Here is a 106,052-nt window from a genome sequence, read left to right as displayed (position 1 = left end):
GACAAAGGCATCTCGATGAAGATGCACTCGCCCGCATGCATCAACGGGCAACGCCCGACATGATGCGATTGCGTCGATGCACGGCAGAACATCCGTTCGGCACCATCAAACGCATGATGGCAGGCGGACGCTTCTTGACCAGAAACCTCAAGGGCACCAGAACCGAAATGGCCCTCTCCGTGCTCGCCTACAACATCATGCCCACCATAAACATGACATCAAAGCCCGCATAGACCCAGAAACCAAAAGAGGCTCCGGTCAAACCGGAGCCTCCAACGTTTCCACACGGGCTGTCACGGCGGGCTTTCACCATAGGCTACTGACGTGGGGAAAATCCGACGCGGGACTGATGTCGAGCGAGCATTCCAGATGCGCCCCACAGGTCGTCAGTTGCGTCAACAGGCAGCCTGATAGAATTCGATACTCGAAATTGCCTGGACATTGGAAGTACTTATGCGATTTCGCCCCGGGAACATCTTTAAACCTATAGGCGCAATCACTACGTGGTCTACCGTTATGTCTATCAAGGCAACACCGATGTGAGAGTGCATCACGACCACGCCTTCCCTCAGTGGGGACTGAGGGCGCGCGGTCATTTTTCCAGACAATGAGCAACCCAAGTCTTCGGCACGCCTTTGGCGCGCCGACGGAATAGGCGCGAATACTCCCCGCTTTAGCAACGAATACCAACCGGGCGGCTGTCGGGTGGACGAACCCGTGCGCCCATAGGAGCGAAAAGATGGAAGCCCTACCCAATCTCAGTCCGATCGAATGGCTGGCAATCGAAGTCGCCGTGACGATCATCGTGCTTGCGATCCTGCTTCGATGGAGCGGGTTCATCCGCTATATCCCCAATGACAGGCTCGGCATTCTCGAAAAGCTCTGGAGCTTTCGCGGCTCCGTCACGAATGGCTTCATAGCGCTCAATGGCGAGGCCGGCTTCCAGCCCGATGTCGTCCGCGGCGGCCTGCATTTTTTCATGCCGTTTCAGTATTCAATGCATCGCGCCAATCTCGTGACCATCCCCCAGGGGCAGATCGGTTATGTTTTCGCCCGCGACGGCAAGCCGCTGCCGCCAACCCAGACGCTCGCCTCGAACATCGAAGCCGATGATTTTCAGGATGTGCGCGCCTTTCTTCTCAAGGGCGGACAGAAGGGGCCGCAACGCAAGATTCTTCGTGAAGGCACCTATGCCATCAATCTCGCGCAGTTCATCGTACTGACCGCGCAATCGACCCATGCCGTCAACCTGAGTTCTTCGGAGCAAAGCCTGTTTGCCGACATGTCCACGCTGATATCAGAACGAAATGGCTTCGAGCCGGTCGTCATCCACGACGCAGAGGACATGATCGGCATTGTCACCGTCCATGACGGTCCGTCGCTGCCGGATGGCGAGATCATCGCACCGACCGTCGCCAACGATCCGAGGGGCGAAAACTTTCACAACAACTTCCAGGATCCGGAGAAGTTCCTCAACGCCGGTGGCCATCGCGGCCGTCAGTTGCAGGTGCTTGCCGATGGTAGTTACTTCCTCAACCGCATCTTTGCGACGGTCGAACTGGTGGACAAAACGATCATCGACGTCGGCACGGTCGGTGTCGTCGTCTCCTATACCGGCCGACGCGGCGCGGACATTTCCGGTCAATCTTATCGCCACGGCGAGTTGGTTGAAGCCGGCGCGCGCGGTGTCTGGTCGACGCCGCTGCTGCCAGGCAAATATGCGTTCAATACCTATGCTGGGAACATCGTCATCGTACCGACGACCAACTTCGTGCTCAAATGGACAAAGGAACAGTTCGGCGAGCACAGGCTGGATGAAAATCTCTCCGAAGTCTCGCTGATCACCAAGGATGCGTTCGAACCGATATTGCCGCTCTCGGTCGTCGTGCATATCGACTACATGAAGGCACCGCTGGTGGTGCAGCGTTTCGGGGATATCAAGCGACTGGTCGAGCAGACACTCGATCCGATGGTTTCTGCCTATTTCAAGAACATCGCCCAGACCAAGACGCTGATCGAACTCTTGCAGGAACGCAGCGAAATCCAGCGCAAGTCCGGTGAGGAAATGCGCGAGAAGTTCGCCTCCTACAGCCTCGAACTTCAGGAAGTGCTTATCGGCACGCCACGGGCCAGTACCGGTCAGAACAGTATCGAGCAGATCCTGATCCAGTTGCGTGAACGCCAGATCGCCGTCGAAAAGGTCGAGACCTACAAATTGCAGGAGGCAGCTGCCATTCAGGAGCGCACATTGCGCGAGAAAGAAGCACTTGCCGAGCAGCAGGCCAAGATCACGACCTCCGCACTCACCATCGAGATCAGTGAGAACGAAGGCAAGGCGCAACTTGCCCGCACCCGCCAGCAGGCGGAGACCATTCAGGTCACAGCGAAGGCAGAGGCAGAAAAAGTGCGGCTCGCAGGTCTTGGTGAGGCTGACCGAATCAAGGCAATCGCGCTTGCTGATGCCGAGCGCATTAAGGCAACCGGTTTTGCCGACGCCGAGAAGGTGCGCGCCGTCGGTCTGGCTGAGGCCGAAGCCACGGAGAGAAAGGTCGCAGCCTTCGGTGGGCCGGACTATCAGCTCAACTCGCAGGTTCTGATGCGCTTCGCCGAGGCGATCGAGAACGGCAGATTGCCGCTCGTCCCGCAAATCCAGGTTGGTGGTGCCGGCGGCGAAAAGGGCGCCAGCAACGGGCTAGTCGAGATGATGCTGTCGATGCTTGTCGCCGACAGAATTGAACGGCCGGCTCAGCCGATCGCCGCTCCTGCTACGGTCGAGCAGGGTTGAGTGGCAACGGGCCGGTTATCCCGGCCCGTTGAACATTCAGTCAATGACGGACTGCCGGTATACACCCCTTGCGGAATGGAGCCGACTGCAAGCACGCGGCGGTTAGCCGCGTCGAATTACAAGTGTCCCTATCCGTCACGCAGATCACATCGAGATTGGAGAGTATCTCTGAATCGGTGGCGAACCATCGCCGATTCAGAAGGATCCGGAGGGAAACCGGATCCTTCCGTCTTTGATCGGAGGTCAACCGATCACGATGAGAAGCCCGATGGATCGGTACATAGGGCTTCTCGTACCCGGCCCCAGGCAGGCCGGGTAGCAGGATTAGAAGCTACGCTGGAAGCGGAGGATACCAGCCCACTGATCCTGGTTCACAGAATCGAAGTTGGTRTAGGAGACTTCCGGCTCGATGAGCAGGTTCTTGACCGGGTTCCACTTCAGGTTCGTGGTCGCGGCAAAGATCTTCGAGTCGGTGTAGGCGAGCTGCAGGTTCCACTTCAGCTTTTCGTTGATCGGAACGCTTGCRCCRCCCCAAACAGCCCAGTCACCCCAGCCGCACTTCGATGCATCCGTAACGGGGCAAGCCGAACGGTCGASGTTGGTGCCGGCATACTTGTTGAGCTTCTTGCCGTCGGTGTTCCAGCCACCCATYAAGAAGGCCGAGAATACGCCGAAGTCAGCATCAACACGAGCCTTGATAGCGCCTTCTTCGACGATCGAGTCGTAACCGCCGACAACCTTGAAGCCCCATGCGCCGGACTTGAAGCCAGCACCGGCGACAACGTCAGGAGCGTAGTGGTTGGATTTGTCGTCTGTCCACCAGCTGGAGCCATAGGAGTTCTTGCCGTCCGAAGTGGAGTTGCTGTCTTCGAGCGAGATGACTGCCGTGAAACCGTTGCCGGCATCGTAGTTGTAGGTCAACTGGTTCAGTTCGTACGGACCGTCATAGACCACGTCGTCGTTGATGACGTCGCCGGCGTAGCCGATGTAGGAGTTGTACTGCGAATCGGCCTTACCAACGAGGAAGCCGCCGAGGCTGATGTTCGCAAACAGCAGCTTGGTGCTGGTGGAGTTGCCTTCCTGCCAGTCCCAACGGATGACAGTATTGGTCTTCAGCGGGCCGTATTCGGTGTCGGTCGCGGTGTCGAGCGCCAACTGAGCGCGGGTGTGCCACAGCGTGCCGTTGTGGGTGTTCGGGTTGTAAGCATCGTACCACTTGCCTTCGGTACGAACCAAGCCGCCAATCTTGAGGCAGGTTTCGGTGCCCGGAATGAAGAAGTAGCCTGCACCGTATGCGTCGCAGATGCGAACGTATTCCAGCGGCTCCGGCTCAGCGGCAACGATGGCGTCGGCCGCATGGGCACCGGATACTGCTGCCAGCGCAGCAGCGGAGCCGAGAAGAAGGCTCTTGATGTTCATTGGAAACTCCTGGTTTGTCTTTACCTATTCACATTCCAAGGAGCGAGTAGATTACGTCGCCCGGCACCAACCATCCTGCAAACGGAAGGCAAACCAGTCGCGGCATCCACAATGTCTGCCGGCATCATCCCCACCCCTATGGAACCTCGTTGGCCTGCGCTGGAATTTCACCCCACCAGATCGCAAGCCAATTTCGGATCCTGATATTTGGCTATATACATTCTGATTGTTTGTAAATATTGCTCTAGCCGGTTCCATATCAAGGAAAATGCGACTGTTGATTTAGTGCAACATATGTCCTTAATGGCTGGATTGAATTCTCGCCCCTTTCGGGATGCCGGGGAACACATGAACTTCGCGGGCTGCCAGTCCTTGCCCTTGAGAATTGCAACCCGGACCGCATTGCCAAAACCGCCAAATCAGTTCACCCTTCAGTCATGGCCGATATTGCGCGACCATTCGTGACCGATGACGATCCCGACCGGTACATCCGCTGTCAGGACGCGCTTCACGCAGCCTTTCGCGATCTGGTAGGCGCGGCGATAGCCGCCGGATGGTCGAAGCGTGAAGTGCTTTCGGCAATTGCCGATTTGGCGGATGATCACCTGCTTTCCATGGACGCCAACGACAACACGAGCGCCCTGATCGCGCTCCTCAAGAGAATGACCTAGCTCTTTTTCGAATCATGAACCGTACCCTCGCCTTCATGGCTGTCTTTGCATGGCCACATTGACCGGCCCGAATCGGCAAAAGATGTGGCGCGGCAGCGCTCGCCCTCCTCGGATCGTTCCCAAGGGTCGTGTCGATTTCAGGCTCTATAAAAAAGGGCTTCATCTGCTCACTCCAAAGGGGGCTTCAGACCCACGCCCGATGGACTTGTCTGGGCAGCCATGCGATCAACCTATTTTTCTGAGGAATTCCCATGTCAGTTGCTTCCGTAATCTGCGAGGTTCGGTATCGCATCGACAAGATGGCGATCGAAGAGTTCAAGGCCTATGCTAGGACATGGATGACGCTGATCGAACGATATGGCGGAACGCACTACGGATACTTCATCTCCCGCGAGGCTCCGGCCGGTGCAGCTGTCAGCTTTCCGCGCGCAGGAGTGGATGAAACCGCCGATATCGCCGTGGCCTTGTTTTCCTTTCCCGATGATAGCGCCTATCTGCGGTATCGCGACGAGGTTGCCAAAGATGCAGAGGGCATCGAGGCGAATTCGCGATTTGATGCCAGCCCGCCTTTCATAAGCTACCAGCGTGTCTTCCTTGAGCGCCTCTCGTGAACGGTCATCACACGAGGTAAGCAGGGGAATGCGGTTTGGACCGGATTTCCATGTTGCCGCCAGAAGGCTAAAGGCGACAGCTGCGGCGATCCCCGAACCTGGTCAGACATGTGGATCGAGACCTCTTTGCTTATAAGTTGACTATTTTTATCATGTATACTACGCCATGCCGTCCGCTTCGCGGGCACAGTGAAACGGGGATATGATGAAAAATTTGGTGGTCCTGACCGCGCCGGTGACGGCCGCGGCGGTGTTGAGTATTGCGCATGCCCAAGCATCCGAAATGCCGGCATTCGTTGAGTTCGAGAGCCGCTGGAACAGCGAAAACTCGCAGGCAGGGTTCAGTATAATGCAGCTGTTCCGGCTGGATGCCGGCCGGTTGTTCCTTATCGATGCGAATGGATCGATCATAGAGGGGGACGTTCAGAAGGGGTCGGTCGGCGTTGGTTATCGCTTCCAGACGACGCACGGCTTCAACCTCGGCTTCAATGGGTATTACGACTACCTGAACTCCAGCCTCGGTAACAGTTTTCACCAGCTTTCGGTCGGCACCGAACTTCTCGGCCCGATCATCGAAGCCAGAGCCAACCTTTATTTACCGCTCGGCGGCGACGTAGCCGTTCAAGGCGCCGGACTCGGTGTAATCGATAACGGAACCCTTCGCTTCCGTGAGGGACGCGAGCAGGCTCGGCCGGGCGCCGATGCCGAGATCGGGTTCAAGGTTCCGCAAATATCCGACGACGGCAGCGCGGAACTGAAGTTCTTCGGTGGAAGCTATTGGTATGGCGGCAAGAATATCAGGGACATGTTCGGCGGCAAGCTACGTGCAGAACTCGCCCTCGCAAATCTGCCGGGTCTTCCGACAGGGTCTACAGTCTCATTCGGAGCCGCCGCTACATACGACAATGAGAACAAGCTTGGCGGAGACATCCTGGCGAGGCTGCGCATTCCCTTTGGCGGAATCGGCAACGGCAAGGCGCCTGACCCGTTCGACCCGGATATCCAGAGAGTAACACGCGCTTCGACGATCAAGACCCATGTCGGTGCCACCGGAGAGCTGGAAGACGCCATTCTCGACATCAACGGCCGGACCGCCGGCAAGGTCGTCAACGTCTCGGCAGCCGACAAGGATGTGGCGACCGTTAATGCGCGGCTTGCGGCAGCGGGCACCAACGCGCTCGCGCTTGCAGACGGCAATATTGGACTGGACGGGTCGTTGCTGCTCGGGGATGGCCAGGTGCTTCTCGGCGGGGGCGGCGCTCTGGCACTGCATGGCGCCTCAAGTGGCGGTAGAGCGACCTTCTTCAATTCAGGCATCAGCGGAAGGCTGACGAGCAGCAATGCCACGCAGAACGTAGTGACGATGGCGTCGAACAGCATCGTCTCTTCCATTTCTCTCTCAGGTGGCCTCGCAGGGATCGGCAGCACCGGCGCGTCGAACCTCCTCATCGACAATGTCGATATTTCCGGCACCGCCCACGACGGCATACGGCTGGCGGGTGTCGACGGCGCAACCATTCGCAACGGCAGGATTCACGATCTCTTTGTCTGCGAAAGCAGCACGCTTTGCGAATTCTCGATCATGGATCCGAACAAGGCGCCCTATGCGGCGGTCAGCGCCCACGGCACGAGGAATCTTACCGTTCGCGACATGCAGATAGACAGCGTCACCTATGGCGTGTTCGCGGGAAGCGCGATCGACGACCGTGGATGGCCCCCGGCGATCACGGACCTCGCCAGCAACATTCGCTTGGACAACGTCGCCATCTCGCGCTCGCGCCGCGAAGGCGTGCTGCTGGTCGCTGTCGATAAGGTCGAGATGAACAAGGTGACGGTCGATAACTCGGCGCAGGGGCTGGACATGGATCTTGTCGTGCTGCAGGGCAGCTCGAATGTCTCGATTACCGACATGGTGCTGAAGGGCGGCATTAACGGCCTGATGCTCGTCAGTTCCACTACGCTGCCGCATGAAGCAAAGGCGACGAACATCAACGTCAACGGCCTTCAGGTTGACGGTACGCGAAACGCCGGCATCTTCTTCAATCCAGTCTCACGCATCAATCTGAAGAACGTGTCCATCACCAATGCCGGCACCTACGGCATGTTCGTCTATGGCGATGATTGGGGCTACCTTGGCGGCCCTGTTGCGAACATCACCTTCGAAAAAGTCGTCATCGATCACGCAAGCAAGGCGGGTCTCTATCTCATGGGTCCTTCAGAGGATCTGACCGGCGACATCACCGTTCGCAACACGCCGCGTGACTGCAAATCGGATCCATCCTGGATGGGTGGCCTGAGCGGCTCCATCACGCAGTCGCCTGGCTCTACCCTTCTCGTCAACGGCAAGGAATTAGGCCCGACGACCTTCGACGGTCGCTGCGGCTGAGATCGCCGGACAAGCACAAGACATGGGCGCGGCCTGATAGCCGCGCCCCATCCTCGACCTGCCGGGACGCGCAATAGATTAGGCTTCGGGAACAGCGATTGACGCAGTCGAATATGGCGAGATCACCTGCCAGCCCAAACTGGCATAGAGGGCACGTCCCTGTTCCGTGGCAACGAGCAGTTCGGGAACAGTCGGAGATATCTTCTGTCTTTGAAGAGCAGCCATGACGGCGTGACCCAACCCTTGGCGACGATGCTCTTCGTTGGTTACGATCCGATCGTAGACGAAAGCATCTTCGGTTTCTACACCATAACCACTTGCGGCGAGCATATCGGCCTCGGAAAAGACACCCACTTCTACGACACGCCCGACACGTCTGGTTTCGATCCTATACCCGGCCGCAAGCGGCCGTTCCATGTGGGCTCGGCTCGCGCGCATGAAATAGCCCGGGGGATGGAGTGACCACACCGATGGCAATACCGAACGCAGTTCGTCGGCTTCGCCACAGAGCTTGAGAAAATAGCGTGGCTCGCTAATGGAGCGAGCGAGTTCGCCGATGCCCGCTCCCAACTGCGGAAAAATCCAGCGCCGCACTTCGACATCGCTGTTGGTATCGATGCGCAGGCCCCCATATTCCGGTCGCGGTGGCGCAAGCCCGCGCGCAATCGATCGCCCTGACGCCCATGCATTCAAGATTGCTGGATCAACGCTCATCGTCTCGCATCCGCTGGCCCGTCACTTCGAGAGCACAGCCCGACAGCGTCATAGTCGATCCATATGCTTCGCTGATAGTGTCGCACGGCATTTCAAGCGTGTCGCACAAAAACGCTCCACACTTTGCGTGACGGGCCTCAGTCCGCTCTGCCGCTCGTAGCGCCCAGACCACGACCGGGTGTCCAGACCGGATCGGGCGCTGTCCACAGCACGGTGTTGCGTATTAATTTGACGAGTTCGCTTGCTTGCAGATCAAGGAAGCGCTCGCCTTTCTCTGCCGTCGCGCTGCGCGGATCACCCCATGTCCCGGTGACGGGCGCGCGCTCGGCGAAGGAATAGAACCGCGACACATCCGTCGGCACATCGACGGGATGCCGCTGGTTGCCGAAGGCCTGACCGAACATTTCCGTCCTGACCGCATCGGGAACGATCGCCAACATGACCGACGCCTCGCCTTCGCAGGCGTGGTGAGCGCCGTCATCGACCTCGAAGATCTTCTTCGCCTCCTCCGGCGCCAGCATCCAGGGCGTCGTCGCAACAATCGGCAGGRCGAATTCGACGGCGAGCTCGCGCACGGCGACCGCCAACGGCTCGATGTTGCCACCGTGACCATTCACGATCAGCAATCGTGAGAAGCCGAGCGCCTTCAAGGAACGGACGATGCAGCGGATAGTTCGGCTGAGCGTATCGTAATCGAGCGTAATGGTGCCGCCGAACGGCAGGTGATGCTCGCTCATTCCGAGCCACAGGCCAGGCAGAACAGCGACCGGAATGTCACCCGCCACCAGATGGGCAGCGCGAATAGCGGCCGCCGAGGCGCTGGCCGTATCGGTAATGACAGGCAGGTGCGGTCCATGCTGCTCCAGCGATCCGATCGGTAAAACAGCAAGCGCATCCGACCTGCCGGCAAGTTCCCGCAAGACGGGCGCCGTCATCCGCGCCCATTCGACTTCCTTTTCCATAATGGTCCCCTTTCAACGTTGACGACGAAACTCGGCCGGCTCTCCGGTGGCGAGTGCTGGCGGCGACTATGTCTGACGGCCGCGGGCATCGATCCGCAGCGCCCTCGTCCGCCCATCCGATTGTCGCAGGCTAACGCTGTCGAACTGCGCGACAACGGCACAGGCGTGGTTGGGGAATATCCGGACACGGCTGCCCAAAGCCGGCGGATCGCCAAGAAAGCGAACAAAACCGTGCTCTTCGGAGAGACGCTCCACCTCCCATATTTGCGGTTGCAACTCACCGACACTGACGGCAATTCCAAAGCCGCTGCCGCCTGAACCATGGGCGCCGAGATCGGACGTCAGGGTCTTGGAACCCGCATCCATGATGAAATGACGATCATTGTGCGCGACAACCGTTGCGACAACCGAAAGCGCGGTATCGTCGGGCGACGAGATGCCCAGTCGCAGTGCCGTTCGGTCGAGAAAGGCGTAGTTGCCGGGTCGAATTTCCGTCACGCCTTGCGGAATCGGCGCGCCAAGGCATGTCGGCGTGGCGCCAACGGACAATCTTGGCACGTCAAGCCCGGATCGGCGCAGCCGCTCTGCCAGTTCGCCAAGCGCAAGCGCCTCCGCTCTGGCCATATCGGACAGTTCCTCGAGATTTCGGCTGCCATAGGAATGGCCTGCATGCGACAGCAATCCGGCAAAGGCCAGAGAAGGATGCTGCTCGATTCGCCGGGCGAGCAAAACGGCCGCCGGGTCCTGCGGTTTGATCCCGACGCGACCGAGACCAACATCCACCTTCAGAAAGACGCCGAGCTTGACGCCATGTGCTTCCGCTGTTGCCCCGATCGCATCGACACCCGCGTCATGGGTTGCGATCAATAGCAATTCGGTTCCATGGATTTTCGCGCTGCGGACGAGCCGGCCGATCGCTTCGGGCCTGACGATCGGATAAGCAAGCGTCACAGAGCGAACACCACCCTCGACGAAGACGAGTGCTTCCTCCGGCTTCGAGGCTGTTACGCCGATCGCCCCGAGTTCGAGCTGACGATGGGCAATCATCAGGCTCTTGTGCGTCTTGATATGCGGACGCAGCGCGACACCGGCCGCGTTCGCCCGCTCCTGCATTCCGCGCAGGTTGCGCATCAAGCGCTCCTGGTCAATTTCCACATAGGGTGTCGGCAGGTCAGTCGGATATGGACGAAGAAAGGCGTCAGGCGCCGCGGCTTTGGTCACTGTCGTCTCCGGGAAATGGCTGGATGGGAACATTGCTCCATCCGGCTGATGCAGGTTTGTCGGGAAGCGGTAGTTCCCTCACCGCTTTGCTACATGACATCGGACCTGATGCAATCCGGCATCGATGGGCAACAAAGACTGGCGCACGTCACAACCGGCCGCAGCCTTGGCGCATCTTTGCTTATAAAAGCAGCCGGTCGGCAAGCGGCGATTGTTGGGAAGCTCGCCCAGACGCACCTCGGCGATCTCTGGCAAAGGGCTGGCAAAGCTTGGAACCGCCGCCAGCAGCGTTTGCGTATAAGGGTGCCGTGGGTTGTGCAGCACCTCTTCGGAGGGGCCGCTTTCGACGATCTCGCCGAGATACATCACCGCAACCTCGTCGCAGAAGTGGCGTACAAGTGCGACGTCATGGGAGATCATCAGATAGGTCAGCCCCCGCTCCCGCTGCAGCTTCAAGAGCAGGTTGATGATCTGCGCCTGCACCGACACGTCGAGCGCCGATGTCGGCTCGTCCAGCACCATGAGGTCCGGATCCGTGCTGATGGCGCGAGCGATGGCGATGCGCTGGCGCTGACCGCCCGAAAATTCGTGCGGCAGCCGGTCCAGATGTTCCGGCCGCAGGCCAACCGCAACCGCAAGTTCCGCCGCCTTCGCATGAAGGTCTGCCTTGCTCAATCCCCCGCGAATATGCAGTGGTTCGCTGATCAGACGCCAGACCGGCAGACGACGGTCGAGCGAAGACTGTGGATCCTGGAACACGATCTGCATCTTCTGCCGCAGCTCCCGCTTTTGCCTCCCCTGAGCTACCTTGAAATCTTGGCTGTCAATGGCGACCTTGCCCTCGTTATAGTCGACAAGCCCGATGATTGCCTGGGCAAGCGTGGTTTTACCGCATCCGGATTCGCCGACAATGCCGAGACTTTTACCGGGGCGAACAGCGAGACTGACGCCATTGACGGCGTGGACGTGAGACGTGGCACGACCGAGCCAGTTACGGGAAGCGGGAAAACGGACATGGAGATCGGTCACTTCCAGAACCGGTTGCGCCATTGCTTCAGTGCGCTCAAGCATTGCCGTGCCCCTTGTCCAAGATTCGAACCCCATCTCCGCGTTGCCAGCACGCGACCTGTTGCGCATCGGATCCAGCAAGTTGCGGAGAGTGCGTTCGACAGCGCTCAACGGCTTCGCCGCAGCGCGGCTGGAAATAGCAGCCGGCGGGCGGATGCATCAGATTGGGGACGGCGCCGGGGATTGCTTCCAATTCCTGCTTGGGAGCCAAGCGCTCGGGCAGACAGCGCAGCAGGGCCCGGGTATAGGGATGCTGCGGCGTATCAAGTACGGTCCGCGTCAAGCCATGCTCCACGATGCGTCCGGCATACATGACGTAGATCCGATCGCATAGCTGCGACACCACGGCGACATTGTGCGAGATGAAGATAACCGACGTTCCGGTACGGCGCGCGCGGTTCTGGATCAGCTGCAAGATCACCGCCTGAACGGTCACGTCGAGCGCGGTCGTTGGCTCATCGGCAATGATCAGCCCTGGATTGCAGGAGAATGCCATTGCGGTCAAAACGCGCTGCCGCATTCCGCCGGAGAGTTCGAACGGATAGGCCCGCATGATCCGCTCGGGTTCCCCGATCAGCATATCGGCGAGAGTGTCATGCGCGCGCTGCTTGGCCCCCTCTAGGTTCGTCCCCTCGTGGCGCATGATGATGTCAGTCAATTGCTTGCCGATGCGGATGGTCGGGTTCAGCGCATTCATCGGCTCCTGAAAGATGGTCGACACCACCTTGCCGCGCATGTTCTGCAGCTCTTTGTCGTCCATCGTCAGGGTGGCGCGACCGAACAGGCTGACCGACCCGCCGGTGATTTTGTATCGCCCCTTCGGCAACAATCCGGTTGCCGCCATGGTCGTGACCGACTTGCCGCAGCCGGATTCGCCGACAACGCCGACAATCTCGGCCTTGCCGACCTCAATCGAGACATTATCCAGTGCCTTGATCGAGCCGCTGAAGGTCGGAAATTCCAGAGAGAGCCCTTTAATTGCCAGAGCCTGACCGTCTGGTTGCGCTGTGCCGATCATCATCTGCTCCTCGAGCGCGGGTCGAGCATGTCTCGAATGCCGTCACCAACAAGATTGCATGAAATTGCCGAAAGCAGGATGGCGAGACCCGGAAATGTCGCATACCACCACTGATCGAGCATATAGCTGCGTCCACTGCTGACCAGCGCCCCCCATTCGGCGGTCGGCGGCTGTGCACCGAGACCGATGAAACTGAGGGCTGCGGCGATCAGCACGACGCTGCCGAGATCAAGCGTCGACTGCACGATAATCGGCGACATGACGTTCGGGAGGATATGCCAGCGCAGGATATAGAAGGGCGACGCACCAAAGGTACGCGATGCCTTGACGAAAATCTGCTCCCTGAGCGAAAGCGTCTGTCCGCGGGCAAGGCGCACATATGCAGGTATACGCACGATCGCCACCGCCAGCATGGAGTTGAACAGGCTGGGTCCGAGGGCTGCCGCCAGTGCCATGGCAAGCACCAGCGCCGGCAGCGCCATGATGACATCCATGAGGCGCATGATGCCGGTATCGATGCGACCGCCGACCACGCCCGAAAAGCAGCCGATCACCACGCCAACCGACATCGAAATGAGAACGATCATGAAGGCAGCGCCGCAGGAGGCCCGAGAGCCGTAGATGACGCGCGAGAAAAGATCGCGGCCGACTTCGTCGGTGCCAAACCAATGTGCAGCGCTCGGCGGCCGAAGCCGGGCGATCAGGGATACCTTGTCCGGATTATAGGGTGCGATCCAGGGAGCGGCGATGATGACGAACACCAGCAAAAGAATGATCGTGATCCCCACAAGGGTAAGCGGGCTGCGGCGGCTCAAATACCAGAAGTAGCGCAACTGCTCTGACCAGGGCTTCGTCCTGCCGGTCGCGGCTCTCGGAGCGCCCGCTCCTGTCGGTATTATGGCAGACATGATCAGACCTCCCGTATCTGCGGATCGGCAAGCATGTAGGCCAGATCGACCAGAAGGTTGATCAGCACATAACCGATGGATGCGATGATGGTGAAACCCATGATGGCGGGGAAATCGAGCGTCTGGATCGAACTGACGACATAGGTTCCCATGCCAGGCCAAGCGAAGATCGTCTCTGTGAGGACCGCTCCATAGAGAAGGTCGCCAAGCGCCAGGCCGAGAAGCGTGATCGAAGGGATCAGCGCATTTCTAAGCGCATAGTTGAAAATGACCCTTTTCCGACGCAAGCCGCTGGCGCGGGCTGTGCGGATATAATCCTCCTGCAGGACATCGAGCATCGAGGCACGGATCTGGCGCGTGATCACGCCCATATTGGCAAAAGCAAGCACGAAGCCCGGCAGGACGATGTGGTAGGCGGCGCTGCGGAAGGCGTCGAAGCGGCCCTGCAACAGGGAATCGATCAGCAGGAAGCCGGTGACGCGTTCCGGCGCGACAATACCCATCGCCAACCGGCCGCTGCCCGGCAATATCTGCAGTTTGGCGTAAAAGAAATAGATCAGGATAAGGCCGAACCAGAAGACCGGCATCGATATGCCGCAGACGGAGACCGTTCGCGCAAGCTGGTCGATCGGGCCATCCTTGTAAACGGCCGAGGCTACGCCGAGTGGCACGCCGAGGCAGATTGCGATCAGAAGCGCCACGGTTCCCAGCTCAAGAGTTGCCGGAAGGAATGCCCGTATATCTGCGGCAACGGGACGGCTGGTGCGCAAGGATGTTCCGAGGTCGCCATGCAGAAGATTGCCGATATAGATGGTGAACTGTTCGACCACAGGCCGGTCAAGACCGAGACTGCGACGGACATTCTCGAGCGTCTCCGCACTTGCCCTGTCGCCCGCAATCATGCGGGCGGGATCGCCGGGGATGAGGTGCGAGATCGTAAAGGTGATTACGGCGACCCCCAGCACGACGAAGAACAGAAGGATCAGACGGGGAACGATGATGCGGGTGATTGCCATGGACGTCAGCCCTTTCGCCAGAATTATCCTGACCTTGAATGGGTGAGGAAATCCCGTCGCCTGAGTCTGATGCAGGAAACGAAAGCGTTTCAGCTATCAGGGACACTCGGGCGACAGGATCGGTTTGAGCCGGCTCTTTACTGCGCCTTCGACATCGTTCCGAAATTATAGACCTGGATCAGCATCGGATTGTAGATATAGCCCTTTACTGCGGCACGACGGGCGAAGATGTCATTCTTCTCCATGATGTAGAGATAGGGCGCATCCTGTGCCGCAAGCTTCTGTGCTTCGGTGTAGAGCGACTTGCGCTTCCCCTCATCGACGATCGAGCCTGCTTCCTTCACCAACGCAGTCACCTGCTTGTTATTATAGAAGGAGCGGTTGCCTGGACCGCCCATTTTGTCAGCGTCGAACCAGTAGTTCATGAACATGTAAGGATCGGCAAAGTCGGGCGTCCAGGCGCCGGGCGCCATATCGAACTTGCCGTTGGCGACCATCTCGCGCTTCGTTGTGTCGGCGACCGCCTGCAAGTCAAGCTTTATGCCAAGTTCGGCAAGGGAAGCCTGCAACGCAAGACCAATCGGCTCCCAAGCGGGATCGGCCTGTGAGAAGGTGTAGGTCAGGTGAATGTTGCTCTTGCCGGATTCCTTGAGCAGCGTCTTCGCCTTGTCTATGTCGTAGCTGTACTGAAAGCCCTGCGGATCATGCCCCCACATGCCGCTTGGTACAGCACCGCGCATCTGCTTGGCTTGCCCCAGCATAATGCCATCAATGATGCCCTGATAGTCGACGGCATAGGAGATCGCCTGGCGAACCTTGACGTCATCAAGCGGCGGTTGCCGATTGTTCATGTATATGTAATTCACATACATGCTGGGATTGCTCTCGACCACCACCGAACTATCTTTGCGCAAAGCATCCGCTTGGTCCGGCGGGATCTGTTCGATGATGTCAGCGTCGCCGCTTGTCAACTGAAGGCGACGGGCCGATATGTCGCCGACGACTCGAATGACGACCTGATTGAGAGCAGGCTTTGTCCCGGCATAGTGCTCGTTGCGATCAAGGACGACGCTCTGGTTCCGCTCCCATGACGAGATGCGATAGGGACCACTACCCGCCGTATGTTCGGCAAGCCAACCCTTTGCCAAGTCACCGTCCTTCTCATGCGCCATCACCTTCGGATTGATGATAGCGGCTCCCGCAACAGCAAGTGTCGAAATGAACGGCGCAAAGGGCGCGGTCAGATGAAACTTCACCGTCTGCGGATCGACGACTTCGACCTCTTTGAGGACGGGAAATGCATCCGATGGCCCGGCCTTCAATTTCATGAGCCGGTCAAAGCTGAATTTGACAGCGGCGGCATCGACGGGTGATCCGTCGTCGAATTTATGATCCCTGGCGAGTTTGAAGGTCCAGACGAGCCCAGCGTCGTCCGCCGTCCAGCTTTCCGCCAGTTCAGGCTTAACTTCCGTCGACGCGCCCTTATAGGCGATGAGCCGTTCATAGGCGGCATAAATCAGAGTGTAGCCGCTGTTGCTGATCTCGATACCCGGATCGGCTGTTGGCGCATCCTCCGCTCGAGCAACAACCAATACATCTTGTGCCGCCATGACGGCGGATAAAGGCGTCGACGCCAAAAGCAATGCAAAGCCGACGGATTTCCACCTGGAACCGTTCATCTCGTTGTCCTCCCCAGAACTGCAGTTTGCGCCCTCCCGGCACTCACCGCTAGATCAGTCTAGGAAACGATTTTCCTAAGTGCAATATTTTTTCTTATCGTACGCGTCTTTTTTATTTCCACCTAGCTGGTTGCCTTCTGCGCCTGCGCCTTTGCAAGGGTGGAAACGAGCTCGGGTTCAGGCGTCGAGCAGACGCAGAGAATTTGCGCCGGCTCCTCGCTAACGCTCAGATAGGCATGGCCGGTCATCGCATCGAAGTATGCGGAGTCACCCTTCTTGAGCCGCAGGGGCTCATAGATTTCGCTATGAAGCTCAAGCTCGCCTTCGAGAACGTAGAAGAACTCCTCACCCTTGTGCCGGATGAGCGGACCGAATTCCTGAAGGGTGCGGGCATGCGCGACCGCAACGATCGGCACCATCGCCTTCTTATAGATCTCGGTGCAGACATAGAGATAGTCATAGTTCTTCGTGATGATCGACCGGCCGTCTCCAGCCTTGGTATAGGTCCGGCGCCCCATCACATTTGCCGTGTCGTCGGCATTGGCCAGCGTGCCGAAAAGCTCAGCGATGTCGACCTTGATCCCCTGCGCAAGCTGAACGATCCGGTCATAGGTCAGTTGCATCTGGTTGTTCTCGACCTTGGAAAGGGTCGAGACCGCAAGCCCGGTCATGGAGCTCACCTCGGCAAGGGTCCAGTGATTGCGAGTGCGGATATCTTTTAAGATATCACCGAGGCTGGATTTCGTATCATTCATCGGTGGCGTCTCCAATTCGCCTGCAGCCATTCGCCCGCCGCTCCGCGCTGGTGTCCTGAACGGGGCAGAATTCGATTGGCATGATAGGAAAACTATTTTCTATGGATCGAGCCCGTAATCAACATTCCTCTGAAAAGCAATCCATGCCTGCCGATGAAACAGCGTCGACGCCCGCGAACTCCCAAGCGCTCAACAAGGATAGGCCGTCGGAAAATGAGGCAGAGAGTTTTGCGAAGGCAGAAAAGGCGCCCTTGGCGATCGAGGGCAGCGGGTAACATCCGCTCGAATTCGTTCGGATATTGGCCCGCGCCCGCCGGCTCGCCCTGCCTTCTTATCGACCCACTCTCCAGATGGTGTTCTAGCCTTGATCCATCAGTGGGTGATCGACCTTGGGCCAATAAGATTTCGCCAGCTTGGTGAATGGCAGCTCATCGAAGCGCGGCTGCAACGCACCGGGGGCGCCGACATAGAGGATCTCGCTCGCAATCGGCTCGAAGCCGGCACGGAAATGATTGCTCGATTTGACGACGACAATCTTCTTTGTCGCCAGATCGAGGCCAAGGGCCGTCATGCATTCCGGATGGAAGGTTTGCGTGCGCAGAGTATTCAGGACAATGTCGACGTTTCCCGCGCTGACCCAGACTGCATCGCCAATGCTGAGCGGCGTCGGACCAAAGCGTTGGGTTATGCCCGATGCGATGCGCCTGACCCGAACGGTGAGATCAAGCGGGTCGCCCGAAGCCTTGCCGACCTTGCCGCCAATTCTCAGATCGAGCTTGGCCCCTTCCCCTGCCTCGCGGCACATGCGCACGGCAATGGGATCCCAATAAAGGCAGGACGCTACATCCTCGATGCCTCTCTCGATGATGCGGCGCAGGATGAAGGTCGAGTCGCCGGGCGCTCCGCCGCCGGCGTTGTCGGAGACATCGGCCAACACGACGGGGCCGCTTCTTGCGGCAAGTGCCTGATCGAGCGCGGCATCGATCGTCAGATAGTCGTGGCGCATCTCCTCGCGCGCATCGTAGATTTCCCGGCCGAATTTCTCGGCGATACGCGCCGCCATTTGCGGATCATTATCCGTCACGACAAGCATCTTGGCGCCGACATCGGCGACGTCGCCCCAGGGAAAGCCGTGGCCGAAGGAGACGGAGAGAACGCCGTCCTGGCCTTCGATGGCCTTCATGCGGTCGACAATTCCGCGCAATGGTGCCTTATGCGGATGAAATGTGCTGACGAGACGGCAGTCGTAGACCGCCATGACCGGGCGAACCTCGCCAGCCAGCGTTCGTTCCATCAGCCGGAACAGCTGCTCGGCGACAATTTCGATGTCGGTGTGCGGATATTCCTTGTAGGCGGCGATCATACTCGCATTGGCGACCATGCGATCGGTGAGATGGCAATGCAGATCAAGCTCAGCGGCAATGGGAATGTCTGGGCCGACCACCTGACGCACATGCTCAAGCAAATCCCCTTCGACATCATCATAGCCATCGGCGACACAGGCACCGTGCAAGGCAAGCATGACGGCGTCGACGGGCATTGCCGCCTTAAGATCGTCGACGATGGTCTTGCGGAAGCTTTCATAGACCGCGCGCGTTGTCTTGCCGCCGGGCTCGGCGACTGCGCATAGGCTTTCGATCACGGCCCAGCCGTTTTCGCGCGCCGCGTTACGCCAGACGAACATTTGCGAGGAACAGCAGTTCAGCGGCCTTTCGGTCGCATCGCCATAGGCGATCAAATTCTCGCTGAAAGCCTCGAGCCCCGTCTGGATCGGGGAAAAAGTGTTGGTTTCGGTATCCAGTCCCGCGATGAACAGCTTCATTTCCGCCTCCTCCATGCAGAAAGATATTTTCTCATCATAGAAATATGTTTATGGTCAGAAAGTCAAATCTATTATCCGTACCAACCAATATCCATGCTGGGGCGATGAGAGGGAGGAATCGATGCGTCTTTATATTTCCGCTGACATAGAAGGAATCGTTGGGGTGGTCAGCCGCGACCACCTAATGCCGGAAGGTTTCGAATACGAGAATGCGCGGCGCTGGATGACCGATACCGTGGTCAACGCCTGCGAAGCCGCGCATGAGGAAGGCGTGGAGGAGATTATTGTCAGCGATTCCCACGGAAATGGCGAGAGCATCCTGATCGACCGCCTGCCGGACTATGTCCAGATCGTGCGCAGCTGGCCGCGTCCCTTGATGATGATGCAGGGCGTGGAACTGGGTTCCTTCGTCGGCGCAATGCTTCTCGGTTATCACGCCGGTGCCAGCCGTCTGGGTGGCGTATTGTCCCATACGATCGGCGGCACCGCTTTTGCCGAAGTACGGATCAACGGCATCATCATGCCGGAGGCCGGCATCAACGCCGCCATCGCCGGGCACTTCGATGTCCCGATACTGCTCGCCTCCGGCGACAATGTGGCGCTGGCTGAAATTACCGAGCGCGTCGGAGATATCGTGACCGTGCCAGTGAAGACGGTTTACAGCACGCAGTCGGCGATCACCCTGACACCGAACGTCGCGCATCGTCGTATCCGAGAAGGTGTCAAGACGGCGCTGGCGAGAGCAGGCGCGGCACGCCCTTTCAAGATCGAAGAGCCGATCTTGGAGATCGTGTTCCGCAATCGCCTTCCCGCTGAATACCTCTCCTATCTGAAGGGGGTCGAACGCATCGATGGTTACACCATCCGCTACCGGGGTGACGATATGATCGACGTCTCCCGCTTCATCCAGTTTGTGGTCGGATATAATTCGCGCCTGACTTTCTGACTGCTCTAGACGGAAATGAAACATGACTGACACACTCGTTCTCGGCGCCGGCATGGTCGGCGTCTCAACCGCACTTGCCCTGCAGGAGAGCGGACACCAGGTCGTTCTCCTGGACCGCAAGGCGCCGGGTCGCGAAACCAGTTATGGCAATGCCGGCTTTATTCAGACCGAGGCGGTTGAGCCTTACCCCTTCCCGCGTTCATTGCGCGAGATCCTCTCGGTCGTCTTCAAGCGCGGCAACGATGTCGATTGGCGGATGCGCGATATCCCGCAATTGGCATGGCCCCTATGGCGCTATTTCTCGCAATCCGCGCCTGCCCCTTATGCCAGCACCGTCGCCGCCTACTCAAAGCTGATCTTGCGCGCCAGTGAAGATCACGCCCGATTTATCGGCCCCGCTGGCGCAGATGACCTGATCGTCCGGCAGGGATGGCGCGCAGTCTATCGCACGCAAGCGAAATTCGAGGCGGCGGCGGCAAGGGCGGAACGGTTGAAACAGTCCTTTGGCGTGCCCTCGAACATTTATGGAGCTGATGAACTTTCAGCAGATGAGCCGGCGTTGCGCCGCAGGCTTGCCGGCGGCGTTCATTGGACTTCGCCCTGGACCTGCCGCAATCCAGGCGAACTGGTTGCTCGCTATGCCGCGCTCTTCGTTGCAAGGGGCGGCACGCTTATCAGCGCCGACGCCATGAGTCTGCAGCAATCCGGCGCTGGCTGGCGTGTTCAGTCCGAGGATGGTGCGCTCGTCGCGCAAAATGCCGTCGTTGCCCTCGGGCCATGGTCGCCGGCACTTCTCAAGACATTCGGCTATCGTATCCCGATGGTGTTCAAGCGCGGCTATCACCGGCATTTCGCGGGAAAGGACGGCCCGCGTATTTCGACGCTGGATATTGAAAACTCCACTGTCATCGCGCCGATGAACCGGGGCTGGCGTGTTCTAACCGGCGCCCATATGGCGCCACCGGGCGCCGCACCGGCTGCGCGTCAGATAAGGCGCTCGGTCGATGCCGCCCATGAGCTCTTTGCGCTCGGAGAACCTATCGAGGACACCCCGTGGTCGGGATATCGCCCTTGCATGCCCGACATGCTGCCCGTCGCCGGGCCGAGCCGCCACAAAGGCCTTTGGTTCCACTTTGGTCATGGCCATCAGGGCTTCACGCTCGGCCCGACAACTGCCTTCCTTTTGGCCGAGCAAATGAACGGCGCAAGTACCAACCCGCTTGCACTGCCATTGTTGCCAGCTGCCAGAGATTGGGCACGCGGCCAGATGAGGACATAACCAATCGGCTCAGTCTTCAGAGCTGGACGACAATTGCCGCCGTCCGGCTCGCTCTTGTGTCAGTGCGCCGGAAAGGTCAGACATACGGTCAGCCCGCCGCCTGCCGTTTCATCGAGAACAACGGACCCGCCGTGAGCGCGTATGACCTGAGCCACAATCGCCAATCCCATTCCCGACCCTTCAGATGCGGCATTTGCGCCGCGAACAAAGGGGTGGAGCACCGTCTCCCGCTCCTCGACCGGAATTCCCGGGCCGTGGTCGATGATCTTCAGCTGACGGGACGCGAGCACCTCGACCACGATCGTCTGGGCACCTTGTGCGTGCCGCAGGGAATTGGAAATCAAGTTGTCCAGCGCAACACGAATAGCTGCCTCCGAACCCGAGATTCCGACGGTCGCTTGCGGAGCGCGCAGTTCGATCTCGAGCCCTTGCCCGATTGCTCTCGGCACATGATCGGCAACGACCGAACGGGTGACTGCAGTCAGGTCAACGGCTGAGAAAGCCAGGGACTGGCCGGAGAGGCGAGCGAGCTGAAGCGATGTCGTTACGATGGCCGCAAGACGCGTCGCGTCACGGATCAACATCTCCCTGACCTCGACATCCGTCACCAGATCCAGCTTGATACGCAGTTTGGTCAGTGGCGTCCTTAACTCGTGCGATGCGCTTGCAAGGAAATTTCGCTGTGCCTCGAAAGCGTGATCGATCCTCGTCAAGGCAGTATTGAACGCTGCCACCATCGGCCTGAGTTCAGTCGGCGTATCTCGATCGGAAATTCTGCGGCCATTGGGAAGACCGTCAATCTGCTCGGCCGAGTCGACGACCCGCCTTACCGGCGTTGCGATAGTGTGCCGGAGGATCACGGCTGCGATCGTCACAGTCGTCACCAATACGAGGCCCAGGAGATGGTAGAGGCCCTGTGGCCAGACGGCCCATAACGTCACAAGTATGGTCTGGACATCGGAAAACGAAATACCGCCGAGGGCAATCACGACCTTTGGATTGCTCTCATCCACCAATCTGAGGCCAAGAAAGCGCTCCCCGTCCGAGGTATAATAGAACTCGGAAGCAAAGATCTCCGATGGCGCCGCCTTTATGATCTGCCCGACGGAAGATGGTACAGTTCCATGCGAGACGGTCTGCTCTCCGTCGTTGACAAAATACCAGAAAGACGGCTCCGCCTCGGCAAAACCCATGATCGTCGCGGAGATGCCCGTCTGCTGTAGCGCGAGCTTCCCACGGCTGTCGTAGGTCATGCCAGACTGGATGAGCTTGCCCACCGTGTCGGCATTCATCCGCTGTTTGGATTTTGTATTCGTGCTGAGAAAGACACCCAATGTCAAAACGGTACTCAGCACCATGACGCAAGCCATTGCGACTATCAGCAGGCTCGCCACCGGAAATGCAATAGAGCGAGATCGCCACCTCATTCCTGTACCAGCATGTAACCGATGCCACGAATGGTGCGAATGTTCACGTCACAATTGGCTTCGCGCAACCGTCGACGCAGGCGCGAGACATGAGACTCGATGACATTAGACTCGATTTCGTCATCGAGACTATAGGCAGATGCCTCCAGCGTATCACGCTGAACCACACGCCCGGCCCTACGTATCAACGCTTCCAGAATGCCCAGTTCCCGTCGTGGGATGTTCAGCACTGTTTCTCCAATCATGGCCGAGCGATGGTTGAGATCGAAGGCCAAATTTCCGAACTGCGTGCAACCCGTCTCGTCGAGATTATAGCGTCGCAGGACAGCCCTAGCGCGCGCGACAAGCTCCATCGGCTCAAATGGTTTGCCGATATATTCGTCCGCTCCCTTGTCCAGCGCGGCCACAATGTCGGTGGGGTCGTCCAGTGCCGTCAGTATCAGCGTTGCCGGACGCGGGCGTAGCTGGCGCAAGACCGACAACAGGGAAAGACCGTCACCATCGGGAAGGTGACGGTCGATGATGACAAGATCGAACTTGAACGCAAGGAGTGCAGCCTCTGCTTCGCCAATGGTCGCGAACGTGTCCGTCACCCCGATCGAGCTTTCCATCATCGCCTTTAGGGACGTGGCGAGTTCGAGATCATCTTCAACGATCAAAATGTGCATGTCTTGCCTGAACTAGAGCGTGAATATATGGGCGCCGCAGAACTCGATCTCCGATATCGAAACGTCCGAGCCGCTCTCGCAGCATGATACGGCAAATATGCGACACCGAAGCACGTGAGCCGGTTACCCGGCTGACGTCTCCTTAATAATCATAGTTTGGAGCTTCAATCGATCTTTCCATCCGACGCTCACGATACTCACGACGCGCAAGGTCGATGCGCTGCCTGCAAACGGCAAACTCCGTGGTGCCGTGTTCAAAGCCATAATTCGAGCAACGGTCGCTATCTTCGGCGGACTGACAGCCCGCCAACAGGAGGGAAAGGACAACGGCAAAACAATATCGCATGATGATACCTCGGGACGTTCATTTTCGTTCAGTGCTTGTGGGCAAATGTTGCCCGAACATTACAGTAGCCTTACGGATTGAGAGCGCTTGATGTCTGGCGACGTTCTCCATTCGCCGGCGCTGCGAGCTTCACTGAAGGCGAAGCTTGCGCTGGAAAACTGGACGCGCGAGCCCCCTTATCCGTCCAGGACGGCGGGGCGCCGAAGGAAGCGCCGAGAGCGCCAATGACGCCTGGAGACCGGCCGAAGCTCTCGCACAGCGGCGAGCCTGGCTTGCCGCCGATTCCCGTGCGAATTTCATAGAAGGACGGGAGCCGAATATTCAGGCCGCCTGGCTCTTTGCCGGCGATGATCATTCTGGAGAACTCACTTCCGAAGGCCGCCGCCAAGTCGTAGGCGTCCCCAACTTTGGATATGCGAGCCTTGTTCGTAATGGAATTTGCCCCTCGGGACCAAAGGATGGCAGCGCGCTGAACGCCTGCGCCATCAAGCGCTTCTGCCTCCACGGCCAATCCGCCAAGTCCCAGGGGAAGGCGTGGAATCTGCACGGGCAGAGCGATCGAACTGCCGATCGAGATTGCCGTTGCTGCGCCGGCAACCGTTGGCTGGGTGGGAACTATGTCGGTAATCACGGCCTTTACCGTCAGATCAGGAGAGCCGCCGATTGGAACGATCTGGTATTTCTCGCTCATGGCAAAGCAGATGGCGCGATCGATCGAGTTCGAGACCAGCAACCTGTCCTTTGGGTTTGGAATTCTGCTACCGGCCGCAAGCGTCAGTGTCGTTGGCCAGATCGCAACCTTTTTCACGTCCTTCAGTTTGTCCTTGTCCAGAAAGACCCTGGACTTCGAGAATTTGCCCTTTGGCGCACCAAGATTGCCGTAGGACGAGAGCATCCCTCCTTCCTTAAGCGGAACCGAACTGCAGCCGCTTGTAACGGCCAGGATGAAGCAGACAACCCACACAGCCCAACAGGTGACCATTGCCCGCACGCCAGCTATCGACGTCGACCAGATCGACAATGCAATCGGATGCATACAATACAACTCCTTTTTGAAAGCTGCATCCGATTGCGATCCAACCCTTGTGATAACCTTACGGCATATCGGCTCGAGAGATTGATTGCCGGCAGAATCTCATTTCAAGATTAGTATGGCGACGGGTCCGCCCAACAGCGCGGCAAGGATCACGGCAGACAGAAAATATCGCATGAGAAGACGAAAGATGAATTCGAGGTAATTCATTCTGTGATGCCCACTACGTTGCGATGGTTGATGCTCAAGCGACATCAGTTGGATCATGTCTCCGATCAATCGAAGGATCAGAAGACCCAGTCGCCTCCTGGCCGACACATCCAGGCACCATCATCAGTGAGCAGTCCTTCAGTGTTGACACCGACAGTCGCTAGGTTTCCAATATTACCGCAGTGTTACCTTCGATCCGGACCGTGAGCCGAGATCGGTAGGTTGAGTGGCTTGCAACGCACTTGAACAATTGAGGGCCGTCGAGGCTAAAGCGAGGCCAGCGAGCACGATGTGATTCATGATCATAGCGCCATTGCCTCCCTCCCCTCTCGCCTGACGGCGAAGGGGAAGGGCAATTCGTGCAGTTCAAACAAAGAATGGAGTGGAGTGAGCGACAGCCTTAGCGTCGCACGGCACCCTCCAGCAGGCGCCGAACACCTGCCGCGATGGCCTTTGGATGATCCTCCTGGAGATAGTGCGCGCCGGCTCCGAGCGGAACGACTTCGCAATTGTTGAGCGTTGAAGCAAATTTTCTCGCGAACTCCGGAGAAACCAAAGCTCCAGGCTCCCCTACGAACAGCATCTTGGGATAGGTGCTATCTCGCAGAGCGGCATGGGCAGCACTCAGAAGCGCCCACACGTCGCCGGGCTGGCCGGCTATTGGCAGCTGATTTGGAAAACGCCACACAGGACGCCGCGTTTCAGGCGTCGGGAATGGCGCGCGATAGACGGACATTTCCTCGTCGGTGAGATGCCGCTTGACCGAACCCGGAAGAACACGCTCCACAAAGATATTGTCTTCCAGTATGAGTTTCTCGCCAATTCCAGGCGTACGGAACTTTTGAAACAGCTCTCGCGCCGCTGGCACCTGATGGAACTCCTCCCAGCTTTCCATCGGCCGAATGAACTCCATGAAAGCAAGACCACGTACGAATTGCGGCAGGCGCGCAGCCCGTTCGAAGGCAAATGCTGTGCCCCAGTCCTGAGCGACGATGAAAGCCGAAGGTATTTGCAGGGCATCTATGAATGCGTCGAGATAGCGGATGTGATCGACGAAGCGATATTCAATGTCTGGCTTGCCCGATTGTCCCAGGCCGATGAGATCAGGAGCGACGCAGCGGGCATGCGGCGAAACATCGGCGATGATGTCCCGCCATATATAGGAGGAGGTCGGATTCCCATGCAGGAAAAGAACGACCGGCGCGTCCTCCGGGCCGACATCTCGATAGGCCATATAGGAATTCAGCACTTCCACACGAGGTAGTTGGGAATCGGATGCCATCAGCATATCCTTTTTAATATGGACGTCCGTATTTACATAGGACGCGTTGCATGCTTTGCGTGGCTTGCCCGTCACTTGATGAGCAAGACGGCGAATAACGGGGAAATGATGAGCATTCTCGCGGGAAGTTTCCTTCCTCCGCCTCTTGATTAATAATACATACGTACGTATTGTCAAGGCATGCCAAAGCCATCGAACAAAAACGACATTGTTGCCGCCGGCCTGAGGGTCATGTTCCGCAAGGGATATAATGGAGCCGGAGTAAGGGACGTGGTCGCCGAAGCAGGCGTGCCCCAAGGCTCCTTCACCAACCACTTCCGTTCCAAGGAGGCTTTCGCCGCCGAGGTTCTCGACCAATATTTTGCCCATACCCGCGAGCTCGTCGGGCAAGCATTGAATGATCGCTCCCTCGGACCTCGCGAGCGGCTGCTGCGCTATCTTGATATCATTACCAAGCGTCTTGCCGACGACGACTATCTTCGCGGTTGTCTGATCGGCGATTTCAGTATCGAGGTTTCGCAGACGAGCGAGTTGCTGCGCGAACGGCTCGTGGCGATCTACCAGGAATGGCGCAAACCGTTCGAACGATGCATCACAGAGGCCCAGCAAGCGGGTGAAATCAGCACGCGGTTTTCGGCAAACGATCTGGCGGATTTCCTGCTTGTCTCCTGGGAAGGTGCCATTTTACGGATGAAAGTGGATCGAAACGCAGAAGCGCTCGACCGCTTCAAGAGGATTGCGTTTGCAACGGTTTTCACCGCCGAGCCTCCCTTTGGACCGCAGCAGGGCGGATCCTGACCACAAGCGGCGACACAGATCAGACCCAGAGAGGCAACGCCGCCGCATCTCGACTGGCCGCTTACCTCCGACTATGGTTCCCGCCAGTCAATGCGTCGCAATCCTTAGAGCCAAGAGGCCTTATCATATGCGCCAGCCCCGCATCGCCATTATCCTTGACGAGAACACAAGCACGGGCGGAACGCGCTATGAAGCAGCCAAGGGATATTTTCGCGGCGTGCGCGATGCAGGAGGTCTCCCCTTTGGTATTCCATACGTACCTGAAATCGTCGACATTGCGTTGAATGAGTTCGACGGCTTTGTGTCCGTCGGCGGACGGTTTGCGTTTCCGGACGACTGGTACATTGAAGGAGAAATCTCTCGGGCACCGCCATCGGAGCGTCTTGAAGTCGAACGAGCAATCATGGAGGGCTATCTTCAAAAGGATAAGCCCATTCTCGGCATCTGTTCGGGCATGCAGATGCTCGCATGTTTGAACGGCTGTCGCCTCACACCTGATCTAAACACAACCTTTCCCTCGGCAGGGGAACACGACAAGCGGGATCATCTTCATTCGATCGAGATTCTCTTAGGATCGCGTCTGGCGAAAATCATCGGCAGATCGCGCATCGACGTGAACACATTCCATCGCGAGGCCGTCGCTCAGGTTTCGCCGGCTGTTCTTGCGAGTGCTTTGGCAGACGATGGCATCGTCGAAGCGATCGAGGTCACCTCCGCCTCCTTCGCCATCGGTCTGCAATGGCATCAGGAACAGCATGCAGGAACGGATCATCCGGGAAACGTCGTTTTTCGGAGCTTCGTACAAGCGGCCGCCGGCACCGCGACATCCGTTCGTTAGAACCGCTCAGGTTTGAAGGTCGGTCTATGCCTTCCGGTGGAATGCTTGTGCCAGCAACCTCCCAATTGCATTTCAGGCGTGAATTCAGATAGTTCTACCCCGGCGTCAACCTCAGGACGATCGAGACGGCCGTATTCCCGCAGGCAGGTGATTGATATGAAAATGCGTTTGTCGTTGCTTTCGGCGTCGTGCTTTGTCCTATTCGGGCTGCTTGGAACGAACGTCTTTGCTCAAGCTACGTCGGAACAGATTTGGCTGGAGGATCCAGCGAGCCGCTGCCAATTCGTCGCTCCGGCTTCGCTCGCAAGCGGGCCGACGTTCTGGGTCGGCGACTGCCCGGATGGCAAAGCCTCCGGAACCGGAATGCTGCGCCGCCGGGACGGCAACCGTGTCGGGGTGGCTCGTGAGTGTCAGATACAAGACGGAGCACAAGGATGCTTCCGTGCAGTTCTATCAGACGCTCGCCAAAACGCTCGAAGCTCAACTCGAATGGGCGGTGGCGAATTTCCTTCCGGCTCGGCGTCGCCCCACCGAGGGAACGCATAAGCGGCACGTGCCTTCGATCAACAACTATCCAACGCCTGACCGCCATGACTGGGCCAGGCTAGCACTGCAAGCGAGGAGAAACGGAGATGCTGGCACGCATAGTCGTCAGTTTATGTTTGGTATCAACTTCCGCTCTGGCCGCTGATAACAAGACCTATCGAAACTCTCGATTCGGCTATTCCATTGATCTTCCTACAGAATTTAAGACGGTGTCGGTCGCCGACAACGGCGATGGCATGAGCCTTCAGTCGGCTGACGGTACGGCCAAGCTCCTGGTCTGGGGAAACTACATCATGGACGGGAATTTCAGGGACGAGAGCAATAGCCGCCGAAAATTCTACATCGAGGACGGCTGGCAGATATCCTATCAAAAGCAGACGGCGTCGTCGGCGAGCTTTTCCGGCGCGAAGGAAAATCGCATCCTGTATGTCAGAGAGATTGCGCTCTGCGATAGCGCGGTCGGCAATTTCTCGCTTGAATATCCCAGCAGTGATCAGCAGCGATACGGTGCTGTCGTCGACAAGCTCGTGAAGAGCATGGCGGTCGCGAACCCCTGCAAGTAAACTGCGCGGCCGCAAAAGCCGGCTTTTAACAGCCCGTGTGGAAACGTTTGGAGGCTCCGGTTTGACCGGAGCCTCTTTTGGTTTTTGGGTCTATGCGGGCTTTGATGTCATGTTTATGGTGGGCATGATGTTGTAGGCGAGCACGGAGAGGGCCATTTCGGTTCTGGTGCCCTTGAGGTTTCTGGTCAAGAAGCGTCCGCCTGCCATCATSCGTTTGATGGTGCCGAACGGATGTTCTGCCGTGCATCGACGCAATCGCATCATGTCGGGCGTTGCCCGTTGATGCATGCGGGCGAGTGCATCTTCATCGAGATGCCTTTGACCATATCTTCGGGTGGCTGTGGTGCATTTTTGCTTAAGCAGACAAGCGGCGCAATCGGCGGCCTGCGCAGCATAGAGCACGCTGCGCTCCGTRCTGATAACCTGCTTGCGCTCCAGCCCATTGCCTGCTGGACAGATGAAGCGGTCCGCCTCTGCATCGTATGAGAACGCGCGACGATMGAACAAGGTGCCATCGCCGGTATTGTTGACCGCGCGGTTTGACGGCGCGCAGGCCATGATGCCGTCGTCCTCACAGGCGCTGGCCTGAGCGCCATTGGAATAACCGGCATCGGCAATCACCGTCAGGCTTTCYAGGCAAAGTTCGTCCCTGGTCGCGCTTGCCATCGGATGCAGCATGCGATTATCGGTCGCCTCATCGGTGACCTCATGGTGGACGATCAGGCCGCTCTCGGYATCGACGGCAGTCTGCACATTGTAGGCGGGCGGCTTTGGTCCCTTGCCCTTGCCCATCGGCCGTGCATCCGCCTCGCCATCGACAAGCGTGGTACGACCTTCGTCGTCCAGCCGTCTTGCCATCCGCTCCAGTTCGCCCCGGCGGCTCTCAAGCGATGCGATGGCGCTTGCCACGGCGTCGGCCGCATCGTCCGGCTCGTTCTTATCGGCCTCATCCAGTCCCGAGAGATCAGCGGTGATCTTGCCGTCGAGACGGGCGCGTTCCGCCTCGATCTCGCGGCGTCCCATGATCTTCCTGGCACTGGCCACGGSGYGGAATTTCGACCCATCCAACGCCACCAGGCGGGCGCTGAACAAACCGGCATCGCGGCAAATCAGCACGAAAGCCCGGCAGGCACCGACGATCGCCGGCCYGTTGTCGCGGCGGAAATCGGCGACCGTCTTGAAGTCCGGCGCAAGCTGACGCAGCAGCCACATCGTCTCCACATTACGCCGGCATTCCCGCTCAAGCCGCCGGGATGAGCGCACCTCGTTAAAATAGCCGTAGATGTAGAGCTTCAGCAGATCACGCCGATCGTAGGGCGGACGACCTGTCGAGGCCTCAACCGCGCGCCTGAAGCCGAGCGGCGCAACATCAAGCCCATCGACAAAGGCATCGATCACGCGCACCGCGGCATCTGCGGCAACGTAATCCTCGATCCGCGCTGGCAATAGCGACCTCTGACCCCGATCAGTCCCTGAAATATATCCCATGAAAATGGCCGCATCGTTTCCAATGCGGCCACTTTAATTGATTTGGCGGACTTCTCACACAGGCTGCCGAGAGCCGCCCTCTCAATATCCGTCGATGACAGTGCTGGAACTACCGGGCTTCATGCACCTTGGAGATCAGGCCGCTCGTAATGCCGACGAGCAGGAAGTTGTTCTTGATGCGAACCCAATGATAGCCGCGCGGCGGCGTCGACAGCTGCGAGGCGCGATAGTCGATTTCCACCGCACGACGCCGGTCGGAAGCCGACAAACGCCGCCCCTTCACCCAGCCGCCCTTGCGCACGACGACCTTCTTCTTCACCACCTCTTTCTCGGCAGCGACGGCTTGCTTGCCGGCTGGCGCCGGCTTGACTTGCGCTGTCGCAGCCAACGGCATCGCCAGGATGGACACCGTAAGAAGGACGGTGAAGATTTTTCTCATTGGTGTTTCCTCATTTCAGAATCTGTGCGCACTCTTATCGTGACAAACATGAAACGAATCTGACAGTCGAATTACAATTCGGCAATGAAGACGATGGCTTACAGCCTTTGCTGCACATCGCAGCGAGCCATCGACCCTTACAGTTCATCGTAGTTGAACCAGTCGAAATCCGCCGTCTTTGCCCGGCTTGACGTATCGAAGGCAAACATGCCGACGAAGGCGCCGGTGAAGGATCCGTGTTCGCCGCGCCCGCCCTCATCGGAGATGACGCCGGCGTCGAGCACCGGGCCGATCGCTTGCCATGCGCCCATGCCTTCCGCCTGCCAAAAGAACTGCAAATCATTGTCATGCACTTCCATGGCAAGCTGTATCCGCCCGTCCGGCAAGGCTACACCGCCCGCGATCGGAAAGCTCAAGCGACCGTTCGGATAGTCTCCTGGGCAGGTCAGGATAGTGACACAGCGACCGAGCTTCTCATGCAGGGTTACGGCAATGGCGTGCAGCTTGAAGCGATTGTAGTAATGCGTCAGGCCGGCAACCTGCTGATAGGTATCGGGCTCGAAGTCGATGACGGTCTCGGCGCGGAAATTATGATGCTCCTGCCGGCGTGCCACGAGCGACTGCTCGAACCAGGAGCCGATGCTTTCACGGGCGAAAAGCCGCAAATGGCCGGGACGCTCCGTCACGCTGAAGATGCGCTCCGGCTGCGGCGTGCGCAGCCACTGGAAATCCGCCGGAAGAGTGCGCTCGTCGAAATTATAGCCGCTGCGGTGGGGCTTCTCGATGCGTCGGGCGCCATTCAGGCCAGCGACCTCGATATCGGGCACGCTGGTACCGTTCTCAAGATAGAGCCAGCCATCCTCTTTCCACACACATTTCTGCAGGGCAGTCTCGCGACCGAGTGTGCAGCGTCGATGCGGTGGCAAAGGCCGGCCGCAAAGATGCGTATGATAGAACTGGCCATCCTGCGTCTCGACATATTGGCCGTGACCGGCACGCTGCAAGACCGCTTCCGGACGATCCTTCGAGGTGATCAGGTATAGGTTCGGATGCAGTTCGTAAGGGCCGGCGATGTCGCGGGAACGCGCCATGGTTACCGCGTGATCATAGCCGGTGCCGCCTTCCGCCGTGGTCAAGTAGTACCAGCCGTCACGCTTGAAGAGATGTGGCCCCTCGACCAACCCCAGCTCCGTGCCTGCAAAGATGTTCCTGATTGGGCCTTTCAGGGATTTCGCCGCCGGATCCCATTCCTGCAGCAGGATACCGTCGAAAGCCGGCGTCCTCGGTGAGCCGCCATAGCTCTCTGTGCGATGGTTCCACTGCATGTTGACGAACCACTTGCGCCCGTCATCATCGTGGAACAAGGAGGGATCGAAGCCCGAGGAATTCACATAGGCCGGCTCGGACCATTCGCCTTCGATAGTCGGTGAGGTCACGATGTAATTATGGGCATCCTTGAAATTGCCGTCGTAGCGCTTCACATCGGTGTAAACGAGCCAAAACTGACCGTCCGCATGGGAGAGGCAAGGCGCCCAGATGCCGCAGCTGTCGGGCTCGCCGCGCATGTCGAGCTGCGACGCGCGCTCGAGCGGCCGCCTGACGAGCGTCCAGTTCACCAGATCACGCGATTGGTGGATCTGCACGCCGGGATACCATTCGAAGGTCGAGGTAGCGATATAATAGTCCCCGCCGACACGGCAGATGGACGGATCGGGGTTGAACCCCGGCAGGATTGGATTGCGGATCACGAAGCTCCCTCCTCCAGAGACCACGATAAGCACCGGCAAAAACAAAAACGCCCGGAAACCAGTTCCGGGCGTTTCGGATGATCAGTCCCTCTCAGCCGACTTGGCCCAGAGATTGACGTCAGCCTCCTTGGCGTAGATGTCGATCTGCTTCAGCTCTTCGGCAGTGAAGTCGAGATTGTCGAGCGCCTTGACGCAATCGACGATCTGCGACGAACGGCTGGCGCCGATCAGGGCGGAAGTAATGCGGCCGCCGCGCAGAACCCAGGCGATCGCCATCTGCGCCAGCGTCTGGCCGCGTTTCTCGGCGATTTCATTGAGCTTTCTTATATTGTCGATGATTGACGGGCGGATGAAGTCGCGCTTCAGGAAGTGGTTCTGTGCGGCGCGGCTGTCGTCCGGAATGCCGCCGAGATACTTCGTCGTCAGCATGCCCTGCGCCAGTGGCGAGAAGACGATGGAGCCGATGCCGAGATCTTCGAGCGTATCCACCAGACCATCATCCTCGACCCAGCGATTGAGCATGGAGTAGCTCGGCTGATGGATCAGGCATGGCGTTCCGAGGTCCCTGAGGATGGCAGCAGCCTCGCGCGTGCGCTGCGAATTGTAGGAGGAAATGCCGACATAAAGCGCCCTGCCCGAACGGACGATATGATCGAGCGCGCCGCAGGTTTCTTCGAGCGGCGTGTCGGGATCGAAGCGGTGCGAATAGAAGATGTCGACATAGTCGAGACCCATGCGCTTCAGGCTCTGGTCGCAGGAGGCGATCAGATATTTGCGGCTGCCCCACTCGCCATATGGACCCGGCCACATGTCGTAGCCCGCCTTGGAGGAGATGATCAGTTCGTCGCGCAGACCAGCGAAGTCGGTGCGCAGGATCTCGCCAAAGGCAGTCTCTGCGCTGCCGGGAGGCGGTCCGTAGTTGTTCGCGAGGTCGAAATGGGTAATGCCGAGGTCGAAAGCCGTGCGGCACATGTCGACCTTGCGATCGTGCGGCGTGTCGCCGCCGAAATTGTGCCAAAGCCCCAGCGACACGGCCGGCAGCTTCAGACCGGAACGGCCGGTTCTGTTGTACTTCATTTTCGAATAGCGATCGGATGCCGGTTGCCAGGCCATGGTGGAATTCCTTTGAGATGAAAAAGCGCGCGGGTTGGTCACCCGCGCGCAAACTAGCTTTTATTGCGCTTACTTCAAGAGTGCCTGCGCTTCTTCAATGCCAAGGGCTGCCGGCTGCGTGCAGGTGGTGGTCAGATCGATGAAGCGGCCTTCCTCGCCGGACTTCAGGATCGAGGTCATGACATCGACACCGTGCAGCGTGCGATCGAGCGAGCAACGCGCATCGCGCCCGTCGATCAGTGATGCTGCCATATCGGCAAGGCCAGCGGTGCGATAGTTGGCGCGCGAACCGTTCGGGCTTTCCTGATTGACGATGCCGAAAGGATGCGCCCAATTTTCCAGCGGCTTGATATCCTTGTCGCGGCCGCTTGCCTCGACGGTGCCGCCGAAGAAGTTCGGGTCGGGCACATAGAGCGAGCCTTCGGTGCCGTAGAGCTCCATATTGGCATGGCGATGCGACCAGACATCCCAGCTTGCCGTCAACGTGATCCGCGCACCGCTGACGAATTCCAGCAATGCCTGGACCGTCGTTGGCGTCTTCACGGGGATGATCTCGCCATTGCGCGGCTGGCTGGTGATGGTGCGGGTCGGCGATGCCATGGACGTCATCGCACCGACGCGCTTCACCGGACCGATCAGGTTGATCAGGTTGGCAACGTAATAGGGGCCGAGATCGAGGATCGGGCCGCCGCCGGGCAGGAAGAAGAAGTCCGGGTTCGGATGCCACATTTCCATGCCGGGGCTCATCACATGGCATGAGCCCGAGGTGATGCGGCCGACGCCGCCGTCGTCGATGAATTTGCGGGCGAGCTGATGGGCGCCGCCGAGGAAGGTGTCCGGAGCGCAGCCGACAGCCAGGCCCTTTTCCTTGGCGATGCGACGCAGTTCTTCACCCTGCTCCAGGGTCAGCACGAGCGGCTTTTCGGAGTAGACGTGCTTGCCGGCGTCGAGGATGCGCTTGGAAACCGGGAAATGCGCATCCGGGATGGTCAGGTTGACGATGACGTCAAGCTCGTCATTGGCGAGCAGCTCGTCGATCGTCTGAGCCTTGACCTTGTATTCCTCGGCGCGTGCCCGCGCCGCATCCATGTTAATATCCGCACAGGCCAGCACCTTCAGGCCCTTGAATAGCGGGGCAAGCGAGAAGTAGGTGGTTGAGATATTGCCGCATCCGATGATGCCGACGCCTAGTTCCTTAGCCATGTGGAAGTGCCTCAAAAGCTCTTGAAGGATGCGATGGAGCGCGTGATCAGGCGATCGACATCGCTCGGATTATCATGTTCGACGATGAAGTGCCTAGCCTTGGTGCCGGCAAGCGCCTTGAGCAGCTTTGCCCACGGAACCGTGCCGTGACCAACATCGGCCCAACCGTCTTCGTTCTTGTTCTCGCCAGCCGGAGCAATATCCTTGACGTGAACGGCGGTGATGCGCGGACCGAGCTTTTCGATCCAGGCGAAGGGATCGCCGCCGCCACGGATCACCCATGCGATGTCTGCTTCCCAGGAAATATCCGGTGCAGCTTCAAAGATCTGCTCGATCGGTAGCGAGCCGTCCGCCTGCTTGACGAATTCGAAGTCGTGGTTATGCCAGCCGAATTCGAAGCCCGCATCCTTGTAGGGCTTGCTCATTTCATGCAGGCGCTTGCCGAAAGCGCGCCAGCCGGCGGCATCGGTCGGACGCTGATCGGCAGCGATATGCGGCGCGTAGATCGAATCCATGCCAAGGACCTTGCCGATGGTGAGCGACTTCTGCACTTCGCCGTCAAGGAAGTCCGGGCTGAAATGGCCGCTTGCCATCCGCAGGCCGTTCCTGTCGAGTTCCGTGCGCAGGCTCTTGAGGCCCGTTTCGTCGAGATCGGCATAAATGCCGCCAAAGCCTTCCACTTCGGCATAGCCGGCCTTGCCGAGCTTTACAAAGATCTCCGAATAGGGCTGGAAATTGCGGGCGCTATAAAGCTGAAATCCAAGTTTCGTCATCGATACTCCTCCAATGGCCTTCGGGCCGTCTGTCCTGGGCTTGTGGCCCCGAAAGCGCCGCCGATGCGGCGCGATAGTTCAATCCATCAGCAGGGTGGCCGCCAGCTAGCTGTCCACCGACTGACTGGATTGCAAATCGTAGATGCGGAATGCAGGGGCGCCACCTGCAATGGGTTTGGCCGGCGTGAAGACGATGCGGCGGCTCTCGCCGGCGGCAAGATCGAAGGCGTTGTCGGAATAACGTCCCTCGATTTCGCTCTCGATCATCACGAACAGCGCAAGTCCCTCTGCGGTGACGGTGAGCTCCACCGTCCCGTTTTCCTCCTTCTCCTCCCTCAGCATCGTCAGGCCGGCAGGCTGAAGCTCGAGCGCCTTGTAGGTGCCGTGGACATAATGCCCCTCGCAGCCCATTCCATTCGATGCGGTGAAACGCCACGCCAGCAGGCAATCCGTCGGTATCTGGTCCGCATCGATCGACAAGGCCGTGACAGCCGCATCCGGCGTACAGACGGCATGCGCCGTGCTGAACGGCACCCGCTCGCCATTGAGCTTCAACAGCGAGACGGAGATATCGGCCGTGACATCGGCATTGGTGTCGTTGACCAGAGAGAAGCGGATCGTCTTGCTGTCTTCGGAGGGAATGGCCGCAACAGATACGGGCTGGAAGAAGCGCCGCACCAGATAATGCATCACCTTCCACCGGCCGCCGTAATCCAGGCTGGACCAAGAAGCCACTGGCCAGGTGTCGTTGAGCTGCCAGTAGATGGTGCCCATGCAATGAGGCTTCAGCGACCGCCAATATTCCACCGCCGTCTTGATCGCGAGGCCCTGCTGGACCTGGCTCAAATAGACGAAATTCGGAAAGTCCTTCGGGAAACGGAAATAGCGGAACATCGTGCCGGCAATCCGCTCGTTGCCGCCGGCATTCTTCTGGTGCAGCTCCATGACCGGAGAGGCGATATTCATATCCTTCGCCTCGGCATAGGTTTTGATAACAGGCAGCGAGGTGTAGGACTGGAAGCCGAACTCCGAGCAGAAGCGCGGCTGTACGGTGCGATAATTGTCGAAGGACTTGTTCTCGTGCCAGACCGACCAGTAATGCATGTCGCCCGAGCCGTCGGCATGCCATGCGTCGCCGAAGTTGAGATAGCCCGAAGCCGGGCTCGACGGCCACCAGATCGCGTCCGGCAGCGCCTTCTTCATCGCCTTCTCGATCGTCCTGTTCAGGCGATCATAGGAGACGAGGTAGCGATCACGGTCTTTGCGGGACTCCTCGAACCAGGTAAGCGCGCCCACCAGTTCGTTGTCGCCGCACCAGAGAACGATGGACGGATGCGTCGCCAGACGGCGAACCTGATAGCCGACCTCCTCCTCGACATTTTCCAAGAAGTCGCCCGTCGACGGATAGAGATTGCAGGCGAACATGAAGTCCTGCCACACCATTAGCCCCAGCCGGTCGCAGGTGTCATAAAACCAGTCATGCTCATAGAAGCCGCCGCCCCAGACGCGGATCGCATTCATATTGGCGTCGACGGCCGATTGCAGCAGACCCTCGGTCGCGGCCGGGTTGGAGCGGGAAAACAGCGCATCGGCCGGAATCCAGTTTGCCCCGCGCGCAAAGATCTCGCGACCATTGACCTTCAAAGCAAAACGGCTACCCGCCTCATCCTCGGTGGTAATCAACTCGACCGTGCGCAGGCCGATCTGCCGGGTGACGGTTTCAAAATTGGTTTCCACAGATAGGGCATAAAGCGCCTGCTCGCCATTGCCGGCCGGCCACCAGAGCTTGGGCTTGTCTATGTGGAAGAAGTGGGTGATCGACGTTTCGCCGGCATTGACGCCGACATCGAGACGCACCCGCTCATCATCGAGCATAAAATGGAGCTGCGCGATCCCGGTCCCCTTGGCAAACAACGCTACCGTCACCTTGAGGTCAACCGAGCCGTCGTCATTGTGAATCTGCTGGGTGACGAGATTTTCGATCCGGGCGATCTCAAGCCTCTTCAGCGCAACGGTGCCATAAAGACCAAGCGGCGCGATTGCGATGTTCCAGTCCCAGCCGAAGTGGCATTGCGGTTTGCGCAGCATGTTACCATTCGGGATCGGCGAATTGCCGCTGCTGTAGGGAATGTAGAATGGCTGCTTCGCCTGCAGGGCGGCGCCGGCCGAAATGCTTGAATGCAGGACGATGCGAAGGGTATTCTCGCCTGTCCTGAGCGCCTTCGAGACATCGGGACGATAGCGCTGGAAGCAGTTGTTCGCCTCCAGCACGAGGGCATCATTGACGTAGACGCTGGCGACCGTATCGAGATAATCGATATCGAGATACCAGTCTCCATCGACATCATCGAGCTTGAAGCTGCGCGTCAGCTCCCAGTCCTGCTTGGCGACCCACTGCACGATCTCTTCGTTGCGCGCAAAATAGGGATCGGGAATAAGCCCTTCCGCATGCAGCGCGGAATGGACGTCACCAGGCAGCGACATGGACAGCGAATGATCGCTGTCGGGAGACGTCAGCCTCCATGACCCGGCCAGATCGATGGTGAAGTTATCATTGAGCGAAGACGACATCGGACCTCCCCGGACCGCTGTAGGTTGGAGGCGGTCAACCCGCCCCCGTGCATGGATCAAATTCTGAGTTCCGTCTGCGCATCAAAGAGCGATGCGAGAGACATGTCAAAGCCGAGTTTCACAGCCGAACCCGCGCCGAAACGTCTGGCGCCGTTGACGCGAACCGACATGGTATGGCCGGCATGCTTGAGCCACAGCAGATTGTCGGCCCCCATCGGCTCCTCGATATCGACGGTGGCATTGTGGATTTCGGCGCCGGACGCGGCTTCCTCGTTGACCTTGATGTGCTCGGGGCGGACGCCCAGCACGACCTTGCGGCCAGCATGCAACACCTCACCGGACTTGTAGCCGTCGAGAGAAAACAGCACGTCATTGGTCGCGAACACGATCTTACCTTCGCGATTGGCCAGCTCTCCCCTAAGGAAGTTCATGGACGGCGATCCGATGAAGCCGGCCACGAAGAGATTGCGCGGCTCGTTATAGATCGTCGTGGGATCGTCGAGCTGCATGATGACGCCGTTCTTCATGATCGCGATGCGGTCAGCGAGCGTCAGCGCCTCGATCTGGTCGTGGGTGACGTAGATCATCGTGTTCTTCAACGACTGGTGCAGCCGCTTGATTTCCACACGCAGCTCCGAGCGCAACTTGGCATCGAGGTTCGACAACGGTTCGTCGAAGAGGAAGACATCGACATCGCGCACCAAGGCACGGCCGATCGCGACGCGCTGGCGCTGGCCGCCCGAAAGCTCGGCCGGCTTGCGCTTCAAGAGCGGCTCGATCTGCAGGATTTCGGCAGCGCGCGCGATACGCTTGTTGATCTCGTCCTGCGGCACCTTGGCGACGCGCAGGCCGAAGGAGAGATTCTTCTCCACCGACATCTGCGGATAGAGCGCGTAGGACTGGAACACCATGCCGATGCCGCGATCCTTGGGCTCTTCCCAGGTGACATTCTTGCCCTTGATGAAGATCTGCCCTTCGCTGATGTCGAGCAGGCCGGCGATGCAGTTGAGCAAGGTCGACTTGCCGCAGCCGGATGAGCCGAGAAGCACCAGGAACTCCCCGTCGTCGATTTCGAGATTGAGGTTTTTCAAAACACTGACCGCACCGAAATTCAGCGAAAGGTCTTTGATGGAAACGCTGCTGTTCATGGATCAACCCTTCACTGCGCCGGCGGCGATGCCCCGGACGAAGAGCCGTCCGGACACGAAATAGACGATAAGCGGCACCGCGCCAGTCAGGAGCGTTGCGGCCATGTTGACGTTGTATTCCTTCACGCCCTGCACGGCGTTGACGACGTTGTTGAGCTGCACGGTCATCGGATAGTTCTGCGTGCCGGCGAAAATCACGCCGAACAGGAAGTCGTTCCAGATGCCGGTGATCTGGATGATGATGCCGACGACGAAGATCGGCAGCGACATGGGCAGCATGATGCGCAGGAAGATCTGCCAGAAGCCCGCGCCATCGACGCGCGCCGCCTTGAAGAGTTCCGGCGGCAGCGAGGCGAAGTAGTTGCGGAACAGCAGCGTGTTGATCGGCATCCCGAAGATCGTATGCACGAGCACGATGCCGCCGAGCGTCGAGAACAGGTGAAGTTCGCGCAGCACCATGACGAGCGGATAGAGCATGACCTGATAGGGAATGAAGGCGCCGAACAGCAGGATCGTGAAGAAGACTTCCGATCCCTTGAAGCGCCAGTTGGCAAGCGCATAGCCGTTGACCGACGCAATGGCGATCGAGACGATGACGCTTGGAACGAGGATCTTCACCGAATTCCAGAAGCCGACCTGAATGCCGTGGCAGTAAAGCCCGGTGCATGCCTGCGACCAGGCTTTCACCCAAGGCTCGAAGGTAATCTCAACGGGCGGCGCGAAGATATTGCCCATGCGGATTTCAGGCATGCCCTTCAGCGAGGTGACGACCATCACATAGAGCGGCAGCAAATAGTAGAGCGCGGCCAGCCCGAGGATGCCGTAGAGCATGATCGTGCGCGGTGCGAAGCGGCGCTTGGGCTTGGCGCCCGAAGGTTCGATGGTAGCGGTAAGTGCCATGGGTTGCTTCCTCCCTTACCGGCGCTTCTGGCGGAACTCGTAGAGAGCCCACGGCACGACGAAGATGAACACGGTAACCAGCATGACCGTCGAGGCGGCAAGCGCCTGCCCGAGGTTCGAGCGCTGGAACATGAAATCATAGACATATTTGGCGGGCATTTCCGACGCGAAGCCCGGACCACCCGACGTCATGGCAACGACGAGGTCGTAGACGCGCACAATGCCAGAGGCGACGATGACGAGCGTGGTGACGAAGACGCCGCGCATCATCGGAATAACGACGAAGATGTAGGTCCGCCAGGCCGGAATGCCGTCGACGCGGGCGGCCTTCCAGATCTCGCCGTCGATCCCGCGCAGGCCCGCGAGCATCAATACCATGACAAGCCCCGTACCCTGCCAGAGACCGGCGATGACGAGCGCATAAAGCACGGTCTTCTGATTGCCGAGCAGCGCGAAATTGAAGCCGGTGAACCCCATGTCCTGCATCAACTTCGGCAGCCCGAGCGACGGGTCGAGGATCCATTGCCAGACAAGGCCGGTCACGATGAAGGACAGAGCGAAGGGATAGAGAAAAATGGTTCGGAACGTGTTCTCGAAGCGGATCTTCTGATCCATCAGTACGGCCAGGAAAAAGCCGACGACGAAGGCGAAAACCAGACTGAGAACGCCGTATGTCGCGAGATTGCCGATGGAGACGTTCCAGCGATCGGTGCCCCATAGACGCTGATACTGCGACAATCCGACGAAGTTGGAACTGGGCAGCAGTTTGGAATCGGTGAACGAGTAGATGACGGTCCAGAGCGTGCAACCTACGAAGACGACGATTACCGTCAGCACCATCGGAATGGCGGCGATCTTTGCATTGAGATTGCGGAACAGACCAAGTGGCCGGACAGCGTTAGCCATCGACACCTCCGTTGGTGGCGTCACCGGGACAGGCAAGAACTCTCGCCCGTCCCAATGTCAGCCATCGCGATTGATAGGATGGTCGTCTGCTTACTGAGCCTGCTTGAAGATGGCGGTCTGCTTTTCGATCGCCTCGTCCACGGTCATCTTCGACGAGAAGAACTGCAGGCCAAGATCGGTCATCTGGCCGCGCGTATCGGGATCGATCAGCTGCGTCACGCCCGGCAGCACGTTATCCGGGTTCTTCAGGATTTCCAGACCCTTCTTCATGCAGGAGCTGGCGGCGGTCAGATCGACATCGCCGCGAACAGGCAGAGAACCCTTGGCGAGGTTGAACTTGACCTGGGTTTCCTTGGAAACCAGCATGCTGGCAAGCTCGAGCTGCGCCTTGGTGATGTCCGGATTGCTGTTCTTCGGGAAGTAGAAGCTGTCGCCACCGGTATCGAGCAACGCATGGAATCCGAGGCCTGGCAAGCAATCATAGTCCTTGCCTGCAACCTGCTTCGCTACGCCGAACTCGCCCTGCGCCCAGTCGCCCATGATTTGGCCTGCAGCCTTGCCCGTAATGACCATGTTGGTGGCGACGTTCCAGTCGCGGCCGGAATAGCTGTCGTCAACCATACCGCGAGCCTGTGCAAATGCATCCCAAACCTTGCGGTTCTCGGGGTTTTTGACCGCATCTGCGTTCTTCTTGTCGTAGATCGCCAGATAGGTCTCCTTGCCGCCGATGCCGACCTGCATGACGTTGCGGATACCGTCGACCTGCCATGGAGCGCCGGTCGCGAGCGGAATGATACCCTTTTCGCGCAGCTTCGGCGCATCGGCTGCAAACTCGTCCCAGTTCGCCGGCACCTTCATGCCGTTGTCTTCGAAGACGTGCCGGTTGAGCCACAGCCACTGCCAGGAATGAATGTTGAGCGGCACGCAGAAGACGCGCCCTTGATAGGTGCACGAAGCCAGCAGGCTCGCCGGACGAATGATATCCTTCCAGTGCTCTTTTTCGGCGAGATCGGTCAGGTCCGTCATCAGGCCGGCCTTGACCAGCTCTTCGGCGTCGCGACCCGTATTGAGCTGCGTTGCACCCATCGGATTGCCGCCCAGAATGCGGCTGACGATCAAGGGCGTAGCCGTCGAACCGGATCCGGCAATCGCGCCGTCGACCCAGTGATTGTCGCCCAAACCATTGTACTGTTCGGCCAAAACCTTCACCGCGGCTGCTTCGCCGCCCGATGTCCACCAATGCGTTACCTCAAGATCGGTCGCATTTGCGGAAAAGGCTGGAATCGCGACAGATGCGAGCAAAGCGGCAGCCATCAAACGAATATTCATGAGTTCTCCTCCCTCACTGAAACGTTGCCGGAAAAACCTAGTCGAATCATTTTCGGTGCGCAACCGCCTATCCAAAATTTTTTCAACGCACGCAATTATACAACCCATAGAGGAAAATAGACTTGTGAAGAGCACACATTCGCAGCTCCACCTCCAAGCGAAAACCCTGCGGGAGGTAGTATCAATATGTTGATTTTTATAAAAAAATACCCTTGAATACGTCACCCGTCCCATCGTTTCGCCATCGTGAACGGGAAAATCTTCGGAAAAGCAGATCGATACAACCAGGAAGTATTACTCCGGCAAGTCGTCATAAAATAGCACTCGACAATCGAACTGTATCGTTACAGTTTTCATCACTGACGATGGGGCGATCGCAATGCATCTATGCTTGCGGCGCAAGCATGAGCAATATAAGCGGATTGGTCGCGGGAGGCGGCCGGGAGGCGAGCTTGGACGAAATGGACAATAAGAAGACTTCAGCGAGCGGCACGCCGCAGACGGCACCGGAGCGGCCGACGCTCAAGACGATCGCCTTCATGACCGGGCTTGGCATTACCACGGTATCCCGCGCATTGAAGGATGCCCCCGATATCGGCGCCGAGACCAAGGAACGCGTGCGCATGGTCGCCCGGCAGTTGGGCTACCAGCCGAACCGCGCAGGCGTACGCCTGCGAACCGGCAAGACCAACGTCATCGCTCTGGTTTTGAGCATCGACGAGGAAATCATGGGCTTCACCAGCCAGATGGTCTTCGGCATTTCCGAGGTTCTGGCAGGCACGCAATACCATCTGGTCATCACGCCGCATTCCCACAGCAAAGATCCGCTGGTGCCGGTGCGCTATATTCTCGACACCGGTTCGGCCGACGGCGTCATCATATCGCGCACGGAGCCGGATGATGCGCGCGTTCGCCTTATGCATGAACGCGGACTGCCGTTCGCCACGCATGGACGCACGGATATGGGTATCGTCCACCCCTTCCATGATTTCGACAACGAAGCCTTTACTCACGAGGCCGTGCGCGCACTTGTCGCCAAGGGGCGGCGTCGCCTGGCCCTGCTGCAACCAGCCAGCAAGCTGACCTATTATTCGCATACCCGTATCGGCTTCCAGATCGGCCTGCACGAATATGGCGCTGAAGAGATCCCTTTGAGGGTAACGACCGATGCGCCGCTTGCCGACATCAGGGACAGCGTCGAAGCGCTGATGCGCTCCTCACATCGGCCTGACGGTATCGTCTGCTCCAGCGGCGCTGGCGCCATTGCCGTCAACGCCGGCATCGAGGCGGCTGGTTTCCGCCTCGGCCGCGACATCGACATGGTCGCCAAGCAATCGACCGACGTGCTGAACTGGATCCGCCCGGAGATTATCACGATCTACGAGGACGTCCGTCAGGGCGGTCGCGAGCTGGCGAAGTCGATCATCGCTCGCATCGACGGCATAGAGCCCGAACTGCTGCAAAGCATCAGCTCGCCTGTCTGGCCGAAGAGCTGATGGCAAAAGCCCGCCGGATTTCTCCGGCGGGCCTTTTTTCAAAATCACATCGGACTGTTTTCTCAGCCCTGAGCGCCGCTGCCCCATGGGCCGTGGTGGATGTCCTTGCCGTCGACACGATCGAAGCCGTGCGCGCCGAAGAAGTCGCGCTGGGCCTGGATCAGGTTGGCGGTACCGCGTGCCTGACGATAGGCATCGAAGTAAGTGAGCGCCGAAGCCAGCGCCGGAACCGGCAGGCCGGCAGCGGTCGCAGCCGAAACGATGCGGCGCAGCGACGGGATCGATTCCTTGACCATCTCGGCAAAGGCCGGCGTGGCGATCAGATTCGCCGCATCCGGATTCTTGGTGAAGGCGCTGGTGATCTCGTCGAGGAACTGCGAGCGGATGATGCAGCCGGCACGCCAGATCTTGGCGATGACGGGCATCGGCAGCGACCAGTTGAACTCCTTCGAAGCCTCCGCCATCACAGCAAAGCCCTGCGCATAAGCGCCGATCTTGGCGGCAAACAGCGCAAGCTCCAGATCCTTCAGCAGCTCAGGGCCGAAAGCGATCGGGAATTTATAGTCCGGCGTACCGAAGATCTTTTCGGCGGCTTCGCGCTGGCTCTTAAGGGCCGACAGGCTGCGCGCGGCAACGGCTGCCTCGATCGCGGTTGCCGGAATACCCATGTTCTGGGCTTCGATGGCAGACCACTTGCCGGTGCCCTTCTGGCCGGCCTTGTCGAGGATGACGTCAGGCATGGCGCTACCGGTTGCCGGGTCCTTGGCGGCGAGAACCTTTTCGGTGATCTCGATCAGATAGGAATTCAGGCGGCCCTTGTTCCAGTCGCCGAAGATCGAGCTGATATCGGCGGCACTCTTGCCGAGACCATCGCGCAGAATGCCGTAGATTTCGGCGATCATCTGCATATCGGCATATTCGATGCCGTTGTGGATCGTCTTGACGAAATGGCCGGCGCCGTCATTGCCGAGCCAGGCAACGCACGGATCGTCATTGTACTTGGCCGCAATCGACGTCAGCACCTTCTCGACGCGCTTGTAGGAGTCCTCCGTGCCGCCGACCATGATCGACGGTCCATGGCGTGCACCTTCCTCGCCGCCGGAAACACCCATACCGATGAAGGTCAGGCCAGTGTCCTTGAGGCGGTCGAAACGCGCGATCGTATCGCGGAAATTCGCGTTGCCGGCGTCGATCATAATGTCGCCCTTGTCTAGATAGGGCTGCAACGCCGCCATCTGCTGGTCGACCGGCTCGCCGGCCTTGATCATGATGATGATCGGCCGCGGCGGACGGATCGCCTCCACAAACTCCTCGATCGTCTTGCAAGGGATGATCTTGTCCTTGAGCGCGCCCGCATTGGCGTAGAATTCATCCGTCACCTGCGGCGTACGGTTGAACACTGCGATCTTGTTGCCTTTTTCGGCGATGTTGAGCGCCAGATTCGATCCCATCACCGCGAGACCAATCAGCCCGATTTCTGCCTTTTCCACGACAATCCTCCAGTGAGTCGTTGGCTGCGCCGACCCATTCCGGAGATTCGGAGGACGCAACCACTTCCGATTTGACGCAATACCGCCGACGCTTGGCGCGACCGGCGAAAGCCCTGCGTTAGGGGTGTTGTTACACTCCGAACGGAAAACGGCAAGCCTCCGCGGGCCGCGAGCGGTTCGCTTTGCAGGACTGTGCAAGAATGTTGCGGAAATCGCCATTCAGCCGCTTCAGAGCCTGCGCCTGCTTCGCCGACCGAAACTCCGTTCTGAACGATATAGAGGAGGAACCCACCATGTCGACCGCAAGTGCAAAGATCGTGTATGTGTCGATCCCTAGCAATTGAAGAGGCCTGCGGAAGAAAGGTACGCAACGCCCGAACAGGCTCCGCCACCCGAACCATTTCGGCGTGATCGGCGATTGGATGAGGCGGTAACCCTCCCCGCATAGCCACAATGCTTCAGGCATTGCCGCCGATGGCAAAAGCTAAGAAGCAATCTTCGCCAAGCGCTTCTACAGCGAGCGCAGCGTCCAGTCGACAAGCTCGCCCGTCACGCCCGCAAATGCCGAATCGAGCGCCTTCACGAAGTCCGGATTGCTGCTGCCGCTGACGGGCACGACTTTGCGGAAGACGTTCTGTGCCTTCACAGTGCCCGTGCGGTCGTTCAGGATTTTCTCCGAGATTTCAACAACCGCTGTCTTCTGGCCATGCGACGCATTGATTTCGAAGGAGCGGATGTCCGTCACGATCTGATAATCGATCGCCAGTCCCTGCCCCGGAACCCCGACGCCGCCGAGCTTGCCGGTATTCTCAAATGCTTCCGCCAGCTTGGACTGGACCATCTTGCTCAGCTTGTCACTCCATTGCGACTTGCCGAGATACTGGATTTCCGAGGACGAAACGCGAATGACGATCTGGTTGCTGTCGAGCGCCTGCAACGCTGTCGGTTGAGGGATCAGGATCTGTTTGCTCTTGGCCGAAGGCCCGTTCACCTTCGCCGACCCCGAGAGATCATAGGTATCGTTGTGGCCGGAGGTACCACAGCCTCCGAGCAAGGCTGCGAGCAACGGCAACGCAATCACGGCCTTCCACATCTGACGACGCTCACTCGATACGCAACCGACCATATTTCGCTTATCCCCTGGAGACCAGATCTCGCTATTCATCAACGCCGCGCGCGGCCGTCATATGTCTTCACCGTATCGCCACCGAACAGCAGTCGTTGCGGGTTACGGTCGAAATTACTGATAGTCGTGTTCAGATTGTCAACCGTACCGCGCATATCATTGATAAGCGTCTGGGCATCGCGCAGACCGCCGCTCGAGAACTTCTGCAGATTGTCGGCAATCGGTCCGATACGCGAATTGAGATTGTCTGCCACCTTCTTGAAGGATTCGAGCGTATCCTTCGCCTCGGCGAACAACGATTTCGTGCTGTCGTCGCCGAGCAGCGAATTGACCTTGGTCAGGATGCCGTCGACCTTGCCGGATGCCGAATTGAGTTTGGTGGAAATATCACGCGCGTTGGCAATCGTCTGATCGATATCCTGCTGATGCGCCGCGACCGAACTGGCCACATCGCGGATGGAGGCGACAGCCGTACGCGCCTGCTTCGTCACGTCGGCAATGTCGTCGACCGAACCCTTGATCTTGGCCGGGTCGATCTGCGCGACGATCGCATCGACGCGATCCAGGGTCTTTTGCGCATTCTGGCCAAAGGTCGTGTAGGTATCGGCCGTTTGCTTGAAGCTTGCAATCGTCGCCTTCAGGTCGGTCGTCGCGTCGGCAACATTGGCCGTAATGCGGTCGGCATTGGCAATGACGTCATTGACCTTCTGGGCATCGACGGCACGAACCAGCTTCTCGACCGCGTCCAGGGTCGAATCGACGCGTGTCGAAACGGTCTTGAACGTATCGGAGAGCTGCCCGACGCTCGCCAGGAATTTGTCGATATTGTCGGAATTGTCAGCGATCGCCTTGGAGAATTTCTGCGCATTGCGCACCGTATCCGTGAGCGGTCCGCGCGAATCCGAGACGAATCCCTGAATGTCGCCGATCGTGTCGTTGGCGCGGTTCAGGATCTTGTCTGCCGTCGTCAGCAGGTTCGTGACGCTGGATTGATCGGCAAGAAGCACCGCTCGCTTGCCCGTATCGATGGAGCGTTTCAGAATGTTTTCGTCGCCATTGCGGCCGCCGGAAAGCTCGATGTAAGCAGCCCCGGTCAGGCCCTGGATCTCCAGGATGGCTTTGGTCGATGTGTAGACCGGCGCATCGGCGCGGACCTGCGTGAAAGCCAGCGAATAGTTGGGATCGTCCGCGTCGATCGACAGCCCCTGTACCGAACCGACCTGAATACCGTTGAAGCGCACTGGCGAGCCGACGCTCAAGCCGTTTGCCGAGCCGGGAATACGCACGACGAGTTCGACCATCGGGCCACCGCGGCCATACTCGGCCATCCAGTAGACGAAACCGAACGCGGCCGCGATGACAAGCAGCGTGAAGAACCCGACGATCGTATAATTGGCTTTGGTTTCCATAATCTCCAGTCACTTCTCGCGGCTGTGGGCGCTTGCGCCTTTGTCGTCGCTACGGCCTCTGATGTCCTCCCGCGGCACGATCGAACGTGCGCGCTTGCCCCTGAAGTAGGATTGCACCCAGGGATCATCACAGGCGAGCATGTCCTCAACCGTACCTTCCACCAATACCCGCTTCTGTCCGAGAACGGCAATACGGTCGCAGACGGAAAACAGGCTGTCGAGGTCGTGAGTCACCATATAAACGGTCAGGCCGAGCGTGTCGCGCAGCTTGGCGATCAGCTCGTCAAACTCGGTTGCACCGATGGGATCGAGCCCTGACGTCGGCTCGTCGAGGAAAACAAGGTCGGGATCGAGCGCCAATGCCCTGGCGAGCGCGGCGCGCTTGATCATGCCGCCGGAAAGCTCGGAGGGGTATTTGTCGGCGGCGTCGGCAGCGAGACCCACCATGCGGATCTTCATCAGCGCCAGCTCGTCCATCATCTCCTTCGGCAGGTCCAGATACTCGCGCATCGGCACCTGGATGTTCTCCTTCACCGTCAGCGAAGAAAACAGCGCTCCCTGCTGGAAGAGCACACCAAGACGCATGTCGAGCCGGTTGCGCTCATTCTCGTCGAGCTTGTCATAGTCCTCGCCGAGGATCTCGATCTTGCCCGAGCGCCGTGGCAACAGCCGCAGCACCGTGCGCAGCAGCACGGACTTGCCCGCACCGGACGCGCCGACGAAGCCCAGGATTTCGCCGCGATAGATATTGAGGTTCAACTTGTCGAGGACGACTTTCGATCCGAAAGCGACGGTCACGTCCCGTGCCGACAGCACGATGTCCCTGCCATGCTCATCAGTTTCCAACGGGGTCTCCGAGTGAAGCGCGCTCATCCTTGCCATCCCTCAGAAATCGATCGCGGCATAGAACATGGCAAACAGCCCGTCCATCAGGATGACGACGAAGATCGACTTCACCACTGCCGAAGTTACGTGCTGGCCGAGCGATTCAGCGCTGCCGCCGACCTTTAATCCCTCGACAGCTGCGACGATACCGATCACCAGCGCCATGAACGGCGCCTTGATCATACCGGAAATCACAGTGGAAAGGCTGACCGCCTCATGCAGTCGCGAAATGAAGGTCGCGATGGTGATTCCGGAATAGCCCCAGGCAACCATCGCCGCACCGAAAAGCGAGGCGAAGTTGGCAATGATCGTCAGCAATGGCAGCGCAACCGTCAGCGCAACAAGACGCGGGAAGATCAGCACACCGACAGGGTTGAGGCCCATGACCTTCAGCGCATCCACTTCCTCGCGCATCTTCATGGAGCCGATCTCGGCCGTAATCGCGCTGCCGGACCGGCCGGCGATCATGATGGCGGTGAGAAGCACCCCGATTTCGCGCAATTGCAGGATGCCGACGAGATCGACGACGAAGACCTCGGCGCCGAAATAACGCAGCTGGAACGCGCCCTGCTGGGCGATGATCGCGCCAATCAGCGACGACATGAGCAGGATGATCGGAACGGCGCGCACTGCCATGTGGTCGATCTGGTTGACGATCGACGCCGGCGAGACGCCGCTGCCGCGTCCGAACTTCAGCTGCGCTCCCCTGACCGCCGAACCGAGAATATACATCGCGGCAATCAGGTTGCCCCACAGGTCGTAGACATTCCTGCCGATAGGTGCCAACAACTTTTCGGCCAAGGATATTTGCGGCTTCGGTGCGGCGCGTTGCTCGTTTGCATCCTTATCGAAAGCGGTCAGCAATTCGTCGATATGCTGGTTGGAGCCGTCGATGGTCACGGTCGCTCCATGAGCTTCCTGACTCATCTTCAGCCGCCGGATCAGCAGCGCCCCTGCAGTGTCCACATCCGACAGTGCGGAAAGATCGATGACGACATCGCCGCCGGCGCTGCGTTTCGAGAGTTGCTCGATCTGTCGCAGCACGCCATGCACATTGGCGCTACGCCAATTACCCTCGAGCCGATAGCGATGCCCACGGCCATCACCCTCGTCATCGATCCTCGGTGCATCGGTTTTCTGTTCGGCTGCTTTCAAGCTCATGCGTCTTTCAGATCTGGCATCATCAATGTCGACTCGGATTGCCCGAACGACGCCGATGTTTAATACACCGACTGCACAGGAAATTGCTATGCCGCGCCGCGGCCAAGATATGGCACGGCTTTTTGATATCCAAATGAATTTGTTGCATCCGCGTCACGAAGCGCGATGCGCGCCTCCGCCGATCGCCGAGCTCTTGGACTGAAGGCCGCGTGCAAGGATGACCATGACCAGACCGATGACCGCCAGCGCCGCCATGACATAATAGCTGTAGAGATCGAGCCAGGCGTACAGATAGCCCGAAGCCAGCGTCATCAGGCCGAGGAACATGCCGTTATAGAAGTAATAGGCGCCCTGGGCCGACGATTCCTGCGTTTCCTGCACCGATGCGACAATGCGGCGCTGAATGCCGGTATGCACGCAGGCGAATGTGCAGGAATGCAGGCATTGCAGCAGGAAATAGCCCAGGAAACCGAAATTGACCGGAAACAGGACCCAGCGCAGGACACAGACGGTCGCCCCGAAGAAAATGAGCGTCCACGCGCTGAAGCGGCGATTCAATGTCTTGGACAGGAAGAAAACCAGCACCTCGGCCGCGACGCCGATACTCCAGAGAACGGCAATTTCCGTGCCGGAAAATCCGAGCTTGCGCCAGTAGATCGAGGCGAAGGTATAGAGCATTGCGTGGCTCGATTGCTGCACCGAGACGCCGATCATGGTGATCAGCAATTGCGGAGAGCGCAGGCTCCCCGTCGGCGACTGCAGGTTGATCGGCTGGTTGCGCCGTCGCGTCGGTCCGATGCGTGGCGAGACCAAGCCCATCAGCATGGTCAGCACAAAGCCCGCGACCATGACGGGAAGCACCATAGTGCCACCCCACATTCCGATCATCTGCCCTCCGAGAAGGGTTGAGACAATGAAGGTGATCGACCCCCAGACCCGCATCGAGCCGTAATCGAAGCCCCAGCGCCTGACGCCGGACATGGCGATGGATTCGACCACCGGCAAATAGGGCGCATAGGTCGCCCCCTGAATGCCGTAGACCAGCAGCACAGGCCAGAATTCACTGGTCCAGTACAGCGCGATCGCCGTGAGCAGCGACAGGCCGCCTGACCAGAACAGCACATCGGCGCGTTCCTTCATATGGTCGGCGAGAACGGCGATAACGGGCGTCACGAGAACGCGCACCACCATCGGCACTGCAATCACGAGACCGATCTCGTGATCGCTGAAATTCAAGCCCGCCAGCCAGACGGGAAAGAATGGCAAAGCAATGCCGTTGACGAACAACGGGGCGCAATAGGACAAAGCAGTGCGCAAGCGGAAATACGGAGGCGCACCCTCACCCTGGAAAGATTTTATCGCGGGAATCATGACAGACCTGAAGGGAACTGATTTGTCCCTATCACTCTATCGGGAGCACGACTATGGCGAGAAGCGGTCGAACTGTAACGTTTCCGAAAAACTTCGGCTCTCCGACCCTTTCCTGGCAGTCAATATTTATGACAGCCTATCACCAAGTTCGTGAACAGGTGCGAAATCAGGCTGCCTGAGCGCCCAGCGACTGCGGCAGCTCTTCTATCGACGCGCCGACGGGCTGCGTCTCAAGGATCGTCTGCCAGGTGATCAGCTCGAAGGTGCCGTCCTCATGCTCGGCAATCGCCGTGCAGCTTTCCACCCAGTCGCCCGTATTGATGTAGCGCACGCCGTCCAGATCTTCGATCACGGCATGGTGGATGTGACCGCAGATGACGCCATCGGCATCGTTGCGCTTTGCTTCTTCGGCAATCACCCGCTGGAATTCGCCGATGAAGTTGACCGCATGCTTGACCTGCAGCTTCGCCCAAGCAGAGAAGGACCAATAGGGCATGTTCAGGCGGCGGCGTACCGCCGCAAGGCCGATATTGATCAGGATCGCCATGTCGTAGGCCCAGTCGCCGAGATAGGCAAGCAGGCGGGCGTTGCGAACGACGACGTCGAATTCGTCGCCGTGCAGCACGAGATATTTCTTGCCGTCGGCCGTTTCGTGCATGGCGCGCTGCGCCACTTCAATGCCGCCAAAATGCATGCCGGGGAAATCGCGCAGGAATTCATCGTGATTGCCGGGAATGTAGACGATGCGCGTGCCCTTGCGCGCCTTGCGCAACAGCTTCTGCACCACGTCATTGCAATCCTGCGGCCAGTACCAGTTCCGCTTCAGCCGCCAGCCATCGACGATATCGCCGACCAGATAGATGGTATCGGCCTCGTGATGACGGAGAAAGTCGAGCAGAAAATCCGCCTTGGCGGCTTTCGAACCGAGGTGCACGTCAGAAATGAACAATGTGCGGAATCGCCGGGTGTCCATGTTTTCATTCACGAACTCTATGTCCGTGCCCTATCCTAGCCTTACCTATTCCAAAACCAGACTCGTGTTTCAGGAAGATGACAAATCCTGTGTTTGGCGGCTCTGCAGGCTGATTCGGGTGCTCGTAGCCACAGGCACGAAACCCACCCGCGCGCCATGAAAATAGTCAGCATAAAGCGGATAGGTGTTTCGCATCGTTTCGCTCTTGTAAGTGGCCCGGTGCACGGTCGATCAAGACATTGTCGCGGCAAAAACGCTCAGTGACGTCAATTGCATACTGTGAACCCAAACCGATTGATGTATGCAGGGACTCGAAGCATAGGCCTGGAATGGAGACGCAAGATGGACACGAACGACAATTCGAAAGCAGCCAAGAACATGGCCAGCGGCAATTTCGACGAACAGGCGCTCTATTTCCACCGCTATCCCCGCCCCGGCAAGCTTGAAATTCAGGCGACCAAGCCGCTCGGCAACCAGCGCGATCTGGCACTTGCCTATTCCCCGGGCGTTGCCGCCCCCTGCCTCGCGATCCGCGACAACCCGGAAACGGCGGCCGACTATACGTCCCGCGCCAATCTCGTTGCTGTTATCTCGAACGGTTCGGCCGTTCTGGGCCTAGGCAATATCGGCCCTCTCGCCTCCAAGCCGGTCATGGAAGGCAAGGCCGTTCTCTTCAAGAAATTCGCAGGCATCGATGTCTTCGACATCGAAGTCGCAGCCCCGACCGTCGACGAGATGGTCAACACCATTTCCGCACTTGAGCCGACCTTCGGCGGCATCAACCTCGAAGACATCAAGGCGCCGGAGTGCTTCGACGTCGAACGCCGCCTGCGCGAAAAGATGGAAATCCCGGTTTTCCACGACGACCAGCACGGCACCGCCATCATCGTCGCCGCCGCTATCCTCAATGGCCTTGAGCTTGCCGGTAAGAAGATCGAGGACGTCAAGATCGTCGCCTCGGGCGCTGGCGCCGCAGCGCTCGCATGCCTCAACCTGCTCGTCACTCTCGGCGCCAAGCGCGAGAACATTTGGGTCCACGATATCGAAGGCCTAGTCTACAAGGACCGCAACGTCCTGATGGATGAATGGAAATCCGTCTATGCCCAGGATAGCTACAAGCGCGTGCTTGCCGAGTCCATTCCGGGCGCCGACGTTTTCCTCGGCCTGTCTGCCGCCGGCGTTTTGAAGCCGGAGCTTCTCGAACAGATGGCGGAAAAGCCGCTGATCATGGCGCTCGCCAATCCGACGCCGGAAATCATGCCCGACCTCGCCCGCGCTGCCCGCCCTGACGCGATGATCTGTACCGGTCGCTCCGATTTCCCGAACCAGGTGAACAACGTTCTCTGCTTCCCCTATATCTTCCGCGGTGCGCTCGATTGCGGCGCCAAGACGATCAATGAAGAGATGAAGATGGCCGCCGTTCGCGCCATCGCCTCGCTTGCCCGCGAAGAGCCTTCCGACGTCGCTGCCCGCGCCTACACCGGCGAAACGCCGGTCTTCGGCCCCAACTACCTCATTCCTTCGCCCTTCGATCCGCGCCTGATCCTGCGCATTGCGCCGGCCGTGGCGAGAGCCGCCGCCGACAGCGGCGTGGCGCTGCGTCCGATCAAGGATTTCGACGCCTATATGGACGAGCTCAATCGCTTCGTCTTCCGTTCCGGCTTCATCATGAAGCCGATCTTTGCGGCTGCGAAGATTGCCGAACGCAAGCGCGTCGTCTTCTCCGAAGGTGAAGATGAGCGCGTGCTGCGCGCCGCCCAGGTCCTGCTTGAAGAAGGCACGGCAACGCCGATCCTGATCGGCCGTCCCTCGGTCATCGAGACTCGTCTGAAGCGTTACGGCCTGAAGATCCGGCCGAATACCGATTTCGCTGTTATCAACCCCGAGGACGATCCACGCTTCCGCGAGTATGTCGAGCTCTATTTCTCGCTCGTCGGCCGCGCTGGCGTCATCCCCGAAGCCGCTCGCACGATCGTCCGCACCAACGCGACCGTCATCGGCGCGCTTGCCCTGAAGCGCGGCGAAGCCGATGCCTTGATCTGCGGCCTCGAAGGCCGCTACGAGCGTCATCTGCGCATCGTCCGCCAGATCATCGGCAAACGGCCCGACGTAAGGGATTTCTCGGCGCTCAGCCTGCTCATCTCGCAGCGCGGCGCCACCTTCTACACCGACACCTACGTAACGTTTAACCCGACCGCCGAAGAGATCGCGGAGTCGACCGTGCTTGCGGCGCAGGAAATCAAGCGCTTCGGCATCGAGCCGCGCGCCGCCCTCGTCTCGCATTCCAACTTCGGTTCGCGGGAATCGGAAAGTGCTACAAAGATGCGCGAGGCGCTTGCGCTCGTTCGCGACGCGGCACCCGAGCTGGAAGTCGATGGCGAAATGCATGGCGACAGCGCCATCTCCGAGAGCCTGCGCCGTCACGTCATGCCGGACAGCACGCTCACGGGCGAAGCGAACCTGCTCGTTTTCCCCAATCTCGATGCCGCCAACATCACGCTCGGCGTGGTCAAGACCATGACCGACGGCTTGCATGTCGGGCCGATCCTGCTGGGCACGGCCCTTCCGGCCCACATCCTCTCGCCTTCGGTCACATCCCGCGGCGTCGTCAACATGGCGGCTCTCGCTGTGGTCGAGGCGTCGCAGCTCGCTTGAGCCAAGCCTCTTGCGGCCGCCAGATGAGGGCGGCCGCAAGCGACAATTCGGTAGAACCTTCTCGAAATCTGTGCGTTTTGATGGATACGTTGTTAAGCTCCAAAGTGTAGCTTGCAGCAAACCTTAACCGCTTTCGAGAGCAGTATCGTGAATCGCGGCAGACACCTAGTTTCCATCGCCCTGCTGTCCCTGCTGACGGCAACCCCAAGCCTTGCTCAAACCAATCTTTGCGACGAACTGCGCGGCCGCTACGCGAATACCAACGAGGTGATCGGTGCAAGTGATGAAACGCGCCAGCTCTCGCGCGCCATCGTCCAGCAGAATGTGATGATCCGGCGAATGATGACCGATCTGCGCAACCAGGGTTGCGTCGTGGATGACGGCTTCGGCTACGGCGCCGACGACAATAGCGCCGTTTGCGACGATATGAGGATGTCGCTGGACGGTATGCGCCATGACCTTACCCTGCTGATGGACGAACGCGAGCAGAGCACCGGGCGTATCGATGCCGGCGGCTTCGATCGCAATCAATTGCTGGATGCGATGAAAAGAAACGGCTGCAGCCCACCGGCTTCGGCCGCACCGGATATCGTCATCGACACCCGTACGAAGCTCGACGCCTATGCGCCGCAGCAGCAATCCCTGGCGCAACCTGAAAGCTCAATCACGGTTATCGAGAAGCCGAGGCTGCAGAAGAATTCCAGCCTGCAGCAAATGCAGGCGCCCGCGGCAAAGGCACCGCCGGTCGCGCAGACGGCGCCGCAGCAGTTCCCGCCTGATCGCCCCTATGACCCTTCAGCCAACAAGGTCCGCCAAGTCGGGCCGCAATTCCTTGCGACCGACCAGGGTGGCATAGACCTCAAGCATCCGAAGGCGGCTGGCCCGCAACCGTCGCAATAGGCCGCGGCGGCAGGGAGATGATGATTTCATCTCCCGCTTCCCGCACAAGATCGCGATAGGATCTGCCGGAAGCATCCCGGACCCCACCGTCAGCACCACGCTCCAGCAGAACCCGCACCGCATCGGCATGGCGATTGACGATCGCAAAACCGAGCGGCGTCATCCAATCGCGATCGGGGCTCGGCTGTCCGCCCGGGCGAAAATCGCCGAAACGCAGGTCCAGCTGCTCCGGATGGCGGTCGATGAGATCCGTCAACTGTTCCATCTGACCGAAAGCAGCTGCGGCAAAGATATCGAGCGGATAGGCCTTCAGGAATTCGACCGTTTCCGACTTGCCGTTGTAATCTGCCCAACCGATCGCCGGCGCGTAGAAATACGGATCGCGGATGGTGGTATCGGCCCCATGCTCGATCAGCAAACGCACCATCTCGATATGACCGTGAAGCGCCGCCTCGTGCAGCGGCGTGCGGCTGGTCATTGCGTTCACATCGAGACCCAATGCCAGCATGACACCAACGGCCCGCAGGTTATTGTCGCCGGCGGCCTCGTGCAGCATAGCGGGATGCGCCCGCCGCATCGCTTCGGGAATATCAAGCTCGCGTGCAACGTTCTTTATGTGCTCGACGAGTATTGCCGGATCGTCCGCCTCGTTGCCGGCTCCCTCCTGAATTTTGATGTAGACCCAATCCTCACGTTTCAGACGAACCGCTATAGCTCCCCGCTGAACGAGATATAGTGTGAGATCCTTGTCATCGCCTAGCCGCGCCCATTCGTAAGGCGTCCGCCCATTGACAGGCTTGTTGACGTCCGCTCCATGCTCCAACAGCAGGCGAACGCGCGAGGCCATACGGTGCTCGAGCGCCCATGCGAGCTGATAGTCGAAGACGGTCTGCGAGTTAGCGACGAATTTGCCGTCCTCACGCACCAGCCAATTGTTCCGATCGGCGGCGGACAGCCCATATTCCAGCAGCAAGTTCAGGCACGTATCGTCAGGTTCGAACATGCGATTATAAAGCGCCTGACTGTCATTGGCCTCGGCTCCGGCTTCAAGCAGCAGGCGCGCGAAGGCCTCGCAATCAGGATGCTGTGGCTGGCGCTCCTTGCCCGCCTCGCCTTCACCGAAGACGCCGGTCAAGGCGGTAAACCGATATTGCCCACCATCGAGAAAGTAGGAGTTCACATCAGCCACGCGCCTGACCAGCTCGCGTGCAGCCGGCAGGCTTGATCGGCCAGGAAAGCGCGCATAGGCCGCATACATCAACGGCGACCAGTCATAAGGGCCGCCCTTGCGGTCGAGAAGCTGCGGTTGACGATCGAGCCAACGCCCGACACCATCGGCGTCACCAAGCGCTGCGGCGACATGAATATTCTCGGCGGCAATCTCCGGGTTTGCCTCCAACAGCACCAGCGCTTCTTCAAACCGGGCCGGATCGGCGGCGATGTTGCCGAAGTAGGAAAGTGTCACCAGCGAGAGGAAGCGATTGGCGAGCTGATCTCGCGGAGCGCTCTGGCGATCGCCCTCCTCCAGATGTGCCTTGAGCTTGGTCCAGCTGGAGAAGCCGAATTCACGGGCAAGGACGAGCTGAATGTCCTGCAATCCGACATTGGCAATGTCGGTGAAATAGGGCGCAACGCGGCCTTGCGCCGATGCGTCACCGGATTGAACGGCCTTGAGGAAAGTCTTGGCCTGCTTTTTCAGGGAGTCGAGTGTGGCATTCGCAGCCAAAGAGCGCGTGGTCAAAATAGACCTCCTTCCATTTACGTCCGGTATCCGCGCCCACAGACTGAAAAGAGGTGTGGCAGTCTCGTATTCTATGCTTCAGGTGGGCTTTGCCCTTCCCGCGGATCGGATGCGCCCTGAGAACGGATCACATCTATCGCGCGAGATACCATCTGTCCAGAGGTCATAAATCGAAGATCAGGCCGGCTCGTAGCGCACATAGGCAAACTCATCACCGTTCGGTGACCAGTTGGGCACATTGATCGATCCCTGCCCGCCGAAGAGCTCGAACAGGGTCGTAAGGTTGCCGCCGTCCATATCCATCAGCCGCATGCGAACATTGAGATCGCGCGGGTGATCGAAAACATCGGCATCGTAAGAGATCAGCACGACCTTGTCGTTCTTCGGCGAGGGATGCGCGAACCAGTTGCCGTAATTGTCATCGGTCAGCTGCTGCAATCCCGTGGTATCGGGACGGATGCGCCAGATCTGCATGAGACCCGTGCGGCTGGAATTGAAGTAAATCCACTGCCCGTCGGCGGAGAAATCCGGCCCGTCATTGCGGCCCTCGCCATGCGTCAGCCGCGTCTCCTCACCGCCATCGGTGGAGATGGTGTAGATATCGAAGACATCATCGCGGATGCCGCAGTAGGAGAAGCTCTGCCCGTCAGGCGACCAGCCGTGCCAATAGGAAGGCAGATTGGTGGTGACCTGCCGCGGCACCCCGCCTTCGGCCGGCAAGACGTAAATGCAGGACTTGCCGTACTGCGTCTTGTCCGAGATCGCAATCTGCGACCCATCGGGAGAAATGCCATGATCATTGTTGCATGTGGTTGCGAAGCCGGTGTCGACACGAGCGATCCCGCCGCTGCCATCCAACGGCAGCCGGTAAAGCAGCCCGTCGCCGTTCAAAAGCAGATAGCGGCCGTCAGGCGAATAGTTCGGCGCCTCGATCAGCTGGTCGGTTTGCCAAACCACCCGGTTCGTCCCAGTGCGAATATTATAGATCTCGACCGAGCTGCGCATTCGTCCTCGTCCTGTCTCGGATGCGCGATCAGCGATCACGGAACCGGTTGGTGATCGGATAACGGCGATCGCGGCCGAAATTCTTCTTGGTGATCTTCACGCCTGGCGCCGACTGGCGACGCTTGTATTCGGCGAGATAGAGCAGATGCTCGATACGATGCACCGTCGCAACGTCATGCCCGCGCGCAACGATCTCCTCAACCGACATTTCCTTTTCCACCAGGCATTCGAGGATATCGTCGAGCACTGGATAGGGTGGCAGCGAATCCTGGTCCGTCTGGTTTGGCCTGAGTTCGGCTGAAGGTGCTTTGTCGATGATGTTATGCGGGATCACCTCGCCCGAGGGGCCGAGCGCGCCCTGCGGCACATGCAGGTTGCGCCAGCGCGACAGCGCATAAACCTGCATCTTGTAGAGATCCTTGATCGGGTTGAAGCCACCGTTCATGTCACCATAGAGCGTGGCGTATCCGACCGACATTTCGGACTTGTTGCCGGTGGTCACGACCATCGAGCCGAACTTGTTGGAGATCGCCATCAGGATGGTGCCGCGAGCGCGACTCTGCAGGTTTTCCTCGGTGATGCCGCTTTCGGTGCCTTCGAACAGATCGGACAAGGCAGAAGTGAAGCCGGTGACGGGATCCTCGATCGGAACGATATCGTAGCGGCAGCCGAGCGCCTTTGCGCAATTGGCCGCGTCCTTCAGCGAGTCCTGCGAGGTATAACGGTAGGGCAGCATAACCGCGCGCACGCGCTCCTCGCCGAGCGCGTCGACGGCGATCGCGGCGCAGATCGCAGAGTCGATGCCGCCGGAAAGGCCGAGCACGACCGACTTGAAGCCGTTCTTGTTCACATAGTCGCGGAAGCCCAGCAGGCATGCTCGATAGTCGGCCTCCTCACCTTCCGGAATATGCGCCATCGGCCCTTCGGCGCAGTGCCAGCCATCGCCGTTCTTCTTCCAGGTGGTGACCGCCAGTGCCGTCTCGAACTGGCTCATCTGGAAGGCCAGCGTCTTATCCGCATTGAAGCCGAAGCTCGCGCCATCGAAAACCAGCTCATCTTGGCCGCCGACCTGCGCCGCGAAAATCAGCGGCAGACCGGATTCGATCACCTGCCGCAGCGCGACCTGATGGCGGATATCGACCTTGCCGCGATAGTAGGGCGAGCCATTCGGGACCAGCAGGATTTCCGCCCCGCTTTCAGCCAGCGTTTCGCAGATGCCGAGATCGTTCCAGATTTCCTCACAGATCGGAATGCCGATGCGGACGCCGCGGAAATTGACAGGCCCGGCAATCGTTCCCTCATCGAACACCCTCTTCTCGTCGAATTCGCCGTAGTTCGGCAGGTCGACCTTATCCCGGATGAAGATAACCTTGCCGCCATCGAGCACGGCCACGGAATTATAGCGGCCGGTATCGTCCTGCCGCGGAAAGCCTATGACGACGCCCGGCCCGCCATCGGCAGTATCGGCGGCAAGGCTTTCGACCGCTTTCCAGCAGGTGCGCAGGAAGGCAGGCTTCAGCACCAGATCCTCCGGCGGATAGCCTGAAATAAACAGCTCCGTCAGCAACACGATATCAGCACCCTCGCGCGCCGCTTCGGCCCGCGCCTCGCGCGCTTTGGCGAGGTTGCCGGAGACGTCTCCGACCGTCGGATTGAGCTGCGCAACCGCGATGCGGATCGTGTGGGTGATTTGGCTTTGCTCTGTCATGCCATACATTTAGCGGTGGCATCCTGCTTCCGCAACCGCCTTCCTCTGCCTCCGGACATCAAAGATCGTGCCACACATTCTCAGCCGACGGCACATCCAGCGACTCCATGAGCGATCGGCTCTGAAACTCTTCTACCGTTGCATTTCCACCTATTGGTCGAATAGTTGCTTTCAACGCCATCACGCCCCCTGGAGCCCCCATGCACAGCCTCCCCAACTTTGCTCATCTGCATTTCGACAAGGCTTCCGAGGAACTCGGCGATATCGAGAAGCGCGTTCTGAGAAAGGCGCATGAGCGCAAGATCATATCCACGAATGTCAACGCGGCGCTCTCGGCAGACGCGTCGACCGGACAGCGCCTCGCAGACAGCATCGCCCGCGTCGGCGGCTCTTGGTCCTTTATTATCTGCTTCCTGCTGTTTCTCGTATTCTGGTGTGTCGTCAACACCGTCCTTCTCGCCACCGGCGCCTTCGATCCCTACCCCTTCATTTTTCTCAACCTCGTTCTTTCCATGCTCGCCGCCATCCAGGCGCCGATCATCATGATGTCGCAGAACAGACAGGCAGAGCGGGATCGCTTCGAAGCCACCAAGGATTATGAGGTCAATCTCAAGGCGGAGCTCGAAGTTCTGTCGCTACACCAGAAGATCGACATGCAGGTGCTGACCGAGCTTGCATTGGTGCGGGAGGAAATCTCCCGGCTTAACAAGCTGGTAGCAGAAAAGGGCGACGCCTGAGGCTCATTGAAAACCCGAGCCGACGGCTGCTAAAGCCTGCCGCCCAAAACTGTGCAGCGGTCTTGCGACAACGACATGCGCAAAATCAAAGACCTAAAGCGCGCGAAGCGAATCTGAAAGATCGCGCTGCACTTTAAGGTCGTGCCTGCCCGTATTGCGGCAAGCCATCGGTGATCTCGTAATAATCGCCCTTGTCGGCGCAATAGATATGATAGGCGATCTCAAGACCGGTTGGCCGATCGAAGAGCCCCGCCATAACAGAGATTTCCTCGGCACCATCCGCCTGCCAGAACAAGGCGGAACCGCAGGTCTTGCAGAAGCCGCGGCGGGCAAATGCGCTGGCGCGATACCAAGTGACAGACGCCTCCCCTTCGACAACGAGCTTGTCTGTCGCCACATTGGCTGCGGCGTAATAGAGTCCGGTTTGCTTGCGGCATTGTGAGCAATGGCAGGCAACAACCTCGCGCGGTCTGTCGCTTGTCTTGAAGCGCACGCTGCCGCAAAGGCAGGCGCCGGAATGTTCTTCGTTCATGATCGCTCCCTCTCGTCGAAGGAAATTTTTCCAAGAACCATCTCCGGGTCAATCTCAAAGAAATGAAGCAACTTTCAACTGGATTGATCATGTCGGACAAAGCAAACGGGCCGGCTTTCGCCGGCCCGTCAATTGCATGACAGCTTAGCTGTACCCGATATCAGCCGTGGGCGCGCAGACGCTTCTCGTCGCGGCCGCCCTTCATCCGCTCGGCGAGCAGGAAGGCAAGTTCCAGTGCCTGGTCGGCATTGAGACGCGGGTCGCAATGAGTGTGGTAGCGATCCTGCAGGTCCTCGGCGCCGACGGCGCGAGCACCACCCGTGCACTCGGTCACGTCCTTGCCGGTCATCTCGATATGGATGCCGCCCGGATGCGTACCCTCGGCACGATGGATCTGGAAGAAGCTCTCGACTTCTGACAGGATCCGCTCGAACGGACGGGTCTTGTAGTTGTTGAGCGTGATCGTGTTCCCGTGCATCGGGTCGCAGGACCACACGACCTTGCGGCCTTCCTTCTCGACAGCGCGGATAAGGCGCGGCAGGTTGTCGGCAACCTTGTCATGGCCGAAACGGCAGATCAGCGTCAGGCGACCCGCTTCGTTTTCCGGGTTCAGAATATCGATCAGATTGATGAGGTCGTCGGCCTGCAGCGAAGGACCGCACTTCAACCCGATCGGGTTCTTGATGCCGCGGAAATATTCGACATGGGCATGGTCCGCCTGGCGCGTGCGATCGCCGATCCAGAGCATGTGACCCGAGGTCGCGTACCAGTCGCCCGAAGTGGAGTCGATGCGGGTGAACGCCTCTTCGTAGCCGAGCAACAGTGCCTCATGGCTGGTGAAGAAATCGGTTTCGCGCAGGCTCGCATTGCTCTCGGCGGTGATGCCGATTGCGCGCATGAAATCCATCGTCTCGCCGATACGGTCGGCCAGCTTGCGATAACGCTCGCCCTGCGGGCTATCCTTGACGAAGCCGAGCATCCACTTCTGCACGTTTTCGAGGTTGGCATAGCCACCCATGGCGAAGGCGCGCAGCAAGTTGAGCGTCGCGGCAGACTGGCGGTAAGCCATCATCTGACGCTCCGGATTGGGAATGCGCGACTCCTCGTTGAAGTCGATACCGTTGATGATATCGCCGCGGTAGCTCGGCAGCGAGATGCCGTTCTGCGTTTCGATATTCGACGAGCGCGGCTTGGCGAACTGGCCGGCGATGCGGCCGACCTTGACGACCGGCAGTTGCGCGCCGAATGTCAGCACCACGGCCATTTGCAGGAAGGCGCGGAAGAAATCGCGGATCGTATCGGCACCGTGCTCGGCAAAGCTCTCGGCGCAATCGCCACCCTGCAGCAGGAATCCGTTACCTTCGGCAACGTTGGCCAGATGGGCCTTAAGACGGCGGGCTTCGCCAGCAAAAACCAGCGGCGGATAGCTTGCGAGCTGGGCTTCGGTCTCTGCAAGCGCTGCCTTGTCCGGAAAATCCGGCACCTGCTGGATCGGTTTTTGCCGCCAACTGCTGGGTGTCCAATTCTGTGCCATATCACTCACCTGCTTGTGCGCCCGGTCCTGGCCGGGCGTCCCGTCGTCGTAAATAACGCGCGCTTATAAACCTTTGCCGTCCGCTTGCAAAGGCAGGCGAACTACTGCGTTGATCTTTTGTGGCGCGGGCGGAAACTGCGCCAGTCAGGCGCGTTACACGCGCTCGCCGTTGCGGATGCGGTAGCTTGGCGAATACATCGTCACCAATTCTTCCGCGGCCGTCGGATGCACCGCCATGGTCCTGTCGAAATCGTCCTTGGTGCAGCCAGCCTTCACGGAAATGCCGAGCAACTGCGCCATCTCGCCGGCATCGTGGCCAAGAATGTGGGCGCCGACCACCTTGCGATCGGCCGCGTTGACGATCAGCTTCATGATCATCTTTTCGCTGCGGCCCGAAAGCGTCGCCTTCATCGGGCGGAATTGGGCGCGATAGACTTCGAGCTCGGGATAGCGCTTGGCAGCCTCTTCTTCCGTCAGGCCCACCGTGCCGATTTCCGGCTGCGAGAAGACAGCCGTCGGAATGAGGTCATGGTCTGGCCGCGTGGGATTGTTCTTATAGACGGTCTCGATGAAGCACATGGCCTCGTGGATCGCGACCGGCGTCAGCTGTGCCCGGTCCGTGACGTCGCCAAGCGCATAAATGTTCGGCACCGAGGTGCGGGAATAGGCGTCGACGATGACCGCGCCATGTTCGTTCGTTGCCACGCCTGCGGCTTCCAGCCCGAGATTTTCGGTATTGGGCGTGCGGCCGAGCGCCAGCATGACGGTATCGACACGCAGAACCTTATCGTTCTTCGTCCGCACCGTAAGGCCGCCATCCACTTTCTCGACGCTCGAGATGATGTCCTGGCAGAGAATGCGAATGCCCTTCTCTTCCATTGCCTCATGCAGCCCCTTGCGCAGGTCCTGATCGAAGCGAGACAGAATCTCGGCACCACGATAGATCAACGTAGTCTCGACCCCGAGGCCATGGAAGATATTGGCAAATTCGACCGCGATGTAGCCTCCGCCGGCGATCAGGATCGACTTTGGTAACTCTTCCAGATGGAAAGCCTCATTCGAGGATATGCAGAACTCGTGCCCCGGCAGCGCCGTATGCAGATTCGGCCGACCGCCGGTCGCGACAACGATGGTTTCCGCCGTGACGGTCTGTCCGGTCTTCAAAAGCTTGACCGTATGAGCATCCACCAACTCCGCACGCGTATCGAAGATCTCAGCCTTGGCATTGTCCAGACCCTTGCGATAGAGGCCTTCGAGCCGCGCAATTTCCTTGTCCTTTGCCGCGATCAGTTTCTTCCAGTCGAATGTGCTTTCGCCGACCGTCCAGCCGTAGCCAGCCGCATCCTCGAAATGCTCGCTATACTGCGAGGCGTAAACGAAGAGCTTCTTCGGTACGCAGCCACGAATGACACAGGTGCCGCCATAGCGATATTCTTCGGCAATACCGACCTTATTGCCGAGCGACGCCGCGACGCGGGCGCTGCGTACGCCGCCGGAGCCGCCGCCAATCACGAAAAGGTCGAAATCAAACGAAGTCATGAACGGCTCCTGTAGAAATGAAACGAGCGCGACGCGCGCATTGGGGGTCGGCATTCATATAGGAAGCCGCGGCACAAAAAGAAAAGCCCGGAATGTCGTCCGGGCTTTGAATCTGTGGCTGCTAGCTATGTGCTTAAAACGTGAAACTCGCCTCAAGCACGACAGTACCAACGAATTGCTAAATATTACTTCTTTGCTGCCGGTTGCGTCGCAGCACCTGTCGGTTGCGCGGCAGCGCCGGCATCCGGCGCAATAACCGGCTGCTTGACGACCTTCTGCAGCGCATCGTTGCTCTGCTTGGCGAGGTCGCGCGAAATGCCCTGGCTCCAGATGTCGGCAGCTTTATACAGTTCGCGGGTTGCCAGCGGGCCGTCCTTCAGAAGCTTCTTGCCGGCCGCCGAACCGTAGAAATCGGCAATTGCTTTCAGCTCTTCAGCCGAAAACGCCTTGGCGTAGGTCACGGCAGCTTCGCGCTCGAGATCCGCACGACGCGGTGCAAGCGCCAGCGCCGTAGCATCGACCGTTGAATTGATCGCATCGCCGAAATTCGGGTTGGCCTGGATCATCGTGCTCTTCAGCTGCTCAGCCAGATTCGGGAGGATATTGTCGAACTGGTTGGTGATGCCAAGCGCATTGATCGCAGCACGCGCAGCCTTGATCTGGTCCTCGGAAACTTCCTGCGCGCTCGCAGAACCGAAAGCGATGCCCGAGAGAAGAATGGTTGCAGCGGCAAAACGGCCAAGACCCGCTAGTTTGATCATGAGATGAGTGCTCCTATGTATTGTTCGCCCGCAACGTGCGCGCACCGGCAGGGCCGGCAATGATCGCTAATGTCGCCATATTGATGAAGAGCCCGTGTTCGACAACACCGGGAATCGAGTTGAGCCCAATCGACAGCGCCTCTGCATCAGGAATGCGGCCGAAAGATGCATCAATAATAAAATGCCCGCCATCGGTAACAAAAGTCTCGTCGCCCGAGCGGCGCAGATTGAGCGCTCCCGACAGGCCGAGCTGCGAGGCGACCTTCTCGATCAGAATGCGGGTGGAAACCAAGCCGAAGGGATTGACTTCGATTGGCAGCGGAAACGCACCCAGCGTCTCGACGACCTTGCTTTCGTCGGCGATGACGATCATGCGGGTCGAGGATGCGGCAACGATCTTTTCACGCAACAGAGCCCCACCGCCACCCTTGACCAGCGTCAGGGCGCCATCGAACTCGTCGGCACCGTCAATGGTAAGATCGAGCTCAGGAAGCTCGTCCAGCGACTTCAAGGGGACGCCAAGCTCGTTGCAGAGCTTTGCCGTGCGCTCCGAAGTCGGAACGCCTTCGATAGTCAGACCGGCGGCAACCATTTCAGCGAGCAGCCGAACGAATTCCTCCGCCGTGCTGCCTGTACCGATCCCTAGCCTCATGCCGTTCTCGACATAGGCGAGTGCGGCTCTTGCAGCCTCAATCTTCATCTGGCGGGCGTCCATGCGCCACCTGCTCCCATCGTTACGTTGGTCTGCTGTTTACACGGCTCTCCGGCCAAACGAAAGCCAAAATAACGGTACAACATAGAATTCCCAGCACCTCTTTGCCGAGGCTTTCCGGCCCTTCGGTTGCAATTGCCCGCCCGATCTTTTAACTCCGAAAGACGCACTATTTCTTCCGACGCAAAGGCCTATTCTCCGTGACATCTCCTCTCATCGTATTCGATCTCGATGGCACGCTGCTGGACACGCACGCAGATCTCATCGTCAGCCTCAATCATACCATCGCCGCTCTCAAGCTCCCCCCGGTCAGCTATGACGACGTTACGCATCTCGTCGGCAGCGGCGCACAGGTGATGATCGAGCGGGCCTGCAAGCTGCACGGCTATACGCTGACGTCCGAGGAGTTGCCGGCCCTGCTGCAGCGCTTCATAACGCATTATTCCGAAGCGATGCCGGGGGCCACGCAACCCTATCCGGGGTTGGTCGCGGCACTGACCATGCTGAAGAGCAACGGCTACAAGCTGGCCGTCTGCACTAACAAGATGGAATCGCTTGCGCGCACGCTGCTGGACCGCCTGGGCCTGACCCATTATTTCGAAGCCATCACCGGCGGCGACACTTTCGCCGTGCGCAAGCCGAATGCCGAGCACCTGATCGGCACCGTCGAACGCGCCGGCGGCGATATCGCCCAAACCGTCATGATCGGTGACAGCATCAACGACATCCTCGTCGCGCGCAATGCCGGCGTGCCTTCGATCGCCGTCCCCTTCGGCTATTCCGACGTCGGCATCGAAACCCTCGGCCCCACGCGGATTATCTATCACTACGACGAACTGACACCGGAGTTGGTCGAGGGGCTCCTCGCAGCCTAAGCCGCCCAAAATCCCTGTTGGTTCAAAGAGCGAGGTTGTAGCGGGCCTTGCGCGATTCACGCGCTTCCGTCACAACTTGTCGACGCTTTGCTGCGCACCGAGACCGCCGAGTGAACGTGCTCTCGCGAGCTGCTGCAAACCAGTAAGGTAGCTCGATTGGGGAAGTCGTCGCTTGCTCGTTGCAGATCCGGAAGACCGCAACGGCGGTAGATTGCCAAACCGCAGAGGCTGGCTTGCCCCCATAGTCCGGACACTCTTCATTTTCGCGGTACTGTGTGCCGCTATCTGGTTCTACCTCTACGGTGACCGCGTTATCGGCTATGTCGAAACAGAAACCGGCACCGCTTCCGATCCGGCTCTGACTGCGGTCTACCAGCATTTCGACATCGCCCCACTGCCGAACATCGTTGCCGGCAGAACGGCTATGGCAACCTATCTCGATATGCTGCGCCGTGAGCATTGCGATTGGAATGCAGCCTACAAATTCGCAAACGAGCTGCAGGCCCAAGGCTACAACCGTGAAGCCGCCAAGGTCCTGATCGCCTTTTCCAACAAGTGCAAGCCTTCCAATGTTGCTCTGAGCGCCGCCGCCGAAATTCTCGACAACCTCAGCGACTACGATGAAGCGCTGAAGGTCTCGAACGACTTGATAGCGATGTCGCCGGGCATGCCCAGCTTCTATTTTCAACGGGCGCGAATTCGCCAAAATGCCAAGAAATATCGCGACGCCATCGACGATTACTATTCGGTCATCGGCCTGACCGACAATATCGCGATACTGAACGGCACGGTATTCGAGGGAATCTCTACCAGCTATCGTGAGCTTGGCGCCTATTGCGAGGCGATCGGACCGCTTCAGCTTTGGGTCTCCACCAATCCCAACCGCAACGACACAGCGGTCGTCCGCGGAATCATCAAGCTCTACGAGACCATGGGAAAATGTGCTTCAACCTACACCACCGGTAGCGATCGCTTTCCGACGCAAGGCAACAACGTGATCCTGGCCAAAGTCTCGGTCAACGGCACCGAAGGCACGTTCATTGTGGACACCGGCGCGAGCTTCGTGGCTGTGAGCAAAGCCTTTGCCGCCCGCGCAAAACTGCCGATCGACGGGAATAATGAGATCTCGCTTCAGACGGCTAACGGGCTTTCACAGGCCACCCATACGAATGCCACGACGGTAAGGGTCGGGCGAGTGGAAGCCAGCGACATCGCCGCCGTCGTGCTGGATAATGATGCAGCCCTCGGCAATGAGATTGATGGCCTGCTCGGCCGATCGTTCCTGTCACGTTTCGATGTGACCTTTGGTAACCGCGAATGGCGCATAGAAACAAAAAAATAACGCGGTTGAAGAGACGCCTGAAAGCTAGCTCAGGACAGTTCTGTTAAATGGAAAAAGGGCGGTCAATTGGCCGCCCTTTTGCTTATCGATATCCCAGCAAACTCAAATCTGGGCGCTACGTGCCTTTGAGGTTGCATCGAGCGCCTTCTGGGTGGCCGCATCGCGATCGTAGACGTCGTTGAAGTACTGGACGACGCCGTCCTTGTTCGGCCACGCCGTGAAGTAGGCGATATAGATCGGGAACTTCTGCGGTACGGCCACGGCTTTGTTCTGCCCGGCCGCGATCTGCTTGGCCACGTCTTCAGGCGTCGTGTTCAGCACGGCAGCAGCCATTGCGCGCGGATCGGCAAGACGTACGCAGCCATGGCTGAGCGCGCGCATATCTTTCTTGAAGAAGCTCTTCTGCGGCGTGTCGTGCATGTAGATCGCATGCGAATTCGGGAAGAGGATCTTCAGCTCGCCGAGCGCGTTATCGCTGCTCGGCGGTTGACGGACCGAGATATTCTTGGTCGAAGCGTTCCAGTCGACGCTGGACGAGGCGACGGCACGGCCGCTGACTTCGACCTGATAGCCCATACGGTCGAGGTAATTCGGGTCGGCACGCAGCTTCGGCAGCATCTCGTTGATGATGATAGACTGCGGAACGCCCCAGAACGGGTTGAACTCAACCGTCTGCACCTGATTTTCGAAGAAGAAGGTCTGGTGCTGCTTGCTGCCGACGACGACGCGCATCGACAGCTGTTCCTGGTTGTTGTTGTAGTAATAGACCATGAAGGCCGGCTGATTGATGAAGACATAGCGCGGGCCGAGTTCCGGCGGCAGCCAGCGCAGCTGTTCCATCGCGATGACCAGCTTCTGGATCTTCGCGTCATTGTTCTCGCCGACCATGGCGCGAACGGAAGACGGGCCGATGACGCCATCAGCCGTCAGCCCCCGCTCCCGCTGGAAATCTTCGACCAGGGATACGAGCTCAGGCGTATAGTCCGGCGTGCCCAGATAGGCGGAGAAAAGATCGGCATGCGCCGTCTTCAAAGCCTCGGAGCCGCGATTCTGGATCGCCTTGACGATATTGGCCATTTCCGGCGAGCTGCCGCCCGGCTTCAGGGTTCCGCTCAGCGAAATCGAAACATGATTGCCATCGGCACCGGATTCCGCCCGCAGCTTCGCAAGCTCGGCCTTCAACTGAATGAACTGCTGATTGGAAGGATTGCGGCTGTTGAGATAAGAGGCAACATCCGGGCTTGCGCGAAGCACGTCGAGCATGGCCGTCAGGTTGACGTCCTTGCGCTTGAAATCATGATAGCCTGACAGCTTGTTTGGATCGACGCGGCCGCGGACCGTGTCCTGGACATACATCAGCACCTTGCTGGACAGAGCCAGTTCAAACTGCATGAGGGCGCGATCACGCAGGACCGGATCGGCTTCCGCCGCCTCGGCTCCCGGCAAGGTCACGGCATAGTCAGCCGGATCGAGGCCGACCGAAGCCGCATCGGAAAGAACTGCGATGGCAGCCTTCGCCTTTTCGCCGACGGCATGATCGGTGACCCAGATCAGCGGCTTGCTCTGATCGGCATAATAGGTTTCGATCGCCTTTGCGACATCGTTGGTCGCCATGACGCGCGCATTCGCCAGATAACGGCGCTGCGAGGCCTCCGTATCGACGGCAACGGGGGTCGGTGACGCATCGGCAACCGCGCCGGTGACAACTGGGTCGGCAAAATGCGCCGTCGACACGAGACGCATCGAGTCGGCCTTGTAAGTATAATATTTCGGCGCACTGACGGTCGGCAACGGCTGCTTGACCGAAGGCGGCTGGTTCGGGTTCAGCATCGTCTGCGCCGGGTTCGCTGGAACGGGAGCCGATACCTGCGTGCTCTGCTGGCGTCCCTGGCCGCCACGGATGAAATCCATGAGCGTCATCGCGCTTGCGGATGTCGCGCCGATGGAGGAGAGGCAACAGGAAAGTGTCAGGACGGATGCTGTGGCTTTTGCTGCAAGTTTCATTCTCTAATCAGTCCCTGTATCGTGCGGTAACTTCGAGCCAGACGGTGCTGCTTCAATGCGGTCGCGATGTCGTAAACACCGTATACCCACTACTATAAAAACAGCGAGACCCCGCCTTTTGTTCAATGCCTCAACTTCACGTTACGAATCCGAGGCGCTTTCGACGATTCTATTCACACAAAATTATGAAATTATTGGTTAATCTTTTATTGAGATTGGCTAAAGTTTTTGCGAAGGCGAAAAATTCGCTTTCACGAATATATCAGCGGCGTGTCAAAAAGGGCACGCTCGGCGCAGCCTGCTCAAAACATGATTTCTACGATCATATAATCGCGCTTTGGTGTTTTCATGAGCGCCGTTCGGGCCTATATGGCTGCTATCTATTTCCATAGAAAGCAGGATCAGGAACATGACTTCCACCCGCACCGAAACCGATACATTTGGCCCGATCGAAGTTGCCAGCAACCGCTACTGGGGCGCACAGGCGCAGCGCTCGCTCGGCAACTTCAAGATTGGCTGGGAAAAGCAGCCGCTATCGGTCATCCGCGCCCTCGGCATCGTCAAGCAAGCGGCCGCCCGCGCCAACATGGAGCTCGGTCAGCTCGATCCTGCGCTCGGCAAGACCATCATCGCCGCGGCACAGGAAGTCATAGACGGCAAGCTGAACGACCATTTCCCGCTGGTCGTCTGGCAGACGGGCTCGGGTACGCAGTCGAACATGAACGCCAATGAGGTGATCTCGAACCGCGCGATCGAAATGCTGGGTGGCGTCATGGGCTCCAAGAAGCCGGTGCATCCGAACGATCACGTCAACATGAGCCAGTCGTCGAACGACACCTATCCGACGGCCATGCACATCGCCTGCGCCGAGCAGATCGTCCACCATCTCCTGCCGGCTCTGCGTCATCTGCATGCAGCCCTGGAAAAGAAAGTTGCCGACTTCGCCCACATCATCAAGATCGGCCGCACCCATACGCAGGATGCCACCCCGCTGACGCTCGGTCAGGAGTTTTCTGGCTACGCCGCGCAGGTCGCCTCCTCGATCAAGCGCATCGAACTGACATTGCCGGGCCTTTGCGAACTCGCTCAGGGCGGCACCGCGGTCGGAACCGGGCTCAACGCGCCAATCGGATTTGCCGTAAAGGTCGCAGGCGAGATCGCGGAGATCACAGGCCTGCCCTTCGTCACAGCTCCGAACAAGTTCGAAGCCTTGGCCGCGCATGATTCCATGGTCTTCAGCCACGGCGCCATCAATGCCGCCGCGGCAGCTCTCTTCAAGATCGCCAATGATATCCGCCTGCTCGGCTCCGGCCCGCGCTCCGGCCTCGGCGAACTGGCTCTGCCGGAAAACGAGCCTGGCTCTTCGATCATGCCAGGCAAGGTCAATCCGACCCAGTGCGAAGCCCTGACGCAAGTCTGCATTCAGGTCTTCGGCAACAATGCTGCGCTCACCTTCGCCGGCAGCCAGGGCCATTTCGAGCTCAATGTCTACAATCCGATGATGGCCTATAACTTCCTGCAATCGGTGCAGCTGCTCGGCGACGCCGCAATCTCCTTCACCGACCACTGCGTTGTTGGCATCGAGGCGCGCGAAGACAACATCAAGGCCGGTCTCGAGCGCTCTCTCATGCTGGTGACGGCACTAGCGCCGAAGATCGGCTACGACAATGCCGCCAAGATCGCCAAGACAGCCCATAAGAACGGTACGACGCTGAAGGAAGAAGCGCTGGCAAGCGGATTGGTGTCTTCGGAAGAATATGATGCCATCGTCCGCCCGGAAACGATGATCGGCCCGAAGTAAGATAGGAAATTGTGAGCAGGCATCCGCGATAGGTCCGGCATGCCTGCTCTTTCTGTCTTAACGGAGGTCTACCATGACTGGCACGTCTTTCGGCGGCGTCGTGGCCCTTCTCTGCTCCTGGATAGTATCGGCGGCAGTCAGAACGGTAGCAGGATCGATCCTCGCCAGGATTTCCTTGTGAAAGGCGCCCTTCAGATAGCCTCCCTGCATGAGGCCGAACAGGCCGGCTCCCGCCAGAAGCGCGATCACCGCGACTGGTGAAATATGATGGTGATGATTATGGGAGATATCCATGATCTGTATCCCGTGCACCGCGGCCTAGGCACCTTTGCCCTGCCTCGTTTAACTGAAATGTGCTCCTTGTTGATCGTCCTTTAAAGCCGTTGGTTTCGATACCGATTGTCTATGCGGCGTTGACAATAGATCTATTGAAATCCTGCAGCGCTTTGCAGCCGATTGCTTTTGGCGCAAGCCGGATTTAGACCGTCTCCAAACATTTTCCTCCGCCATCCGGCTTGAAAGGTTTCCCACATGGCTGACGATCTATTTCCCCTCGGCGACGACACGACCCCCTATCGCAAGATTTCAGGCGATTACGTCTCCGTCGACACCTTCAAGGGTCAGGAAATCCTGACTGTCGATCCGGAAGGCATTCGTCTGCTTGCCGAAACCGCATTTGCCGACATCAATCATCTGCTGCGTCCCGGTCACCTCAAGCAGCTCGCTTCGATCCTCGAAGACCCGGAAGCGACCGATAACGATCGCTTCGTAGCCTATGATCTGCTGAAGAATGCCAACATCGCCGCCGGCGGCGTACTTCCCATGTGTCAGGATACCGGTACGGCGATCATCATGGGCAAGAAGGGCCGGCGCGTCTGGACCGAAGGCGGCGACAGCGGCGCCCTGGCCAAGGGCGTGCTCGACGCCTACGAGAAGAAGAACCTGCGTTATTCGCAGCTCGCGCCCATCAAGATGTTCGAAGAAAAGAACACCAAGAACAATCTGCCGGCGCAGATCGATATTTACGAGGAAGGCACCGACGCCTACGAATTCCTGTTCGTCGCAAAGGGCGGCGGCTCGGCCAACAAGACTTTCCTCTATCAGGGCACGCCGTCTCTCCTGACGCATGACCGCATGCTGGACTTCCTCAAGGAAAAGATCCTGACGCTCGGCACGGCAGCCTGCCCCCCCTATCATCTCGCCATCGTCATTGGCGGCACCTCAGCCGAGATGAACCTGAAAACCGTCAAGCTCGCCTCGACGCGATATCTCGAATGTCTTCCCACGGAGGGCTCCGAAAGCGGGCATGCCTTCCGGGATATCGAGATGGAGAAGGAAATCCACAAGCTCACACAGAGCCTCGGCGTCGGCGCCCAGTTTGGCGGCAAATATTTCTGCCACGACGTCCGCGTCATCCGTCTGCCCCGCCACGGCGCCTCGCTGCCGATCGGCCTTGGCGTTTCCTGTTCCGCCGACCGCCAGGCCAAGGGCAAGATCACGCGCGACGGCATCTTCATCGAGCAGCTGGAAACCGATCCGTCCAAGTACATGCCCGAGATCGACGAAGCCAAGCTCTCCGAATCGATGGTCCGTATCGATCTCAACCGGCCGATGGCGGATATCCTCGCCGAGCTATCGCGGCACCCGGTCAAGACGCGCCTGTCGCTCACCGGCACCATCATCGTCGCGCGCGATCTGGCGCATGCCAAGATCCGCGAGCGCCTGGAAAAAGGCCAGGGCATGCCGGACTATCTGAAGAATCATCCGGTCTATTATGCCGGCCCGGCAAAGACGCCTGCCGGCTATGCATCAGGCTCCTTCGGCCCGACAACAGCAGGCCGCATGGACAGCTACGTAGATCAGTTCCAGTCCTTCGGGGGCTCGATGGTCATGCTGGCAAAGGGCAATCGCTCGCGCGCCGTGCGCGAAGCCTGCAAGACGCATGGCGGCTTCTATCTCGGCTCGATCGGCGGCCCCGCCGCCCGTCTTGCGCAGGATTGCATAAAGAAGGTCGAAGTATTGGAATATCCCGAACTCGGCATGGAAGCTGTCTGGAAGATCGAAGTTGAAGACTTCCCGGCCTTCATCGTCATCGACGACAAGGGCAACGACTTCTTTCAAGAGCTCAATCTCGGATAAAGACCAGCACCCTTCTATATCATGCCATAAAAAGAGGACGCCTTTGGCGTCCTCTTCTGTAAATCGGGTTTCATTTCTAGTTATTTTGAATAAAAGGGTAGTGAGTGGGGATTTTTCACAATCATTTCCTTAATATTTTTTCAAAGAATCTCTGCATAAGTAAAAATGGGAATTAACCAATACATGTACGGAGCTCACCGATGAGTACGGCGATTGCGCCCAAGGCGCAAATTCCCGACGTGGCAGGGCAGATTACCTACGCCATGCGATCCATGGGGGTCGCGCCGATTCCACGTAATTACGAACTTTTCTACGAAGCTTATATTGGCTCGAATCCCGCATTGACCCGCGAACTCGCTGCCCTTGGCAACAGTGCGACACAGGAAGAGCTGGATAATATAGGAGCCAAATATTTCCCTCGCCATGCGGGCCGCATATTTGACGACGCCCACGCCCGCCTGACTATCGAGCTGGATGCCGTGTTGCGCGCGCTGAAACAGGAACGGTCGACGCTCGACAGCTACAACAGGCTTCTCGGCGAAACCTGCGAACGTATCAGTTCTCGGAACCATAACAGCACCGACCTATTGCGAAGCGCCATCGATATGCTGACTGCAGCGACAGGCGATACGATGGCTCACGGCGAAAAGACCGTTGAGAATGTCGCGCAACGCAGCCAGGAGATGGATCAGGTCCGCAAGGAGTTGGACGAATACAAGCGCATCGCCAATACGGACGCCTTGACCCGCCTCTCCAATCGCCGCGCATTCGAGGATCGCTTGATCTCCATCTTCGACAACCAGTTGACGCGCCAAACAACGGCGCTCGTACTGGCCGATATCGATCATTTTAAGCGGATCAACGACACATACGGCCATCCGGTCGGCGATAAGATTCTTGCGACGGTCGCTTCGATCATCCGTGCCAATGTCCGGCGCGAAGTCTTCGTATCCCGTGTCGGTGGCGAAGAGTTCGCGCTGATCATGGAAGGCGTCGCTGTCGATGACGTCGTGGCGGTTTGCGAGCGCATTCGCCGCACGCTGGAATCGACGCCGTTCAAAAACTCGCGGACGAAGATCGATTACGGCCCGATCACCCTGTCGCTTGGCATCTGTATGGCTTCGGAAGCGGCCGATTCCGGCGAGCTTTACAACAAGGCGGACCTCGCGCTTTATTGCGCCAAGAATGCCGGTCGCAACTGCAGCAACGTCTATCAGGAAGGCATGCAGAAGGACTTCACCAAAAGTTGGCTCATTTATAAGAATTAAAAGTGAAGCCAACCAACCGCCGGAGCAGCTTTCCCAGGCTGCCCGGCGGTTTTGTTTACCAGAGCGTCTTGGCCGCCCGCGCCGGCCACTCCCGATCATAGGTCTCCTGGTCGAAATCGCCCTTCGCCGATTTGAGCATCATGCCGGGGCTGGGCAGGCTCGCAGGATCGGAAAAACGCTCCGCGTTCCAGAGTTCCGCTCGCATCACCGCCCGAGCACACTGGAAGTAGACCTCCTCGGCCGTAATGACGACAACGCAGCGAGGGTGCTTGCCATCCATCTCGAAGCTCTCAAGCAGGCTTGGTTCGATGGAGACGACAGCCCGGCCGTTGAGCCGCATTGTCGTGCTCGACCCGGGAACAAGAAACATCATCGCCACGCGCGGATCGCGCACGATATTTTCAAGGGAATCGACGCGGTTATTGCCGCGCCAATCGGGAAGGTGCAGCGTCCGCTCGTCCTCGACACGGACGACGCCACCGAGGTCACCGCGCGGTGAACAGTCAAGTCCTTCGAGGCCGACCGTTGCCAGCGCCATGAAGGGCGAAGCCTCGATCATCCGTCGATAGAGCGGCGTCAGCACCTGCGTCACCTTGGTAATGGACGCCTCGCCCACGACGCCATAAAGCGTCCTCAATTCCTCGACCGATGTGATGATGCTCATGCTGCCCCGCATTCTCTTATGTGGCGATCCGCCAAAAAAAGTCCGGCGCAGCGCACCTCCTGCTACAGGCAGCGCCGAACCGGGGTTCGATAGAACGATAGCACCGTCCCATCGCCGCTTTCGAGCGTTTTCTCAATCTTCACGGGTTCAGCGAGAAAGGCGTCGATCGCCTCGAACACGGGAGGAGCGCTGACGATGCGCCGATGACCGAAACCATTCGCCCAGAAGAGACGAACATGCTCCCCTTGCGCGGCATAGACACGGGCATGTCTGGCGCTCACTTCCTTGTCGTCCTCGGCGTGAATAACCAGAACAGGGCGGGCTGGGTCGAGCATGCCGCGCGGTTCGTCATAGGCTGTCAGCACCTTCCCCGTGATCCGCCCGACTTCTGCCTCCAGCGCCTCCTGCGCCTGTGAGCGAAGCCCCATGAAACGGCCAAACTCCTTGAATAGCCAACCCATGCCGCTCGGTGCTCCGATGAGAACCAGCTTCTTGGTCTCAATGGGATCGATGCCGGGCAGGAATCCCGCCGAGGCAAGAGCGAGGCAGGCTCCGCCGAAGGAGTGTCCGATCGCAGCATCCAGCGCACCGAAACGCGTGGCCGCCGCTGATATGGCCGATATGGCGAGCCGTACATTGAGAGAGCGCCCGGCCGAGCGGCCATGCCCCGGAAGGTCGAGCGAAATCACCTCCGCACCGCTGCTTGCCAGGAACGTGGTCAGCTCCGACATATACTCGCTGCTGGAGCCCCAGCCATGCACGACGAGATAACGCTTGCGCGGCCCCTTGGCACCGCCATTGAAGCGATAAGCCATCGCGCGGCCGCCGGGAAACGGCAACATGAATTGCTCAGCCCCAAGCAGGCGCTGCCTGCCTTCCATATGGGCGGCCTTGGCCTTGGAGCCGCGCGGACGACGGGAAGGTGTGAGACAGAAAAGCCGGAAAGCAGCCTTGCCGGCAAGCTGCGGAGACAGCCTCCCGAGGCCGGACAGACCCGACCGGGTGACCTTGAGCACAAAGGATGGCATAGTGGGAATCCAAAAAATGTTCAACTATGAACAATAAAGTACAACGATGAACAAAAATCAATCCCTTCCCTGGGACCATCCGCGTTTTCGAAGCTGGATTGCCGTGGCGCGGGCCTGCCAGCTCATGCAGCAATCGCTGGCGCGGGAATTGGCATATCTCGATATCAAGCCGCCGCATCTCGATATTCTCGTCAATCTGTTCCGCTTCGAGGGTATCTCGCAGCAGGAGCTTGCCCGCAAGCTGCTGGTCGGCCGCTCCAACATGAGCATGCTGCTGCCGCAAATGGAAAAGCGCGGGCTGATCGAACGCCGTGGGGACAAGCAGGACAAGCGCGTGCTGCGGCTCTATCTGACCGAGTCGGGCCGGCGCCTGACAAAGGAAGCCATGACCATCCAAACCGCCCTCATCGACCGGATGATGTCAGACGCCCCCATCGAGGAATGCGAACTCATGACCGCGCACATGGAGCGGGTCATCACCCTGCTCCTACGGGACGAACGAGAGCCTGTGGAGGCGTTTGGCGATCAGTGATCGCCGGTAGAGCGCGCAGTGGGCACGACGCGGGTAAGCGACGCGAACTCCCATATCGCCACGACGACGAGCACGGCTGTGGCAAGAATGCCGAGCTGATAGACCACGACCATCGGCAAGGTGAACAGCAGCAGTGCCAGCCCCGCGAGCCCGACCATATGCGATAGCGGCGGACGGCCGGTTGTCACGCCCTTGAACCACAGATTTCCGAAGAGGAAGATCGCCGGCCCCCCGAGAAGGGCTGCGGCGGCACGCAGGTCTGCGGCTTCGTGAGGATGWGCGAACAGGAATTCATCGCCGACGACACTCAGGATGATGCCGGCGAGAATCGGAATATGCGCATAGGTGAAGGCCTGCCGCGCCAGGCTGCCCGGCACCTCGTCATGCTCGATGCGATGGGCCGCACGTTCGTGGCCGAACTGAAAGTAGATCCACCAGAGCGCGACCGTGCCGACGAAGGCGGTGATGAATACGGCGATGATCAAGGGCGTGACCGGCTGTTCGGCAAAGGTCTTGCCGGCCTGCAAAACGGCCTCGCCGAGGCAGATGATGATGAAGAGCGCACAACGCTCGGCAAGATGGGCACCCGAGACGTTCCAGTCCGCCGTCGTCGACTTGCCGAGACCCGGTACCCGAAAGCCAAGCGCGGGGGCGGAATACTCTATGAGAAGAGCGATCAGCCAGATTATGACCCGCATCTCCCCTTCCATCAGGGCGCCTGTGATCCAGAAGATGCCGGACAGCACCAGCCAGCTGGTGATGCGCAGGAAATTGCGATGGTTGGACCGGCTGGCATTCTTCAGCGCGTAGACTGTGAACAGCGAGCGCCCCACCTGCATGAACACATAAGCGCCGGCGAAATAGATCGCTTTTTCACCGAAAGCTTCGGGTATCGAGGCGGAAAGGATAAGACCCGCAAACATCAGCGTAAACAGCATGATGCGCACCGGCATGCGATCCGGATCCAGCCAGTTCGTCACCCAGGCGGTGAAGACCCAGACCCACCATACCGCAAAGATCAGCATGATGGCTTCCAGGCCGCCCAGCAGCGTGAAATGCTCGCCCAGGGTATGGGCAAGCTGTGAGATCGAATAAACGAATACGAGATCGAAAAACAGCTCGACGAAAGAAACCTTGCTCTCGTTCTTGCTGCCCTTGGCGCGAAGCCAGCCTTCCCTACCCTCGAGGACCATCCCCACGCCCCTTCTCAGGTCGTTGATACCAATATTAATGCGGCCTGACAGCCGGATCTCGGCTCAGGCCTTTTTCCTTCAATTCCGCTTCGTAGACGGCAAAGAGTTCCTGCCCCTTTTCGCCAAGTTCGCGCAAATAAATCCAGGTGAAAATGCCGCTGTCGTGCATGTCGTCAAAACCGATGCGAACGGCGTAGTTGCCGGTCGGCGTCATGGACATGATGCCGACATTGCGCTTGCCCGGCACCGTGACTTTCTGTCCGGGTCCATGCCCCTGAACCTCGGCCGAGGGCGACAGGACACGCAGCATCTCGGCCGGCAGATCGAAGCTCGCGCCGTCGTCAAATCCCACCACGAGATGACGACGGTCCTTCGATACTCGCAATTCAGTTGGCCAGACGTCGCTCATCGGTCGTTCCACACGTTTCACTCTATAACTTGAGAATTATGCCGCCGTTCGTTCACGCGCAAGTGCATTCGAAATGCATTTTCCTTGACGCGCCAGTCGCCTATACACACATTAGCAGTGTTACGGAGGCTTGAGTGAACAGCATAGTCGGTACGATAGGTAGCGCGTCAGCACTGCAGACAGATGCGTCCCCCATGATTGACCCATTCGGGCGGGCCGTAACCTATTTGCGTGTTTCAGTCACCGACCGCTGCGATTTCCGCTGCACCTATTGCATGGCCGAAAACATGACTTTCCTGCCGAAGAAGGATCTCCTGACGCTGGAAGAGCTCAACCGGCTTTGTTCCGCCTTCATCGCCAAGGGCGTTCGCAAGCTTCGCCTCACCGGCGGCGAGCCGCTGGTTCGCAAGAACATCATGTTTCTGGTCCGCGAACTCGGCAGGCAGGTGCAGGACGGAGCACTGGACGAACTGACGCTGACCACGAACGGATCGCAGCTCGCCCGCCATGCCGAAGAACTCTACGATTGCGGCGTGCGGCGCATCAACGTCTCCCTCGATACGCTCGATCCCGACAAGTTCCGCACCATCACCCGCTGGGGCGATTTCACCAAGGTGATGGAAGGTATCGACGCCGCGCAGAAAGCCGGCCTGAAGATCAAGCTCAATGCCGTCGCCCTGAAGGGCTTCAACGATGCAGAGATTCCCGGTCTGCTACGCTTTGCCCACGGTCGGGGCATGGATCTGACCGTCATCGAAACGATGCCGATGGGCGAGATCGACGAGGATCGCACCGATCAGTATCTGCCGCTATCCGAGTTGCGCGCGGATCTCGAACGTCAGTTCACGCTGACGGACATCCCCTACCAGACCGGCGGCCCTGCCCGCTATGTCGAAGTCGCCGAAACCGGCGGCCGTCTCGGCTTCATCACGCCGATGACGCATAATTTCTGCGAGAGCTGCAATCGCGTGCGGCTCACCTGCACCGGCACGCTCTATATGTGCCTCGGACAGAACGACGCCGCCGACCTGCGCACCGCGCTGCGTGCGGCGGACGACGATGCGCTTCTTCACACCGCCATCGATGAAGCCATCACCCGCAAGCCGAAAGGCCACGACTTCATCATCGACCGCACCCACAACCGACCAGCGGTCGCTCGCCATATGAGCGTGACTGGCGGCTAACCCCACCGAGAACATCGATATGCAGCTTGAGCTCATTCGCAATGCGACGCTGAAGATTACCTATGCCGGTCATGTCCTACTGATTGACCCTTATTTCGCGCCGCGCCATAGCCTTCCATCCTTCACCGGCCGGTCTCCCAACCCGATGACGGAACTGCCGCGTTCGACCGACGAAATACTTGGAGGCGTCGAACTGGTGATCGTGTCGCACCTGCACACCGATCATTTCGATGCGGTCGCAAAGGAGCGTGTGACGAAATCCCTGCCGATTTTGTGCCAACCCGGCGACGAAGGAAGCATTCGGGATGCCGGTTTCATCGATGTCACGCCCTTGGCTGATACGACCGTCTGGAATGGAATTACGATCACACCGCGGCAAGGCAGCCACGGCCTCGGACCGGTCATCGAGAAAATGGGCAGGGTCATCGGCCTTACACTGGCAGCACCAGGCGAACCCACGGTCTATTGGGCAGGCGATACCGTCCTCTATCGGCCCGTTATCGAGACGATCCGACAGGTCTCCCCCGACATCATCGTCACCCATTCCTGTGGCGCCAAATGGGACGGTGACCTCATCGTCATGGATGCGGAACAGACTGTCGAAGTCACCCGCCTCGCGCCTGAGGCAATCGTCGTCGCAACCCATATGGAAGCGCTCGACCACGCCACGATCACGCGGCAAGACCTTCGCCAGACTGCGGATGCCACCGGCGTCGATCCGTCACGCCTGCTGATCCCCGCCGACGGGGAAACGCTCCGACTGGACAAGTAACTCCGATCGAGCGTCACCGAGCGCGCTAAACGAGCCAAACAAAAGCGCCGGACCAATGCTCCGGCGCTTTTCCGTTAAAATTTGTCTTTTTCCGCGAGGCGCTTGTTAGGCAGCGCGATAACGGGCCTCGGCGATGCCATGGCTTTCAGAACCCACGTCGCCCTCGCCCGTCCGGAAGCGATCGATCTTCTCGGAGAGCATATCGACACGCTGGCGCAGGCCATGAATCTCGGCGTTGTTTTCTTCGACCATCGCCGCGTTCCGCTGGGTGATCAGCTCGACTTCGGAAACAGCGCGGGTCACTTCCTCGATGCCGGTCGACTGCTCGGTGGTCGCAGACGAAATATCGGCGACGAGCCTCTGGACGCCGGTGACGTGGCTGATGATCTCGGCCAGTGCGGCGCCAGTCTGCTCAACCAGATGAACGCCATTCTGGACTTGCGAGGAGCTGGCCGAAATCAGGCCCTTGATCTCCTTCGCCGCATTGGCGCAGCGCTGCGCAAGTTCGCGCACTTCCTGCGCGACCACGGCAAAGCCTCGGCCCGCTTCGCCCGCGCGGGCAGCCTCAACACCTGCGTTCAATGCGAGAAGGTTGGTCTGGAACGCAATCTCATCGATGACGCCGATGATCGTCGCGATCTTTTCCGACGAACGATTGATCTCGCTCATCGCGCCCACGGCACGGGCGACAACTTCGCCGGACTGGGTGGCGTAAGCCTGCGTCTCGTTGACGGAGGTCGCCGTCTGGCGTGCACGGTCGGCCGTCGAGCGCACCACGTCGCTGAGGCGATGCAGTGCCCGCGAGCTTTCCTCAAGCGCTGCCGCCTGCTGCTCGGTGCGCCGCGCCAGATCGTCCGCCGACATAGCGAGATTACCGGTGCCGCCCTTGATCTCTTCGGCAGTGTAGCGAACGTCCGTCAGCGTCTCGCGGAGGGCTTCGATGGCGTGATTGTAAGTGAAGGCCATCTCGACGAAATCCGCCGACAAGTCCTCGCGCATGCTTTCTTCCAGATTGCCGTCGGCAAGCTTGGCAAGGACATCGGCAAGCGCATTGAGAGCCTGCTTCTGTTCGGCTTCGATGCGGGCACGTTCAGAAGCCCGGCGAGCAGCCTCCTCAGCCGAAAGCGCCCGAGCGCTCTCTGCCTCCCGCTCCAGCCGCACGTTCTCAAGCGCAGCGTCACGGAAGACACTGACCGAGCGGACCATATCTCCGATTTCGTCGCCACGATTGCGTCCGTCGATCGCAACCTCCAGATCGCCGCTTGCAAGGCGTGTCATGATCTCGGTAACGCGCTTCAGCGGTGCACGTAAGGTTTCCACAAGCATCAAGCCGCCGACGATCGCAAGCAGCGTGCCGAGGATCATGGCGATCACGGAAACATTGGCCGAGCGCTCGCTGTCTTCCTTGCCGAGTTCCTGTGCCTGGGCCACGAAGCCGCGCAACGACGTCATGGCACCGGCCAGCAGAGTATTGGACTGAACCCGCGTCGTCTTCCAGTCTGCCGAAGTCTGCAGCAGATCGGCAGAGCTATTGGTGAGGCTGTCGATCAGCGGTTGGACATGCGCGGCAAAATCTCGCATCGTCGCATTGGTCTGGCCGAGCGCTGAAATTTTCACAGCCGCGGCCTGCAAATCCTTGAGATCAGCCACGACAGGCTCGCGCGACGCAGCGTCGCGGACGTTCTCCATGCGCGATGCATGCAGCGTCAGGCGATCGACGATGCCGAGCGCTCCGTCGACACGATCGAGAAGCTCCTTCTGGCCGTCGATGATCTTGTCCAGGCTGACGAAACGATCCGCGGCGGTATCGCTATTCTTGGCCGATTGCAACGTCATGTCGGCCTCGATCTTCACAAAGCTCTGCAGGATCGGTCCCATAGCCTCGACTTTCTGGTCGGGCGTGGCGGAGCCCTTCAGCACGGCGTCGAGCTTGTCGGCAGCGTCGGCGGCATTGGTGACGAGCGGGGCGCCGCGCTTGGATACCAGTGCCTTCGACACCGCTACCTGCTTCAGTATGGCATCGGCGTAGGTGCGGGCATCGGAGATCTCTTCGGTGGAATCCGCCGCCATCTGCACTTGAATACGCAGATTGCTCATCTTCTCCGAAAGGCCCTTATAGGCGGCTGCGTCGTAGAGCAGCTCCTTGGCGAAGGTTTCCTTGTCGTTGAAGTCCTTGCGGATGATGTCGATCTGCTTGCCTGCGGCCTTGCTTGCGACCTCGATGGCCTGCACGGCCTTGCGGATAGCTTCGACATCGGCATCCTGTTTCTGGCGGATGGACCAGAGGGTCGCCTGTTGCGCGCGCATCTTGGCGGCGAGCTCGTTGACCGGCACGATCTTGGCGCGCTGATCGTCGCTCAGCAGCCCGCTCAGCCGGTGAACGCCTTGCTCCTGAGCATCGATCTTGTCGCTCAGCGCCTGACGCGTTTCGCCTGACGGGGCTGCCGTGAACTCCAGAAGAGCGGCCTGAAGATTTTCAAAATCACTAATGTTTTCTATGGTTGCACGCGTCACGGTCATGTGACCGTTGAGAATATTGGCGGTGTGATAGCCGACGAGACCGACGCCAGCGATGAGAACCACCAGGGGGACCACGAAGATTAGAACCTTGGTCACAATCCGACGGCTTTGCAAAAGACGATCAATGAAAAACATGCGGCGCCCCAAAATGGATCTATTAAGTCTTCGGAGTTGGCCGGACCGTCATTCCCGCTGCGCTGCCGTAGATGCTTCTGCCTCATGCAAAACCGCAGAGAGCCTCAAGAAATAAGATTGAATAAGGATTAATCGCGCCGCCAAAACCGGTTGGGCCGGCAAGTTTTTACAACCTACACAGTATTTTGCAACCAAAAGAAGAAAGATTGGTCGGCTCGCAACAACTCTGCTGCGTCGCACAATAGAATTGGCGCGCGGCAAGATGGCTGACGATTCCAATTTGGGAAAAACGGCGCTAATCCGGAGTGGTGTATACGGGGACTCATTCATACCAATGCAATTGACCAAGAACATGCGAGGCGCGCTTTTCATGGCCGCTGCCATGGCGGGCTTCTCCTGTAGCGACGCACTGTCCAAGACAGTCATCGCCAGCATGAATGCCGGCCAGATCATTCTCATCCGTGGCATCTTCACCACGCTCTTCGTTTACCTGCTTGCCCGCAGAATGGGAGCCTTGCGATCCTGGAAGGTCATTTTGCAACCTATGGTCGCGCTACGCATCGCCTGTGAGGCGATAGCTGCTGCGACCTACATCACCGCTTTGGGGATGATGCCGATCGCCAATGCATCGGCAATCCAGCAGGCCGTTCCCCTCGCCGTAACGCTCGGAGCGATGATATTCCTGAAAGAGCCTGTGGGGTGGCGGCGCTGGACGGCCATTCTCGTTGGCTTCGCCGGCGTGCTGATCATCATCCGGCCGGGACCGGATGGGTTCACCCTGGCCGCTCTGCTGGTCACGGCCTGCATGTTCGCGACCGCTGCGCGCGATCTGGCAACGCGCTGCATCAGCAACGACATACCGTCTCTGATGGTTACGATGTGCACAGCCGTTTCGATCACAATTTTCGGAGCGTTCTGCATCGTCCCTTTTGGCGGTTGGCAGCCGGTGAGCACGACGTCGCTCTTGGAGATCCTGCTGGCTTCCGTTCTGGTATTGATCGGCTATCAATCCGTCATCCTGGCCATGCGCACTGGTGAAATCTCCTTCGTTGCACCGTTCCGCTACCTGAGCCTCATCTGGTCCACCCTGCTCGGCATGATCGCCTTCGGAGAAATGCCTGACGGCTGGTCGATGATCGGCGCCGCGATTGTCATCACGTCAGGCATCTATACATTCTACCGGGAAAACAAACGGCGGGCTGCCGAGCGCATGGCGCAGCAGGCAGAAGCGCGTATTCCTGCCTGAGGTCGATACCATGCCGCGCTATATTGCAGATGCCGCCGATATTCCCGTGGTTCTTCTCGCAGGCGGACGCTCAAGCCGCATGGGTATGAACAAGGCCTTCGCGATGCTCGGCAACCTGCCCCTCCTTACCCGCATCATGGCGCGCATTGGACAAACGCAGAGGAAGCCGTTGTCACTGAATGCCGATGCCGATTGGCCCGACGCTATGGGGCTGAGGCTGGTTCCGGACACGCATCCGGGCAAACTCGGCCCGCTTGCCGGTGTGCTCGCCGCGCTTCAGGATACTGCAAGGCATTATCCGGATGTCTCGCATGTCGCCACGGTGCCTATAGACAGCCCCTTCTTTCCCGTCGATCTTGTCGTGCGGCTGGCCGAAGCGATCCAGGGCAGCAATGAAGCCGCAATTCCCGTATCGCTCGATCAGGATCATCCCGTCTTCGGCCTCTGGCCGATTTCCGTCATCGACGACCTAGAAACATGGATCGTCAGCGATCCGAGAAGGCGTGTAAGGGATTTTCTAGCACGCCACACGGTGCGGCGGGTGGAGTTTCCGACCATTCAGACCTCGATCGGCCCCCTCGATCCCTTCTTCAACGTTAATACGCCGGACGATCTCGTCGAGGCGGAAAAATGGCTGGCAGCATTGGAAGAAATGTTATGACGCTATCTCGACCGAAAATCTTCGGTATCGCGGGCTGGAAGAACTCCGGAAAAACCGGCCTTGCCGTGCGCCTTGTCACCGAATTCACACGGCGAGGTTACCGGATTTCGACGATCAAGCATGCACATCATGATTTCGATATAGACAAGGTAGGCGCCGACAGTTTTCGCCATCGCGAAGCCGGAGCACACGAGGTCACCATCGTTTCGGGCACGCGCTATGCCATCATGCATGAATTGCGTGGCGCACCCGAGCCGGATTTCGAAGAAATACTGGCACGCCTCGCCCCTTGCGACCTTGTCCTGATCGAAGGCTATAAACACGAGCCGATCCCGAAGATCGAGGCCCGTCGCCTGGACGCAGCAAAGAGAGAGCCACTCGCTCCTCAGGATCGCTACATCGCAGCCATAGCGGCCGACCATCCCGTCGAGGACGCCGGCTCGCTTACCGTCTTCGACCTCGATGACACCGTTGCGATTGCCGATTTCATCGCGGCGACCATCGGTCTCGGTGAGCTGGAAAAATAAAAGGCCGTCGGTTTCCCGGCGGCCTCCATTCCTGTGTCAGCGAACGCTTACCGCTTTGCGACCGGACGAACCAGCGGCGTGATACGCCGGATAGTGACGCGGCGGTTTTCCTGCGACGGGCCGAGCGTATTCACCTTGAGATACTGCTCGCCATAGCCCTGTGTCACCAGGTTCTCGGCCGGAATTCCGTAGACATCCGTGAGAACATTGGCGACGGATTCCGCACGGCGGTCCGACAGAATCAAGTTGCTCTGGGCCGACCCGACCGCATCCGTGTGGCCTTCGATGAGGAAGGTCTCGGTCGGGTCACGCTGGATGACCTTGGAAATGCCGTCCGCAACCCCACGCAGCGTACTTGCCTGCGTCATCGGAATATCGGCGCTGCCGGTCGCGAAAGTGATCGTATCAAGGTCGATACGGCGGATCTTGTCGCGAATACGAGCCGAATAGCGCACTTCGTTGACCGAATAGATACGCTCGACCGGCTCGACCGGCGGTTCCCGCAGGAAGTCGTAGTAGTTCGCATTGCGGTTGGATGCCGTGTCGATGATGTACTGGCTCAACGGAATGAGCAGGCGCATCGGCGGCAGATCGTCACCCGGATCGCGGAAGTAGTCGTCACGATCCGGCCGATCTTCAAGCTCTGGCGAATAGAACAGGACATATTCACGGCCGCGGGCATCGACACGCGAGCGCTGGATGATGTCGCCGTAGCGATTGCGGATGGTGATGATCCGGTCGCCATTCGGCTGATCGATGGTTTCGCGATAGCGATCCCGCGGCAACTGCTCATAGGTCGGCCGCTCGCCGCCGCGGACGAAGCGGTCGGTGTCGTCATGGCGAACAACATAGTTGTTGTCGACATTCACGATGGTGCGATTGTCCTGATTGATGATCGTCTGGACCGTTGTGCCCTGCGGCGGGACAAAATCCGGACGGCGATCGATGCGGCGACCCTGCTCACTGGTCACAGCCTCGATCTTGACGGGCGGTTGCGGCTGTCCACCGGCCGGTACGCGCTGCGCATCGGCGTCGGAGGTCGGCGGCTTGGTGTAGGCCGGCGGCGGCTGCTGAGCGGGGTTGTTCTGGGCCTGCCCATTCTGCCCCTGACCGGCTTGACCTTGGCCAGCCTGAGCGCCGGGAGTGCCGGGGTTCTGGCCACCATTCAGATGCTCGCCGCGACGGACGGAATCCTTCTGGCTGTCGAGCACGGCGCTGCCATTCTCGACCGGCAGAATGACCGGACCTTTTGCAGAACCCGGGTTTTCCGCGATCTTCTTGCGGCGCTCCAGCTCCTGCGGCGAAACCTGTTCGGCCGGCGGCACCTGGATTTCGCCAGCCTGCTGGCCGCCATTGGCGGCAGGAGGCGTTGCGTTGCCTTGGGCAGGCGCCTCGGCCCCGTTGGCAGGCTGCTGCTTGCCGGGTTGCGTCGTCGTCTGATTCCCCGGCTGTACCGGCTGCCCCTGCGGCTCGCCCTTTGTGGCCGGCTGCTGTGGATTAGCGGCCGGCTGCTGCGGATTGGCGGCTGGCTGTTCGCCCTGCTGCTGCCCCTGCGGCTGCTTGCCATGCGTCTTGTCGGCGGGCTTCTGCCCTTGCTCGGTGCCGGGCGCTACCTGCGTTCCGGGCTGTGCCGCGGGCTGCTCCTGCTTCGCGGGCTGCTCCTGCTTCGCAGGCGGCGTCTTCTCGCCCTTGGGCGGCTGGGCGGCCGGTGTCTGCGGCTGATCCGCCGGCTGCTGTGCTGGCGCCTCGGGCTGAGCCTGCTTCTTCGGGTGAGCGCTCTGGTCGGGTTGCGCCTGCTTTGCCGGCTCCTGCTGAGTTTGCGGCTCGGCAGTGGCGGGAGCTTCCTTCTGCACGGGAGCGGGTTGCTGCGCCTTCGATTCAGGCTTTGCCTTGGGCTGAGGTTTTGCCTCCGGCTGCGCTTCCACAGCAGGCTGCTGCTCTACTTTCGGCTGCGGAGCCTCGGCAGGCTGCTTTGCCTCCGGCTGCTTGCCTTTATGCTTGAGCTGGGGCGCTTCCGGTTCGGCTTCGGGAGCGACCGCCTTGGGTTGCGGCTTTGCTTGAGGTTGGGCTTCAGGCTGGGCCTGCGGCTCCTCGGCCGGCTGCTGGCGCTGCTTCTTCGGCTCCGGCGGAGCTTCTGCCGCCGGCTGCTGCTTCTGCGGCTTCGGCTGCTCCTGCTCAGCGGGCTGCTGGTGCTCGGCCTTCGGCGGCTGCGCTTCCGGCTGTGCCTGCTTCTGCGGCTTCGGTTGCGGCTGCGCTTCGGGTTCGGCCTGCTTCATCTGGTGCTGTGGCTCGGCGCCGCCCTCAGGCTTTTGACCCTCGTGCTTCTGGCCCTGCGGCTCGCCTTCGGCCGGCTTCTTGTGCTTGAGTTGCTCTTCTTCAGGCTGGGCGGCCGGCGCCTCCTGCTGAGCCACTTCGAAACTTGCAGTGGCACCCGCCGTTCCGACGATGCCATTGTTCAGCGGCGCGATGGGCTGCTCGCGCAGCGCCGCAGCTGCCGCCGGCTCGAATACGAGCGAAAAAGAAAGCAGCGGAAATGCGGCGCTGGCAAATAGTCTGGATCGCTTACCCATATGGGGTCTCCTCTTATAATCTTTGTCTGCCGAATTGCGAATCTCAGCCGGCAAGGCGATGCCTTACGAAGCAGGCCATTTTCCGGTTCTCGTAAGGCTGAATCGCGGCAAGCCGCTATATGTTCCCAAACTATTAGGTTGCAGCCATTAACCCTGGCTGAACGTATTGGACGGCTTCCGTTCAGATTTACCGGCAGCGCCTTCCCTTCCTCGTCGGATCGCGTGACGATGAGATCCTTCGTAATTCCAGTTGCAATTTCCGAAAAAAAAGTACGAATATCGCGCCAAGGCGGGTCACCGACCCGCTCCACTCGAGCCGCCCGCCAAGACATAATAATGGGCTGACGGCCACCACCAGAGAGGATCAATATGCGCATCTCCACTCGTCTCTTTGCCGCTGCCTCCTTCGCTGCGATGTCGCTTCTTGCCGGCGCCGCGCTGGCTGACGGCGACACGATCGTCTTCGGCACCGATGCGACCTACCCGCCTTTCGAATCGCTGGAAGCAGGCGGCAAGTTCGTCGGTTTCGACATTGATATAGCCAATGCGCTTTGCGATCAGATGAAGGTCAAGTGCAGTTTCATAAACCAGGACTTCGACGGCATCATCCCGGCCCTGCAGGCCAAGAAGTTCGACGCTGTCATCTCGTCCATGTCGATCACGCCTGAGCGCCAAAAGATCGTCGACTTCACCGATAAGGTCTACAACACGCCGCCGGCGATCGCCGTGCCAAAGGATTCCACCGTCAAGGAAGCAACCGACGAAGCCTTGAAGGGCAAATCCATCGGCGCTCAGTCCTCCACGACCCACGCCAACTATGCGACGGTTCACCTGAAGGACGCCGAGCTGAAGCTCTATCCGTCGGCCGACGAATACAAGCTCGACCTCGGTAACGGCCGCATCGACGCCGCCATCGACGACGTCGTTGTGCTGTCGCAGTGGGTCAAGTCGGATGCCGGCTCTTGCTGCAAGATGCTCGGCACACTGAAGACCGACCCGGTCATCAACGGCGTCGGCGCCGGCATTGCCATCCGCAAGGGCGACACCGCTCTCAAGGAAAAGCTGAATGCCGCGATCGCTGCGATCCGCGCCAACGGCACCTACAAGAAGATTCAGGACAAGTACTTCGATTTCGACGTTTACGGCGGCTGATCGCCTGTCGATTCCTTGGGAAAAGACGACGGCGGAAGCTTGCTCTTCCGCCGTTTTTGTTTGACAACGAGAACAATACAAGCAGAAACGCGGCAAAAGCCGCCAGGGGAAATAAAGCATGAGCGGATTGTTTTCCGCCGTAGGTTCGTTGTGGACCTGGTTGAGTACGATATTCGACCCATTGTGTGGTCCGGCTGGTCTGTTCACCATCTACAGCATGTTCAGCCCGCACACGATGCTCGCCTGCGGCGACGCCGGCTGGGGCGACGAACTGGCCGGCGGCCTGAAGATTACCATTGCGGTCTCTCTCGCGACGCTGCCGTTGGGGATCGTCATCGGCTTCTTTGTCGCACTCGCCCAGCAATCGGAAGAAAAGTCATTGAGACTTGCCGCGGGCGTCTTCACAACAATCTTCCGCGGCCTGCCAGAGCTTCTGACGCTCTTCATCATCTATTATGGCCTGCAGATCCTGCTACAATCCGTGCTCGCCAAATTCGGCTATGACGGGCCTATCGAGATCAATGCCTTTGCTGCCGGCATGGTGGCACTGGCAATCGTCTTTTCCGCCTATTGCTCCGAAGTGCTGCTATCTGCCTTCAAGGCCATACCGAAGGGTCAGTACGAAGCGGGCGATGCCCTCGGCTTCCATCGGGCCCGCACCATGCGGCTGATCATCGTTCCACAGCTCGTGCGCATCTCGCTGCCGAACCTCGGGAACCTCTGGATGAACCTACTGAAGGATACATCCTACGTGTCGATCATCGGCCTTGCGGATATTATCCGCCAGACCGGCATCGCGGTACGCGCCACCAAGGCACCCTTCACCTTCTATTCGATCGCCTGCCTGTTCTATCTGACGCTGGCCGTCATTTCCTCGATCGGCCTCTTCTATCTCGATCGATGGGCCAAACAAGCGGAGGTTCATCGATGAGCCATGCCGAGGTTCTGATAGCGGCGCAACCGGCGCCGCCGCAAACTGCGAAAAAACTCTCCAAGGCCCGGGTCGCCGGTTATTTCTTCCTGACCCTCTGGGCCATTCTCGGCATCGCATTGATTGCGATGATCGTTTTCGGGTGGGACGTCGACAAGCTCGAAACCTTTGGGCCGCGGCTGGTCAACGGCCTGGGGATCACCATCAAGCTCGTCGCCATATCCTTCATTCTTGGCGCCATCCTGTCGATACCGCTGGCCTTCGCCCGCATGTCGAACAACAAGGTCTTGAGCACGCTAACCTATTGCTATGTCTATCTGTTCCGCGGCACACCGCTTCTGGCGCAGATATTCATGGTGTATTACGGTTTCCCGAGCTTCCGCTGGTTCTTCGAAGACATCGGCATGTGGTGGTTCTTCAAGGATCCGTTCTATTGCGGCGCCTTCGCCATGACGCTCAACACCGCCGCCTATCAGACGGAGATCGTTCGTGCCGCCATCCAGAGCGTGCCGAAGGGGCAGAGGGAAGCTGCCAATGCGCTCGGCATCCACACCTGGATCGCCTTCCGCAAGATTATCATCCCCCAGGCGCTCATCGTCGCCCTGCGCCCATACGGCAACGAGATCATCCTCTTGATCAAGAGCTCGGCAACCGTCTCCATCATCACCGTCTATGACCTGATGGGTGAGACCCGATATGCCTTCTCCCGCACATATGATTATCAGATCTATCTCTGGGCGGCGATTTTCTACCTGGTGATCGTCGAGTTCATGAGAAACGGCTGGGCATGGATGGAAGGCCGGCTGACACGCCACCTCAAGCGTTGAGCAGGTAAAGGCGGCGCAAGCCGCCTTTACTGGCAGCACTCGCGCATAATCGCTGCTAACGCATTGATTTTTTGTGCGAAATTCTGTATGTGACACTTTTGTAAAGCTTGAGTTTACCTTGAGCTGTTTCCATATCTTAGTGACCATGAGTCACGAACAAGAATGGAAAGAGAAAGCTCATGCACGACGACATGCAGAAGCAGTTGCGAGGCTATGGCTTGACGACGGCGCAAATCCTGTACCGTCTGCCCGACCATCCGCAATTTCTCCAAACCTACATCTGGCAGGACTATGACCTTGCGCCGAACTTCCCGGAAATGCGCGGTTTCCTGAAGTTCTGGCAGGAGACGCTTGACGGGCCGCTGCATTCGGTCCGCTACGTTCACCGCAAACTGATCTCGGCGACCGAGTGGCGGGCTCTGAAAGGCGAATTCATCCTGCATTGAGACGATATCCGAGCGCGCAACGCTGCCGCGCGGCGACAACGCCGCTGTCAGACATGCGCTTCGCCATGGATGAAGTCCCCATCATCCGGCCCACGATGGAGCGTGCCGTAGAGAACGGCGGCATAGAAAGCTGCGACGAGCACTATAACGAACCAGCCGGAGATCGGCCCAAGAGCCGCATTGTCGGTGACATAGCTCCATGAGTGTGCCGCCTCCTGCACGGAAGCATCCGTTTGCAGTCTTGGCGTCGAGATTTTCAGGATCCAGGCAAGAAGCAGGATCGCGTACATCCAGCAGTAATTGCGCCGCAACCGTCGCTGCGCAGCCTCAGCGTAACTGAGCAACAGCCGCGGGGCACGCAGGCTGGTCGCAATCGGCAACGCCCAATCGAAATTAGGATCGGCCTGTGGTGCCAGGATCTGCGCAAAATAATGCCGCTCAAGCTGGCGCACCCGCGAACGGTAGACATCGAAAAAGCGATATCGCCGCGCCTCGATCATCAGCAGCAACGTGATCAGCATCATCCCGAACAGCAGCACCCCGTGATGCGACGAAGGTGTCGACAGGGATACGGACAGCAGGGCCGCAACCACCGTGATCGCCCAGTTCGACGTCCGGTCGATGCGATCGCGCCAGCTCGTCATCCGCGCAAGCTCGCCGCGATAATAATGGGTCAGCGTATTCGTGACTTCCGCCGATGTTGACGGCAGCGAGGGACGGCTGCGCTCGGTCGGGCCGCCTGTCGAATTCGGTGCAGTCAGTTCGGTATCCATTGTTGTTCCTCCCTTGTTTTTTTGTTCGGATAGCGCCCCAAAACTTTCCGTCGTCGGTCGCGATATTCTGCGCCTCCGTCGCAAGCATTGCAAAAGCTGATCAGGCATTTTAATGCCTGCAGAACAAACAGAAGGGCTGCTGAACCATGGCAAAGAAGAAGATCGACGAAGACGCGCTGGCGGAAGCCTATAATCGGGCATTGGCGCTGGAAAAGGCGGGCGATATCGACGCCGCGGTCAAGGCCTATGAAGAGGTTCTCGCGCTCGATCCGGAAGACCACGGCGGCGCCGCTGTGCGCATCGCTTCGATGGGCCGCGGTGAAACGCCGGTAAAGGCGCCCGACGCTTATGTCGAGACGCTGTTCGACCAGCATGCCGAAGTCTTCGAAGACGTGCTCGTCGAGCAGCTCGGCTACCACGTTCCGGTTCTTGTTCGCCAGCGCCTGCAGACGCTCGGTCTCGGTCCGTTCAAGCGCATGCTCGATCTCGGCTGCGGCACGGGCCTGACCGGCAGCACCCTGCGGGATATCGTCGATGACATCACCGGCATCGATATCTCTGAAAACATGGTCGAAGTCGCCCATGAGAAAGACGTCTATGAGACGCTTTTCGTGGCTGAGGTCGAGGATTTCCTTGACGACAATGACGAGGAGCCCTTCGACCTCATAACCGCCACCGACGTTCTGCCTTATCTCGGCGCGTTGGAACCGCTGTTTTTCGGCGCAGCGGAAAATATGACGCCGGGTGGCCTCTTCATCTTCTCCTCCGAGACTTTGCCCGAAGCGACGATGGCGGGACGCTCCTACATGGTAGGCCCGCATCAGCGCTTTGCACATGCCGAAGCTTATGTTCGCGAACGGCTGACGGCGACCGGATTCGAGCTTGTCGAAATCACCGACATCAATGTGCGGATGGAAGACGGCCAGCCGACACCGGGTCATCTGATCATCGCCCGTCGCCTCGCCGATTGACATCGCCGGCTTCAAGTGGAAAATAGTTATCCATATGGATAACTATTTTCTTGCCCAACAATCATCGAGTTGATACTTAGCCAATTAGATAAGTTTTAACTCGCTCTTGGTTTTGGAAAGGCCGCCCAATGTCGCTCACACTCTACCAGCATCCCCTCGCCTCATTCTGCCACAAGGTGCTGATGGCGCTTTATGAAAACGGCACGCCGTTCGAGAGCCAGATCATCGATCTCGGCAATGAGGGATCGCGCGCATCGCTGGTGCGCCTCTGGCCGCTCGCCAAATTCCCGGTGCTTCGCGATGACGCACTCGACAGCACCGTCCCGGAAACCAGCATCATCATCGAGTATCTCGATAGGCACTACCCCGGCGCATCACCACTATTGCCGACAGATCCCACCGATGCGCTGTGCGTGCGGCTTTGGGACCGCTTCTTCGACCTATACGTTCAGGACCCGATGCAGAGAATCGTCGCCGACGTGCGCCGGGCAGATGGCGATCGAAGCCCGCAGGGCGTTGCCGAGGCGCAGGCATTGCTGCGCACCGCCTATGGAATGATCGAGAAGCAGCTGGACGGCAAGACCTGGATCACCGGCGACAACTTGACGATGGCTGATTGCGCCGCAGCACCAGGCCTGTTCTATGCTGAAACCGTTCTTCCATTCGGCGAGGAACATACGCGGCTGAAGGCCTACTACAAGCGCCTCCTCAACCGCCCATCCTTTGCCCGCGTCCTGGAGGAAGCCATGCCCTATTTCCACATGTATCCCTATAGTGAGAAACTGCCGGCGCAATTCCGGCCGGAAAAACCGAATGCTTGAAGACGCGCAAGCACTCGACCGCATGTTCCAGGCCCTGTCCGATCAAAGCCGGCGCGGTATGATCGACAGGCTTGGGCGCGGACCTGCGTCCGTCACTGAATTGGCTCAGCCCCTGGACATGGCATTGCCGACCGTGATGAAACATCTACAGGTGCTGGAAACCAGCGGGCTGGTTCTTTCGAAAAAAGCGGGCCGGGTGCGGACTTTTCATCTTCGCAAGGAGGCGCTTGCAGCCGTCGAGCGATGGATTACCGAACGCAAGGCATCCTGGAACAGAACCTTCGACCGGCTCGACATCTTTCTGGCCGATGCTTCGACGGAGACGGACGAATGAGTGCAAGATCGACAGACCATACGACGATCACCATCGAGCGTCACTTCAAGGCGCCGCTGTCACGCGTCTTCAATGCCTGGGCAATCCCCGAACACAAGCAGCAATGGTTTGCCTGCCATGGTGAGTGGAAGCAGCTGGATTTCCAGCTCGACTTCCGCTCCGGCGGCAGTGAAAGCAACCGCACCGCCGCAACGGATGGTGTCGTGCATGCCTATGAGGCGCGCTATATCGACGTCATCCAGAATGAGCGCTTCATCTACGCCTTCGACATGATGCTCGATGAGGTCAGAATTTCCGTATCGCTGGCAACGGTCAGCTTCGCCCCGGAACCCGGCGGCACGAAGATGACCTTCGTCGAACAGGTCGTATTCCTCGACGGCTACAGCGACAACGGCTCAAGACTGATGGGCACGGAAATCGGCTTCGACAACCTCAGGCTCTATGTCGAAGGAGACGATGGCAGGCCGAATTAACCCCTGGCGCCACCAAGAATGGCGCCCAGAAGCTGCCCTTCGAGCTCCGCCAGTGCGGGATTACCGTGACGGCGGGGGTGAGGATAAGGAATGTCGAGATCGAGCACGATCCTGCCCTCATCCAACACCACGACCCGATCCGCCAGATGCACCGCTTCGCTAACGTCGTGCGTGACAAGCACCGCTGTAAAACCAAGCTCGCGCCAGACGCGGTTCAGTAATTCCTGCATGCTGATGCGGGTGAGCGCATCCAATGCGCCAAGCGGCTCATCAAGCGCGAGGATTCCTGGCTTGCTGACGAGTGCGCGCGCCAACGCAACGCGCTGCTTTTGCCCGCCGGAAAGGTTGGAGGGCCATTCGCCAGTCTTTTCGGCGAGCTGGACTTCGGAAAGGACGGATGCAGTCTCCTTGCGGGACACCTCCTGCGGCACACCCTCCCCCAGACCGACTGCAACATTGTCGGCGACGGAAAGCCATGGCAGCAGGCGCGGCTCCTGAAAGACGATGCGAGTATTGGGCTGTGTATTGCTGCGATCGGACGCCTCGAAGCGCAGATGCCCGGCACTCGGCTCTTCCAGCCCCATCAGAATGCGCAGCAATGTACTCTTGCCGCAGCCGCTCTTGCCGATGACAGCAACGAACTGACCGGCAGGAATATCGAGATCTATGCCGCGCAGGACGCGATTGTTTCCGAAACTCTTCTCCAGGCCCCTGATATGGATGGCCGCAGCACCCGCAGCTCTCGGAACCGCATGTTCGGCGTCCGTCGGTGCGCGATCGAGTATGGTGACACTCATGACAGGATCCTCAATTCTGATAGGCTGGATTCCATCGCAGAGCCCTACGCTCGATCGTCCGTGCGACGACATCGGCGAGCTTGCCGAGGATGGCGTAGACGACCAGCGTCAGGACGACTACGTCGGTCATGCCGAATTCGCGTGCATTGTTGGCCATGTAACCGATGCCTGACGACGCCGCGATCGATTCCGCCACGATGAGCGTCAGCCACATGATCCCGAGCGCGAAGCGCAGCCCGACAAGGATGGACGGCAAGGCACCGGGAAAGATCACTTTCCGGAATAGCGTCCAGTTGCTCATGCCATAGACCCGTCCCATCTCGATCAGCCCGCTATCGACATTGCGCACGCCATGATAGGTGTTGAGATAGATCGGGAAGAGCACGCCGAGCGCCGTCAAGAACAGCTTCGACTCCTCGCCGATACCGAACCAGAGGATGACGAGCGGCACCATGGCGAGGTGTGGAATGGTGCGCAGCATCTGCAGCGTCGTATCCGTCAGCTGCTCGGAGAGTTTCGATACGCCGTTGGCGATGCCGAGGAGAAAGCCGATTGCGCCGCCGACCAGCAGCCCCGCAAAAGCGCGGCTGGCGCTGACGAGGATATTGTTCGGCAATTGGCCGGAGATCGTGGTCTGCCAGAAGGCGACCACGACAGCTGCCGGTGATGGCATGATGCGGGTGGAGATCCAGCCAGCCGATGAGCCGAGCTGCCACGCCGCGACAACGACGATTGGCAGCAAAAAAGACAGAAATCCCTGCAGAGAGATGGCTTGTCTCCTGGCCTTGACTGGCTGGGCGCGACGCTCTGAGCCTACACGGACGAAGGACGTATCGAATGCCGACATGAGGATCTCCCTGGACGGATGGCGTTACGAGCCGGAAACCACCTTCAGATTGCCGCCATGGCTGCCGCCGGCGAAGATCTGTTTGGCGCCGAATTCGTTGCGGAATCCGGCGCGCTGCTCCTCGCGGCTCAGGCCAAGCTCGGGGAATAGGAGTTCCGCCACACGATAGGCTTCTTCCAGATGCGGATAGCCGGAGCCGATCACCGTTTCGATGCCAAGCTCCTGATACTCCCGCAGCCTTGCAGCCACCGTCTTCGGCGAGCCCACCAGTGCCGTCCCGGCGCCGGCGCGCACCAGGCCGACACCAGCCCAGAGGTTCGGCGACACTTCGAGCTTGTCGCGACGGCCGCCATGCAGCGCCGCCATACGCTTCTGCCCGACGGAATCCGACTGCGTGACGAATTGCTCCTGCGCCTCGCGGATCGTCTCGTCGTCGAGCTTGGAAATCAGCTTCTCGGCGGCGGCCCATGCTTCCTCATCCGTCTCGCGAACGATGAAGTGGAGGCGGATGCCGAAGCTCACTTCGCGGCCACGCTTGGCCGCCGCGGCGCGCACCTTTTCGATCTTTTCAGCCACCTGTGCCGGCGGCTCGCCCCAGGTCAGATACTTGTCGACCCGACCGACGGAGAAGTCGATACCGGCATCGGAAGAGCCGCCGAAATAGAGCGGCGGCCGCGGCGCCTGCACCGGCGGCAGGCCGAGCCGCGCATTGGTCGCCTTGATATATTTGCCTTCAAAGGTCGAAGACCCCTTCTCCAGCAACTCCTCCCAGACATGGAAGAATTCGTCGGCATGGGCATAGCGCTCGTCATGCTCGAGATGAATACCGTCGCCCGCCAGCTCCGCAGGACTGCCGCCAACAACGATGTTGAGGAGCACGCGACCGTTCGAAACGCGGTCGAGCGTCGAGGCGAGGCGCGCGTAATAGGCCGGCGACGCCGTGCCCGGCCGGATCGCAACCAGGAACTTCAGCTTCTGCGTATGGGCAGAAAGCGCAGCCGCCGTGACGAAGGATTCCTCGCAGGAAACGCCCGTTGGCAGCAGTACGCCGGAATAGCCGAGCCGATCGACCGCCTGCGCGATCTGCTGGAGATAGCCGATCTCGGGCCCCCGATTGAGATCGGCGGTGCCGAGATAGGTGCCGTCGCCGGATGTCGGAATGAACCAGAGGAAATCGATGGGTTTTTCGGTCGCGGTCATGACGTTTTCCTGTCTTCTGGATGCGCGTGATCGGAAGCCACTTCCCGATGCTCGTTACGGATAGTGACATAGACTATGGATTATATCGACAATGCAGATTTTCTATTGTCGTGTGCCGGACGGAATATTTTTGCCGAAACGACCCTCGCCCGTAGTGTTCGGCCGCAGGTCGCCGCGGCATCCCATGCCCTTATCAACTCGCCTTTGGTCGCCAGACGATATCGGTGATGCTAAGTTTTCTCGGGATGACACCGAGATTGTAGAACTCGTCGGCCAGCCCCTGCTGATAGGCGATGGCGGCGTCAGTGATGGTCGAGACGCTGCCGAGATTGGCGCCGGGGCGCGTCAACGTCACCCGTGTTATTGTCGAGGGAACGCCGGTAATTTCGGCAAGCGCGGCGATGCTTTCGTCGAGATTGGATTGAGCCGCCGCTCCGACCTTTGCAAGCTCGTCGATAACGTCGACGATGACCTGCGGGTTGCCCTTGGTGAAATCGGCGTTTGCCAGGAAATAGCTGAAGGAGTCGACGATGCCACGTGCGGTCGTCAAGATGCGGGTGTCCGGATCAGCCTCGGCGATGGCGAGATAAGGATCCCAGATGGACCAAGCATCGATCGCGCCGGTCTTGAAGGCTGCGGAAGCGTCCGGCGGCGCAAGGTCGAGTGCCTGAATGTCGCTGATACCAAGCCCTCCCTTGCGCAGCGCCTTGACGGTAACGTTATGGGCGCTGGAACCGCGCTTGAAGGCGACCTTCTTGCCCTTCAAGTCGGCGAGCGTCTGGATCGGCGAATCCTTGCGAACCAGAATGGCCGAGCCTTCGGGACTGCCGCTATAGAGGCCGACATAAAGGAGGTTGCCGTTGGCGGCCTGCGCAAAAAGCGGCGGCACATCTCCGGTGGCGCCAAAGTCGAGCGCACCTGCCCCGAGCGCTTCGAGGAGCGGCGGCCCGGAGGTGAACTCCGACCATTCGACGGAGATACCGCGATCGGAGAGCCGCTTTTCCAGCGCCCCCTTGCGTTTGGCAAGCGCCAGGACGCCATTCTTCTGCCAGCCGATGCGGAGTGTTGTCGCGGCCGCTGCGCGCGCCGAACGGATCGAGGGTAAAGCGAGGGTGGCTGCCGTGGCGCCCAGGAGGCCGAGTGTGTGTCTGCGCGAAATCATCGGAGATCCCTTTTCATAAGGCCCTGCCGCCCTCGCGGTCATCGGCTTGTTGTCGATATCTAAGGATCGCAAATCCATAGATTATATCGACAAAGGAATTTATGAAGTTTCTAAAGCATGGCGAAATTTCATTTCACAAATTAGGAAAATCAGAAACAGAATTCCAAATGCCATACCACGGTGACAAGTTCCTCCGCCGATCAGTCTTTCGCCTCATCGGGCTTTCAGCTAAGCCTTCGAGTCAAATTCGGTCAGGGAGTTACAAGAATGGCAAAGGTCTCATTCATCGGCATGGGCGTCATGGGCTATCCCATGGCCGGGCATCTAAAGATCAAGGGCGGACACGACGTTACCGTCTATAACCGGACCGCCGCCAAGGCTGAGGCATGGGCCAAGCAATATGACGGCAAGTTCGCCCCTACCCCGGCTGAAGCTGCCGAAGGCGCCGACTTCGTCTTCACCTGCGTCGGCAATGACGACGATCTGCGTTCGGTAACGACGGGCGAAAATGGCGTCCTCTCAACGATGAAGGCTGGGACGGTCCTTATCGATAACACGACCGCCAGCGCCGAAGTTGCCCGCGAACTCTATGCAGCAGCCAAGGATAGGAGGATCGACTTCATCGACGCTCCGGTTTCCGGCGGACAGGCTGGCGCGGAAAATGGCGTTCTCACAGTCATGTGCGGTGGCGATGAGGCTGTCTTCGAGAAGGCTCGCCCCGTGATCGACGCCTATGCCCGTATGGTTGGCCTGATGGGGTCGGTCGGCGCTGGCCAGCTGACCAAGATGATCAACCAGATCTGCATCGCCGGCATCGTCCAGGGCCTGGCCGAAGGCATCCACTTCGGCAAGCAGGCCGGGCTCGATATCGAAAAGGTCGTGGAGGTCATTTCCAAGGGTGCTGCCGGCTCCTGGCAGATGGAGAACCGCCACAAGACCATGAATGCCGGCAAATATGACTTCGGCTTCGCCGTGGACTGGATGCGCAAGGATCTGGGCATCGTGCTGGAGGAAGCGCGCCGTAATCAGGCCAAGCTGCCGCTCACGGCTCTCGTCGATCAGTTCTACGGCGACGTCCAGGCGATGGGGGGCAATCGCTGGGATACCTCCTCGCTGCTCGCGCGCCTGGACAAGAAATAAGAAAGCCGCCCCGGTTCAGGGGCTAAGCTGAGCGCCTCCTCGAAGCGGCGCTCAGCCGATTTCAGTCCTCGTTGGACTTGGCATTCTCGATCAGCATGTAATCGAGCGGCAGTTCCGTCGAATACTTGATCTGCTCCATCGCAAAGGCCGAGGAAACGTCGCGAATTTCGATCTTGGCGATCATCCGCTTGTAGAAGGCGTCGTAAGCGGCGATGTCCGGAACGACCACGCGCAGCAGATAGTCGACGTCGCCGCTCATGCGATAGAACTCGACCACTTCCGGGAAATCTGCAATCACCTCGGAGAAGCGCTTCAGCCATTCGATGGAGTGGCTATTGGTGCGGATGGAAACGAAAACCGTGACCTTGGTGTTGACCTTTTCCGGATCGAGCAGGGCCACGCGGCGGCGAATGACGCCATCCTCTTCCATCTTCTGGATGCGGCGCCAGCACGGCGTCGTCGACAATCCGACCTTCTTGGCAAGGTCGGCCACGGCCAGAGTGGAGTCCTCCTGCAGGAGGCGCAGGATTTTGCGGTCAAGACGGTCCATTTTTAGCATCCCTTCGAATTATATTCTCTCTATAGCCTATTTTGGGGACAAGAAAAGAAACTTGTTTCAAGAAATGAGGATTCTCACACGTTCTTGCAATGTCGGAAGCAGCTCCGTCTCGAACCAGGGATGACGCTTCAGCCAGCCGCTATTGCGCCAACTCGGGTGCGGCAGCGGCAATATGGCCGGCGACCGATTAGTCAGAAGATAGCGCCGCCAATCCGCGACCGTTTCCGTCATCGAGGCTTTCCGTTCCAGACCCAGATGCCATGCCTGGGCGTATTGCCCGATGGTCAGGATCAGCTCGATCTGCGGCATCGCATGCATGGCCCTTTGCCGCCATAGTGGCGCGCATTCCTTGCGCGGCGGCAAATCGCTGCCGGCCGCATCGTAGCCGGGAAAGCAGAAGCCCATCGGCAGAATGGCAAAATGATCGGGATCGTAGAAACTTTCGCGGTCGACATTCAACCACTGCCGCAAGCGATCGCCCGATGCATCGTTGAAGGCGAGACCACTCTCGTGGACGCGCAGACCCGGCGCCTGCCCGGCAATCAGGATGCGTGCCGTCGACGAAAGCGTGGCGACCGGTCGCGGCTCGTGGGGCAGCCGGTCCGCTTCACCCTTCGCCGGCATATCTCGACAGAAGCGGCAGGCGGCGATCTCCAGGCCCAGCGTCTGCAGCTCTGCTTCATTCGCCATGCGAACCCCATCCTATAGACTGTGAGATATAGTCGATCAGACCCTTCATCGGACCACCGGCTGCAGATTGTTTGCCACGTTCCTCGCGACGATAGTCGGCCGGGCGCTCGAAATCGCCGGCCCACACGCCTAGTTTCGCCTGACGTGCTATCCGCTCTTCAGCGGCATAACCACCATAGGACAGTGCCATGCCAGTGCGGACCAATGCGGCATTGATATCGACATCGCCAACCACGCATGTCACCAGCAGGCGACCGTAGCGATCCCTCTCTCCTCCCCGGCATTCCGGCCGACCAGTTTTAACGATTGTGACAAGAGCCTTGCGTGCCTCTTCGCCGCACGCCCAATCGGCGCCATCGCGCCGACATGGTTGCCGATATTCAGGCGCATCGATACCCTTGAGCCGCAAACGCTCGCCATTGGCGGAAAGCGTATCTCCATCGATGACGTAAAATTCGCCAGTTTGAACGGGTTCCGGCCGGTTATTCAGTTTCGACGCGAGCAGAGAGAGAATGCCGAGCAAAGCAAATGTGGCCACGCCGTCGCGAAAAAGGCGGCCTGACCGCATCACGTTCTTGCCTCCTTTAACAACAAATCCTTGGCGAAGATGGCAAACAAAACATTTCTCCGCAGCATCTTCTTAAGAATTGGCCGGTAGTCTCTAATCTCACTAAGACCAAGTTTCAATGAAACCATGAGAACCGGCGCTAGCACATCGACAGATAAAAACATCGTCGACCGATCACGCAGCCACCGCAACCGGGCTGTGTCGAAGGCCGTGCGGCAGACGCGTGAGCGCCTGCAGACGGGGCATAGCAGCAATTTCGACCGCGAACTCATGGACATGCACATCGACACGCTCCTGCAGAGCGCAGCGATAGTGCCGATCTTTGTCGTCGTCGTCGCAGCACTTGGGGTTTACCTCACCCGCGATGCCGCCATTTTCCTGTGGACCGTTCCGATCCTGGTGGCGCATGCCATCAACATGCTGCTCGGCAGACGGGCCAAAAAGCAGGAGATGACACTCGAAAGCGCCAGGAAGTGGCGGCAGCTCCTGTTGCTCGGACAGCTTCTGACTGGCCTCTGCTGGGCGATTTTCGCAATGCAGAATTGCTCGACCTGCGGCGGAGACAGTTTCAGCTTCTACAAGGGCACCACCCTGCTGGTGGCGATCTGCATCACGGCCATGGCAAGCTTCATGCTGCCGCGTGCCGTGCCCTTCGCATATGCGCCGCCTACGGTCGTGCTTGTCGTCACCGCAATCCTGACCCGAAAGCCCTCGGACATAGCGCTGACTGCAGCCATCTCCGTCGCGGTGATCTTCTTCACCTTCATCACCAACAGAATGTTCCAATCCAACCTGAAGATTCTCTCCTTCCAATCGGAAAAGGACGATCTGATCGCTGAATTGGAGGTCGCAAATTCCATGTCCGACGAGGCGCGCCGCCGTGCGGAGGAAGCAAATCTCGCCAAATCGCGCTTCCTCGCCTCCATGTCGCATGAGCTGAGAACGCCGCTGAACGCCATTCTTGGCTTCTCCGAAGTCATGTCCGCCGAAGTGATGGGGCCACTCAACAACCCGACCTACCGGGAATACACCACCGACATCCATCGATCCGGGCAGCATCTGCTGAACCTGATCAACGAAATCCTCGACCTCTCGCGCATCGAAGCTGGAAAATACGAGCTGAACGAGGAATCCATCTCGCTGCTCGATATCGCGGAAGATTGCATCGGCATGGTGCAGCTGCGCGCCCGCGCCAAGAACATCGCCATCTCCTCGCAGATCGAGCCGCAGCTTCCTTCCGTCTGGGCGGACGAAAAGTCGATGCGCCAGGTCATCCTCAATCTGCTGTCGAATGCGGTGAAATTCACCCCACAGGGCGGCGAAATCACCGTCAAGGTCGGCTGGACGGCGGGTGGCGGCGAGTATGTGGCGATCAAGGACAACGGCCCCGGCATTCCCGAAGAGGAAATTCCCGTGGTGCTCTCTGCTTTCGGCCAGGGCTCGATCGCCATCAAGAGCGCCGAGCAAGGCACCGGCCTCGGCCTGCCGATCGTGCAGGCGATCCTCGCCAAGCATGATGGTCAGTTCGTGCTGAAATCGAAGCTGCGCGAGGGCACCGAAGTCATCGCAATCCTGCCGGCCAAGCGCGTGCTGCAAAGCCTGCCAGCCGTGGAAGATGCGCCGCTTGCCGGACGTCGCAAGAAGAGCTTCGCCTGAGATCTGATGTTCTGCGCTTAGAGCATGATGCCGAAAAGTGTAAGCGGTTTTCGGACGGTATCATGCTCTACTTCTTTGATTCTAGAGAGGATTCAGATTTTAGGTGGACTCGACCTAAAATCATCCGGCTCTAGCGGAAAAACAGATGATTGCCGATGACGTAAAGCATGTACAGGCCGGAAGCGACCAGCATGCAAAGTACCGCGAATGAGCCGAGATCCTTGGCATGCTTGCCGACGTTGGAAATCTCGGGTGAGATGCGGTCGATGACCTCTTCGACGGCCGTATTCATCGCCTCGATCGCGAAGACGCCGAGAAAAAGCACCAAGGCGATGACGATTTCTCCTAGGCTCGCCCCGACGACGATCAGCAGGATCAGTGAAATCCCCGCAAATAGCAGTTCCTGACGGAAAGCCGATTCCTGAAGCAGCCGTTGAAAACCGCCCCATGAATAGCTGGCGGCGGCGAAGAAGTGCCGGATTCCGGTTTCCTTGGTGACTGTGGGTTTCGAAAACTCGGCCATGCCAGCTCCGCCGTAATGTCCCGACTGCAAATTTAGACGCCTTGCGAATACTGCCTCGCTTCCATTGAAGCAAGACGCCACGTCTGAACGCCTTTCAGAATTCATTACAGATTTATGACGCGAACCGATAGTTCCACAGCAAAATCGGTGGCGAAATGCCATTTCGGCACTTCGCCACCACATCCCGTCAATGCTTGTTGGTGACGCCCGCGCTGGCGAATGTCGCCATGCCAGAGTGGCATGCCGCGGCGGCCTTGACGATGCCGGCGGCGAGCGCCGCACCGGTGCCCTCCCCAAGGCGCATGCCAAGCGCCAGAAGCGGCGTCTTGCCGAGCTTCTCGATCGACTTCAGATGACCCGGCTCTCCCGAGACATGGCCGATCAGGCAGTGATCGAGCGCGGCCGGGTTGGCAGCCTTAAGAACGGAGGCGGCAGCCGTTGCGACATAGCCGTCGATGATGACGGGGATGCGTTCCATGCGTGCGGCCAGGATAGCGCCGGCCATGGCGGCAATTTCGCGCCCACCGAGGCGGCGCAGGATTTCGAGCGGATCGGAAAGGTGAGCGCGATGAAGTGCAACAGCCTTCTCGACTGCAGCGATCTTGCGCTTCAGCATCTCGCCCTCGGAGCCAGTTCCTGGCCCGACCCAGTCTTCCGCCTTGCCGCCGTAGAGCGCATAGTGGATCGCCGCGGCGATCGTGGTATTGCCGATGCCCATTTCGCCGATGCAGAGCAGATCCGTGCCACCGGCGATCGCTTCCATGCCGAAAGCCATGGTCGCCGCGCAGTCGCGCTCGCTGAGCGCCGGCTCCTCGGTGATGTCAGCCGTCGGAAAATCCAGCGCAAGGTCGAAGATCTTCAGACCGAGATCATAGGTGACGCAGATCTGGTTGATCGCAGCGCCGCCGGCGGCGAAATTCTCCACCATCTGCTGCGTGACGGAAGGCGGGAACGGCGTAATTCCCTGCTTGGTGACGCCGTGATTACC

Annotated in this window: 95 protein-coding genes; 35 read left to right on the top strand and 60 right to left on the bottom strand. The window is 59.1% G+C overall.

Features of this window, described 5'->3' with window-relative positions:
- Positions 1 to 233: transposase (locus tag QD461_RS25010; protein WP_414090144.1), on the top strand; the 233-nt coding region annotated here is incomplete at its 5' end.
- A 506-nt stretch (positions 234 to 739) separates the two neighbouring features.
- Entirely contained in the window at positions 740 to 2,785 is a 2,046-nt protein-coding gene (locus QD461_RS25005) for an SPFH domain-containing protein (RefSeq protein WP_414090143.1), read from the top strand.
- 324 nt (positions 2,786 to 3,109) lie between these two features.
- On the opposite strand, the gene QD461_RS25000 is transcribed toward QD461_RS25005, so the two are convergent.
- Together QD461_RS25000 and QD461_RS24995 are read right to left on the bottom strand one after the other, a co-directional pair.
- Positions 3,110 to 4,204, bottom strand: coding sequence for a porin (locus QD461_RS25000; RefSeq protein ID WP_414090142.1), 1,095 nt, complete (start codon positions 4,202 to 4,204; stop codon positions 3,110 to 3,112).
- A gap of 431 nt (positions 4,205 to 4,635) precedes the next feature.
- Complete coding sequence (locus tag QD461_RS24995; RefSeq protein WP_414090141.1) at positions 4,636 to 4,809, bottom strand: hypothetical protein; 174 nt, start codon at positions 4,807 to 4,809, stop codon at positions 4,636 to 4,638.
- 317 nt (positions 4,810 to 5,126) lie between these two features.
- Between QD461_RS24995 and QD461_RS24990 the strand changes: the two genes are divergently transcribed.
- Both QD461_RS24990 and QD461_RS24985 read left to right on the top strand, forming a co-directional pair.
- Complete coding sequence (locus QD461_RS24990) at positions 5,127 to 5,486, top strand: hypothetical protein (protein WP_414090140.1); 360 nt, start codon at positions 5,127 to 5,129, stop codon at positions 5,484 to 5,486.
- A 202-nt stretch (positions 5,487 to 5,688) separates the two neighbouring features.
- Positions 5,689 to 7,872: a right-handed parallel beta-helix repeat-containing protein gene (locus tag QD461_RS24985; protein WP_414090139.1), complete on the top strand. Its 2,184-nt coding sequence runs from the start codon at positions 5,689 to 5,691 to the stop codon at positions 7,870 to 7,872.
- A gap of 78 nt (positions 7,873 to 7,950) precedes the next feature.
- Here the strand turns inward: QD461_RS24985 and QD461_RS24980 are convergent, their stop codons facing one another.
- From QD461_RS24980 to QD461_RS24935, 10 genes are all read right to left on the bottom strand, one after another.
- A complete protein-coding gene (locus QD461_RS24980) occupies positions 7,951 to 8,586 on the bottom strand; it encodes a GNAT family N-acetyltransferase (protein WP_414090138.1) in 636 nt (211 codons plus the stop codon).
- Positions 8,587 to 8,723: 137 nt separating this feature from the next.
- Positions 8,724 to 9,548: a creatininase family protein gene (locus QD461_RS24975; protein ID WP_414090137.1), complete on the bottom strand. Its 825-nt coding sequence runs from the start codon at positions 9,546 to 9,548 to the stop codon at positions 8,724 to 8,726.
- Between the two features lie 66 nt (positions 9,549 to 9,614).
- On the bottom strand, positions 9,615 to 10,769 hold the full coding sequence (locus QD461_RS24970; RefSeq protein WP_414090136.1) for an alanine racemase: 1,155 nt from the start codon (positions 10,767 to 10,769) through the stop codon (positions 9,615 to 9,617).
- Between the two features lie 78 nt (positions 10,770 to 10,847).
- Positions 10,848 to 11,840 (bottom strand): ABC transporter ATP-binding protein, encoded by a 993-nt coding sequence (locus QD461_RS24965; protein ID WP_414090135.1) that lies wholly within the window; start codon positions 11,838 to 11,840, stop codon positions 10,848 to 10,850.
- Positions 11,833 to 12,858: an ABC transporter ATP-binding protein gene (locus QD461_RS24960; protein WP_414090134.1), complete on the bottom strand. Its 1,026-nt coding sequence runs from the start codon at positions 12,856 to 12,858 to the stop codon at positions 11,833 to 11,835. The genes QD461_RS24965 and QD461_RS24960 overlap by 8 nt, the downstream gene beginning before the upstream one ends.
- Complete coding sequence (gene ddpC, locus QD461_RS24955; RefSeq protein WP_414090133.1) at positions 12,855 to 13,763, bottom strand: D,D-dipeptide ABC transporter permease; 909 nt, start codon at positions 13,761 to 13,763, stop codon at positions 12,855 to 12,857. Before ddpC ends, QD461_RS24960 begins: the two co-directional genes overlap by 4 nt.
- A gap of 2 nt (positions 13,764 to 13,765) precedes the next feature.
- On the bottom strand, positions 13,766 to 14,779 hold the full coding sequence (locus tag QD461_RS24950) for an ABC transporter permease (RefSeq protein WP_414090132.1): 1,014 nt from the start codon (positions 14,777 to 14,779) through the stop codon (positions 13,766 to 13,768).
- Positions 14,780 to 14,916: 137 nt separating this feature from the next.
- A complete protein-coding gene (locus QD461_RS24945; RefSeq protein ID WP_414090131.1) occupies positions 14,917 to 16,458 on the bottom strand; it encodes an ABC transporter substrate-binding protein in 1,542 nt (513 codons plus the stop codon).
- A gap of 122 nt (positions 16,459 to 16,580) precedes the next feature.
- Complete coding sequence (locus QD461_RS24940) at positions 16,581 to 17,213, bottom strand: helix-turn-helix domain-containing protein (RefSeq protein WP_184705917.1); 633 nt, start codon at positions 17,211 to 17,213, stop codon at positions 16,581 to 16,583.
- Positions 17,214 to 17,571: 358 nt separating this feature from the next.
- The gene (locus QD461_RS24935) at positions 17,572 to 19,035 is read right to left on the bottom strand and encodes a M81 family metallopeptidase (RefSeq protein ID WP_414090130.1); all 1,464 of its coding nucleotides are present in this window, start codon (positions 19,033 to 19,035) and stop codon (positions 17,572 to 17,574) included.
- Positions 19,036 to 19,156: 121 nt separating this feature from the next.
- Here QD461_RS24935 and QD461_RS24930 point away from each other — a divergent pair, with 121 nt between their 5' ends.
- Together QD461_RS24930 and QD461_RS24925 are read left to right on the top strand one after the other, a co-directional pair.
- Positions 19,157 to 19,981 carry a M55 family metallopeptidase gene (locus QD461_RS24930; protein ID WP_414090129.1) on the top strand — a complete coding sequence of 275 codons (825 nt, stop codon included), beginning with the start codon at positions 19,157 to 19,159 and terminating at the stop codon, positions 19,979 to 19,981.
- 22 nt (positions 19,982 to 20,003) lie between these two features.
- Complete coding sequence (locus tag QD461_RS24925; RefSeq protein ID WP_414090128.1) at positions 20,004 to 21,260, top strand: NAD(P)/FAD-dependent oxidoreductase; 1,257 nt, start codon at positions 20,004 to 20,006, stop codon at positions 21,258 to 21,260.
- A gap of 59 nt (positions 21,261 to 21,319) precedes the next feature.
- Here QD461_RS24925 and QD461_RS24920 read toward each other — a convergent pair whose 3' ends face one another.
- The 4 genes from QD461_RS24920 to QD461_RS24905 all read right to left on the bottom strand — a co-directional run bounded on the left by QD461_RS24920 (position 21,320) and on the right by QD461_RS24905 (position 26,232).
- Positions 21,320 to 22,618, bottom strand: a complete 1,299-nt coding sequence (locus tag QD461_RS24920) for a sensor histidine kinase (protein WP_414090127.1) — start codon at positions 22,616 to 22,618, stop codon at positions 21,320 to 21,322.
- 65 nt (positions 22,619 to 22,683) lie between these two features.
- Positions 22,684 to 23,355 (bottom strand): response regulator, encoded by a 672-nt coding sequence (locus QD461_RS24915; protein WP_414090126.1) that lies wholly within the window; start codon positions 23,353 to 23,355, stop codon positions 22,684 to 22,686.
- 416 nt (positions 23,356 to 23,771) lie between these two features.
- On the bottom strand, positions 23,772 to 24,737 hold the full coding sequence (locus QD461_RS24910) for a DUF3313 domain-containing protein (RefSeq protein WP_414090125.1): 966 nt from the start codon (positions 24,735 to 24,737) through the stop codon (positions 23,772 to 23,774).
- Between the two features lie 607 nt (positions 24,738 to 25,344).
- Positions 25,345 to 26,232: a haloalkane dehalogenase gene (locus QD461_RS24905; protein WP_414090124.1), complete on the bottom strand. Its 888-nt coding sequence runs from the start codon at positions 26,230 to 26,232 to the stop codon at positions 25,345 to 25,347.
- Positions 26,233 to 26,406: 174 nt separating this feature from the next.
- On the opposite strand from QD461_RS24905, the gene QD461_RS24900 reads away from it, so the two are divergent.
- The 4 genes from QD461_RS24900 (at position 26,407) to QD461_RS24885 (ending at position 28,971) form a co-directional block, all read left to right on the top strand.
- Positions 26,407 to 27,024: a TetR family transcriptional regulator C-terminal domain-containing protein gene (locus tag QD461_RS24900; RefSeq protein ID WP_414090123.1), complete on the top strand. Its 618-nt coding sequence runs from the start codon at positions 26,407 to 26,409 to the stop codon at positions 27,022 to 27,024.
- A 127-nt stretch (positions 27,025 to 27,151) separates the two neighbouring features.
- Positions 27,152 to 27,862, top strand: a complete 711-nt coding sequence (locus tag QD461_RS24895; RefSeq protein WP_414090122.1) for a gamma-glutamyl-gamma-aminobutyrate hydrolase family protein — start codon at positions 27,152 to 27,154, stop codon at positions 27,860 to 27,862.
- Positions 27,863 to 28,304: 442 nt separating this feature from the next.
- Entirely contained in the window at positions 28,305 to 28,553 is a 249-nt protein-coding gene (locus QD461_RS24890) for a hypothetical protein (protein ID WP_414090121.1), read from the top strand.
- A gap of 91 nt (positions 28,554 to 28,644) precedes the next feature.
- Positions 28,645 to 28,971 carry a hypothetical protein gene (locus QD461_RS24885; RefSeq protein WP_414090120.1) on the top strand — a complete coding sequence of 109 codons (327 nt, stop codon included), beginning with the start codon at positions 28,645 to 28,647 and terminating at the stop codon, positions 28,969 to 28,971.
- A 90-nt stretch (positions 28,972 to 29,061) separates the two neighbouring features.
- Here the strand turns inward: QD461_RS24885 and QD461_RS24880 are convergent, their stop codons facing one another.
- The 11 genes from QD461_RS24880 to QD461_RS24830 all read right to left on the bottom strand — a co-directional run bounded on the left by QD461_RS24880 (position 29,062) and on the right by QD461_RS24830 (position 42,589).
- The gene (locus tag QD461_RS24880; RefSeq protein ID WP_414090119.1) at positions 29,062 to 30,459 is read right to left on the bottom strand and encodes an IS1182 family transposase; all 1,398 of its coding nucleotides are present in this window, start codon (positions 30,457 to 30,459) and stop codon (positions 29,062 to 29,064) included.
- A gap of 109 nt (positions 30,460 to 30,568) precedes the next feature.
- Positions 30,569 to 30,898 carry an RcnB family protein gene (locus QD461_RS24875; protein WP_414090118.1) on the bottom strand — a complete coding sequence of 110 codons (330 nt, stop codon included), beginning with the start codon at positions 30,896 to 30,898 and terminating at the stop codon, positions 30,569 to 30,571.
- Between the two features lie 137 nt (positions 30,899 to 31,035).
- Complete coding sequence (locus QD461_RS24870) at positions 31,036 to 32,646, bottom strand: glycoside hydrolase family 43 protein (protein WP_414090117.1); 1,611 nt, start codon at positions 32,644 to 32,646, stop codon at positions 31,036 to 31,038.
- A gap of 81 nt (positions 32,647 to 32,727) precedes the next feature.
- Positions 32,728 to 33,759, bottom strand: coding sequence for an L-glyceraldehyde 3-phosphate reductase (gene mgrA / locus QD461_RS24865; RefSeq protein WP_414090116.1), 1,032 nt, complete (start codon positions 33,757 to 33,759; stop codon positions 32,728 to 32,730).
- A gap of 69 nt (positions 33,760 to 33,828) precedes the next feature.
- The gene (locus QD461_RS24860) at positions 33,829 to 34,962 is read right to left on the bottom strand and encodes a Gfo/Idh/MocA family protein (protein WP_414090115.1); all 1,134 of its coding nucleotides are present in this window, start codon (positions 34,960 to 34,962) and stop codon (positions 33,829 to 33,831) included.
- 11 nt (positions 34,963 to 34,973) lie between these two features.
- Positions 34,974 to 35,735 (bottom strand): sugar phosphate isomerase/epimerase family protein, encoded by a 762-nt coding sequence (locus tag QD461_RS24855; protein ID WP_414090114.1) that lies wholly within the window; start codon positions 35,733 to 35,735, stop codon positions 34,974 to 34,976.
- A 105-nt stretch (positions 35,736 to 35,840) separates the two neighbouring features.
- The gene (locus QD461_RS24850; protein ID WP_414090113.1) at positions 35,841 to 38,306 is read right to left on the bottom strand and encodes a beta-mannosidase; all 2,466 of its coding nucleotides are present in this window, start codon (positions 38,304 to 38,306) and stop codon (positions 35,841 to 35,843) included.
- A gap of 56 nt (positions 38,307 to 38,362) precedes the next feature.
- The gene (locus QD461_RS24845; RefSeq protein WP_414090112.1) at positions 38,363 to 39,454 is read right to left on the bottom strand and encodes an ABC transporter ATP-binding protein; all 1,092 of its coding nucleotides are present in this window, start codon (positions 39,452 to 39,454) and stop codon (positions 38,363 to 38,365) included.
- A 3-nt stretch (positions 39,455 to 39,457) separates the two neighbouring features.
- On the bottom strand, positions 39,458 to 40,354 hold the full coding sequence (locus tag QD461_RS24840) for a carbohydrate ABC transporter permease (RefSeq protein ID WP_414090111.1): 897 nt from the start codon (positions 40,352 to 40,354) through the stop codon (positions 39,458 to 39,460).
- Between the two features lie 15 nt (positions 40,355 to 40,369).
- A complete protein-coding gene (locus QD461_RS24835; RefSeq protein ID WP_184704053.1) occupies positions 40,370 to 41,260 on the bottom strand; it encodes a carbohydrate ABC transporter permease in 891 nt (296 codons plus the stop codon).
- Positions 41,261 to 41,350: 90 nt separating this feature from the next.
- Positions 41,351 to 42,589 carry an ABC transporter substrate-binding protein gene (locus QD461_RS24830; protein ID WP_414090110.1) on the bottom strand — a complete coding sequence of 413 codons (1,239 nt, stop codon included), beginning with the start codon at positions 42,587 to 42,589 and terminating at the stop codon, positions 41,351 to 41,353.
- 461 nt (positions 42,590 to 43,050) lie between these two features.
- Here QD461_RS24830 and QD461_RS24825 point away from each other — a divergent pair, with 461 nt between their 5' ends.
- On the top strand, positions 43,051 to 44,085 hold the full coding sequence (locus tag QD461_RS24825; RefSeq protein ID WP_414090146.1) for a LacI family transcriptional regulator: 1,035 nt from the start codon (positions 43,051 to 43,053) through the stop codon (positions 44,083 to 44,085).
- 62 nt (positions 44,086 to 44,147) lie between these two features.
- Here QD461_RS24825 and gndA read toward each other — a convergent pair whose 3' ends face one another.
- The 7 genes from gndA to QD461_RS24790 form a co-directional block, all read right to left on the bottom strand.
- Positions 44,148 to 45,575, bottom strand: coding sequence for an NADP-dependent phosphogluconate dehydrogenase (gndA, locus tag QD461_RS24820; protein ID WP_414090109.1), 1,428 nt, complete (start codon positions 45,573 to 45,575; stop codon positions 44,148 to 44,150).
- Between the two features lie 511 nt (positions 45,576 to 46,086).
- Positions 46,087 to 46,701, bottom strand: coding sequence for an ABC-type transport auxiliary lipoprotein family protein (locus tag QD461_RS24815; protein ID WP_414090108.1), 615 nt, complete (start codon positions 46,699 to 46,701; stop codon positions 46,087 to 46,089).
- Positions 46,702 to 46,739: 38 nt separating this feature from the next.
- On the bottom strand, positions 46,740 to 48,110 hold the full coding sequence (locus QD461_RS24810; RefSeq protein WP_184704045.1) for an MlaD family protein: 1,371 nt from the start codon (positions 48,108 to 48,110) through the stop codon (positions 46,740 to 46,742).
- Between the two features lie 9 nt (positions 48,111 to 48,119).
- On the bottom strand, positions 48,120 to 48,983 hold the full coding sequence (locus QD461_RS24805; protein WP_184704043.1) for an ABC transporter ATP-binding protein: 864 nt from the start codon (positions 48,981 to 48,983) through the stop codon (positions 48,120 to 48,122).
- Positions 48,984 to 48,995: 12 nt separating this feature from the next.
- Positions 48,996 to 50,156 carry an ABC transporter permease gene (locus tag QD461_RS24800; RefSeq protein ID WP_414090107.1) on the bottom strand — a complete coding sequence of 387 codons (1,161 nt, stop codon included), beginning with the start codon at positions 50,154 to 50,156 and terminating at the stop codon, positions 48,996 to 48,998.
- Positions 50,157 to 50,309: 153 nt separating this feature from the next.
- A complete protein-coding gene (locus tag QD461_RS24795) occupies positions 50,310 to 51,527 on the bottom strand; it encodes an MFS transporter (protein WP_414090106.1) in 1,218 nt (405 codons plus the stop codon).
- 166 nt (positions 51,528 to 51,693) lie between these two features.
- Positions 51,694 to 52,500 (bottom strand): UDP-2,3-diacylglucosamine diphosphatase, encoded by an 807-nt coding sequence (locus QD461_RS24790; RefSeq protein ID WP_414090105.1) that lies wholly within the window; start codon positions 52,498 to 52,500, stop codon positions 51,694 to 51,696.
- 342 nt (positions 52,501 to 52,842) lie between these two features.
- Here QD461_RS24790 and QD461_RS24785 point away from each other — a divergent pair, with 342 nt between their 5' ends.
- Both QD461_RS24785 and QD461_RS24780 read left to right on the top strand, forming a co-directional pair.
- Positions 52,843 to 55,155: an NADP-dependent malic enzyme gene (locus QD461_RS24785; protein ID WP_414090104.1), complete on the top strand. Its 2,313-nt coding sequence runs from the start codon at positions 52,843 to 52,845 to the stop codon at positions 55,153 to 55,155.
- 147 nt (positions 55,156 to 55,302) lie between these two features.
- The gene (locus QD461_RS24780) at positions 55,303 to 56,055 is read left to right on the top strand and encodes a hypothetical protein (RefSeq protein WP_414090103.1); all 753 of its coding nucleotides are present in this window, start codon (positions 55,303 to 55,305) and stop codon (positions 56,053 to 56,055) included.
- Here the strand turns inward: QD461_RS24780 and QD461_RS24775 are convergent.
- The 3 genes from QD461_RS24775 to QD461_RS24765 all read right to left on the bottom strand — a co-directional run bounded on the left by QD461_RS24775 (position 56,015) and on the right by QD461_RS24765 (position 60,509).
- Positions 56,015 to 57,796 (bottom strand): ankyrin repeat domain-containing protein, encoded by a 1,782-nt coding sequence (locus QD461_RS24775; protein WP_414090102.1) that lies wholly within the window; start codon positions 57,794 to 57,796, stop codon positions 56,015 to 56,017. The genes QD461_RS24780 and QD461_RS24775 overlap by 41 nt on opposite strands.
- Before the next feature lie 177 nt (positions 57,797 to 57,973).
- Complete coding sequence (locus QD461_RS24770; protein ID WP_414090101.1) at positions 57,974 to 58,801, bottom strand: TolB family protein; 828 nt, start codon at positions 58,799 to 58,801, stop codon at positions 57,974 to 57,976.
- A 28-nt stretch (positions 58,802 to 58,829) separates the two neighbouring features.
- Positions 58,830 to 60,509, bottom strand: a complete 1,680-nt coding sequence (locus QD461_RS24765) for an NAD+ synthase (RefSeq protein ID WP_414090145.1) — start codon at positions 60,507 to 60,509, stop codon at positions 58,830 to 58,832.
- Positions 60,510 to 60,709: 200 nt separating this feature from the next.
- On the opposite strand from QD461_RS24765, the gene QD461_RS24760 reads away from it, so the two are divergent.
- On the top strand, positions 60,710 to 61,246 hold the full coding sequence (locus tag QD461_RS24760) for a DUF1003 domain-containing protein (RefSeq protein ID WP_414090100.1): 537 nt from the start codon (positions 60,710 to 60,712) through the stop codon (positions 61,244 to 61,246).
- A gap of 133 nt (positions 61,247 to 61,379) precedes the next feature.
- Here the strand turns inward: QD461_RS24760 and QD461_RS24755 are convergent, their stop codons facing one another.
- The 5 genes from QD461_RS24755 to rpiA all read right to left on the bottom strand — a co-directional run bounded on the left by QD461_RS24755 (position 61,380) and on the right by rpiA (position 66,327).
- The gene (locus QD461_RS24755; protein WP_414090099.1) at positions 61,380 to 61,778 is read right to left on the bottom strand and encodes a GFA family protein; all 399 of its coding nucleotides are present in this window, start codon (positions 61,776 to 61,778) and stop codon (positions 61,380 to 61,382) included.
- 160 nt (positions 61,779 to 61,938) lie between these two features.
- A complete protein-coding gene (locus QD461_RS24750) occupies positions 61,939 to 63,312 on the bottom strand; it encodes a class II 3-deoxy-7-phosphoheptulonate synthase (protein WP_414090098.1) in 1,374 nt (457 codons plus the stop codon).
- A gap of 153 nt (positions 63,313 to 63,465) precedes the next feature.
- Entirely contained in the window at positions 63,466 to 64,851 is a 1,386-nt protein-coding gene (gene gor / locus QD461_RS24745; RefSeq protein ID WP_414090097.1) for a glutathione-disulfide reductase, read from the bottom strand.
- 185 nt (positions 64,852 to 65,036) lie between these two features.
- Positions 65,037 to 65,612, bottom strand: coding sequence for a DUF2059 domain-containing protein (locus QD461_RS24740; RefSeq protein ID WP_414090096.1), 576 nt, complete (start codon positions 65,610 to 65,612; stop codon positions 65,037 to 65,039).
- A 13-nt stretch (positions 65,613 to 65,625) separates the two neighbouring features.
- The gene (gene rpiA, locus QD461_RS24735) at positions 65,626 to 66,327 is read right to left on the bottom strand and encodes a ribose-5-phosphate isomerase RpiA (RefSeq protein ID WP_414090095.1); all 702 of its coding nucleotides are present in this window, start codon (positions 66,325 to 66,327) and stop codon (positions 65,626 to 65,628) included.
- A 197-nt stretch (positions 66,328 to 66,524) separates the two neighbouring features.
- Between rpiA and QD461_RS24730 the strand changes: the two genes are divergently transcribed.
- Together QD461_RS24730 and QD461_RS24725 are read left to right on the top strand one after the other, a co-directional pair.
- Entirely contained in the window at positions 66,525 to 67,199 is a 675-nt protein-coding gene (locus QD461_RS24730; protein WP_184703999.1) for an HAD family hydrolase, read from the top strand.
- A 172-nt stretch (positions 67,200 to 67,371) separates the two neighbouring features.
- Positions 67,372 to 68,541 carry a TIGR02281 family clan AA aspartic protease gene (locus tag QD461_RS24725; RefSeq protein ID WP_414090094.1) on the top strand — a complete coding sequence of 390 codons (1,170 nt, stop codon included), beginning with the start codon at positions 67,372 to 67,374 and terminating at the stop codon, positions 68,539 to 68,541.
- A gap of 102 nt (positions 68,542 to 68,643) precedes the next feature.
- Here the strand turns inward: QD461_RS24725 and QD461_RS24720 are convergent, their stop codons facing one another.
- Positions 68,644 to 70,545: a L,D-transpeptidase family protein gene (locus tag QD461_RS24720; protein WP_184703996.1), complete on the bottom strand. Its 1,902-nt coding sequence runs from the start codon at positions 70,543 to 70,545 to the stop codon at positions 68,644 to 68,646.
- Positions 70,546 to 70,954: 409 nt separating this feature from the next.
- Here QD461_RS24720 and fumC point away from each other — a divergent pair, with 409 nt between their 5' ends.
- Positions 70,955 to 72,346, top strand: coding sequence for a class II fumarate hydratase (fumC, locus tag QD461_RS24715; RefSeq protein ID WP_414090093.1), 1,392 nt, complete (start codon positions 70,955 to 70,957; stop codon positions 72,344 to 72,346).
- Between the two features lie 57 nt (positions 72,347 to 72,403).
- On the opposite strand, the gene QD461_RS24710 is transcribed toward fumC, so the two are convergent.
- Positions 72,404 to 72,640 carry a hypothetical protein gene (locus tag QD461_RS24710; protein ID WP_184703994.1) on the bottom strand — a complete coding sequence of 79 codons (237 nt, stop codon included), beginning with the start codon at positions 72,638 to 72,640 and terminating at the stop codon, positions 72,404 to 72,406.
- Between the two features lie 237 nt (positions 72,641 to 72,877).
- Between QD461_RS24710 and QD461_RS24705 the strand changes: the two genes are divergently transcribed.
- Both QD461_RS24705 and QD461_RS24700 read left to right on the top strand, forming a co-directional pair.
- Positions 72,878 to 74,485, top strand: a complete 1,608-nt coding sequence (locus tag QD461_RS24705; protein ID WP_414090092.1) for a fumarate hydratase — start codon at positions 72,878 to 72,880, stop codon at positions 74,483 to 74,485.
- A 200-nt stretch (positions 74,486 to 74,685) separates the two neighbouring features.
- Positions 74,686 to 75,753, top strand: coding sequence for a GGDEF domain-containing protein (locus tag QD461_RS24700; RefSeq protein WP_414090091.1), 1,068 nt, complete (start codon positions 74,686 to 74,688; stop codon positions 75,751 to 75,753).
- 55 nt (positions 75,754 to 75,808) lie between these two features.
- On the opposite strand, the gene QD461_RS24695 is transcribed toward QD461_RS24700, so the two are convergent.
- Both QD461_RS24695 and QD461_RS24690 read right to left on the bottom strand, forming a co-directional pair.
- Positions 75,809 to 76,417 carry a pyridoxamine 5'-phosphate oxidase family protein gene (locus QD461_RS24695; protein WP_414090090.1) on the bottom strand — a complete coding sequence of 203 codons (609 nt, stop codon included), beginning with the start codon at positions 76,415 to 76,417 and terminating at the stop codon, positions 75,809 to 75,811.
- 62 nt (positions 76,418 to 76,479) lie between these two features.
- Positions 76,480 to 77,445 (bottom strand): alpha/beta hydrolase, encoded by a 966-nt coding sequence (locus QD461_RS24690; RefSeq protein WP_414090089.1) that lies wholly within the window; start codon positions 77,443 to 77,445, stop codon positions 76,480 to 76,482.
- A gap of 46 nt (positions 77,446 to 77,491) precedes the next feature.
- Here QD461_RS24690 and QD461_RS24685 point away from each other — a divergent pair, with 46 nt between their 5' ends.
- Positions 77,492 to 77,977: a MarR family winged helix-turn-helix transcriptional regulator gene (locus QD461_RS24685; protein WP_414090088.1), complete on the top strand. Its 486-nt coding sequence runs from the start codon at positions 77,492 to 77,494 to the stop codon at positions 77,975 to 77,977.
- On the opposite strand, the gene QD461_RS24680 is transcribed toward QD461_RS24685, so the two are convergent.
- Together QD461_RS24680 and QD461_RS24675 are read right to left on the bottom strand one after the other, a co-directional pair.
- Positions 77,971 to 79,170, bottom strand: coding sequence for a low temperature requirement protein A (locus tag QD461_RS24680; protein WP_414090087.1), 1,200 nt, complete (start codon positions 79,168 to 79,170; stop codon positions 77,971 to 77,973). The two genes, QD461_RS24685 and QD461_RS24680, sit on opposite strands and share 7 nt — an antisense overlap.
- 34 nt (positions 79,171 to 79,204) lie before the next feature.
- Positions 79,205 to 79,579 (bottom strand): gamma-butyrobetaine hydroxylase-like domain-containing protein, encoded by a 375-nt coding sequence (locus tag QD461_RS24675; protein ID WP_414090086.1) that lies wholly within the window; start codon positions 79,577 to 79,579, stop codon positions 79,205 to 79,207.
- A 134-nt stretch (positions 79,580 to 79,713) separates the two neighbouring features.
- On the opposite strand from QD461_RS24675, the gene moaA reads away from it, so the two are divergent.
- Both moaA and QD461_RS24665 read left to right on the top strand, forming a co-directional pair.
- Positions 79,714 to 80,763 (top strand): GTP 3',8-cyclase MoaA, encoded by a 1,050-nt coding sequence (gene moaA, locus QD461_RS24670; protein WP_414090085.1) that lies wholly within the window; start codon positions 79,714 to 79,716, stop codon positions 80,761 to 80,763.
- 19 nt (positions 80,764 to 80,782) lie between these two features.
- Complete coding sequence (locus QD461_RS24665; protein WP_184703985.1) at positions 80,783 to 81,535, top strand: MBL fold metallo-hydrolase; 753 nt, start codon at positions 80,783 to 80,785, stop codon at positions 81,533 to 81,535.
- A gap of 105 nt (positions 81,536 to 81,640) precedes the next feature.
- Here QD461_RS24665 and QD461_RS24660 read toward each other — a convergent pair whose 3' ends face one another.
- The gene (locus tag QD461_RS24660) at positions 81,641 to 84,190 is read right to left on the bottom strand and encodes a methyl-accepting chemotaxis protein (RefSeq protein WP_414090084.1); all 2,550 of its coding nucleotides are present in this window, start codon (positions 84,188 to 84,190) and stop codon (positions 81,641 to 81,643) included.
- Positions 84,191 to 84,524: 334 nt separating this feature from the next.
- Between QD461_RS24660 and QD461_RS24655 the strand changes: the two genes are divergently transcribed.
- From QD461_RS24655 to mobB, 3 genes are read left to right on the top strand one after another with little or no spacing between them, the layout of a single operon-like run.
- On the top strand, positions 84,525 to 85,436 hold the full coding sequence (locus QD461_RS24655) for a DMT family transporter (RefSeq protein ID WP_414090083.1): 912 nt from the start codon (positions 84,525 to 84,527) through the stop codon (positions 85,434 to 85,436).
- A 10-nt stretch (positions 85,437 to 85,446) separates the two neighbouring features.
- Positions 85,447 to 86,097 carry a molybdenum cofactor guanylyltransferase MobA gene (gene mobA, locus QD461_RS24650; RefSeq protein WP_414090082.1) on the top strand — a complete coding sequence of 217 codons (651 nt, stop codon included), beginning with the start codon at positions 85,447 to 85,449 and terminating at the stop codon, positions 86,095 to 86,097.
- Entirely contained in the window at positions 86,094 to 86,624 is a 531-nt protein-coding gene (mobB, locus tag QD461_RS24645) for a molybdopterin-guanine dinucleotide biosynthesis protein B (RefSeq protein WP_184703981.1), read from the top strand. Before mobA ends, mobB begins: the two co-directional genes overlap by 4 nt.
- A gap of 47 nt (positions 86,625 to 86,671) precedes the next feature.
- Here mobB and QD461_RS24640 read toward each other — a convergent pair whose 3' ends face one another.
- Positions 86,672 to 89,194, bottom strand: coding sequence for an OmpA family protein (locus QD461_RS24640; protein ID WP_414090081.1), 2,523 nt, complete (start codon positions 89,192 to 89,194; stop codon positions 86,672 to 86,674).
- A gap of 369 nt (positions 89,195 to 89,563) precedes the next feature.
- On the opposite strand from QD461_RS24640, the gene QD461_RS24635 reads away from it, so the two are divergent.
- The 4 genes from QD461_RS24635 to QD461_RS24620 all read left to right on the top strand — a co-directional run bounded on the left by QD461_RS24635 (position 89,564) and on the right by QD461_RS24620 (position 92,550).
- A complete protein-coding gene (locus tag QD461_RS24635) occupies positions 89,564 to 90,346 on the top strand; it encodes a lysine/arginine/ornithine ABC transporter substrate-binding protein (RefSeq protein WP_184703979.1) in 783 nt (260 codons plus the stop codon).
- Between the two features lie 118 nt (positions 90,347 to 90,464).
- Positions 90,465 to 91,277 carry an ABC transporter permease gene (locus QD461_RS24630; protein WP_414090080.1) on the top strand — a complete coding sequence of 271 codons (813 nt, stop codon included), beginning with the start codon at positions 90,465 to 90,467 and terminating at the stop codon, positions 91,275 to 91,277.
- Complete coding sequence (locus tag QD461_RS24625; RefSeq protein WP_184703977.1) at positions 91,274 to 92,104, top strand: ABC transporter permease; 831 nt, start codon at positions 91,274 to 91,276, stop codon at positions 92,102 to 92,104. Before QD461_RS24630 ends, QD461_RS24625 begins: the two co-directional genes overlap by 4 nt.
- A gap of 179 nt (positions 92,105 to 92,283) precedes the next feature.
- Entirely contained in the window at positions 92,284 to 92,550 is a 267-nt protein-coding gene (locus QD461_RS24620; protein ID WP_184703976.1) for an usg protein, read from the top strand.
- A 47-nt stretch (positions 92,551 to 92,597) separates the two neighbouring features.
- On the opposite strand, the gene QD461_RS24615 is transcribed toward QD461_RS24620, so the two are convergent.
- On the bottom strand, positions 92,598 to 93,323 hold the full coding sequence (locus QD461_RS24615; RefSeq protein WP_184703975.1) for a DUF2270 domain-containing protein: 726 nt from the start codon (positions 93,321 to 93,323) through the stop codon (positions 92,598 to 92,600).
- A gap of 146 nt (positions 93,324 to 93,469) precedes the next feature.
- On the opposite strand from QD461_RS24615, the gene QD461_RS24610 reads away from it, so the two are divergent.
- From QD461_RS24610 to QD461_RS24595, 4 genes are all read left to right on the top strand, one after another.
- Positions 93,470 to 94,294, top strand: a complete 825-nt coding sequence (locus QD461_RS24610; protein WP_414090079.1) for a methyltransferase domain-containing protein — start codon at positions 93,470 to 93,472, stop codon at positions 94,292 to 94,294.
- Positions 94,295 to 94,422: 128 nt separating this feature from the next.
- Positions 94,423 to 95,115 carry a glutathione S-transferase family protein gene (locus tag QD461_RS24605; RefSeq protein ID WP_414090078.1) on the top strand — a complete coding sequence of 231 codons (693 nt, stop codon included), beginning with the start codon at positions 94,423 to 94,425 and terminating at the stop codon, positions 95,113 to 95,115.
- Positions 95,108 to 95,449, top strand: a complete 342-nt coding sequence (locus tag QD461_RS24600; RefSeq protein ID WP_414090077.1) for an ArsR/SmtB family transcription factor — start codon at positions 95,108 to 95,110, stop codon at positions 95,447 to 95,449. Before QD461_RS24605 ends, QD461_RS24600 begins: the two co-directional genes overlap by 8 nt.
- Positions 95,446 to 95,922 (top strand): SRPBCC family protein, encoded by a 477-nt coding sequence (locus QD461_RS24595; RefSeq protein ID WP_414090076.1) that lies wholly within the window; start codon positions 95,446 to 95,448, stop codon positions 95,920 to 95,922. The genes QD461_RS24600 and QD461_RS24595 overlap by 4 nt, the downstream gene beginning before the upstream one ends.
- Here QD461_RS24595 and QD461_RS24590 read toward each other — a convergent pair.
- The 4 genes from QD461_RS24590 to QD461_RS24575 all read right to left on the bottom strand — a co-directional run bounded on the left by QD461_RS24590 (position 95,919) and on the right by QD461_RS24575 (position 99,928).
- The gene (locus QD461_RS24590) at positions 95,919 to 96,719 is read right to left on the bottom strand and encodes an ABC transporter ATP-binding protein (RefSeq protein ID WP_414090075.1); all 801 of its coding nucleotides are present in this window, start codon (positions 96,717 to 96,719) and stop codon (positions 95,919 to 95,921) included. The genes QD461_RS24595 and QD461_RS24590 overlap by 4 nt on opposite strands.
- A gap of 10 nt (positions 96,720 to 96,729) precedes the next feature.
- The gene (gene ssuC / locus QD461_RS24585) at positions 96,730 to 97,566 is read right to left on the bottom strand and encodes an aliphatic sulfonate ABC transporter permease SsuC (protein ID WP_414090074.1); all 837 of its coding nucleotides are present in this window, start codon (positions 97,564 to 97,566) and stop codon (positions 96,730 to 96,732) included.
- Positions 97,567 to 97,590: 24 nt separating this feature from the next.
- Positions 97,591 to 98,766, bottom strand: a complete 1,176-nt coding sequence (gene ssuD / locus QD461_RS24580) for an FMNH2-dependent alkanesulfonate monooxygenase (RefSeq protein WP_184703968.1) — start codon at positions 98,764 to 98,766, stop codon at positions 97,591 to 97,593.
- 193 nt (positions 98,767 to 98,959) lie between these two features.
- Positions 98,960 to 99,928, bottom strand: a complete 969-nt coding sequence (locus QD461_RS24575) for an aliphatic sulfonate ABC transporter substrate-binding protein (RefSeq protein ID WP_414090073.1) — start codon at positions 99,926 to 99,928, stop codon at positions 98,960 to 98,962.
- A gap of 267 nt (positions 99,929 to 100,195) precedes the next feature.
- Between QD461_RS24575 and QD461_RS24570 the strand changes: the two genes are divergently transcribed.
- Positions 100,196 to 101,068 (top strand): NAD(P)-dependent oxidoreductase, encoded by an 873-nt coding sequence (locus QD461_RS24570; RefSeq protein WP_414090072.1) that lies wholly within the window; start codon positions 100,196 to 100,198, stop codon positions 101,066 to 101,068.
- 61 nt (positions 101,069 to 101,129) lie between these two features.
- On the opposite strand, the gene QD461_RS24565 is transcribed toward QD461_RS24570, so the two are convergent.
- From QD461_RS24565 to QD461_RS24555, 3 genes are all read right to left on the bottom strand, one after another.
- Positions 101,130 to 101,618, bottom strand: a complete 489-nt coding sequence (locus QD461_RS24565; RefSeq protein WP_068388031.1) for an Lrp/AsnC family transcriptional regulator — start codon at positions 101,616 to 101,618, stop codon at positions 101,130 to 101,132.
- 66 nt (positions 101,619 to 101,684) lie between these two features.
- Positions 101,685 to 102,317: a uracil-DNA glycosylase family protein gene (locus QD461_RS24560; protein ID WP_414090071.1), complete on the bottom strand. Its 633-nt coding sequence runs from the start codon at positions 102,315 to 102,317 to the stop codon at positions 101,685 to 101,687.
- Positions 102,307 to 102,885: a thermonuclease family protein gene (locus tag QD461_RS24555; RefSeq protein ID WP_210325530.1), complete on the bottom strand. Its 579-nt coding sequence runs from the start codon at positions 102,883 to 102,885 to the stop codon at positions 102,307 to 102,309. The genes QD461_RS24560 and QD461_RS24555 overlap by 11 nt, the downstream gene beginning before the upstream one ends.
- 126 nt (positions 102,886 to 103,011) lie before the next feature.
- Between QD461_RS24555 and QD461_RS24550 the strand changes: the two genes are divergently transcribed.
- Positions 103,012 to 104,541: a sensor histidine kinase gene (locus QD461_RS24550; protein WP_184703963.1), complete on the top strand. Its 1,530-nt coding sequence runs from the start codon at positions 103,012 to 103,014 to the stop codon at positions 104,539 to 104,541.
- 130 nt (positions 104,542 to 104,671) lie between these two features.
- On the opposite strand, the gene QD461_RS24545 is transcribed toward QD461_RS24550, so the two are convergent.
- Positions 104,672 to 105,064 (bottom strand): diacylglycerol kinase, encoded by a 393-nt coding sequence (locus QD461_RS24545; RefSeq protein WP_414090070.1) that lies wholly within the window; start codon positions 105,062 to 105,064, stop codon positions 104,672 to 104,674.
- 187 nt (positions 105,065 to 105,251) lie between these two features.
- Positions 105,252 to 106,052, bottom strand: an 801-nt coding sequence (locus tag QD461_RS24540) for a nicotinate-nucleotide--dimethylbenzimidazole phosphoribosyltransferase (protein WP_414090068.1), incomplete at its 5' end; no start/stop codon positions are given.

The sequence above is a fragment of the Rhizobium sp. BR 314 genome (genome assembly GCF_047445805.1).
GTDB classification, from domain to species: Bacteria; Pseudomonadota; Alphaproteobacteria; order Rhizobiales; family Rhizobiaceae; genus Rhizobium; species Rhizobium lusitanum_B.
Note: the sequence above shows the minus strand (reverse complement) of the source record. Positions and strands in the feature narration are given on the sequence as shown.

Excerpts from the sequence above, each read along its gene's own strand:
- QD461_RS25005 (WP_414090143.1), top strand. The coding sequence starts at position 740 with ATGGAAGCCCTACCCAATCTCAGTCCGATCGAATGGCTGGCAATCGAA.
- QD461_RS24990 (WP_414090140.1), top strand. The coding sequence starts at position 5,127 with ATGTCAGTTGCTTCCGTAATCTGCGAGGTTCGGTATCGCATCGACAAG.
- QD461_RS24985 (WP_414090139.1), top strand. The coding sequence starts at position 5,689 with ATGATGAAAAATTTGGTGGTCCTGACCGCGCCGGTGACGGCCGCGGCG.
- QD461_RS24980 (WP_414090138.1), bottom strand. The coding sequence starts at position 8,586 with ATGAGCGTTGATCCAGCAATCTTGAATGCATGGGCGTCAGGGCGATCG.
- QD461_RS24965 (WP_414090135.1), bottom strand. The coding sequence starts at position 11,840 with ATGCTTGAGCGCACTGAAGCAATGGCGCAACCGGTTCTGGAAGTGACC.
- QD461_RS24960 (WP_414090134.1), bottom strand. The coding sequence starts at position 12,858 with ATGATGATCGGCACAGCGCAACCAGACGGTCAGGCTCTGGCAATTAAA.
- ddpC (WP_414090133.1), bottom strand. The coding sequence starts at position 13,763 with ATGTCTGCCATAATACCGACAGGAGCGGGCGCTCCGAGAGCCGCGACC.
- QD461_RS24950 (WP_414090132.1), bottom strand. The coding sequence starts at position 14,779 with ATGGCAATCACCCGCATCATCGTTCCCCGTCTGATCCTTCTGTTCTTC.
- QD461_RS24945 (WP_414090131.1), bottom strand. The coding sequence starts at position 16,458 with ATGAACGGTTCCAGGTGGAAATCCGTCGGCTTTGCATTGCTTTTGGCG.
- QD461_RS24940 (WP_184705917.1), bottom strand. The coding sequence starts at position 17,213 with ATGAATGATACGAAATCCAGCCTCGGTGATATCTTAAAAGATATCCGC.
- QD461_RS24935 (WP_414090130.1), bottom strand. The coding sequence starts at position 19,035 with ATGAAGCTGTTCATCGCGGGACTGGATACCGAAACCAACACTTTTTCC.
- QD461_RS24930 (WP_414090129.1), top strand. The coding sequence starts at position 19,157 with ATGCGTCTTTATATTTCCGCTGACATAGAAGGAATCGTTGGGGTGGTC.
- QD461_RS24925 (WP_414090128.1), top strand. The coding sequence starts at position 20,004 with ATGACTGACACACTCGTTCTCGGCGCCGGCATGGTCGGCGTCTCAACC.
- QD461_RS24920 (WP_414090127.1), bottom strand. The coding sequence starts at position 22,618 with ATGGTGCTGAGTACCGTTTTGACATTGGGTGTCTTTCTCAGCACGAAT.
- QD461_RS24915 (WP_414090126.1), bottom strand. The coding sequence starts at position 23,355 with ATGCACATTTTGATCGTTGAAGATGATCTCGAACTCGCCACGTCCCTA.
- QD461_RS24910 (WP_414090125.1), bottom strand. The coding sequence starts at position 24,737 with ATGCATCCGATTGCATTGTCGATCTGGTCGACGTCGATAGCTGGCGTG.
- QD461_RS24905 (WP_414090124.1), bottom strand. The coding sequence starts at position 26,232 with ATGCTGATGGCATCCGATTCCCAACTACCTCGTGTGGAAGTGCTGAAT.
- QD461_RS24900 (WP_414090123.1), top strand. The coding sequence starts at position 26,407 with ATGCCAAAGCCATCGAACAAAAACGACATTGTTGCCGCCGGCCTGAGG.
- QD461_RS24895 (WP_414090122.1), top strand. The coding sequence starts at position 27,152 with ATGCGCCAGCCCCGCATCGCCATTATCCTTGACGAGAACACAAGCACG.
- QD461_RS24885 (WP_414090120.1), top strand. The coding sequence starts at position 28,645 with ATGAGCCTTCAGTCGGCTGACGGTACGGCCAAGCTCCTGGTCTGGGGA.
- QD461_RS24875 (WP_414090118.1), bottom strand. The coding sequence starts at position 30,898 with ATGAGAAAAATCTTCACCGTCCTTCTTACGGTGTCCATCCTGGCGATG.
- mgrA (WP_414090116.1), bottom strand. The coding sequence starts at position 33,759 with ATGGCCTGGCAACCGGCATCCGATCGCTATTCGAAAATGAAGTACAAC.
- QD461_RS24860 (WP_414090115.1), bottom strand. The coding sequence starts at position 34,962 with ATGGCTAAGGAACTAGGCGTCGGCATCATCGGATGCGGCAATATCTCA.
- QD461_RS24855 (WP_414090114.1), bottom strand. The coding sequence starts at position 35,735 with ATGACGAAACTTGGATTTCAGCTTTATAGCGCCCGCAATTTCCAGCCC.
- QD461_RS24850 (WP_414090113.1), bottom strand. The coding sequence starts at position 38,306 with ATGTCGTCTTCGCTCAATGATAACTTCACCATCGATCTGGCCGGGTCA.
- QD461_RS24845 (WP_414090112.1), bottom strand. The coding sequence starts at position 39,454 with ATGAACAGCAGCGTTTCCATCAAAGACCTTTCGCTGAATTTCGGTGCG.
- QD461_RS24840 (WP_414090111.1), bottom strand. The coding sequence starts at position 40,354 with ATGGCACTTACCGCTACCATCGAACCTTCGGGCGCCAAGCCCAAGCGC.
- QD461_RS24835 (WP_184704053.1), bottom strand. The coding sequence starts at position 41,260 with ATGGCTAACGCTGTCCGGCCACTTGGTCTGTTCCGCAATCTCAATGCA.
- QD461_RS24830 (WP_414090110.1), bottom strand. The coding sequence starts at position 42,589 with ATGAATATTCGTTTGATGGCTGCCGCTTTGCTCGCATCTGTCGCGATT.
- QD461_RS24825 (WP_414090146.1), top strand. The coding sequence starts at position 43,051 with ATGGACAATAAGAAGACTTCAGCGAGCGGCACGCCGCAGACGGCACCG.
- QD461_RS24815 (WP_414090108.1), bottom strand. The coding sequence starts at position 46,701 with ATGGTCGGTTGCGTATCGAGTGAGCGTCGTCAGATGTGGAAGGCCGTG.
- QD461_RS24810 (WP_184704045.1), bottom strand. The coding sequence starts at position 48,110 with ATGGAAACCAAAGCCAATTATACGATCGTCGGGTTCTTCACGCTGCTT.
- QD461_RS24805 (WP_184704043.1), bottom strand. The coding sequence starts at position 48,983 with ATGAGCGCGCTTCACTCGGAGACCCCGTTGGAAACTGATGAGCATGGC.
- QD461_RS24800 (WP_414090107.1), bottom strand. The coding sequence starts at position 50,156 with ATGAGCTTGAAAGCAGCCGAACAGAAAACCGATGCACCGAGGATCGAT.
- QD461_RS24795 (WP_414090106.1), bottom strand. The coding sequence starts at position 51,527 with ATGATTCCCGCGATAAAATCTTTCCAGGGTGAGGGTGCGCCTCCGTAT.
- QD461_RS24790 (WP_414090105.1), bottom strand. The coding sequence starts at position 52,500 with ATGGACACCCGGCGATTCCGCACATTGTTCATTTCTGACGTGCACCTC.
- QD461_RS24785 (WP_414090104.1), top strand. The coding sequence starts at position 52,843 with ATGGACACGAACGACAATTCGAAAGCAGCCAAGAACATGGCCAGCGGC.
- QD461_RS24770 (WP_414090101.1), bottom strand. The coding sequence starts at position 58,801 with ATGCGCAGCTCGGTCGAGATCTATAATATTCGCACTGGGACGAACCGG.
- QD461_RS24765 (WP_414090145.1), bottom strand. The coding sequence starts at position 60,509 with ATGACAGAGCAAAGCCAAATCACCCACACGATCCGCATCGCGGTTGCG.
- QD461_RS24760 (WP_414090100.1), top strand. The coding sequence starts at position 60,710 with ATGCACAGCCTCCCCAACTTTGCTCATCTGCATTTCGACAAGGCTTCC.
- QD461_RS24755 (WP_414090099.1), bottom strand. The coding sequence starts at position 61,778 with ATGAACGAAGAACATTCCGGCGCCTGCCTTTGCGGCAGCGTGCGCTTC.
- QD461_RS24750 (WP_414090098.1), bottom strand. The coding sequence starts at position 63,312 with ATGGCACAGAATTGGACACCCAGCAGTTGGCGGCAAAAACCGATCCAG.
- gor (WP_414090097.1), bottom strand. The coding sequence starts at position 64,851 with ATGACTTCGTTTGATTTCGACCTTTTCGTGATTGGCGGCGGCTCCGGC.
- QD461_RS24740 (WP_414090096.1), bottom strand. The coding sequence starts at position 65,612 with ATGATCAAACTAGCGGGTCTTGGCCGTTTTGCCGCTGCAACCATTCTT.
- rpiA (WP_414090095.1), bottom strand. The coding sequence starts at position 66,327 with ATGGACGCCCGCCAGATGAAGATTGAGGCTGCAAGAGCCGCACTCGCC.
- QD461_RS24720 (WP_184703996.1), bottom strand. The coding sequence starts at position 70,545 with ATGAAACTTGCAGCAAAAGCCACAGCATCCGTCCTGACACTTTCCTGT.
- fumC (WP_414090093.1), top strand. The coding sequence starts at position 70,955 with ATGACTTCCACCCGCACCGAAACCGATACATTTGGCCCGATCGAAGTT.
- QD461_RS24710 (WP_184703994.1), bottom strand. The coding sequence starts at position 72,640 with ATGGATATCTCCCATAATCATCACCATCATATTTCACCAGTCGCGGTG.
- QD461_RS24705 (WP_414090092.1), top strand. The coding sequence starts at position 72,878 with ATGGCTGACGATCTATTTCCCCTCGGCGACGACACGACCCCCTATCGC.
- QD461_RS24700 (WP_414090091.1), top strand. The coding sequence starts at position 74,686 with ATGAGTACGGCGATTGCGCCCAAGGCGCAAATTCCCGACGTGGCAGGG.
- QD461_RS24695 (WP_414090090.1), bottom strand. The coding sequence starts at position 76,417 with ATGAGCATCATCACATCGGTCGAGGAATTGAGGACGCTTTATGGCGTC.
- QD461_RS24690 (WP_414090089.1), bottom strand. The coding sequence starts at position 77,445 with ATGCCATCCTTTGTGCTCAAGGTCACCCGGTCGGGTCTGTCCGGCCTC.
- QD461_RS24685 (WP_414090088.1), top strand. The coding sequence starts at position 77,492 with ATGAACAAAAATCAATCCCTTCCCTGGGACCATCCGCGTTTTCGAAGC.
- QD461_RS24675 (WP_414090086.1), bottom strand. The coding sequence starts at position 79,579 with ATGAGCGACGTCTGGCCAACTGAATTGCGAGTATCGAAGGACCGTCGT.
- QD461_RS24665 (WP_184703985.1), top strand. The coding sequence starts at position 80,783 with ATGCAGCTTGAGCTCATTCGCAATGCGACGCTGAAGATTACCTATGCC.
- QD461_RS24660 (WP_414090084.1), bottom strand. The coding sequence starts at position 84,190 with ATGTTTTTCATTGATCGTCTTTTGCAAAGCCGTCGGATTGTGACCAAG.
- QD461_RS24655 (WP_414090083.1), top strand. The coding sequence starts at position 84,525 with ATGCAATTGACCAAGAACATGCGAGGCGCGCTTTTCATGGCCGCTGCC.
- mobA (WP_414090082.1), top strand. The coding sequence starts at position 85,447 with ATGCCGCGCTATATTGCAGATGCCGCCGATATTCCCGTGGTTCTTCTC.
- mobB (WP_184703981.1), top strand. The coding sequence starts at position 86,094 with ATGACGCTATCTCGACCGAAAATCTTCGGTATCGCGGGCTGGAAGAAC.
- QD461_RS24640 (WP_414090081.1), bottom strand. The coding sequence starts at position 89,194 with ATGGGTAAGCGATCCAGACTATTTGCCAGCGCCGCATTTCCGCTGCTT.
- QD461_RS24635 (WP_184703979.1), top strand. The coding sequence starts at position 89,564 with ATGCGCATCTCCACTCGTCTCTTTGCCGCTGCCTCCTTCGCTGCGATG.
- QD461_RS24630 (WP_414090080.1), top strand. The coding sequence starts at position 90,465 with ATGAGCGGATTGTTTTCCGCCGTAGGTTCGTTGTGGACCTGGTTGAGT.
- QD461_RS24625 (WP_184703977.1), top strand. The coding sequence starts at position 91,274 with ATGAGCCATGCCGAGGTTCTGATAGCGGCGCAACCGGCGCCGCCGCAA.
- QD461_RS24620 (WP_184703976.1), top strand. The coding sequence starts at position 92,284 with ATGCACGACGACATGCAGAAGCAGTTGCGAGGCTATGGCTTGACGACG.
- QD461_RS24615 (WP_184703975.1), bottom strand. The coding sequence starts at position 93,323 with ATGGATACCGAACTGACTGCACCGAATTCGACAGGCGGCCCGACCGAG.
- QD461_RS24610 (WP_414090079.1), top strand. The coding sequence starts at position 93,470 with ATGGCAAAGAAGAAGATCGACGAAGACGCGCTGGCGGAAGCCTATAAT.
- QD461_RS24605 (WP_414090078.1), top strand. The coding sequence starts at position 94,423 with ATGTCGCTCACACTCTACCAGCATCCCCTCGCCTCATTCTGCCACAAG.
- QD461_RS24600 (WP_414090077.1), top strand. The coding sequence starts at position 95,108 with ATGCTTGAAGACGCGCAAGCACTCGACCGCATGTTCCAGGCCCTGTCC.
- QD461_RS24595 (WP_414090076.1), top strand. The coding sequence starts at position 95,446 with ATGAGTGCAAGATCGACAGACCATACGACGATCACCATCGAGCGTCAC.
- QD461_RS24590 (WP_414090075.1), bottom strand. The coding sequence starts at position 96,719 with ATGAGTGTCACCATACTCGATCGCGCACCGACGGACGCCGAACATGCG.
- ssuC (WP_414090074.1), bottom strand. The coding sequence starts at position 97,566 with ATGTCGGCATTCGATACGTCCTTCGTCCGTGTAGGCTCAGAGCGTCGC.
- ssuD (WP_184703968.1), bottom strand. The coding sequence starts at position 98,766 with ATGACCGCGACCGAAAAACCCATCGATTTCCTCTGGTTCATTCCGACA.
- QD461_RS24575 (WP_414090073.1), bottom strand. The coding sequence starts at position 99,928 with ATGATTTCGCGCAGACACACACTCGGCCTCCTGGGCGCCACGGCAGCC.
- QD461_RS24570 (WP_414090072.1), top strand. The coding sequence starts at position 100,196 with ATGGCAAAGGTCTCATTCATCGGCATGGGCGTCATGGGCTATCCCATG.
- QD461_RS24565 (WP_068388031.1), bottom strand. The coding sequence starts at position 101,618 with ATGGACCGTCTTGACCGCAAAATCCTGCGCCTCCTGCAGGAGGACTCC.
- QD461_RS24560 (WP_414090071.1), bottom strand. The coding sequence starts at position 102,317 with ATGGCGAATGAAGCAGAGCTGCAGACGCTGGGCCTGGAGATCGCCGCC.
- QD461_RS24555 (WP_210325530.1), bottom strand. The coding sequence starts at position 102,885 with ATGCGGTCAGGCCGCCTTTTTCGCGACGGCGTGGCCACATTTGCTTTG.
- QD461_RS24550 (WP_184703963.1), top strand. The coding sequence starts at position 103,012 with ATGAGAACCGGCGCTAGCACATCGACAGATAAAAACATCGTCGACCGA.
- QD461_RS24545 (WP_414090070.1), bottom strand. The coding sequence starts at position 105,064 with ATGGCCGAGTTTTCGAAACCCACAGTCACCAAGGAAACCGGAATCCGG.